We start from the raw sequence: 97,029 nt of genomic DNA on the forward strand, positions 1-97,029 counted from the left end.
GGTTCTTGGGCATCGTGGGACACTCCTAGTGATTCTTGGTCGAACAGCTGGGCTCCCACGATGCCCACCCCAGCCACCCTCGCCGGCCAGGCCCGCAGGAATTGCCACCACACTACGAGACGCACCCGTGGGTGGGGGAACACTGCTGGGGCGTGAAGAAGCGGGGTAGGCTCGCGCGTTCCGACGGCCCGTTATCTCAGAGCTTGCACGAGATTCCCCCTCTTCTGACTCAAGTGTACCGCACCGGCGCCCATGTCGCGGCAGACCTTGGGCTCACCCGCGTGGGCGGGGAATACGCAGGTCATGGGAGGGGAATCCCCGCGTGGGCGGGGAATACATCTCGCTATCGGGCATGGTCTGGCCCATGCTGGGCTCATCCCCGCGTGGGCGGGGAATACGCTACTGAGGAACCCTCGCACCAACACCACTACGGCTCATCCCCGCGTGGGCGGGGAATACCTTCCTTGGGTTGACGAAATACGGGTCGCGGGAGGCTCATCCCCGCGTGGGCGGGGAATACGGGTTCCGTTGGCGGGGGCGCAGCGCACAGGAGGGCTCATCCCCGCGTGGGCGGGGAATACATGCCCCCAACGATGTCCCGCAGCCGGGACAGGGGCTCATCCCCGCGTGGGCGGGGAATACGCCGAGGTCATCGGCGAGGGCGGCGCGGATGCCGGCTCATCCCCGCGTGGGCGGGGAATACCCAGGCCAGAAATGAAGGCCTGTGCCCGTACTGGGCTCATCCCCGCGTGGGCGGGGAATACCTCGGCATGCTCACCAACGCCCGCAGCGAGGACGGCTCATCCCCGCGTGGGCGGGGAATACTGCATTCTGGGTAGTCGCAGAACGCGCTAATGCGGCTCATCCCCGCGTGGGCGGGGAATACGAGGGGGTCACGCTGACGACGTACTGCTCGGCGGGCTCATCCCCGCGTGGGCGGGGAATACGCCCAGGTCAACGACAACGCGGTGAACGACCTCGGCTCATCCCCGCGTGGGCGGGGAATACTTCCTCCTGACGTCCCCCATGTCTTACTCCGACGGCTCATCCCCGCGTGGGCGGGGAATACGTCAAGGCCGTCCCTGCCGAGTACGGAGTCTTCGGCTCATCCCCGCGTGGGCGGGGAATACATCATCGCCCCGGCGCTGAGGGCCCTGTGGGCTGGCTCATCCCCGCGTGGGCGGGGAATACCTCAACGCGGTCGCCGGCGGAAACGCGGAAACGGGCTCATCCCCGCGTGGGCGGGGAATACGTCTCGTGGAAGGCGCTGTTGAGGTCCTTCAGGGGCTCATCCCCGCGTGGGCGGGGAATACCCCTGACGGAGATGGGCTTCAACCTCACCGAACGGCTCATCCCCGCGTGGGCGGGGAATACTCGGAGACGGTGGAGGAGCCGGCGGAGCCGATGGGCTCATCCCCGCGTGGGCGGGGAATACCTGTTGTAGATCTTGTCGCGGGTGGCGGTGCGCGGCTCATCCCCGCGTGGGCGGGGAATACGTGGATGCGGATCAGGCGTCGGGGACCGCGTCGGGCTCATCCCCGCGTGGGCGGGGAATACCCCTGAGGGCGCTCCCACGGCCCCTGAGGGCGAGGCTCATCCCCGCGTGGGCGGGGAATACTCGCTACCCGAGCACACGCTGGGCTGGGCCTGGGGCTCATCCCCGCGTGGGCGGGGAATACCGCCTGTCACCGTGTACGCCGGGCCGTGCAAACGGCTCATCCCCGCGTGGGCGGGGAATACTGCCAGCTCGTTCAGGCCCCTGGGCAGAGCCAGGGCTCATCCCCGCGTGGGCGGGGAATACGTGCTCCCATCCTCGGCCGGCTACGTCCCGATCGGCTCATCCCCGCGTGGGCGGGGAATACGGAGTCGCCTACGGCACGTCCACGACAAACAACGGCTCATCCCCGCGTGGGCGGGGAATACTGCGTGGTCTGACCCAGCACCAGCATGAACAGGGGCTCATCCCCGCGTGGGCGGGGAATACGAGAAGGACGCGAGGCCGTCGTAGCCCTCGGTGGGCTCATCCCCGCGTGGGCGGGGAATACTCTACATATGCAACGCATACCGCCAGGGCAGGGAGGCTCATCCCCGCGTGGGCGGGGAATACTCCGGCTACGTCCCGATCTTCACCCGGGACCCGGGCTCATCCCCGCGTGGGCGGGGAATACACACGGGCCGTGGGACCTGCAACCCGAAGGAGAGGCTCATCCCCGCGTGGGCGGGGAATACCTCATGGAGGAGGTGGGCGAGATTGCGCGCGCCGGCTCATCCCCGCGTGGGCGGGGAATACAAGAGATTTCGGAAATCATGCAGGCTGGTGGATGGCTCATCCCCGCGTGGGCGGGGAATACGAGAAGTCGGGGAAGTCCTACGCGGCCGCCGCGGGCTCATCCCCGCGTGGGCGGGGAATACTCACCGGCCTCCTGGGTGGAATCGCCCGCACCCGGCTCATCCCCGCGTGGGCGGGGAATACGCGTAGCCCTGGTCGTTGACCGCCGCGTTCCACGGCTCATCCCCGCGTGGGCGGGGAATACGCGTAGCCCTGGTCGTTGACCGCCGCGTTCCACGGCTCATCCCCGCGTGGGCGGGGAATACAGGGCGGAGAACCAGTTCACGGCCTCTGTGAGAGGCTCATCCCCGCGTGGGCGGGGAATACTTCGCCTGAGGCGCGAGCACCTCGGTCTCCAGCGGCTCATCCCCGCGTGGGCGGGGAATACACCGCATTTTCGATAGGCACGGCCGTGCATGGGGGCTCATCCCCGCGTGGGCGGGGAATACTTGACAAACACCACGCGGCGGTTGACCTCGAAAGGCTCATCCCCGCGTGGGCGGGGAATACCGAGTGCATCCCGCTGCCTTCGTGCCGCCACAGGGCTCATCCCCGCGTGGGCGGGGAATACCACTGCCTGAGGGTGTTATTCATGGGGGTTTGTTCGTGTCGTTAGTGGGTGCATCGGCCGTCTCGGGAGAGAATTGGGTTACCACACTCGATTCTCATGGGGAGACGGCCGATGCGTTATCAGTCTACCACGGGGCTGTGCGATGAGGATGTCGATGAGCTTGTCCGGCGTATCGGTCAGGTGCTCGAATCGCGGGGCCAGAGCCTGCTGGGCTACCGCCTGGGGCTCAGGCAGCAGGTGGAGCTGACCTTAGTTTTGGCGCGTCATAACATCTCCCAAGCCCTGGCCGCCGAGATGTACGGTATTTCTCAGCCCACTGTCTCCAGGGTCGGCAGGCGCATGGTGCCCCTGCTGACTCATGTGCTGGCCATGACTGGGATCTGCCTGGCCCAGGCCGTGGCCCAGGGCAGCCTCCTGCTCGTGGATGGCACCCCGATCCCCACTGGCAACAGGCCCGCAGCGGGCAGGCAGGTCGAGAAGGCCAACTATTCAGGTAAGCACCACGCCCAGTGCCTGAGCGTCCAGGTCGCCGCCACCACCGACGCCACTCTGGTGGCCGTCTCAGACCCAGTGCCCGGCTCACGCCACGACAGTGCCGCACTTGGCCTGTGCGGCTGGGATGAAATCCTTACCGGCGCCGATTGGATAGCGGACACCGCCTACACTACACACGGCGCGCTGACCCCTATTAAGAAGACTCGAGGAAGAGATCGCCTGGAATGGGAAAAAGAGTTCAATAGGGCTGTATCCTCCATACGCGCCGCTATTGAGCACGCCATCGCCGCATTGAAGAAATGGAAAATCCTATCCACCGGCTACCGCCACCGCCTGGCAGAACTCCCCAGCATCATCACTCTGGTCACCAAACTCGAACTCTACAGAACGGGCTGGTAAACCCCCACATGAATAACACCCTGACCAACGCCATCATCGGCGTGGAGGGCTCATCCCCGCGTGGGCGGGGAATACTCGACGTGATTCCCAGCATGGCAACCCAGAGGAGGCTCATCCCCGCGTGGGCGGGGAATACAGAAAGACGCATATTCTCACCCGCTTTACAGGCGGCTCATCCCCGCGTGGGCGGGGAATACCGATTGGGTCATGCCCGCAGCAGATGGGGACGGGGCTCATCCCCGCGTGGGCGGGGAATACGTGTTCCTCTCAGAGTCCGTTGGTGATCGCGTCGGCTCATCCCCGCGTGGGCGGGGAATACTCGATCGAGGAGACGGTGGGCGCCCTGGCGGCCGGCTCATCCCCGCGTGGGCGGGGAATACCCGCACGCTTTTCTGACCGTCAGAGACGCGAAGGGCTCATCCCCGCGTGGGCGGGGAATACCAACGTGACGGTGGGTGCGCAATGAGTCACCGTGGCTCATCCCCGCGTGGGCGGGGAATACAAGTCAATCTGCCGACTCACGGGCGGGGAACAGGCTCATCCCCGCGTGGGCGGGGAATACCCGATGGACTCGATGACCGTGGCGATGGCCTTCGGCTCATCCCCGCGTGGGCGGGGAATACGACGGCGTTCACCACGGCGTCGATACCCCGGAAGGCTCATCCCCGCGTGGGCGGGGAATACGCGGGTCTGGTGGGGTCCGACGCGGGCACGTCGGGCTCATCCCCGCGTGGGCGGGGAATACGCTCCGCCCTTTGCCGAGAACGATGAGGTCGACGGCTCATCCCCGCGTGGGCGGGGAATACGGGGCCGTGGCCCGGGCCGACCTGCTCAACAACGGCTCATCCCCGCGTGGGCGGGGAATACTACTTCAGCCCGTTCACCTACAGGCGCCCCCCGGCTCATCCCCGCGTGGGCGGGGAATACACTGACCATGGACCACATCGCCTTTGACATGGGGGCTCATCCCCGCGTGGGCGGGGAATACCATTTGGTCAGCGTGTGTGAGATGAATTGGGCCGGCTCATCCCCGCGTGGGCGGGGAATACTAGCATCACCTCGCATAGGTGTATCGAACAGGAGGCTCATCCCCGCGTGGGCGGGGAATACCAGCGTGGCGAGTTCGTCGGTGGTCATGGCGCGGGCTCATCCCCGCGTGGGCGGGGAATACTTGCGCACGTCATATCCGGCCTCCCGGAGGGCCGGCTCATCCCCGCGTGGGCGGGGAATACATTTTGGCCGCTGGAGAGCCTGAGGTGAGCGTTGGCTCATCCCCGCGTGGGCGGGGAATACCTACTGACACAAATCCCTACCACTACCGCGTCAGGCTCATCCCCGCGTGGGCGGGGAATACACCGTGCTCATGAGCGCCAAGGAGCCCATCAGGGGCTCATCCCCGCGTGGGCGGGGAATACCCGCCTCGGTACCCGCATAGGGGTGCGCCCGCGGGCTCATCCCCGCGTGGGCGGGGAATACGTGAGGAGTCGGTAGTACTGGGGCAAGGGGGTTGGCTCATCCCCGCGTGGGCGGGGAATACTCCCCGGGCACCGGGGACCCGACGGGCACCGAGGGCTCATCCCCGCGTGGGCGGGGAATACCGGAGGGACTTGGCGGCCTCGGAGAAAGCGGCCGGCTCATCCCCGCGTGGGCGGGGAATACCCCAATCGATCCTGCCCCTCATCCAGATCCCGGGGCTCATCCCCGCGTGGGCGGGGAATACCGGTACGCCCAGCGCGGCGGCAAGCCGCTGAACGGCTCATCCCCGCGTGGGCGGGGAATACCAGTTCGGCCGCTAGGGCGCCGTCTATGGTGGCGGCTCATCCCCGCGTGGGCGGGGAATACTAGTAGGTCCCCCTCATGGATGGGGTCGCCGCAGGCTCATCCCCGCGTGGGCGGGGAATACGGCGTCGCTTACGGTACGTCCGCGACCAGCAACGGCTCATCCCCGCGTGGGCGGGGAATACGTCGGGGCCGGCGCAAGGTGACTCAGGAGGCCGGGCTCATCCCCGCGTGGGCGGGGAATACACCTGGCTGGCCGATGCCTGGCGGGCCAAGGGCGGCTCATCCCCGCGTGGGCGGGGAATACTACAGGCTCAGCATGACCCGGTCGAAGGTAGCGGGCTCATCCCCGCGTGGGCGGGGAATACCGCCAGGTCGTTCAGGCCCCGGGGCAGGGCCAGGGCTCATCCCCGCGTGGGCGGGGAATACCGGGGTTGACTCCCAGAGCGCTCCGGCCCTACCGGCTCATCCCCGCGTGGGCGGGGAATACCGCTGGATCTCGCTCAGGCGGCCTCCCGGAGCCGGCTCATCCCCGCGTGGGCGGGGAATACTGGAGGCCGCCGGGGTTCGGCTCCACGCTTCGAGGCTCATCCCCGCGTGGGCGGGGAATACTCGCCGGCGTCAACTGCAGGGGACTGGGGTGTGGGCTCATCCCCGCGTGGGCGGGGAATACCCTCCAAGGCGGCGAAGGCCGCCATGGATCAACGGCTCATCCCCGCGTGGGCGGGGAATACGCCTCGGTGGTGATGTCCAAGTTGGAGCCATTCGGCTCATCCCCGCGTGGGCGGGGAATACGCTGGAGAGAAGGCCAAGGACTCAGCGGGTGGGGGCTCATCCCCGCGTGGGCGGGGAATACAGTCAACACTGAGGCGGTCCAGGTCTCTGCCCCGGCTCATCCCCGCGTGGGCGGGGAATACTGAAGGCCGTCGTGTCGGCCCTGAGCGTGACCGGCTCATCCCCGCGTGGGCGGGGAATACTTCTCGCGGCCCGCCTCGGTGGTGATGTCCAAGTGGCTCATCCCCGCGTGGGCGGGGAATACATGGTGATGGTGCGCTCGGCCCGCAGGGCGCGCGGCTCATCCCCGCGTGGGCGGGGAATACTGGGCACAGAGTGTTCCCAATTGGCCTATCCTGGGCTCATCCCCGCGTGGGCGGGGAATACATCGCAAGTTCGTCAGTGGTCATGGCGCGCTCGGGCTCATCCCCGCGTGGGCGGGGAATACCCACGAGCGCGGCGGCGCTGGTGTCTCCTCCTGGGCTCATCCCCGCGTGGGCGGGGAATACAGCGTGGGGCGCTTACCCTCGATGGCCAGGTAGGGCTCATCCCCGCGTGGGCGGGGAATACGCCAGGCTGAGGCCGCGCTTGCCCCGGCGCCCGGGCTCATCCCCGCGTGGGCGGGGAATACGCCGACCCGTCGCACACGCGGGAGGATGAGACCGGCTCATCCCCGCGTGGGCGGGGAATACCAGATACCGCAACTTCGATACGCTTCCTCGGTGGGCTCATCCCCGCGTGGGCGGGGAATACCCTGAGGTGGCGTCGCGAGAATCCGCAGCAGTCGGCTCATCCCCGCGTGGGCGGGGAATACCAGAACATGCTTTCGGCCGCTCAGTCAGTGGACGGCTCATCCCCGCGTGGGCGGGGAATACCTGGGCGCGGTCGCCCAGAGCGTGGGGGCGAAGGGCTCATCCCCGCGTGGGCGGGGAATACGGGCCTGAGAGGGGGTCGCCGATGCTGCCGTCGGGCTCATCCCCGCGTGGGCGGGGAATACGAGTCCCTGGCCGACGAGAAGGGGCGAATCCCCGGCTCATCCCCGCGTGGGCGGGGAATACAAGATCGAGAAGGGGCAGGCGCTCCTCGGCGACGGCTCATCCCCGCGTGGGCGGGGAATACCCTACGTGCAACTGGTCCCCTCCCTGAAGGGCGGGCTCATCCCCGCGTGGGCGGGGAATACCCTCGCCCACACCCTCCGCCATGGAGAGCGCGGGGCTCATCCCCGCGTGGGCGGGGAATACTGCCAGTGGGTCACCGGGCTCGTCGAGGGCCCCGGCTCATCCCCGCGTGGGCGGGGAATACCTCCCGGTAGGTGTGGGCGGATGACCTGATGAGGGCTCATCCCCGCGTGGGCGGGGAATACTCGTTCACCCACCCCAGGACCGGGTTGATCGCGGGCTCATCCCCGCGTGGGCGGGGAATACAAGCTTCAGCCCTCCATCCGCAAGGTCACTTCCGGCTCATCCCCGCGTGGGCGGGGAATACACCGCATGGTCCTCCCAGAAGGCGCGCGCCAACGGCTCATCCCCGCGTGGGCGGGGAATACGAGACAGCCGCGTCCGCGATGACGCAGTTCAAGGGCTCATCCCCGCGTGGGCGGGGAATACCCGTCCAACCGCTCGAGTCGCGTGGACATCGAGGGCTCATCCCCGCGTGGGCGGGGAATACAAGTCTGTGATCTTGCCCTTCGCGTTGGCCGCGGGCTCATCCCCGCGTGGGCGGGGAATACGCCCTGGAGCGGCTGGACCTGCTCCACCGGGAGGGCTCATCCCCGCGTGGGCGGGGAATACTCTCCAACCCCGCTATAGAATATGGTGTACGTAGGCTCATCCCCGCGTGGGCGGGGAATACATGGTGTCCTCCTGGTCGGTGGTGGTGGTGGGGGGCTCATCCCCGCGTGGGCGGGGAATACTAGCCGGCGTAGATAGTGATGTGCACCTCGTCGGGCTCATCCCCGCGTGGGCGGGGAATACTCATGGGGCTGCGCGCTGCTCAGCGCTGGGGCCGGCTCATCCCCGCGTGGGCGGGGAATACAATTCTCTTCCGCGAAGGCCCGGAATCCCCCGTGGCTCATCCCCGCGTGGGCGGGGAATACCAGGAGGCCCAGGGCCCCACCAGGGACACGGCCGGCTCATCCCCGCGTGGGCGGGGAATACTTGCGCAAGTCCTCCATCTTGTCGCGCGTGTCCGGCTCATCCCCGCGTGGGCGGGGAATACGTGCTGTTCAACGCCCTGAAGCAGTCCGAGGCGGGCTCATCCCCGCGTGGGCGGGGAATACGGGACCGATAACTACGCACCCAGCATCCCCCACGGCTCATCCCCGCGTGGGCGGGGAATACGCCGAACTGTTCGAGGACTTCCTCTCCCGCCTGGGCTCATCCCCGCGTGGGCGGGGAATACACGGACGCCCAGTGCGGTAACTGCGGCGTGCCCGGCTCATCCCCGCGTGGGCGGGGAATACATATGCCAGGACAACAGTCATTCTCGCCCCTCCGGCTCATCCCCGCGTGGGCGGGGAATACGCCGTACTCCTCCTGCCAGGCGCGCAGCATCTCGGCTCATCCCCGCGTGGGCGGGGAATACCTGTACTGCTGGCGAAGCGCATTCCTATGCCGCGGCTCATCCCCGCGTGGGCGGGGAATACTCCATGAGGAGGTTGCCGCCCTGAAGGCAGAGGGGCTCATCCCCGCGTGGGCGGGGAATACATTCGGTACTGACTACCTCGTAGTCGATGGTGAGGCTCATCCCCGCGTGGGCGGGGAATACGCTAAAGGAATTAACTGGATGAGGGCGGTGCGCGGCTCATCCCCGCGTGGGCGGGGAATACCCGCCAATGCGGCCTCGCAGATCGCCCAGCACCGGCTCATCCCCGCGTGGGCGGGGAATACGTGCGCCGGTCTGCTGACACTGTTGCTGGGGCCGGCTCATCCCCGCGTGGGCGGGGAATACCCGGGGGACTGGGAGGCTGCCCAGCGCCGGTGCGGCTCATCCCCGCGTGGGCGGGGAATACTAGTCGCGGGCCGGGCCGACGGTGGGCTCAGCCGGCTCATCCCCGCGTGGGCGGGGAATACCCCTCTACGGCCGACCCGACCTCCAGGCAGATGGGCTCATCCCCGCGTGGGCGGGGAATACTCCTGGCGCTTCTCCTGAATGTCCAGCAGGGCCGGCTCATCCCCGCGTGGGCGGGGAATACTTTCGGCGAGTTTCCGCGGCTGTCGGCTTGTGGGGCTCATCCCCGCGTGGGCGGGGAATACTGTCTGGCTAGCGATCCACTCGCCGGCGATGGCCGGCTCATCCCCGCGTGGGCGGGGAATACCGGGGAGTGCTGTTCCTTGACTGCGAGACCTACGGCTCATCCCCGCGTGGGCGGGGAATACAGACGGGTCTCATTCGAGATGATCTTAACCGCGGGCTCATCCCCGCGTGGGCGGGGAATACAAGGAGATCGGCCTGCTGAACGAGGACGGCCTGGGCTCATCCCCGCGTGGGCGGGGAATACAAGATGAACGGCCATGAGACCTGCCCGGTGGGCGGCTCATCCCCGCGTGGGCGGGGAATACCTGTCCACATCCGGTGGGTCCCAGGTGTCGGGGGGCTCATCCCCGCGTGGGCGGGGAATACGCGCCGTAGGGCGCTCCGGTGGCGCCGAGACCGGGCTCATCCCCGCGTGGGCGGGGAATACTCGATGGTAAGGCGGGTCTCGTTAGAGACGATCGGCTCATCCCCGCGTGGGCGGGGAATACCGGGGGCCAAGGCCGAGGCGGCGCTGAAGATGGGGCTCATCCCCGCGTGGGCGGGGAATACAAGCGGCGAATGAGCGAGGGGCCGGCGGAGTCCGGCTCATCCCCGCGTGGGCGGGGAATACGCTGCTACTGGCTATGCTGCTGCTGGCCTGGCCGGCTCATCCCCGCGTGGGCGGGGAATACCTAATGGCTCTTGCGAGTTTGTCGAGGTCGGGCGGCTCATCCCCGCGTGGGCGGGGAATACATGGAGCACAGTCCCTCGATGCTGAGAAGGTACGGCTCATCCCCGCGTGGGCGGGGAATACGGTGATGGAGCCGATCAAATCCCGCAACCCATAGGCTCATCCCCGCGTGGGCGGGGAATACGGCGCCCTTCGAATGAGGGGGCGCCCCAAAGCGGGCTCATCCCCGCGTGGGCGGGGAATACGTAAGCGCCAGTTCGGGAATTGCACCAATCTGCGGCTCATCCCCGCGTGGGCGGGGAATACGCGATCGAGTGGGTTCTGCCGTACGTTGAGGCGGGCTCATCCCCGCGTGGGCGGGGAATACAGTGAACACCGAGGCTGTCCAGGTAGCCGCCCCGGCTCATCCCCGCGTGGGCGGGGAATACGGAAGCCCACTGCCGCCGAGCTCAACAAGGGCGGGCTCATCCCCGCGTGGGCGGGGAATACGGACAGCCCGAGGTGATCGCAGAGGATCGCAAGGGCTCATCCCCGCGTGGGCGGGGAATACGGGGGCCGAGCCCTATACTAGGGCATATGAGTCGGCTCATCCCCGCGTGGGCGGGGAATACCCCGGCCGCGTCCGAGGCAGCCCGTCTCGTGGTGGCTCATCCCCGCGTGGGCGGGGAATACAGGGCCCTGATCCGCTCCAGCCCCTCCTCGGCGGGCTCATCCCCGCGTGGGCGGGGAATACGACGGCGTGAAGGGCGAGGCCACCATCGCTGTCGGCTCATCCCCGCGTGGGCGGGGAATACGCCATACAAGGGCTATCGCTGGCCGCTGTCGGCGGCTCATCCCCGCGTGGGCGGGGAATACAAGGTCGAGCTGTACTGCAACACGGGGAAGCTGGGCTCATCCCCGCGTGGGCGGGGAATACCCCACCAACCGCCAGAACCGCGCGGACATCGAGGGCTCATCCCCGCGTGGGCGGGGAATACTGCCCCTGGCGCTGGCCATGGCTCCGAGGTGGAGGCTCATCCCCGCGTGGGCGGGGAATACAGCGGTGCGTCCTCGGCGCCCGACGGGTCCGGCGGCTCATCCCCGCGTGGGCGGGGAATACTCGACCACCGACTGATCCTCCAACTTCTGCGCGGGCTCATCCCCGCGTGGGCGGGGAATACACCTCGGGGGCCGCCTCCCGCGTCAGCGGAGCAGGCTCATCCCCGCGTGGGCGGGGAATACCTTGCTTGGGTTCTGGAGCTTCTGGAGCATAGTCTGGCTCATCCCCGCGTGGGCGGGGAATACGCGGCGTCGATATCGGCAAGCCCATCCTTGAACGGCTCATCCCCGCGTGGGCGGGGAATACGTGGGCTTCGTCTTCAGCGCGACGAGCGCGATGGGCTCATCCCCGCGTGGGCGGGGAATACAAGCCCGACCCGGTTATGGTCGGGCGCCGCATGGGCTCATCCCCGCGTGGGCGGGGAATACCCTCCGGGGCGGCCGGGAAGGCCATGCGGGCAGGGCTCATCCCCGCGTGGGCGGGGAATACCCTTCACCGGCGCTGTGACGCGCGTTATGGCCAGGCTCATCCCCGCGTGGGCGGGGAATACTAGAAGCAATCGACGACGCTCTGGTCCTCGAGCGGCTCATCCCCGCGTGGGCGGGGAATACTGGGACATGTCCGACGGCGACAACCACAAGGCCGGCTCATCCCCGCGTGGGCGGGGAATACCTCACAAGAATGCGCACGAATCGGCCGGGGCTCGGCTCATCCCCGCGTGGGCGGGGAATACTAGTCGCGGGCCGGGCCGACAACGGGCTCGGCCGGCTCATCCCCGCGTGGGCGGGGAATACATCATCGGCCTTCGGCTCATCGGCCTTCGGCTCGGCTCATCCCCGCGTGGGCGGGGAATACTACCCAGTCTCCGCGAAGAATGATCTGTCCGCAGGCTCATCCCCGCGTGGGCGGGGAATACGACGCTGAGGATGTTAGCGCGCCAGAACTCATCGGCTCATCCCCGCGTGGGCGGGGAATACACCAGTTGTTCTCGAACCCCAGATTCCCCCGGAGGCTCATCCCCGCGTGGGCGGGGAATACGTTGAGACTTTCGGCGGGCGCCTGACCGAGAACGGCTCATCCCCGCGTGGGCGGGGAATACGACAAGCAGGGCCGCTTCCTGGGCTCCGGCCTCGGCTCATCCCCGCGTGGGCGGGGAATACGGTCAGGCAGCCACCTTCGTGACCACGATGTCCGGCTCATCCCCGCGTGGGCGGGGAATACCGTCACGTGCACTCGCGCCTGGAGCGGGCAGGCGGCTCATCCCCGCGTGGGCGGGGAATACTTCAGCGTCTGGGGCACGACGAATGACGAGAACGGCTCATCCCCGCGTGGGCGGGGAATACAGAAGAGCCCCGGAGCACGATGCTCCGGGGCTCGGCTCATCCCCGCGTGGGCGGGGAATACGCCGGCCTGCCCGCGGAGTAGTTGAGGGATTGCGGCTCATCCCCGCGTGGGCGGGGAATACTCAAGACATGGGGCTACGCCTACCCTGCTCACAGGCTCATCCCCGCGTGGGCGGGGAATACGATCATCTTCATGATCAACTCCTTTCGGATAGGGGCTCATCCCCGCGTGGGCGGGGAATACTCGGTGACCGGCACGTTCACCGCGGACGTCGTGGGCTCATCCCCGCGTGGGCGGGGAATACCCGACCAGCGAAGTGACCTACGAGCTCCTGGGGGGCTCATCCCCGCGTGGGCGGGGAATACACTTGCTGACCTGCGAGTCTACCCGGGATCCGACTCGTTCTGGTACGACTTGGTCGTGGCGGGACGTGGCGCTGCCCACCGGGGCCGCCGGGAGCGCTGCTGGGCGCGGGCAGTGCTCCAGCCCGTGCGCCGCACCTGCTTCGTCGGCTGGGTCGGCCTGCGGAGCAGTAGCATGCCATCGCAGTCCACCGGCTCCCACTCGTGGTTATGAGTCCGGTAGGAGAATCCCTGCTCAGTGGCGGCGCTGAAGATCAGCAGTGCCCGGCCGTCCTTGCACAGCGCCACAGTCCGCTCCCACAACTGATCGCGCACGCGTGCGCTCACCCGCCCGACGAACACGCCGGGGCTGATCTCCAGCAGCCACTTCGTCAGGTCGCCCCGCAGCCCCGCCGGGCAGGCGCTGAGCACCAAGGTCATCATTCCGGCTCAGCCTCCGCGTAGTTCACGCCACTGCTCACCGTGCCCAACTCGGACCACAGCACCAGGTCGCCCACATCCGGCGCCTCCAGGTCATCGACCTGAAGCAGCTCGCACACATCTCTCACCATCCGGGGCAGGAGTCGCTCGGCCACAACGGCGTCGCGCACGCGACGACGGGCAGCCGCCTCCGGATCCTCCCCGCCAGCAGCGACGGACTCGAAGGCAGCGGGGATCGCGATCTCGGCCTTGTAGAGATCGGCGACATCATAGACGAACGCCCGATCCGTCCCCTGGTGGACGAAGCCCAGGGACGGCACGCACCCCAGAGACACCACCACAGCATGCGTCACCCCGTACAGGCAGGCATTGGCCGAGGTCAACGCCTTGTTGATCGGGTCGCTCGCCTCGAAGTCCTCCACCTGGTAATTGCGCCGGTCCCACTCCACCCCGGTGCGCCGGGACAGGTCCCGGTACACCCGCTTCATCCTCGCCCCTTCCCGGCCCCGGAGCTGGGACATCGTCAGCGTACTGACATCCTCGCCCGCGAAGCGCATGCAGTACATGGCGCGCGCCACCTCCAGGCGCGAGCGCTGATTGGTCACCAGCCGGGCCTGGGCCATCGCCATGTGAGAGGACTTCGCCAGCGGCCGGCCATGGGCGTAGTAGCGCACACCCATCTCACCGGTCCACACCGTCGTCACACCGGCATCGCCAAGCAGTCGCATGGCCCCGTGAGTGACCCGGGTGCCCGGCCCCAGCAGCAGCGCACCAAGCGTTGCTGCTGGGGCGTGCACCACGCCCCGCTGATCGGTGAGGGTCAGCGCGTTGGCGTCGCGGTGCACTGTGCAGTGCTCCGCGTACAGGAAGGACAAGCGGTCCTCCACCCTGACCAGCTCCTTGCGCTCCGGAGGCGGAGCGCCCTTCGGCGCGGCCATGGGTCACAGCCCTGAGCGCGCCAGGGTCAGCAGCCCGCAGCCATAGGCCTTGCCGCGTCCGATGCCGTTGATGAGTGCCGAGCGCAGCAAATCCGGGTTGGTCACCCGCAGGACGCCGTCGAACTGCGCCTGGCGGAGAGTGACGCGGCCGCGCCTGTCATGCCTGGGGTCATAGCGGCCGAAGCGCAGGTCCCTGCGCTCCGTGACAGCCACCCGGTGCACGACCACCTCCTCACCGCCGTCGGGGGGAGTCGCGGCATCGGAGAGCACCTCGAAGCCGTTGCGCCCACCCCTGTCCACCAGCCACTGCGTCTGCTGGGCCACCGTGACATGAGGCAGGACCTTGCCCCTCGGGCCCTGGGCATGGGGCTGGCTGCATACCGGATTGGCCCGCAGCCTGAAGGCCCACTCCTGCCCCGTGCGCAGCCCATCGAGCATCGGCCGATAATCCGCCACCTGGGCCGGGCGCGTCACCCAGCCCGCGCGCTCCACCAGTTCGGCGGCGTCGGGGACCTCCGGTGAGACCACGTAGAGCAGATGGGTGTGGGCGCCTGAGGAATCCACCCGCCACAGCACCCGTCCCTCATCGGCGCGGAGATCCGGCGGGAAGAGCGCCCGCACCGCCGCGTGCATCGCCTGCGGGTTGAGCAGCAGGTCGCGACCCTGCCGCTTACCCGGATTGATCATGACTCGTGTGAAGGTCGTCATGCGGACACCACCGTGGAGAAGAACGGGTCCGGCACGGCCGAGCCCTCAGGATTACTGACCTCAACGGGATCCGCGGCGACGACGTCGCGCCACCCGTAATCCCGGCGCGCCGGGTCGAAGCTCAGGGGCACATCCCGACGGCGGGCATAGGCCGGCTCCTGCTCACCGGGCAGCCGGTCGCGGAAGACCGGCAGGCTCATCTGCTGGGGCACACTGCGGCGGTAGTCCGGCGAGGCATGCCATGGCTCGGCCCGCAGAGCCTCATCGACGTCGCCCTCGCGCACCCCGATGAGAAGATCCGGGCCCGCCGGGCAGGAGCGCCGCCCCAGGAACAGGGGGAACCGCGGACGGCGCAGAGCACCCTCCAAGGCCTCCAGCAGAGGCGGCTCCCCACCCACAGCGGCCACGAAGACCGCATCGGTGAGGTAGTAGCGGCTCACCAGTGCCAGCGGGGTGGTCTCGCCCTTCTGCCAGGCCGTGGAGGTCTGGAAGTCCTTGAGGACGCGCCCCGGCTGATCCACGCGCACTCCGAAGGACAGTCGGGCCAGATCCTCCACGGGATCCGCGCGCCGGCGGCCCTGGGCGGCCGCCAGCAGCCCCAGCACCCCCGACTTGCTCGGATACGCCTGGGTCCCCCGCACCGTGTAGCGGCTGTCATCGCCCCAGGACTGCAGGGGGCCCCGCAGCAGGAGCAGCAGCGAGCGGCTCACGCCCCCTGCTCCTCACTCAGCCTCTGGCGCACCACCGCGGTCACACGGTCGATGAGCTCCGAAAGCCTGACCGACTCGCCCAGTCCCCCCATTTCCTCTCCCAGATCACTCAGGGACAGGACGAAGGAGGCCAGGGGCTCCATCTCGTAGACCTCGGCGACCGAGCGGGCCTCCTGGGCCAGGGCCCGGGCCGCTGCGCGCCGCCGGCTCGTGCCCTCATCCCCGCGCACCGGCCTCTCGAAGGCGTTGACCAGCGAGACCGGCCGGTCCTCGCGCACCGTGACGTACACCAGTTCGGGAAGGGTGTTGTTGGCGAAGGTGTTGAGCTTGCCCGTGGGCAGGGAGCGGATGAAGCTGCGCAGGAAGCTGCCGGCAGCCGTGACCGCCGCCTGCGCATCATCCCCAAGATTCTCCCGCAGGGACAGCACATCGATGGTGGCGAAGCGGTACAGGGTGGAGGACATCATCTGAACCGTCCCGATCATCCCCGCGCCGGTCTCCTCGCCGCCCCTGTCAACCTCGTCATCCACGGCGGTGAAGTAGTCGAACTCGGGCTCGGACTCGTGCACGCCAATGGCATGGGCGACCTGGACGGCGGCATCCACGTTGTACTCCGGGGCGTCGGCCACCATCCGGCCGAACATGGCCACATCGATGCTGTGGCCCTGGTCGAGGATCTCCTTGGCCTGCTTCTTGGAGGGGGCCTTGCCCGCATTGTCCAGGATGAACCGGGCGGCCTGTTCCACCTGCCCAGTGGACAGGAAGAGAAGGTAGCCGGTCTCCGGGGCGCGGGGATCCTCACCCTCGCGCACCTTGGGCTCCACGGTCTTGATCCCGGCGGCCTTGAAGACCGCCTCGGCGGCCTTCTCCGCCGCCGCGCGGTCATAGCCCCCATCCAGCTCGCACACGCGCGTGGCCACCAGGTCCACCACGCGCTTGGAGCGGGTGCCCAGATCCTCCTTGCTGAGGTAGGTCTCGAAGTCCTTGCGGATCGCCCGCTTCCAGGCCTGGGAGGACACGCGCTGGCGCAGCACCCCGCCGAAGATCGCGGACTTGGGCGCTCCGGTGTCGTCGCGGTTGATATTGCTGGGGGGCAGGGACTGCAGGGCGTGGATGTCGATGGTCAGGGTCATGAGGGAATCATCCTTTCGAGGGGTAGGGGAGTTGTCAGTTCTTATCGCTCGTGGTGCCGCCGGCAGCCTCCGAGGACGTCGTGTAATGGCCGGTGGCGAAGTCCCGGCCCCAGCGCAGCAGGACCCGGTTGTGCTCGGGCAGCTCCAGCAGGCGCAGATCCGTGGCCAGGCGCCCGTAGTCGGCCCCGATGTGCTCGGCCCGCAGCAGCGTCACCAGGCTGCGCAGGTGGTGCAGGCGCGTTGCCGGGCTGCGGCAGACCAGGACGGCGTCGAAGCGGGGCTTGATGGACTCCGAGGCGCGTCGGGCGTCGAGTTGCCCGACGGCGCGGGCCAGGCTCTGGCCGGGCACGTGCATGGGTGCGGTCTGAGACTGCATGTGCAGGGCGAAGAGGCACAGTGCGGCGAAGGCGGCACTCTCATAGGGGCTGGCCCCATCACCCCCCAGCAGGTCCTCATCCAGGCCCGGCAGGACCTCCTCCAGCGCAGCCTGCCAGACCAAGGGGTCGCTCTCGGGGGCCAGGCCCGCCCGGTGGCGGAGCGTCGCCAGGCGCTGGCGGGCCCGGGCCTGGGCCTGCTGGGTGCCGTGGCCCAGGTAGGCGTCCTGGAGGCGCGAGGCGGCAGCCGAGACTGCGGACCGGAGCCGCTCGGCCTTGCCCCGGGGGCGCGGTGGGGGACCGGTGGGGCTGGCGGTGCTACTGGCGAGGACAGGCGCCTCAGACATGTGTCTCCTCCTTGCTGGAGTCGGGGTGGGGAAGAAGCGCGCGCAGGTCGCGCTGGAGCTGCTGGAAGGCGGTGCCTGCCGAGACCAGGCGGGGGGAGCCGTTGTGCTCCACGACCCGGCCCGCCAGGGCCTTGGGGCCGGCCCCGCTCAGGAGCGTGGCCGCCATCTCCAGGACCCGGCGCTCGATGAGCCGGGACCATGTGGCCAGGGCGGCGTCGGGATCCTGCTCATCAACGGAGACCAGCCAGGAGCGGAAGGCCGGCTCCAGGGCATCGAGCACGCTCGCGGCAGCCCCCGCCTGGTAGACGTAGTCCCCGCCCGCGGCCACCAGGAGATTGCCGGCGTAGCGGCCGTAGCGCACGGCGGCCTCCCGGGCGCGTCGGCCGGCCTCCACGAGAGTCTCTGCAAGTAGAGGGTTGCGGGAGGCCAGGACGGCATGGGGCAGCTCCACGGAGGTGCTCACCACCTGGGACACTGAGGCCGCCTGGGGGCCGTATCGCACCGAGACGAGCTCGACGGTCAGGGGCTCCTCACCGAGGATCCCCTCGTGCCTCAGCTCGGTCAGGGAGGTGATCGTGGTCGGGGCCTTGGGGGGTTGGGCCCCCTTGACCCGCCCACCGCCCGGCAGATCGACGACGACGCCCTCGCGCACCAGCAGCGGCTCCAGGCTGCGCCACACGGTCTGCTCGGCGTCGTGCGGCCGAGGATAGAAGACAGGGGAGCCCTTCTTGGACTTGTTGGTCGAGTACCGGTAGGGCGTCATCGGGTCGACCAGGATATTGGCCCCGGCCTCGGGGATCTTGTCCCCGTTGCTGACCAGGACGGAGACCACGCGCCCCTCCTCCGTGAAGAGCCGGATCCGGCGCGACTGCCAGGTCAGCAGGTCACAGGGGCCGGTGGGAATGGGGCTGGGGCGCTCGGCGGCGCCATCAGGCAGGCGCTCCCACACGGGAAGGTCCGCCCGCATCTGAGGGGCCATCACCAGGCGTGCCGGGGTGTTGAGGATGAGGGTCTCGCGCAGGCTCCGCCCGTGGATGACCACCCCGCCGGTTAGCCCCGTCCAGCCCTGGCCGATGGGATAGCCCTTGCCGCCCTTGACCCGCGGGTCGCCCATGGCCCCCGACTTGATGCCCGAGTAGTCGTAGGCCTGCGCCGTCACCAGCCAGCGGGCCGCCTCGGCCAGGTTGAGACTCTCCAGCTCCCGGCCTGCGCGCATGGTGAAGTAGTCCTGCTCGGCCTCCGGGATGATCCGGCGCACCGGGAGCCGGGTGCCCTTGGCCGTGTCCAGGTCCGCGACCTGCATGAAGGGCGCGCTCGGGTGGAGCAGGTCGAAGCGCTCGGCGTGGCGCTCCAGGTAGTCCAGCACTACCTCATCCCTGCCCCCCGATATCGCCTGGGCGAGGGCCTGCTCCCACCAGTCATCGAAGCGGTAGGGGTCCTGCTCATCCGCCAGGGCCTCGTCTGGGCGGTGGGCGCACCAGAGGATCACCAGGATGAGGCGCAGGATCGCGTAGTCCTGGGTGGGGGAGTCCCCGCGGATGCGCAGGATCCGGTGCTCGCCGTCGAACAGGTCCCGCAGGGACAGCTCCTGGACGGAGCCGCCGAGCATGTCGCAGCGGATCCAGGGCTGGGTGAGGAGTGAGAAGGAGGGGGAGGGAGTCACAGCGTCTCCTGTGCGTGAGGAATGTGATCGCTTGGTGTGGAGCGTACCACAACGAGCGGCTAGCGCCACAAACAATGTTGCCTACTGCTGCGAGATGATGCAGATCTGAGATGTGAAGCCCCGCCCGGCGGGGAGAACGGCTCAAGCGCCACAGGCAATCGGCTCATCCCCGCGTGGGCGGAGCAGTGTGGCCGACACTGACAGTGTATGGCCCGGGTCACCATGGTCAGTGGATCTCCTGGAGTCCGAGCTCGCGGTCGTAGCGCAAGCGGCGCCCCGAGATCTCGCAGGTCAGCTCCTCATCGAGCCGCAGGGCCACCAGCCCGCGCAGCAGACTGCTGGCGGCCCACCCGATCGGCGTGGCCCGCTCCAGGGCGTCGATCGTCGTGTCGAAGGCCCACTCCCGGCTCAGCGATCGGGGCAGGCGCACCGTTGAGCGCGCGAGCACCCCGGCGGCGCGCCAGTTCGGCTCCTGGTCCTCCACCAGGATCTCCTCAGGTCCTCCGCCCATGAGCCACGGTAGAGGGGAGTAGCCGCCCGGCCGCTCGATGATGGCGACCGCCTCGATCGACGGGTCGGAGTCGCGCACCTGGGCCAGGCCCGAGGCCTCCGAACGGGCCGAGTCCGCGATGTCCCGGTCCTGGGCGGTGAAGAGGTCTCCCAGCCGCCTCGCATCCCCCACCCGGGGGAAGAGGAAGGTCCTGGCCCGGGCCTCGGCCCGGGCCCGTGCCTGCTCCTGCTCATCCACTGCCCGTCGCCAGACCGCCTCCCATGCGGCGGGGATCGGGGGAGTGGGGGAGTAGGTCGTCTGCACCAGGCCGGGGACGTCGTCGGGGCGGGTCACTGCGCCCCCGCCCAGAGGGCCATCCAGCAGGGTGGCGTAGGTGGCCAGCAGGAGCGCCGTGTCGTAGACGGCCATCGCCGAGGCCTCGAAGAGCTCCTCGGCCCTGCTGATCTCCGTAGCGGCGTCGGCCCGGGAGCCGGAGCCCACCAGGCCGCGCAGGACCATTCGAGGCCGGCGCAGCCCCGCGGGCCTGTCCTGCTGGGGACGGGCGTGGCGGTGCAGGCGCCCCAGGCGCTGGAGCAACAGGTCCATCGGGGCGATATCGGTGATGAGCAGGTCGACGTCGATGTCCAGGGACTGCTCGGCGACCTGGGTGGCCACCACCACCCGCCGCTCGGGCCGCCCCGAGCCCCGGTGGGCGCGCGGCCCCATCTCGCGGACCAGCTCCTGCTCCAGGCCCACCCGGTCCCCGGCCACGAAGCGCGCATGCAGCAGCCTGACGTCCTGGCCCATCTCCTCGCGTAGGGCCGCATAGGCCTCCTGCGCGCGGGCCACCGTGTTGCACAGCACCAGGACGCAGCCGCCCTCCTCGGTGCTGCCCAGGACCGTGCGCACCAGGGTGGGGACGTCGTCGGGGATCGTCGAGACGAGGGCCTCCAGGTCCGCGGGTCGCGGCGGCACCGCCAGCTCCTGCGGTCCCTGCCCGCTGAGCGTCGTCACCAGGGGGTAGGCGCTGGAGAGCTCGCCCACCGGGCGCTGCGGGCGCAGGCCGCGCGCATAGGCCTCCATGAGGGTCCGCTTGACCTCCACCGGCAGGGTGGCCGAGAGCAGGATCACCGAGGCGCCGTACTCGGCCAGCCACTCGATGGCCCGCGCCAGGTAGACATTCATGTAGGCGTCGTAGGCGTGGACCTCATCGATGATGACCACCTTGTCCGCCAGGCCCAGATGGCGCAGCATCGCGTGCTTGGCCTGCAGGGCCATGAAGAGGACCTGATCCACGGTGGCGACCACGACATTGGACAGGATCCCCTTCTTGCGCCCCGACATCCACTGCGAGGCCACCACCTCCCCATGATGCGGGGCCCCGCGCTCATCGTCGGCCTCCTCGTAGACCTGGGTGGCGCGCAGGCGCCGGTACTCCTCATTGAGCATGTTCTTGGAGTGCCCCAGGAACATGGACATGACGATCCCCTCGTCATCCGCCGCCCGCCTCGCCCAGTCCCGGGTGCGGGCGAACAGGGAGTCGGAGGTGGACATCGTCGGGGCGGCCAGCAGGAGACCGCCCGCGGGGGCGCCCGAGGAGGCCAGGATCTCCGCGGCCAGGAGCGCCGCCTCCGTCTTGCCCTCACCGGTGGGCGCCTCCAGGATGAGCAGCACGGGGCCCTCCGCCTCCCGGCAGGCCCGGGCGACCACCCGCTGGGCCGGGCGGGCCGAGGTGCTCGCCTCCCAGGAGAAGCGATGGCGCAGGAAGGCGTCCAGCCCCTCCTCCATGTCCCCCAGGTCCGGGGGCTGCGGCTCCCACGGCACGGTCAGATCCAGGGCGTCCAGGCCCTCCGTGACCCGCCGCTCCTGGTCGGGATCGACCACCATGGGGAAGGCCCGCTCCGCATTGGAGGCGATCCAGTCGCTCATGATGACCAGCCCGGTGGCCAGCATCTGCCCCGTGACCGCAATGGGTCGGCGCAGGCGATCCAGAACCGGCCCGGCCCCCGTGCTCTCGGTGATGAGGGCCGCCAGCTCATCCCAGACCTCCTGCCAGGAGGCGTCGTAGGAGCCGAGCACCGTGCTGACCGTCCTCTCCAGGTGAGGATTCGGCGGCACCCCGTGATGGCAGCCGGCGACGGCGGCCAGGGATCGTGCCACCCGCCGGTTGACACCCCGCTGCGCCAGCCACGTCTCGAGGATGACCTGACTGACAGCCGAATGGGGCATCGGGGAGGAGGCCTCCAGGGAGCCGATACGAAGATCCAGCCCCGCATCGCGGACCCGCTGGGCGAAGGCGGCGTACTCCGGGTTGCCGTCGATCTGGGCCTGGAACCTCCGGCAGGCCTTGCCGATGTCGTGGACGCCTGCGAGCCAGGAGAGCAGGACGCCGGTCTCCTCCACCCCCAGGCGGCAGGCGCGGGCGCAGGAGACGCGCAGGGCGGTCGAGGCCCAGTGCTCCCAGAGGCGGGCGGCGACACCCGCCGAGTCGATCATGTGCTGGGGCAGGGACAGCCACCCGGTCTCATCCCCGGACTTGGCCCATAGGGAGCATGCCTGACGGGAGAGCCCCGCGAGGGGTGAGGCATCTGCGGCGGGGCGGGGCTGAGCAGCGGGGTGGGGAGGCATGGCGGTCCTTCGTCGACGGTGACAGCCTGAATCCTCCCACCGGCCACTGACACGTATAGGGCGGTTCCGCGCTGCGTGACCGAGTCGTGACGGCCGCCGTGGCCGCGCCCCGGTCCTGGCCCCGTGAGCCGGCCGCCCCGGCGATGCCAGGACATGGCCAGGACATGACGAAGGCCGGAACCTCACGGTTCCGGCCGGTGGTGGGCGATACTGGAATCGAACCAGTGACCTCCTCGGTGTGAACGAGGCGCTCTAACCCCTGAGCCAATCGCCCTGTGCGGCGCCAACCATAGCCAGCCCGGATGCCCCGGGGCAAATGCCGTGCCGGTGAGGTGAATCACCGGGAGGTGATTTGCGGACGGGCGGAGCCGGGGTGTTATGGTTCTCCAGCACCGGACGGCTCGTGAGAGTCGTGAGGCGGCATCGCGGATGTGGCTCAGTTGGTAGAGCATCACCTTGCCAAGGTGAGGGTCGCGGGTTCGAGTCCCGTCATCCGCTCCGAGGAGCCGGGAGCACCCAGCCCCCTTCCTCTCATGGTGGGTTGGCCGAGAGGTTAGGCACCGGCCTGCAAAGCCGTTGACACCGGTTCGAATCCGGTACCCACCTCGGGCGATTGGCGCAGCGGTAGCGCGCTTCCCTGACACGGAAGAGGTCACTGGTTCGAACCCAGTATCGCCCACCACCTGCGCCCGCCCGCTGGACCGCGCGGGCCGCTCATCCCCTCCGCCCGGCTCAGTCCAGCAGCCCCAGCCGCTCCAGGGCCGCGGCCAGGCCGTCGTGCTCCACATCATCGGTCACCAGATCGGCGGCGCTCTTCAACGATGGATGGGCATTTCCCATGGCCACACCCACCCCGCAGTGCTCGATCATCCCCAGATCCACCAGGGCGTCCCCCACGGCCACCGTGCGCGCCAGCGGGACGCCGAGCCGCTCCCGCAGCACCTCGAGCGCGCGGACCTTCGACACCCCGGCGAGCCGCATGTCACCGAAGAGCGGTGCGTGCCCGCGCCCGCCCCAGCTGCCGTGCTCCAGGGCGGGGAAGGCCCGTCGCGCCGCCTCCAGATCCTCCGGGCCGCTGAGCAGGTAGCTGATCTTGTTGACATCATCGCGCACGGGATCCGCGCCGTCGATGAGATCGGGGAGGACCTCCTCCACTGTCACCGACTCGGCATCGGCGTGGCCCTTGCCCGCGATGTAGGCCCGGATGGCCGGCAGCGCGGCCTGGCGGAACCCGGGGGAGGCGAACAGGCCCGCATTGGTCTCCAGGTAGAACTCCAGGCCCCGATCCGCCAGCCAGCCCACCACGGCCCGGCAGTCCTGGCGGCTGAGGCTCTCGTGCAGCAGGACCTCCCCGTCGCTCTCCACATAGGCCCCGTTGCCGCCGATCATCCCGTCGAAGCCCACCTCCAGCAGCTCGGCGGGCATCTCGGCCCGGGAGCGGCCGGTGGTCGGGTAGACCCGGTGCCCCGCCCGACGGGCGCGGCGCACGGCCCGTGCGGCCGAGGCGGGCAGCTCATTGGCATAGGTCACCAGCGTCCCGTCCACATCGATGAGGACCAGGTGCGGCTCCGAAGCGCGAGCACCACTCATGACAGCCTCCTGGGCGACTCGGGGGTGGGTCCGTCCCCGCGGGGGCGGATGAGGGGATCGTAGGCCACAGGCGCTCTCCCCGGGGCCGCGATGGCGATCGGGCCCCGGCCCGACAGGCGCCCCCGGCGCGGGCCCGGGGGCCCGGGAGCCGACGTAGTCTTGCCCGCATGGCCGATCCCTCCACCTACCGCCCCGCTCCCGGGGAGATCGCCACATCCCCGGGCGTCTACCGATTCCTGGACGGCGAGGGGCGCGTCATCTACGTGGGCAAGGCCAAGAACCTGCGGGCCCGGCTGTCGAGCTACTTCCAGGACCTGTCCGCCCTCCACCCCCGCACCCAGAGGATGGTGACCACCGCCTGCGCCGTGGAGTGGACGGTGGTCTCCACCGAGGTGGAGTCCCTGGCCCTGGAGTACTCCTGGATCAAGGAGTTCAACCCGCGCTTCAACGTCATGTACAAGGACGACAAGTCCTACCCCTACCTGGCGGTGACGATGCAGGAGACCTTCCCCCGGGTCCAGGTGGTGCGGGGCGCGCGCCGGCCCGGCACCCGCTACTTCGGCCCCTTCGTGGCCGCCTGGTCCATCCGGGAGACCGTCGACCAGCTCCTGCGGGTCTTCCCCGTGCGCTCCTGCTCCGCCGGGGTGCTCAACCGGGCCCGCGCCTCGGGGCGCCCCTGCCTGCTGGGCTACATCGACAAGTGCTCGGCGCCCTGCGTGGGCCGCATCAGCCCCGAGGACCACCGGGCCCTGGCCGAGGACTTCTGCGCCTTCATGGCGGGGCGCACCGGCCCCTACCTGCGGCAGCTCGAGGCCGAGATGAAGGCGGCCGCAGCCGCCCTGGACTTCGAGAGGGCGGCGCGGCTGCGCGACGACGCCGCGGCCCTGCGCAAGGTCATCGAGGGCAACGCCGTCGTCCTGCCCGACGCCACCGACGCCGATGTCTTCGCCCTGGTCCGCGACGAGCTCGAGGCCGCCGTCCAGGTCTTCCACGTGCGCGGCGGGCGCGTGCGCGGCCAGCGCGGCTGGGTGGTCGACCTCATCGACGAGGCCGGTGACGCCGAGCTCATCGAGCGCCTCCTGGAGCAGGTCTACGGCTCCCTGCTCGACCCCGCCGATGAGCTGGCCGCCCCCGCCTCGGGCACCACCACCTCGATCGGGATCGGCTCCCGGGCCCCCTCCAGCCCCGCGCCGCGCACCGGCCCCAGCGGTGCGCCGCCACTGCGGAAGGGGGAGGCGGCCGCCACCAGCGTCGACGACGTCGCCCACACCGCCACCACCGCAGTGCCCCGGCAGATCCTCGTGCCCGTCATGCCCTCGGAGGCCGGCACCGTCACCGCCTGGCTCTCCGGGCTGCGCGGGGGCCGGGTGGACCTGAGGGTGCCCCGGCGGGGCGACAAGGCGGCCCTCATGGAGACCGTGCGCAAGAACGCCGAGGAGGCCCTGCGCCTGCACAAGACCCGCCGCGCCGGCGACCTGACCCAGCGCAGCCAGGCCCTCGACGAGCTCGCCGAGGCCCTCGACCTGCCCGAGGCGCCCCTGCGGATGGAGTGCTACGACATCTCCCACACCCAGGGCGGGCACCAGGTGGGCTCCATGGTCGTCTTCGAGGACGGCGCCCCGCGCAAGTCCGACTACCGGCGCTTCGTCATCCGCGGCGCCCAGGGGCAGGGCGCCAGCGACGACACCGCCGCCATGCGCGAGGTGCTCACCCGCCGCTTCAAGCGGCTCATCGCCGAGCAGGGCCATGGCCGGCAGGCCGAGCGCGCCGCCCTGGAGCTCCAGGAGGCCGAGGGGGAGGTGGTCTCCTCCGGGCCCATCGACCCGACCACGGGCCGGGCCAAGCGCTTCTCCTACGCCCCCGGCCTCATCGTCGTCGACGGCGGCCTGCCGCAGGTCGGCGCCGCCCAGGCGGTGCTCGAGGATCTGGGGATCGACGTGCCCATCATCGGCCTGGCCAAGCGCCTGGAGGAGGTGTGGATCCCCGGCGAGGACTTCCCACTGATCCTGCCGCGCAGCTCCCCGGCCCTCTACATGCTCCAGCACCTGCGCGATGAGTCCCACCGCTTCGCCATCACCCACCACCGCAAGAGGCGCTCAGCGGGAATGACCCGATCCGTGCTCGACGACGTGCCCGGGCTGGGCCCTGCCCGGCAGGCGGCGCTCCTGCGCGAATTCGGCTCGGTCAAGCGGATCCGCGCCGCCTCGCCTGAGCGCATCGCCGAGGTCAGGGGCATCGGCCCGGCCCTGGCCGCCACGATCCTGGCGCACCTCGACAGCCCGGGCGGTTCTGGCGCGGGCCCCGCCCGCACGGGGCCCACCGGGGAGGAGTCGCAGGCATGAGGATCCTCCGCGTCTTCAACAACAACGTCGTCCTGGCGCGCGATGAGGTCGGCCGGGAGGTCATCCTCACCGGGCGCGGCCTGGGATTCGGCCGCAAGGCGGGCCAGGAGGCCGATGCCTCCCGCATCGCCAGGCGCTACGTGCCCGCCGACAACCCCGAGTCCGTGGCCGAGGTCATGGCCGCGATGCCCCTGGAGCGCATCGCCCTCATCGAGAGGTGCTTCGTCGCCGCGGCCCGGGAGCTGGGCACCGCCGTTCCCTCCTCGACGATCGTCGCCGTCGTCGACCACGTCAACCAGGCCATGGAGCGGGTGCGCCGGGGCGAGGCGATGGACTACCCGCTGCGGGCCGAGGTCGCCCACCTCCACCCCGAGGAGCTGAGGCTGGCCGAGCAGATCATCGCCGACCTCAACGCCTCCCAGGAGGTCCAGCTGCCGGCGGGGGAGGCCATCGCCCTGAGCCTGCACCTGTTCGCCGCCGCGGTCGGGGCGCCCTCCGTGCAGGAGTCCCAGAGGCAGTCCCGGCTCATCAGCCAGGTCATGGACCTGCTGCGGGCCGCCCTCGGCGACTCCCTCGAGGAGCACTCGATCAATGCCGCCCGCTTCGCCGTCCACCTGCGCTACTTCCTGGTGCGGGCCCGCACCGGCCTCCAGATCCAGGACGGCACCGCCTCCATCATCGCCGACACGCTGCGCACCTCCCACCCCCGGGCCCACCGCCTGGCGCTGCGCATCAGCGACCTGCTGGAGATGAGGCTGGGCATCACGGTCTCCGCCGACGAGACCGCCTACCTGACGATGCACGTCGCCCGCCTCGTCGGCGCGGCGCAGGCGGGGCCGGCTGCCGTCAGCCCCGCCGACGGCGAGCCGGGCGCCTCCCCACCGGGCGTGTGAGGCGAGGCACTGAGAACGGGTGACAGATCGGCTTGTCGGCCCCTGTGCGAGGCCGTAGCCTTGCACCAAGGCCCGGCAGGGCCCACAGGATTGTGACCCAACAGGGGCAAGACCTGGGATCTCCAGTGCGCACGAACGCGCGCGGGGATCCCGGGTCTTTTTCGTTGCCCGCACGGATTCGAGGAGGAACCGTTCCCATGGCGAGGATCGACTACGCGGCACTGGCGCCGCAACTGCTGGACAAGGTGGGAGGCGAAGCGAACATCAGGTCCATCAACCACTGCGCCACCCGCCTGCGCCTGGTGCTGGCCGATGAGTCCAAGGCAGCCACCGACCAGATCAAGGCCCTGCCCGGGGTGGTCACCGTCGTGCAGGCGGGCGGCCAGTACCAGGTGGTCATCGGCAACGACGTCCCCGTCGTCCACGAGGAGCTGAGCCGCCTCACGGGCATCGGCTCCCGGGAGGAGGGCGAGGCGCCGCAGGAGCGGGGGAGCCTGTTCGACCGCTTCATCAGGCTCATCTCGGCCCTCATCAACCCCGTGGTGTGGACCCTGGCCGGCGCGGGCCTCATCAAGGCCTTCCTCACCCTGGCCCTGACCCTGGGATGGCTGTCCGAGGAGAGCACCACCCACGCGATCCTCAATGCGGCGGGAGACTCCGCCCTCTACTTCCTGCCCATCCTGCTGGCCATCACCTCCGCCCGCCATTTCAAGGCCAATGAGTTCACCGCCGTCGCCCTGGCCGGCGCCCTGGTCTACCCCGGGATCGTCGCCCTCAACGAGGCCCCCGGCCCGGTCACCTTCCTGGGCATCCCCGTGGTCATGGCCTCCTACGCCTCCTCCCTGGTGCCCATCATCGTCGCGGTCTGGGTCCAGTCCCACCTCCAGCGCCTGCTCACCCGCATCCTGCCCTCGGCCATCCGCAACTTCATGGTCCCACTGCTGGTCCTGCTCATCATGGTGCCCCTGACGCTCATCACCGTGGGGCCGGTGACCACCGCCCTGTCCTCGGGCATCGCCTCGGGGCTCAACACCCTCTTCGAGGTCGCGCCCTGGGTGGCGGGCGGCATCATGGGCGCATTCTGGCAGGTCTTCGTCATGTTCGGAGTCCACTGGGGCCTGGTGCCCATCATGATCGCCCAGTACGACAACCCCGGCTACTCCCTCATGGTCGGCCCGATCTTCCCCGCGGTCCTGGCCCAGGCCGCCGCCACCCTGGGAGTGCTCATCCGCAGCCGCAATGCCAAGCTGCGCCAGCTGGCCGGGCCCGCCTCCCTCTCCGGCTTCCTCGCCGGCATCACCGAGCCCGCCATCTACGGCGTCAACCTGCCGCTCAAGCGCCCCTTCATCTTCGGCTGCATCGGCGGGGCCGTCGGGGGCGTCATCGTCTCGGCCGCCGGCGGCGCCACCACCTCCTTCGTCTTCCCCTCCCTCATCGGCATCCCCGCCCTGCTCGGCCACGGCAACCTCCCGGTCGTGCTCATCGGCATGGCGGTCGCCGTCGCCATCAGCCTCACCCTCACCCTGGTCCTGGGCTTCACCGACCCGGTGGAGGAGGCCCCCGGGGCCGCCGGGGAGGCGCTGGACGCCACCGCGGAGCCCGTGGAGCCCACAACGCAGCTGGGCTCGCCCATCACCGGGCGCGCGGTGCCGCTGGAGCGGGTCACCGACCCGGTCTTCTCCTCCGGCGCCCTGGGCAACGGCGTGGGCGTGACCCCCGAGGGCGGCGGCACCATCGAGGTCATGGCGCCCGCCGGCGGACGGCTCGTCACCGCCATGGACTCCGGGCACGCCTACGGCATCAGGACCGACGACGGCGTCGAGCTGCTCGTCCACATCGGCCTGGACACCGTCGACCTCAAGGGCGAGGGCTTCAGCCCCGCCGTCGCCGCCGGGGACAGGGTCGAGCGCGGCGACCTCCTGGCCCGGGTGGATCTCGACGTCCTGCGCGGGGCCGACAAGGACCCCACCACCATCCTGGTGGTGACCAACACGGCGGCCCTGCGCGGCGTCGTCCCCGTCGTCTCCGGGCCGGTGGACGCGGGCGGGACCGTGGTCGAGATCGACCAGTAGGGCCCCGCATCCCAGACCGGCACAACCATCCGACAGAATCATCAGAGCATCAGAACCTGCGAGATCATCGCACCACCAGGAGAGGATGAGAGCCATGACCACCACCTTCCCCGAGGGCTTCCTGTGGGGCGGGGCCCTGGCCGCCAACCAGTACGAGGGCGCCTACGACGAGGGCGGCAAGGGCCTGAGCGTCCAGGACGTCATGCCCCAGGGCATCGTGGGCCCGCGCACGCCCGAGCCCACCCCCGACAACCTCAAGCTCATCGGCATCGACTTCTACCACCGCTACGCCCAGGACATCGCCCTGCTGGCCGAGATGGGCTTCACCGTCTTCCGCTTCTCCATCGCCTGGTCCAGGATCTTCCCCCGGGGCGATGAGGCCGAGCCCTGCGAGGAGGGCCTGGCCTTCTACGACCGGGTGCTCGACGAGCTGGAGAGGCACGGCATCGAGCCCCTGGTGACCATCAGCCACTACGAGACCCCCCTGCACCTGGCCGAGGCCTACAACGGCTGGACCGACCGGCGGCTCATCGGCTTCTTCGAGCGCTACGCCCGCACCCTGTTCGAGCGCTACGGGAAGCGCGTGAAGTACTGGCTGACCTTCAACGAGATCAACTCCGTGCTCCACGAGCCCTTCATGTCCGGGGGCATCGCCACGCCCAAGGAGGAGCTGAGCGACCAGGACCTCTACCAGGCCATCCACCATGAGCTGGTGGCCTCCGCGGCCGCCACGCGCATCGCCCACGAGATCAACCCCGAGATCCGGGTCGGCTGCATGATCCTGGCCGTCCCCTTCTACCCCCTGACCCCCGACCCTCGGGACGCCTGGGCCGCCAAGCAGGCCGAGCGCGCCAACTACGCCTTCGGGGATGTGCACGTGCGCGGGCGCTACCCCGGGTACTTCCTGCGCACGCTGCGGGACCGGGGCGTGGAGCTGGACATCACCGAGGAGGACCGCCGCACCCTGGCGGAGAACACGGTGGACTTCGTGTCCTTCAGCTACTACATGTCCTCCTGCGAGACCGCCACCCGGGAGCGCGAGGCCGGAGGCGGCAACCTCATGGGCGGGGTCGTCAACCCGGCCCTGGAGGTCTCCCAGTGGGGCTGGCCCATCGACCCGATCGGACTGCGCACCATCCTGGGCGACTACTGGGACCGCTGGGGCAAGCCCCTGTTCATCGTGGAGAACGGACTGGGCGCGCGCGATGAGCTGGTCACCGGGGAGGACGGGGCTCCCACCGTCGTCGATGACTACCGCATCACCTACATGAACGACCACCTCGTCCAGGTCGCCGAGGCCATCGCCGACGGCGTGGAGGTGCTGGGCTACACCTCCTGGGGCTGCATCGACTGCGTGTCGGCCTCCACCGCCCAGATGTCCAAGCGCTACGGCTTCATCTACGTCGACCGCAATGATGACGGCAGCGGAACCCTGGAGCGCTACCGCAAGAAGTCCTTCGACTGGTATCGCCGGGTCATCGCCACCAACGGAGCGAGTCTCACCCGCTGAGGCGCATCAGCGCACGGGGTCTCGGGGCGGGGGGGACCCCCCGCCGGGAACCCCGGGCCAGCGTTGGGCAGGGGGGCCCCCGGGGGGGGCCCGGGGGGGGGGGGGGGGGGGGGGGGGGGGGCCCCCCCCCCCCGCGACCCCGTGCCATGCTTGGGCCATGGACTCCCAGGATCCTCCGAAGCCGTCCCGGCACCGAGACCCCCTCAAGGACACCGTGCCCATCGAGATCCCGGCCCTGGACGACGCCACGCCCCCGGTCCCGCCCGCCGAGCGGCCCGAGATGATCATCGTCACCGGCATGTCCGGAGCGGGGCGCTCGCGCGCGGCCAACGCCCTGGAGGACCTGGACTGGTACGTGGTGGACAACCTGCCGCCCCAGCTGCTGCCCGCCCTGGCCGGGATGATGACCACCGTGGGCGCGGGCGTGCACCGCCTGGCCGCCGTGGTCGACGTGCGCAGCCGCGAGTTCTTCTCCCACTTCATGGAGTACCTGCGCACCGTGCGCCAGGCGGGCACCGATGTGCGCCTCATCTTCCTGGACGCCTCCGATGCGGTCCTGGTGCGCCGCTTCGAGTCCTCGCGCCGCCCCCACCCCCTCCAGGGCACCGGCTCGGTGCTGGACGGCATCGTCCACGAGCGCACCCTCCTGGGGGGCCTCAAGGGCATGGCCGACACGGTCATCGACACCTCCGCCTACTCGGTGCACGACCTGGCGCGCCGGGTCCGCGAGCTGGTGGCCCGTGAGTCGGACCTGGCGCTGCGCATCAACGTCATGTCCTTCGGATTCAAGTACGGCATCCCCCTGGACGCCGACCACGTCCTGGACGTGCGCTTCATCCCCAACCCCTACTGGGTCTCCGAGCTGCGCCACCTCACCGGCCGCGACGCCCCCGTGGCCGACTACGTCTTCTCCCAGAGCGGCGCCGCCGACTTCGTCGACGGCTACGCCGACCTGCTGACGCCCGCCCTTCCCCACTACATCGACGAGCTCAAGCCCTACGTGACCCTGGCCGTGGGCTGCACCGGCGGCAAGCACCGCTCGGTGGCCTCCGCGGAGCGCCTTGGGGCCAGGTTGCGGCGGGCGGGCTTCGAGGTCGTGGTCCAGCACCGCGACCTGGGACGGGAGTGAGCGCACGTGGGAACCACGATCGACGTCGCCGGCTGGCCGCGCCGCGGCGAGGAGGGCCCCGCCGTCGTCGCCCTGGGCGGCGGCCACGGCCTGTCCGCGACGCTGCGCGCCCTGCGCCACATCACCCACCGCCTCACCGCAGTGGTGACTGTCGCGGATGACGGGGGCTCCTCGGGACGCCTGCGCCGCGAGTTCGGCTGCCTGCCGCCCGGAGACCTGCGCATGGCGCTGGCCTCCCTGTGCGACGACTCCGAATGGGGGCTGACCTGGCGCGACGTCCTCCAGCACCGCTTCGAGGGCCAGGGCGAGCTGGACAACCACGCCCTGGGCAACCTGCTCATCCTATCGCTGTGGCAGCTGCTGGGCGACGACGTCGCCGGCCTGGACTGGGTGGGCCGCCTGCTGTCCATCCACGGGCGAGTGGTCCCCATGTCCTCCTCCCCGCTGGTCATCGAGGCCGACATCGTCAACGGCGACCGCCGCCGGCGCGTCTCGGGCCAGGTGGCCGTGGCCTCGGCCCGAGGGCGCATGGAGAACGTGGCCATCGTCCCCCAGGACGCCGACGCCCACCCCGAGGCGGTGCGCGCCATCGACGAGGCCGACTGGGTGGTGCTGGGGCCGGGCTCCTGGTACACCTCCGTGCTGCCCCACCTCATCCTGCCCTCCATGCGCTGCGCCCTGGCGAGCACCGGCGCCCGCAAGGTCATCGTGCTCAACCTCTCGGCCCAGAGGGGCGAGACCGACGGCATGACCAGCGCCGACCACCTGCGGGTCCTGGCCGACTACGCCCCCGAGATCAGCGCCGACGTGGTGCTGGCCGACCCCTCCACCGTCGAGGACATCGACGATCTGTCCGCGGTGGCCGAGTCCCTGGGAGCGGTCCTGGTGCTGCGCCAGGTCCGCACGGGTGAGGCCCTGTGCCACCACGACCCCCTGCGCCTGGCCGCCGCCTTCCGCGACGCCTTCGAGGGCGCCCTGGGCGATGTGGCGCGCGGCCGCCCGCCCGAGCAGCGTCCCGAGTGCTGAGCCGGTGCTGAGCCGCTGGGCAGTGTGCCGCGCCGGGGGCTCGGTGGCGACAAGACCGGCCTGGTCCCGGCATACTCATCCCCAGCCACAGATGCCTGAGCGCCTGAGCCCGGGCACGCGCAACAGGAATGAGGTTCCGGCCTATGTCGCTGACGGTGACGGTCAAGGACGAGCTCGCGCATGTCCCTGCGGAGAATGCCGCGCAGAAGCGCGCCGAGCTGTCCTCGATGCTGCGCTTCGCCGGCGGCCTGCACATCATCTCGGGGCGCATCGTGGTCGAGGCCGAGCTCGACCACGGCGGCACCGTGCGCAGGCTGCACCGCCATCTCAAGGAGCTCTACGGGATGGACTCCGAGGTCATGGTGGTCCAGGGGGGCTCGCTGCACCGGGGCTCGCGCTACGTGCTGCGCGTCGTCGAGCGCGGCAAGGACCTGGCCCGCCTCTCGGGACTGGTCGATGAGCGGGGCCGGCCCGTGCGGGGCATGCCGGTGGCCGTGGTCCAGGGCGGGCGCAAGGCTGCGGCCGCGGCCTGGCGCGGAGCCTTCCTGGCCCGCGGCTCGCTGACCGAGCCCGGGCGCTCGGCCTCCCTGGAGGTCACCTGCCCCGGCTCGGAGGCCGCGCTGGCGCTGGTGGGGGCCGCGCGCCGCTTCGAGGTGGCGGCCAAGGCCCGCGAGGTGCGCGGCTCTGACCGGGTCGTGGTGCGCGACGGCGAGGCCATCGGCATCCTCCTGGAGCGCATGGGCGCTCCCGAGGCCCACCGGACCTGGACCGAGCGGCGCTCGCGCCGGGAGTCGCGCGGGACCGCCAACCGCCTGGCCAATTTCGACGACGCCAACCTGCGCCGCTCGGCGCGCGCCGCCGTGGCCTCCGGGGCACGGGTGGAGCGAGCCTTCGAGATCCTGGGCGACGACGTGCCCGCCCATCTGCTGGAGGCCGGGCGGCTGCGCATCGCCAACAAGCAGGCCTCCCTGGAGGAGCTGGGCCAGCTCTCCGACCCGCAGCTGACCAAGGACGCCGTGGCGGGCCGCATCCGCCGCCTGCTGGCCATGGCCGACAAGCGCGCCCACGACCTGGGCATCCCCGACACCGAATCCGTCCTGACCCAGGACATGCTCGAGCCCTGAGCCCCCCGGCCGCACGGGTCGACCCGGCTGAGGAGGAGGGGCCCGGGCGCGCAGAAGCGGGGGAGGGGCACTGTGGGCGGACTGGGGGACTCAGATGGGACTGAGGTCCCCATTCCCGGGGCGGATCATCCCGGCGTGAATTGCGGTGCCGCCGGCGGGCGGTGCGTGTTCGCCCGTGGCGTGGAATGTGGTCACATGCGCCCTCGCGCTGTCGCTAGACTCGGTCGTGCCGGAGCCTGAGGGAGTCCCCTCCCGGGGAGCCGGAGCACCGGAGCACATCCCACTGTGCGAATACGCCCAGAAACCGTGCGCCATGTCGGCGCACTAGGAGGACACAAAGTGACCACCCGCGTTGGTATCAACGGCTTCGGCCGCATCGGCCGCAACTTCTTCCGTGCCGCCCTGGAGCAGGGTGCGGACATCGAGGTCGTCGCGGTCAACGACCTCACCGACAACAAGACCCTGGCCCACCTGCTCAAGTACGACTCGATCCTCGGCCGCTTCGACGGCGAGGTCTCCTACGACGAGGACGGCATCACCGTCAACGGCAAGCGCATCAAGGTCCTGGCCCAGCGCGACCCCGCCGACCTGCCCTGGGGCGAGCTCGGCGTCGATGTTGTTGTCGAGTCCACCGGTTTCTTCACCGACGGCGAGAAGGCCAAGGCCCACCTCGACGGTGGCGCCAAGAAGGTCGTCATCTCCGCCCCGGCCAAGAACGTCGACGGCACCTTCGTCATGGGTGTCAACGAGGCCGACTACGACAACGCCACGATGAACATCGTGTCCAACGCCTCGTGCACCACCAACTGCCTCGCCCCCCTGGCCAAGGTCCTCCACGAGAACTTCGGCATCGAGCGCGGCATCATGACCACCATCCACTCCTACACGGGTGACCAGCGCGTCCTCGACGCCCCGCACAGCGACCTGCGCCGTGCCCGCGCCGCCGCGCTCAACATGATCCCGACCAAGACCGGTGCCGCCCAGGCCGTGGCCCTGGTCCTGCCCGACCTCAAGGGCAAGTTCGACGGCCTCGCCGTGCGCGTGCCCACCCCGACCGGCTCGCTGACCGACCTGACCTTCGTCGCCGAGAAGGAGGTCTCCGTCGAGGCCGTCAAGGCCGCCGTCAAGGCCGCCGCCGAGGGCGAGCTCAAGGGCGTCCTGGAGTACACCGAGGACCCGATCGTCTCCACCGACATCGTGGGCAACCCCCACACCTCGATCTTCGACGCCACCGAGACCAAGGTCATCGGCAACCTGGTCAAGGTCCTGTCCTGGTACGACAACGAGTGGGGCTACTCCAACGCCCTGGTCCGCCTGACCGCCCTGGTCGGCTCCAAGCTCGCCTGAGTCCGCACCAGAGCATGACGCTCTAGGAGAAGCGCCCGCACAACGTCCGCCGTTGTGCGGGCGCGCTCCATGGGCCGTGGCACCCACGGCCCGGCCTCCGGCACATCCCCCATCCGCACCCCCACTCACCTCCGACCGATAAGAGGTTCTGCATGAAGACCATCGAGTCCCTGGGCGATCTCAAGGGCAAGCGCGTCCTGGTCCGCTCCGACTTCAACGTCCCCCTCGACGAGAGCAAGAACATCACCGACGACGGCCGCATCCAGGCCGCCCTGCCGACCCTGCGCACCCTGCTGGATGCCGGTGCCAAGGTCATCATCACCGCCCACCTGGGCCGTCCCAAGGGGCAGGTCAACCCCGACTACTCCCTGGCCCCGGTGGCCGAGCGCCTGGCCGAGGTCACTGGCGCCAAGGTGACCCTGGCCGAGGACACCGTGGGCCCCTCGGCCAAGGCCGCCGTCGAGGCCATGGGCGAGGGCGAGATCGTCCTGCTGGAGAACGTGCGCTTCAACGCCGCCGAGACCTCCAAGGACGACGCCGAGCGCGAGGCCTTCGCCGCCGAGCTGGCGGCCCTGGCCGACGTCTTCGTCTCCGACGGCTTCGGCGTGGTCCACCGCAAGCAGGCCTCCGTCTACGACGTCGCCAAGCTGCTCCCCTCGGCCGCCGGCCTGCTGGTGGTCAAGGAGATCGAGTCCCTGGGCAAGGCGGTCAACAACCCCGAGCGCCCCTACACCGTGGTGCTGGGCGGCTCCAAGGTCTCCGACAAGCTCGGCGTCATCGCCAACCTGCTGTCCAAGGCCGACCGCCTCATCATCGGCGGCGGCATGGCCTACACCTTCCTGGCCGCGCAGGGCCACGAGGTGGGCACCTCCCTGCTGGAGAAGGACCAGATCGAGACCGTCAAGGGCTACATCGCCACCGCCAAGGACAACGGCGTCGAGCTCCTCCTGCCGGTCGACACGGTCATCGCCCCCGAGTTCAAGGCCGACGCCCCGGCCTCGGTGGTCGCCTCCGACGCGATCCCCGCCGACCAGATGGGCCTGGACATCGGCCCCAAGACCCGCGAGCTCTTCGCCGACGCCATCGCCTCGGCCAAGACCGTGGTGTGGAACGGCCCCATGGGCGTCTTCGAGTTCGAGGCCTTCGCAGGCGGCACCAAGGCCGTGGCCGGGGCCCTGAGCCAGTCCGAGGCCTTCACCGTCATCGGCGGCGGTGACTCCGCGGCCGCCGTGCGCACCCTGGGCTTCGATGAGTCCACCTTCTCCCACATCTCCACCGGTGGTGGCGCCTCCCTCGAGCTGCTCGAGGGCAAGGAGCTGCCCGGAATCTCGATCCTGGAAGGCTGACAGCACAATGAGCAACCGCACCCCGCTCATGGCGGGCAACTGGAAGATGAACCTCGACCACCTCGAGGCCAACCACCTCATCCAGGGCCTGGCCATGGAGCTCAAGGACCACGACCACGACTACGCCAAGTGCGAGGTCGTCGTCATCCCGCCGTTCACCGACCTGCGCACGGTGCAGACCATCGTCGAGGCCGACGCCCTGGGCATCAAGTACGGCGCCCAGGACGTCTCGGTGCACGACAACGGCGCCTACACCGGTGAGATCTCCACGGCCATGCTCGACAAGCTCGGCGTGTCCTACGTCGTCATGGGCCACTCCGAGCGCCGCGAGTACCACGGCGAGTCCGACGAGCTCGTGGGCGCCAAGGCCCGCAAGACGCTGGAGGCGGGCATGACCCCGATCCTGTGCTGCGGCGAGGCCCTGGAGGTCCGCAAGGCGGGCACCCACGTGGACTTCGTCCTGGGGCAGATCCGTGCTGCCCTGGCCGGCTGGGCCGCCGAGGACGTCGCCAGGATCGTCATCGCCTACGAGCCCATCTGGGCCATCGGCACCGGCGAGACCGCCACCGCCCAGGACGCCCAGGAGGTGTGCGCCGCCATCCGCAAGGCCCTCGCGGAGGACTTCGGCGAGCAGACCGCCCAGGCCACCCGGATCCTGTACGGCGGCTCGGCCAAGCCCGACAACATCAAGGAGCTCATGGCCCAGGACGACGTCGACGGCGCCCTCATCGGCGGCGCCTCGCTCAAGGCCGAGTCCTTCGCGGCCATGGCCGGCTTCTACGCCTGAGGCGCGGCCGACACCGCATTGCAACGGGGACCCGGGTACCTCACACGTGAGGGCATCCGGGTCCCCGCCCGCTGCGGGTAGACTCCCACTGCAACGGGGGCTGTGCGCCCCCACTGGCCCCAGACGACGACGAAGGGAACGCGGCGTGGACGTGCTGCGCATCATCCTCCAGGTGCTGCTCGTGATCTCGAGCTTCTTCCTCATCATGTCCATCCTCCTGCACAAGGGCAAGGGCGGAGGCCTGTCCGACATGTTCGGCGGCGGCATCTCCTCCTCAGCGGGCTCCTCGGGCGTGGCCGAGCGCAACCTCAACCGCATCACCGTCGGGGTGGCCATCACCTGGGCCCTGACCATCGTCGGCCTGGGCCTCATGGCCAAGATCGGCTGACCCAGGCGGCGCACTGGCCTTGCCTGAGCACCGGGACCCGCGCGGTGACGCCCTGGAGCGCGCACTGCGCGGGTATCTTGCGCACCTGCGGGTCGAGCGGGGCCTGAGCCCCAACACCCTGGCCGCCTACGAGCGCGATCTGCTGCGCTACATCACCTATCTCAGGGGCCTGGGCATGAGCAAGCCCCAGCAGGTGGGACGCTCCGAGGTGGCCGGATTCCTCGAGGCCCTGCGCACCGGGGCCGATGCCGGGCGGCCACTGGCGCCCTCCTCGGCCTCCCGGGCCGTCACCGCGGTACGGGGCTGGCACAGGTTCCTGGCCGAGGAGGGGCAGGCCCCGGAGGATCCCTCGGCCACCGTCCACCCGCCCCAGGCGGGCAGGCGCCTGCCCAAGGCGCTGGGCATCGAGGAGGTCCGCGCCCTGCTGGAGGCCGCCGGGATCGACGACTCGCCGGTCAGCCTGCGCGACCGCGCGCTCCTGGAGGTCCTCTACGCCACCGGTGCCCGGATCTCCGAGGCCGTCGGGCTGGTCATCGACGACCTGGATCCCGACTCCGGGGTGCTCAGGCTCCTGGGGAAGGGCCGCAAGGAGCGGATCGTGCCCATGGGCTCCTTCGCCTGGCAGGCGCTGGAGGCCTATCTCGTCCGCGGCCGGCCGGCGCTGGCCAGCCGGGGCAGGGGAGTGCCCGAGGTCTTCCTCAACACCCTGGGCCGGCCGCTGAGCCGGCAGAGCGCCTGGGCGGTGCTCCAGGCCGCGGCGCGGCGCTCCGGCCTGAGTGCGAAGGAGGCGGGCCCCGGCCGGGACTCCGAGGTGGGCGAGCGGCGCATCTCCCCCCACACGCTGCGCCACTCCTTCGCCACCCACCTGCTGGCCGGCGGCGCGGATGTGCGCGTGGTCCAGGAGATGCTCGGTCACGCCTCGGTGACCACCACCCAGATCTACACCCGGGTCACCGTCGACCACCTGCGGGAGGTCTACGCCACCAGCCACCCCCGGGCCCTGGGCTGAGCCCGTGGGCACGGCACCCCCGGGCCGTGCCCATGAGCGGGGGAGATGAGCGCCGGCGCGGGGATCACAGGGAAGGGATAGTCTCCTCTGCGACTCCTGCCAGGTGGGGATAAGCGATGTCGTTCACGTTTCGGCTAGGCTGGTCGGCGTGAACGACTCCACCCAGCCCGGCCTGATCGATCCGACCTCCTCCGCCGAGGACGAGGAGAAGGTCTTCCCCGTCCCCGCACCGCTGGAGTCCCACGGGCCCGCCAGGGTCATATCGATGTGCAACCAGAAGGGCGGGGTGGGCAAGACCACGACCACCATCAACCTGGGGGCGGCCCTGGCCGAGTACGGCCGCAGGGTCCTCATCGTCGACTTCGACCCCCAGGGCGCGGCCTCGGCCGGCCTGGGCATCAACGCCCACGAGCTGGACTCCACGATCTACGACCTGCTGGTGGCCGCCCGGCCCGATATCCGCACCGTCATCCACCAGACCACGGCCCCCGGGCTGGACATCGTCCCGGCCAACATCGACCTGTCGGCCGCCGAGGTGCAGCTGGTCAACGAGGTGGCCCGCGAGCAGGCCCTCAAGCGGGTGCTGCGACCCGTCCTGGATGACTACGACGTCATCCTCGTGGACTGCCAGCCCTCCCTGGGGCTGCTGACCATCAACGCCCTGACCGCCTCCCACGGCGTCATCATCCCCCTGGAGACCGAGTTCTTCGCCCTGCGCGGGGTGGCGCTCCTGGTGGAGACCGTCGAGCGCGTCAAGGACCGCCTCAACGCGAGCCTCCAGATCGACGGCATCCTGGCGACCATGGTGGACACCCGCACCCTGCACTCGCGCGAGGTGCTCGAGCGCCTGGAGCAGGCCTTCGGCGAGCAGCTCTTCGACACCCAGATCCGGCGAACGATCAAGTTCCCGGACGCCTCGGTGGCCAGCGAGCCCATCACCAGCTACGCGCCCTCCCACCCCGGTGCCCTGGCCTACCGGCGCCTGGCGCGGGAGATCATCGCGCGCGGAGATGTCGCCTGAGCAGCCAGCCGCGCCCGAGGAACCGGGCCACCCCCAGGAGGCCGGGCCCGCCCGGGTCGCCGGGTTCTCCGTGGCCCTGCCCCAGTTCGAGGGCCCCTTCGACCTGCTCCTGACCCTCATCGCGCGCAAGCGCCTCAACATCACCGAGCTGGCCCTGGCCGAGGTCACCGACGACTTCATCGCCCATATGCGGGCCGACTGGGACCTGGGGCGGGCCAGTGAGTTCCTGGTGGTGGCCTCCACGCTCCTGGCGCTCAAGGCCCACCGGCTCCTGCCGCATGAGGAGGATGAGGAGGACCCGGACCTGGAGCTGCTGGAGGCCCGCGACCTGCTCTTCGCCAGGCTCCTGCAGTACCGCGCCTACAAGGAGGCCGCGGCCGCCTTCCAGGAGCGGGCGCTGCGCGCCTCGCGCTCCCACCCGCGCGTGGTGGGCCTGGAGCCGCACCTGGCTGCCCTCCTGCCCAGGCTGGTGTCCACAATCACCCCCGAGGACCTGGCCCGACTGGCCGTGGCGGCCCTCACCCGCCCGGACGACCCCGGCGTCCAGACCGTCCACCTCCACGAGTCCGTGCCCGTGGGCGAGCAGATCAGCCTCATCGTCTCGCGCCTGCGCTCCGGCGGGGCACTGACCTTCTCCGAGCTCATCGACGACGCCGGGCGCACCGCCGTGGTCGTCGCCCGCTTCCTGGCCCTGCTCATCCTGCACCGCCAGGGCGCGGCCGACCTGGAGCAGGACGAGGCCATGGGTGAGATCACGGTGCGGTGGTGCGCCCCGCGCGAGGGCCTCAGCGGCATCATGGTGGGCGATGTCGAGGAGGAGTTCGCATGAGCCCGTCACCCCCCAGCGAGCCGGGAGCCCCGCCGGAGCCCAGCGGCGCCGGCAGCCCTGGCGGCAGTGGCGCTGCTGACGGCGCTGAGGGCGCCGACCGGGCTGATGGCGAGGCTCCCGATGTGGGCGCCCCCGAGCTTCGCAGCGCCGCCGAGGCGATCCTGGTGGTGGCCGACGAACCCGTGACCACCGAGGCGATCGCCCAGGCCCTCGGCCTGGAGGAGGGCGCGGCTCATGAGCTCCTGGAGGATCTGGCCGCTGAGTACCGGGGCGAGCACGCGGGCTCGCGGCCCCGGGGCTTCGTGCTGCGGCGGGCCGCCGGGGGCTGGCGCCTGGCCTCGGCCCCCCGGCACAGCGACCTGGTGGAGGCCTTCGTCGTCGGCGGCGCCACGGCCCGCCTGTCGCAGGCGGCCCTGGAGACCCTGGCGGTCATCGCCTACCGCCAGCCCGTGACCCGGGGGCGGGTGGCGGCCATCCGCGGGGTCAATGTCGATGGAGTGGTGCGCACCCTGCACGCCCGGGGCCTCATCGAGGAGACCGGGGCCGAGCCCTCCGGCGCCATCCTCTACCGCACGACGCCCGAGTTCCTGGAGTACCTGGGGATCGACTCCCTGGAGGAGCTGCCGCCGCTGGCACCCTACCTGCCGGGCGCGGAGTCGCTGGCGGATATCGCCGAGGAGATGACTGATAGGAGCATGAGATGAGCAGGATGGGTGCCGGGAGCCGCAAGGCCTCCAGGGCGTCGCGGAGCCGTGGAGAGCCGATCGTCCCGCAGGGCGACTTCGGGGCCGAGGAGTTCTACGACGAGGACGACATCGAGGACCTCGACGACCTGGACGAGCAGGCCGACGCCGAGCTGCTGGCGGCCTTCGACGCCGAGGCCCTGGGGGAGGATGAGGAGGCACGGGCCCTGGAGGCGCGCGAGCGCGGGAGCCGGGGCGGGGACCAGGATCCGCACGTCGAGGGCGGCCAGCGCCTCCAGAAGGTCCTGGCCCACGCCGGCGTGGCCTCACGGCGGGCCAGCGAGCAGCTCATCGCCGACGGCCGGGTCAGTGTGGCCGGTGTCACCGTGTGGGAGCCGGGTCTGCGCGTGGACCCCGCCGTCCAGGAGATCCGGGTGGACGGCCGGCGCATCCTGGCCGACCCCGGTCTCATCACGGTGCTGCTGCACAAGCCCGCCGGGGTGGTCACCACCATGGAGGACCCCGGGGGCCGGCCCACGGTCGCCCAGTACGCCCAGCGCTACCTGGCCGATCACCCCGAGTTGCCGTCCCAGGCCCGCCTGGTGCACGTCGGGCGCCTGGACGCCGAGACCGAGGGCCTGCTCCTGCTGTCCAATGACGGGGAGCTGTCCCACCGGCTCATGCACCCCAGCTTCGAGATCGCCAAGACCTATGTGGCCATCGTCCAGGGGCAGGTCGAGCCCTGGGTTCCCCGCAAGCTGCGGCGGGGCATCGAGCTGGAGGACGGGCCCGCCCGGGCCGACCGGGTCACGGTCAAGGACTCCGGGCCGCAGGGCTCCATCGTGGAGATCACCCTGCACTCGGGGCGCAACCGGATCGTGCGGCGCATGCTCGACGCCGTGGGCCACCCCGTCATGCGCCTGTCGCGCACGCGCCTGGGGCCGCTGGGCCTGGACGGCCTGGGCCCGGGTCAGATGCGGGCGCTGAGCGCCCGGGAGCTGATGACGCTCCAGGACGAGGTGGGGCTGTGAGCACCGGCAGCACCAGCGGCACTGGCGGTCCTGGCCCCACAGGGGCCTTGGCGGCGCAGGAGGCGCCCGCCTCCACGCGCGGCCCCGTGCTCGTGGTGGGCACCGGCCTGCTGGGCACCTCCCTGGCCCTGGCCCTGGTGAATGCCGGTGTCGAGGTCCAGCTCTCCGACACCTCGCCGACCTCCCTGGCCCTGGCCCGCGACATGGGCGCGGGCCGGCCCCGGGCCGAGGGCGACCCCGAGCCGCAAATCGTCGTGGTGGCCACGCCACCGGATGTCGCCGCCCAGGTGGTGATCCGCGAGCTCGCCGCCCACCCGGGGGCGGTGGTCACCGACGTCGCCTCGGTCAAGGAGCGGGTGGCCGCCCAGGTGCGGGCCGCCGCGGGGCCGCAGGCCGGCCGCTACGTGGGCAGCCACCCCATGGCCGGGCGGGAGCGCTCGGGGGCGGTGGCCGCCGACTCCGACCTGTTCGCCGGGCGCCCCTGGGTGATCGTGGGCCAGGGGGCGGATCCAGGTGCGGAGCTGGTGGTCAGGAACCTGGCGGTGGATGTGGGGGCCATGCCGGTGCGCATGGGCGCGGCCGAGCATGACGCCGCGGTGGCCGCCGTCTCCCACGTGCCCCAGCTGGTGGCCTCCCTGGTGGCGGCCCGCCTGGAGTCGCTGGGGGAGAGCGCCCTGGCGCTCTCGGGCCAGGGGCTGCGCGACGTCACCCGGATCGCCGCCTCCGATCCGCGCCTGTGGTCGGCCATCATCGTGGGCAACGCCCCCGCCGTCGTCGAGCTGCTGCGCCGGCTCAGCGATGACCTGGCGGGACTGCTGGCCGGCATCGAGTCCGCCGTCGGCCACGGGGAATCGGATGGGCCGGGGGAGCCGGGCGGGCCCGGGCGGGCGCCGCTCATCGCCCCCGGGGCCGTGGGCGCGATCACCGACGTCATGGTGCGGGGGAATGCGGGCCGGGCGCGGATCCCCGGCAAGCACGGCGGCGCCCCGCGCCGCTACGCCGAGATCCAGGTGCTCGTGCCCGACTCGGCGGGCCAGCTGGGGCGGCTCTTCTCCGACATCGGCGAGGCCGGGGTCAATATCGAGGACTTCTCCCTGGAGCACTCCGCCGGCCAGAGCGCGGGCATCGCCCAGGTGTGCGTGCTGCCGGCCGCCGCCCAGGGCCTGGAGGAGGCCCTTGATGAGCGCGGCTGGAGGGTCGTGCGGGCCTGAGGGGGCGGGAGCGCGCTTCTCGGTCCGCCTGACTCGTGCAGGAGAGCGAGGCGCTGGCCTCAAGGGGCCACGGGCCCGGGCTGAGGCGGCCTGTGTTGGTGCTCATGGGAGCCGCATCCTCAGCGAGGCGCGCGGATGTGGGACGCTTGGCCCAGCCCTTGACCGCAATCCGCGCTCACCCGCGCTCATCTGCACTGCCTGGAGGACCACATGGGAATCGTCGTCGCGATCGACGGGCCGAGCGGCTCGGGGAAGTCCACGGTCTCACGGGCCGTGGCGGCCGAGCTGGGGCTGGCCTATCTCGACACCGGCGCCATGTACCGGGCCGCCGCCTGGTGGTGCGAGCACGAGGGCATCGACCTGGCCGACGCCACGGCGGTGGCCCGCGCCGTGCAGGCCATGCCCCTCCAGGTCGGCCTGGACCCCGAGGGCCCCACCTTCACCTGCGCGGGCCAGGACATCTCCGCCGCCATCCGCGAGCCGCATGTGGCCGCCGTCGTCTCCACCGTGGCCACGAACCTGGAGGTGCGCGCCGAGCTGGCCCGCCTCCAGCGCGAGATCATCGACACCGAGCGCCGCGGGGGGCCCTCCTCCTTCTCCCAGGGCGCCGGGATCGTGGCCGAGGGCCGGGACATCACCACCGTGGTGGCCCCCGAGGCCGAGGCGCGCCTGCTGGTCACAGCCACCGAGGCGGCCCGCCTGGCCCGCCGGGCCGCCGAGCTGGACGCCGCCGGCAAGGCGGTGGAGGCCGCCGACCTGCGCGACCAGGTCCTGCGCCGCGACCGCGACGACGCCACCGTCTCCCAGTTCCTCACCGCCCCCGAGGGCGTCACCCTGGTGGACACCTCCGACCTCACCCTGGAGCAGTCCATCAGCCGGGTGCTGGACCTGGTGGAGGAGGCCGTCGATGCCGCGGCCGCCCAGGATGATGAGGCCGAGCTGCGGGCCCAGGCCATGCGCGCCGGCCTGGAGGACTACGAGCTGGAGGAGGAGGACCTGGCCCTCCTGGAGCAGGAGGGGCCCGCGCCGGCCCCCGAGGCTCCTGAGTTCGGGCTGCCGGTCCTGGCCGTCGTCGGGCGCCCCAACGTGGGCAAGTCCACCCTGGTCAACCGGGTGCTGGGACGGCGGGTCGCTGTCGTTCAGGACACCCCCGGGGTGACCCGCGACCGCGTGTCCTACCCCGCGGAGTGGGCGGGGCGCCACTTCACCATCGTGGACACCGGGGGGTGGGAGGTCGATGTTCGCGGCCTGGAGGCCTCCGTGGCCACGCAGGCCGAGGTGGCCGTGGAGATGGCCGACGCCGTCCTGCTGGTGGTCGATGCTCAGGTGGGTATCACCGAGACCGACGCGCGCGTGGTCTCCATGCTGCGGCGCAGCGGCAAGCCCGTGGTGCTGGCCGCCAACAAGGTCGACTCCCCGGCCCAGGAGGGCGACGCCGCCGCCCTGTGGAACCTGGGGCTGGGCGAGCCCTACCCGGTCTCGGCCCTGCACGGGCGCGGCAGCGGGGAGGTCCTCGACGCCGTCATGGAGATCCTGCCCGAGGTCTCCGCCGTGGCCGGGCCCAGGAAGGATGACGGCCTGCGCCGCGTGGCCCTGGTGGGCCGCCCCAACGTGGGCAAGTCCTCCCTGCTCAACTCCATCGCCGGCTCCGAGCGCGTGGTGGTCAACGAGACCGCTGGCACCACCCGCGACCCGGTGGACGAGATCATCGAGCTCGATGGGCGCCGGTGGGTCTTCGTGGACACCGCCGGGATCCGGCGCCGCATCCGCCAGACCCGCGGGGCCGACTACTACGCCGTGCTGCGCACCCAGGGCGTGATCGAGAAGGCCGAGGTGGCCGTGGTGCTGCTGGATGCCTCCGAGCCCATCAGCGAGCAGGACGTGCGCGTCATCCAGCAGGTCGTCGATGCCGGGCGGGCACTGGTGCTGGTCAACAACAAGTGGGACCTGGTGGACGAGGAGCGCCAGAAGATGCTCGCCTGGGAGACCGAGCACGACCTGGCCCACGTGTCCTGGGCGCCGCATATCAACCTGGCGGCGCGCACCGGCTGGCACACCAACCGGCTCGTGCGCGCCCTGGATGCGGCGCTGGAGGGCTGGACCACGCGCGTGCCCACGGGCAGGCTCAACGGCTTCCTCGGCGAGCTCCAGTCGGCTACCCCCCACCCGGTGCGCGGGGGCAAGCAGCCGCGGATCCTCTTCGCCACGCAGGCGCAGGTGGCCCCGCCGCGCATCGTCATCTTCACCACCGGGTTCCTGGACGCCGGGTACCGGCGCTTCATCGAGCGCAGGCTGCGTGAGGAGTTCGGCTTCGTGGGCTCGCCCATCCAGATCGGTGTGCGCGTGCGCGAGAAGCGCCAGCGCCGCTGAGTGCCAGGTACCCCGACGACCTCAGCGATATGCGAGTGCGGGGTGCAGAATGCGAGTGCGGGGTCATCGCATTCTGCACCCCGCACTCGCATTCTGGATGCCGTTGGCGCGGCGCTGCGGGGTGGCGCATCCCTATAGCCCCGCCAAGCCGCCAGAGGCTCATCCCCTGCTCGCGTCATCCCTGAGGGACGGCGGTGAGAAGGAAGCGAGTGGCGTCATGCGCCATCGGGATGAATCGTTATCTGCATCACATGCGCTATGGTGGCGGCATGATCGATCACATCTCGCTCATCGTCAGTGATGTCGGGGCCTCCAGGGCCTTCTACGAGCGGGCGCTGGCTCCGCTGGGCTATAAGGCGGTGGCGGAGCACGGGCCGGTGGTGGGCCTGGGCGCTCCCGCGGAGGAGGCCGGTGCGGTGGCCGAGTTCTGGCTGGTGCCGGGGGAGGAGCCTCAGCCCGTCCACCTCGCGCTGACCGCGGGCAGTATGGAGGAGGTGGAGGCCTTCCATGCTGCTGGCCTGGCAGCTGGTGGGAGCGACAACGGCGGGCCCGGTGAGCGGCCCTGGTATCACCCCGGCTATTACGGCGCCTTCGTCCTCGACCCCGACGGGCACAACCTTGAGGTCGTCTACCACCACGCCAGTCCTGCTCAGGAGTAGTGCTGAGTCGAGCGGCACTCACGGGGAGCAGTGGCTGAGCGTGTTGGTGCCAGCCTCAGCCCTGCTCGGCGGCCCAGGCGGCGACTCGGCGGGCGCTCTCGGCCTCGGAGAGGTCCTCCACGCGGGTCATGATCGTCCAGCGCACGCCAAAGGGGTCGGTGATGGAGGCGTAGCGGTCGCCTGAGACGAAGGTCGTCGCCTCCTCGCGGACGGTGGCCCCGGCCCGCATTGCCCGGGCGAGAAGCTCATCGACATCCGGGCAGTACAGGCCGATGGAGTAGCAGGCCGCCCCGCCGGCGGGAGGCGGTACGAGCCCGTGGTCGGGGGTCGGCTCGCCGATCTGCAGCCGGCCGTTGCCGAAGTCCAGCTCGGCATGGATGACAATGCCGTTGATCTCGGTGATATCCACGACCCGCGCTCCCAGGGCATCGCGGTAGAACCCGACTGCCTGCCCGGCGCCCTCGATGGCCAGGAAGGGAGTGAGGCTGGTGAAGCCGTGGGGGATGCCGCCGGTGGTGTGGGTGCCAGAGATGCCGCGCCGGGAGGGGTGGCGACTGGAGTGCTGGTGGGTGTCATTCGACGTGGTCTGTGATTCCATGCCCGTGACGCTAGGGGCCCGCTCGGGGCCCGTCTTGAAGATTCGCGACAGGGCTGTGAGGGGGGAGTGCTCGGCGTGGGTGCAGCGGGAGAAGCGAGAGTCAGCGGCGGCCCGGGCTCGGTATCCGTGCAGGCTGATGGCCGCGGGGTGCTGTACCCCGGTAGGCTGCCCGACTTCCACCGGGAGCCGGCACCGCCTGAGTTGGCGGAGACGGTCCGGTGGTTCTGGGTGCCGTGCTGGGATCTTCCGCCAGGGGTGAGCTCGCGACAGGAGGTACTGCCGTTTCCTGCTGCCAACCTCGTGGTCGAGCCTGAGGGGGTGCGCCTGTACGGGCCGACCACGGGTGTATCGGTGCGGGTGCTGGAGGGGCGGGGCTGGGCAGTGGGGGCGCTCCTGCTACCGGCGGGGCTGGGGCGGATGCATGGGGCCCCAGGGGAGCTGCGGGATGCATCGGTGGAGGTCGATGCCCCGGGGCTGCACCGTGCTGTTGTGGCCGCCATGGGCGGGGGTGATGCGGCGGGGCGGGCCGAGGACGGGCACCGGGAGGCGGGGCGCTCGGCGGCCGTGCGGGCCTTGGAGGAGTGGTTGGGGGAGGAGATGCTGCCGCTGGATGCGGAGGGGCTGGTGGCCAATGCGATGGTGGAGCTCATCGCCTCGACCCGTGAGCTGGTGCGGGTGGAGCAGCTCGCCGAGCGCATGGGAATGTCGGTGCGCGGCGTGCAGCGCCTGGCGGCCAGGTGGATCGGGCTGCCTCCCCTGGCGGTGATCCGTCGTTATCGGTTGCAGGAGGCGGCGCTGCGGCTGCGTGAGGATCCGGGGTTGAGTGTGGTGCGGGTGGCGGCGGATCTGGGGTATGCCGATCAGGCGCATCTGGCCGCTGACTTCCGGGCGGTGGTGGGGCTGGCACCGAGCCGGTACCGCCGGGGGCAGGTGTCGTGGGATTGAGAGGGTGGGTGGAGGTGTCCAGATCTCTTACAAAGGGAGCGATCCAGTATGAGGCGCCAGTGGTGATCCGCATGTTTCTGCGGATCCTGTTGGGCCGTGCGGGGCTGGTGGGCGCCTTTGTGAGGGATTCGGACACCCGGGTGCCGGGGCCCGCTCTTCTCGCGGCTCGCGCTCCCGAAGGCCGGGCCCCGGAGCCCAGGTCCCAAGCGGCCGGCAAGGGCGAACTGCTACTGTACTGTGGGATCCTCGCTGCCGGATTCGTTCCCTTCGGTAGCCATGTCGGGAGAGTCGTCCTCGATGATTCGCAGAATATTGCCGTTCTCATCAAACTGAGCCCACCGGGCACCCTGAGGCAGGCCAGTGATACGGTCGAGCAGCATTGATCTTGGGAAAGTAATGCTGTCTTCCGATTCTTGGTAATCAACATTAAAGGTTGCACTTTGAAAGTCAGCGTTCTGGGTGAAGGTCACACCCCGGAAGTCGGCTTCCTGGGTGAAGGTCGTGCCTCCGAAGTCGATGTCCTGGGTGAAGGTCGTGCCTCCGAAGTCAGCCCTTCGGCTGAAGATCGCGTCTCCAAAATTGGCTTCCTGGGTAAAGGTCGTGCCTCCAAAATTGGCTTCCTGGGTGAAGTTCGCGTCTCTGAAATTGGCTTCCTGGGTGAAGTTCGCAGCCCAGAAGTCGGCTTCCTGGGTGAAGGTTGCGTCTCCGAAGTCGGTGTCCTGGGTGAAGCTCGCACCCCAGAAGATAACGCGCTGAGCGAAGATCGCATTCCCGAAGTAGGCGCCCTGGGTGAAGTTCGCACCCCAGAAGATGGCGCCCTGGGTGAAGATCGCGCCCCCAAAGTCTGTGCCGTAGTTGAAAGTCGCATGGTGGAAATTCGGTCTTTCGGCGAGGATTGCTCCGTGGAGGTCGATAGAACAGTTGCACCACAACTGCTCGTCTTGGACCTCCTGCACTACCTCTGGATGGTGCTCGGTGGCTTCGCGGCGTTTGCGAAGGTGGCGGGCCAGGACCTCGAGGATCGTCGACTCGACGGCGCCATCATCGCTCACATAGATCTTATCATCTCCGTCTTCTGCGTCCGTGGGAGTCACCCATTCCCCGCGCTTGGTGCGCAGGTAGCCGCAGAGGATGTCGACGACGCGCTGACGGTAGTCACCCCGGTAGATGTCCGCAGTATCAGCCAGGGAGTACACGCCCGAGATTCTCACTTGAGGAGAGGCGCTTCCCAACTGCTGCACTGCAGTGAGCAGTTTCTGCTCCGCTCTCTCTAACTCCGCTGCGGCCTCTGTGCGCTCGGCGCTTGCCCGCTCCCGGTACTTGATGACGAGATAGCCGACGCCACCGATACCGCCGATTGTCGTTAACGAAACCTTGACCAGGTCTAACGATGTCGTCGCACTATCACTGACGTCTCTCCAGTTCGTCAGCAACCGATCCCACGACCAGTACCCGCCGTTGCCCCACAGCCAGCCCAGCACTGTGAATAAGAGCAATGCTAACAATACCCAGATGAAGATGACTAAGAATAGTGGCCAGGCACCTGGCCCCCGCTGGCGTCCTGGTCGTTGTTCATTAGTTCGGCCGCTATTGAACATGTAAGTCCCTCTCAATCGCCCATTGATACTGTGATTACGTATTTTACTGAGGTGCGTCTGCTGTCGAAGTGTGGGACGTCACACTCTCTGTCGCAGTCCTTCGCCGTTATCGGTTGCAGGAGGCGGCGCTGCGGTTGCGTGAGGATCCGGGGTTAAGTGTGGTGGGGGACTGAGAGGGTGAGTGGAGGTGTCCAGATCCCTTACAAAGGGAGCGATCCAGTATGAGGCGCCAGTGGTGATCCGCATGTTTCTGCGGATCCTGCTGGGCCGTGCGGGGCTGGTGGGCGCCTTTGTGAGGGTTTCGGACACCCGGGTGCCCGGCCCGGCTCTTCTAGCGGCTCGCGCTCCCGAAGGCCGGGCCCCGGAGCCCAGGTCCCAGGCGGCGGGGGAGGGCGAGCGGCTAGGCTGGGTCCATGCAGACACCTGTTGACCCCACTGCCACGTCCGCCTGGAAGCGCCTGACCGAGCTGCACGAGGCCATGGAGCCCGACCTGCGCGCCTGGTTCGCCGATGACCCGCAGCGCGCCGAGCGCTTCTCCTACGAGCTCGCCGACCTCTACGTCGACCTGTCCAAGAACCTCCTGACCGATGACGTCCTCAGTGCCCTGGCCGAGCTCGCCGAGGCCGTCGACCTGCCCGCTCGCCGCGACGCCATGTACGCCGGGGAGCACATCAACATCACCGAGGACCGGGCCGTCCTGCACACCGCCCTGCGCCGCCCCGCCACCGACACGCTTGTCGTCGACGGCCAGGACGTCATCGCGGACGTCCACGGGGTCCTGGACAAGATCTACGCCTTCGCCGACCGCGTGCGCTCGGGGCAGTGGACCGGCATCACCGGCAAGCCCATCGAGACGGTGGTCAACATCGGCATCGGCGGCTCGGACCTGGGCCCGGTCATGGTCTACGAGGCACTCAAGCCCTACGTCAAGGACGGCCTGGAGTGCCGCTTCATCTCCAACATCGACCCGGCCGACTGCGCCGAGAAGGTCAAGGACCTCGACCCCGAGACCACCCTGTTCATCATCGCCTCCAAGACCTTCACCACCCTGGAGACCCTCACCAACGCCCGCATGGCCCGCGACTGGTTCCTCGCGGCCCTCGAGGAGCGGGGCCTGCCCACCGAGGGCGCCATCGCCAAGCACTTCGTGGCCGTGTCCACCGCCCTGGACAAGGTCGCCGAGTTCGGCATCGACCCCGACAATGCCTTCGGCTTCTGGAACTGGGTGGGCGGGCGCTACTCCGTGGACTCCGCCGTGGGCACGGTCCTGGCCGTGGCCATCGGCCCGGAGCACTTCAAGGAGTTCCTGGGCGGCTTCCACGCCGTCGATGAGCACTTCGCCACCAAGGCGCCGGCCGAGAACGTGCCCATGCTCATGGGCCTGCTCAACGTCTGGTACGTCAACTTCTTCAAGGCCGCCTCCCACGCGGTCCTGCCCTACGCCCAGTACCTGCACCGCTTCGCCGCCTACCTCCAGCAGCTGACCATGGAGTCCAACGGCAAGTCCGTGCGCTGGGACGGCTCCCCGGTGACCACCGAGACCGGTGAGATCTTCTGGGGCGAGCCAGGCACCAACGGCCAGCACGCCTTCTACCAGCTCATCCACCAGGGCACCCAGCTCATCCCCGCCGACTTCATCGCCGTGGCCAACCCCGCCCACCCCACCAAGGACGGGGGAGTGGACGTCCACGAGCTGTTCCTGTCCAACTACCTGGCCCAGACCGCGGCCCTGGCCTTCGGCAAGACCGCCGAGGAGGTGCGCGCCGAGGGCACGCCCGAGGAGATCGTCCCGGCGCGCGTCTTCGCCGGCAACAAGCCGACCACCTCGATCCTCGCCCCGGCCCTGACCCCCTCGGTGGTCGGCCAGCTCATTGCGCTGTACGAGCACATCACCTTCACCCAGGGCATCGTGTGGGGCATCGACTCCTTCGACCAGTGGGGGGTGGAGCTGGGCAAGAAGCTCGCCCTGGAGATCGCCCCCGCCGTCCAGGGCGACGCCGCCGCGCTGGAGGCCCAGGACGCCTCGACCCGCGCCCTCATCACCCGCTACCGGGACCTGCGCCGCTGAGGCCCGCAGGCATGACGTCGGACGTGCCGGGCGCGGGTGTGCGCCAGGCGACGGCGGCGGACGCCCCGACCGTGGGGCGGCTGCTGCACGACTTCAACACCGAGTTCGACACGCCCACGCCCTCGGCCCAGGACTTCGCCGCCCGCTTCGGCGAGCTCCTGGGCCGAGGGGACGTGCTGGTCCTGCTGGCCGACCACGGGGATGAGGCCGTGGGGATGGCCTGCCTGACACTGCGGCCCACCCCCTACGGCCAGGGGCCCCTGGCCGAGTTGGAGGAGCTCTACGTCGTCCCCGGGCTGCGCGGGCAAGGCATCGGCAGTGCCCTCATCACCGCGGCCCTGGAGCGGGTGCGGGCGCGCGACGCCATCGAGATGCGCATCAACGTCGATGAGATCGACACCGATGCGCGCCGGTTCTACGAGCGGCACGGCTTCGCCAGCACCGTGCCCGGCACCGGGTCCCGGATGCTGTGCTACCTCCGGGAGCTGGACGAAGGGCGACCGATGCCCGGCACGCCCCCGGAGCCGACCGGCTATCCTGGCCACAATGACGCGTGAATCCTTGAGGAGGATGCCATGAGGGAGATCAGCGCTGAGGGTCTGCGCAAGCGCCTGGAGGCGGGTGAGGATCTGACGGTCCTCGACGTGCGCGAGCCGAACGAGGTGGCCGAGGCCGCCATCGAGGGCTCGGTGAGCATCCCGCTGGGGCAGGTGCTGGAGCGGGCCGGGGAGCTCGACTCCTCCCGGCCGGTGGCCGTCATCTGCGCCGGCGGCGTGCGCTCGGCCCGGGCTGTCGAGGCCCTGGAGGCCGCCGGCTACGCGGGGGAGCTGCTCAACGTCGAGGGCGGCATGAAGGCCTGGCTGGCGCAGTGAGGCCATCCGCGGTGCGACGACGGCGCCCGCAGGGCGCGCAGGAGGACATGACGCCAGTGGGGTGACTGGGGTCACCTCCCAGGGATTTCAGGACCGGCGCCCTCATGGGCTAAGGTTCTACTCGTTCCGAGCGGCCAGCAGGCCGGACGGGCACGGGCTGTGGCGCAGTTTGGTAGCGCACTTGACTGGGGGTCAAGGGGTCGTGGGTTCAAATCCCGCCAGCCCGACCAGTAGGCAATCGGACACCGACGATGGTTAATCCGTGAGGCATGAGCACAGTGCGCCCCTGAAGTGGCGCTGCTCCGGGTTTTGGCAGCACGGCTATCTCGCGGTGATGCCCCTCGGCACTCAGGAGCCGCTGCCACGACACGAGAGGCGAATGACCTGTGGATGGGGACGGTTGACGTATCCTACACCTTCGACACCCGAAGGTCGGAGGTTCCCGCAATGCCCGTCTATGCCCGATCCCGGCCGAGCAGCGGATCGGTTGTCGCCGGCTTCGTGCTGTCTGCGGTGACGTTCATTGCTTCCCTGCCCGCCTATGCTTTTGCCTTTGTTGGCTTGGTTGTTTTAGTCTATGAGGACGATATTCAAGTCTCGCGGCCATCGGGGAGCGCTGTTATTGATACGCTCACGACTGTGCTCACTATACTTATGGCAACTCCCTATCTTCTCCTGGGGGCTGGTTTAGCCGGATTTGTGTCCACCTCGATTCTCAGGCTCCTCTCTGGCTCAAATACTCCTGTTTCCCAAGGAAATTTTCGCAGGTCAGCTATGCTTGCTCACGCAAGATTCTTCTTGGTCGGTCCTGATCGCTCATCGTATGGCTATGTTGGAACTATCGTGATAGCGTCCATCTCCCTCTTCTGCTACCCGCTCGTTCTGATGTTCTGGGCATCCTCGGAGGGGACTTATCTTAGGGGTGCGGCGACGGCGGCTCTCGTAGTTTTCACCGTGTTACTGGCGAGTTCGTGGACTGTACTTGTGGCACTTCGTGGCGGGGTGGTTAGGGCTACCTGGAAAGGCTTGTATCTTCTGGGGCGCAGGGGCGGCCCGCTCCCGCTGCCGGCCAGCCGCGAGGAGCTGGGGACGCAGGACGTGCTCACCCGGCTGGGGCGGGTCAGGATCCACGGCACCATCAACGGGGTTCGCATCCCCCTGCTGTACCGCACTGCACGCCGCGGTGAGGTCGAGGCGGCGCGCCGCCGGGTCAACGAGCGCCTCGACGAGGTCTGGCAGATCCGGAACCTGGCCATTGAGCAGATCACGTTCCGTTACGCACACGTCCCCCGCCAGCCCCCCATAGCCATCGGCGGGTCAGGGGAGCGCAACAGAGCCCCATGACAGTCAGTGCCCCCGTGCCGGGCACGGGGCGCGCCGCACCGGCCGACTCGCTGACCGGGCCCGAGGCCGCCAGTACACTGGGCCCGCCCGGCGCGCCCCATGGTGGGGCCCTCGACCGACAGGGGACAGCGGTCAGGACGGCAATCCGACGGCCGTCGGCATGCATCATCTGTGAGACGGAGCCGGGACCATATCTGCACGGTGAAGGAGCACCCATGGCCATCGTCGACAACGGACCGAAGCCCAACGCCTTCGATATCGAGACCGCAACCACGGAGAACACCACCTACCGGACCGTGGCCTGGACCGGGAAGTACCTGCAGGTCACCCTCATGTCCATCCCGGTGGGCCAGTCCATCGGCCTGGAGACCCACCCCGAGACCGACCAGTTCCTGCGCATCGACGCCGGTCAGGGGCGCTGCGTCATGGGGCCGAGCCAGGACGACCTCAGCTTCACCCAGGAGGTCTCCGACGGCTGGTCCGTCCAGGTCCCCGCGGGCACCTGGCATGACATCATCAACACCGGTGACGAGCCCCTGCGCCTCTACACGGTCTACGCCCCCGTCCACCACGCCCAGGGCATAGTCCAGGCCACGGCCGCACAGGCCGAGGCCGATGACGAGGCCGGCCGGGACGAGCCGCCGTCGTGGACGATCCAGCCCGGCAGCGGCGCCGCAGACGGCCACGCCTGAGACCCGGGCCTCCCGCCCCCGCACTCACCCGGGGCGGCGGGCAGCGGAGACCGCATCCTGGACCCTGTGGTCGGCACGCGCCCACCACAGGGTCCAGTAGTCCACCTCGCGGATTGCCTGATCCGTAGGCGCGCTGCGAGCGATGCGCGCGCAGATCCCATCCACCAGGAGCGCCAGCTGCCCATCATCAAGCTCATGGAGGATGGAGCGCCCGGTGCGCGAGAGCAGATCGGCGCGCAGGGAGGCGAGATCGTCGTAGGAGCGGCGCAGCTCGGCCAGCCGGTGGTGGCTGATGGCCCCGAAACCCGCCTCCCGCAGGTGCCGGTCCACCTCCTCGATGCCGGGGCGGCGCCCGGCCTCGACGTCGATGAGATGGGGGAAGATCTCGAAGAACCACCCGCGGAAGTGCTCAGCCGACGACGGCGCGAGAACATCCTCCATCGTCCGGTCCTGGATGAGCAGAATCCCGCCGGGGATCAGGAGACGGCGCGCTTCGGCAAGCACGGCGGGAATCGAGCGCACATGGTGGATGAGGGCGCGCAGTAGGACCGCATCCGCACTGCCATCGGGCAGTCCGGTGCACGCCGCGTCGCCCTGCACGAAACGCACCTCACCAGCGCCAAGGCCGCGCGCCCGCTCGCGCGCATCGGAGACCATCCGCGCCGAGAAATCGACACCGGTGACGAGCGCCCCCATCTGGGCCATGGCGGTGCTGTAGATGCCCCCGCCGCAGCCGATGTCCACCACGCGCAGCCCCCGCAGGTCGACGATGCCGGCAACGGCGCTCACCCACCCGGGGTCAGCACCGCGCGACGCATAGGCGCCGGCACTGGACTCGGCGTGGAAGTCCATCGACATGGGCGTCTCCTCTCGGGCGCGGCGTCAGCGGCATCCATCCAGGCCAGGAGCCTCGCCGTCGGTGCTGTCGAATTCTGCCCCCGCGCGGATGCGCGCCAGCATCTCGGGGATGCGTGTGGTGGTGGCGAGCCAGAACACGTCGTCGTTCATCGACCGGTAGCGGGCATGCGCCACGATATTGCGCGTGGTGCGGATGGCGAGGCGCTCCTCCCGGGTGAGAACCGCTAGGCAGGGCTCCAGCTCGGCGCGTTCCATGAGGGCCGCGAGGCGGATCACGACCATGCAGGCCATGTCATAGGTCTGCCCACCATCATGGAAGCCCTGACGGCCCTGGGCTGTCACGGCCTCGATCCTGGCCTGCAGGAGCGTGAGCTCCCTGTGAAGGTTCTCCCTGTCGTAGGACCGCGCAGCCTCGCGGCGCGCCCGGGGCGTGAATCTCGGACCACCGGGCCCGCTCACAGCGGAACCGCCTCACGCACGGCCTGGGCCAGAGCAGGGGGAACCGCGGTATCGCACACCACTTCCGTCGGGAAACCGGTGAGCTCCTTGACCTCATGGCCGAACAGGGCCAGATCAAGGAGGTCCGCCGTCTCCGACGGCGTGACCAGCAGGTCGATATCCGAGTCGAAACAGTCATCCCCGCGCATGGCGGAGCCGAACACGCGGGGCCTGCCCAGGCCCCGGGCCCGGGCGCACTCGACGATCCGCTCAGCATTGGCCGCCAGGGGCACCGAGGGCCGATAATCCGCCGCCTGCAGCACCCGCTGGAGCATCTGTGCTGAGATCGCCCGACTGCCCGACTCCATCTGGGCCAGGCTCGGCTGCCGTACCCCCGCGCGCTCAGCCAGTTGGGCCTGCGTGAGCCCCGCATCCAGGCGCGCGGCCCGGATGAGCCGGGGAGCGGCATTGACATCGAAACGGGCCATGTTCTGGATTATAGCGATCTTGCTATGAGAATCGACAGCTGCCAGGGGCACCGATGGCAGCTCATCCGCCGCCTGCAGCACGCCCCATCCCGGTGGTGGCAGCCGTGCGGATCATGAGGGGTCACGGGCACTCCCGCAGGCCGCTGGCCAGGCGCATGCCCCGGGGGTCGCGCACCAGGCCCGCCTCCGCGAGCAGGGCGCTGATCCCCCGGTCGAGTGCGGCCACCCCGTTGAGGGCCTCGACGACGCACCGCCGAGCACCACCCCGGTGGTCCCCGCGCTGGGCGGCGCGGCGCTCCTCAGCCACCAGGGCCACCAGCGCATCGAGCAGCTCGCCCCGATCGGCGGTGAACGAGGTCAGTGCCCGCATGCGCTCCGTGGCGTGCAGGACGGGGCGGCCGCCCGCCAGCACCACGCGCGCACCCCGGCGGCGCGGCGCCGCCTCTGCCTCGACCACGCGCTGAGTGAGGCCGGCAGGCAGCACGGGCTCGGGCCAGGCCACGCCACGACCCACCAGGCAGGCCGGATCCCTCGGATCCAGGACCACCATGGAGTCCTCCCTCGACGGCCCTGCCTCCGCATCGCCGTCTCCCGGCGCCGCGGATCGCAGCGCCTCCACCGTCCCACGCTCAGCCAACTGGAAGGGCCCCTGCCCCTCCACGAAGCGCCCCCGCAGCAGTGCGCCCGTGTCCTCCATGCGCCGGAGCACGGGCATGAGCGGAGTCAGGCCGCCACGTTCCCCCGCTGCCAGCGCGATATCGCGGGAGATAACCCCGTAGCGGTCCAGGAGCGATTCGATGATCGCCAACGCGCGCTCCTCCTGGCCCGCCTCCGGCTCGACCAGGGCCCGCCACTGCCGGCTGCCGGCCACCACGGCCTCCACCGCACTCGGACCGCCAGTGCCGGCCGCACTGCTCGTGCCGGCGGCTGCGAGTGGGCGCGAGGCCAGGCCCGCGTACCGGCCCCTCCCGCGACGGCTGCGCACCCGCCTGGGAGAAGGAGCCGGCGCCGGGCGCAGCGCGCGGCGGACCGGCTCGAAGGACCCCGCCGTCGCCCGCCCCGCCAGCACCTCCTCCCACAGGCCTGCGGCCTCAGCGCCCAGTGCCATGGCCGAGTCGGCCACGGGCGCCAGGGGTGAATCGGAGGGGAAGAAGGCGATCTCATCGGGAGCGGCCACTGCCCCCTCATCACGAGCCGTGCCACCGGCCGCACCCGGTGGGGCCTCCCGGGCGGTCCCGCCCGGCCCGTCGCTCCGGCCGCTGCGCGCCTGCCACACCACCTCACCGGCGGCCAGGAGCTCGTCGAGCATGGCCGGCCGGTAGTCGGCCACCCGCGCGGGCAGGACCGCCTCCTCCCACAGGGCGGCGGGCAGCCACACCCCCTCCAGGGCGGCCAGCGCCTCGGCCAGGCCGTCGATCCCACCACGGGGCTCGGTGAGCCCGGCCCGATCCAGGACCAGGCGCTGGAGGGCTGCGGCCCCCACCGGCTCGATCGCCTCACGGGCCCGCGCCAGGGACCGGGCGCGGATCCTGCGGAAGACCTCCGGGGCCATCCATCCCGGCCCCGCCTCCCGCTCGCCGCCGGCCTCCCGGCCCGGCACCGGCCCCAGGCGCATGACCGCGCCCTCCTGAGCAAGACGCCCCAGGCACTCGGCGGCCACCGCCCGCCCCAGCCCGAAGGCCCGCGCCACCTGCTCCGCCGTGACCACCGCGTGGGTGCGCGCATACCTGACCACGAGCTCGCCCAGAGGGGAGCGGGCCGCCTCAGCCGCGACAGCAACGGCGCCGTCCTCGTCGCGCTGCCCAGCCCACTCGGGCACGACGGCGCCCAGGGCCTCGCGCAGCACAGGGCCGTCCTCGGCGCGCGCCCACACCTCGCACCCCCCGATCCGCAGCGTGAAAGCGCGCCGCGCCTCCTCCAGGACGGCCAGTGCCCCGTGCACCTGCGTCTCATCGGCCTGCCCGCCCACCGGCCCATCCGCCGTGGGTTCCTGAGAGTCGTGGGAGCCCTGGGACTCGGGGCCGAGGGCGCCCCGGCAGCGCTCGGCGATCTCTCCGGCGCTCAGCGGCCCCAGCTCGCGCAGCAGGTCCGCCACCCCCTCCGCATCAGGGCGCGCCCGGCGGTCCGGGGCCAGGCGCTGGAGCTGGGCGCCGACCTCCTCCAGGACCCCCGCATCGAGCAGCTCCGCGGCCGTCTGCTCGCCCATGAGCTCGGCTAGCACCTCCGGGTCCAGTGACAGCAGATGGGCGCTGCGCTCGGCATGGGGCAGATCCCCCTGGTAGAGCAGGGCGCTGGAGTAGCCGAGGAGCAGAGGGGCGGCGAAGGGCGAGGGGGAGTGGGGCGCCGCCTCCACCACCCGCACCGTCCCACCCGCGATGCGCTCCATGAGCCCGGCCAGGGCCGGCAGGTCGTAGACATCCTCAAGGCACTCGCGCGCCGCCTCCACGCTGATGGGGAATCCCTCGAAGCGCCGGGAGGCCTCCAGCAGCTGGCCGGATCTCAGCCTCTGGAGCCACAGGGGCGTGCGCCGCCCCGGCTGGGCCGCCGGCATGAGCAGGGCGCGGGCGGCGCACTCCCGGAAGCGGGCGGCGAACAGGGCAGTGCCCCCGATCCGCGAGCGCACCAGGCGGGTGAGCTCATCGGCGTCGAAGACGACCAGATCGGCCCCGGGCGCCTCCTGCTCCGTCATGGGGATCTGCACCACGATCCCGTCGTCGGCCACCACCAGCTGGGGCTCGATGCCCATGGTGGTGCGCAGGCGCTCACGGATCGCCATGGCCCACGGCTCGTGGACGGGCCTGCCCCAGGGGCTGTGGAGGATGAGGCGCCACGACCCGCTCTCATCCTGGCCGCGCTCGAGCACGAGGGTCGTGTCGCTGGGGATCGCGCCGGTGGCCGCCCGCTGCTCGCGCAGCAGTGAGATGAGGTTGCGCCGGGCCCGGGCATCCAGGCCGTCCTCGGCCAGGCGGGCCAGGAAGGCCGGGTCGGCCAGGGCGTCCTCCGTCACGCCGCCGCCCTCGTCCAGGCGCGCGGGCCAGGGGCCGGTGGCGATGGCGCCGGCGGCCCGGCGCAGGAAGGCGCCCTTGGCGGCGCCGGCGGCCGCGGGTCGCCCCGGCCCCTCGCCATGCCAGAAGGGCAGGCGCGCACTGCGGCCGGGGGCGGGGTCGACGACGACCCTCTCACCGGTGATCTCCCGCACCCGCCAGGCGGTGGTGCCCAGGGTGATGACGTCGCCCACGGAGGTCTCATTGACCATCTCCTCGTCGAGCTCGCCCACGCGGCGCCGGCCGCCCTCCTGGGCTCCCTCGGGCAGGACCACGGGGAAGAGCCCCCGGTCGGGGATGGTGCCCGAGGCGCCCACGGCCAGGCGCTGGGCGCCGGGCCGGGCGGTCAGGGCTCCCGCCTGCCGGTCCCAGGTCAGCCGGGGAGCGAGGTCGGCCAGGTCGGCCGAGGCGTAGCCCCCGGCGAGCATCTCCAGGACGGCCTCGTAGGCGCGCCGGGGCAGGCCCCGGTAGGGGGCGGCGCGGCGCACGGCGGCGTACCAGGCCTCGACGTCGAGGTCCTCCATGGCGGCGGCCGCCACCGTCTGCTGGGCCAGGACATCCAGGGCGTTGGCCACCAGGGCGGTGCGCTCGATGCGCCCCTGGCGCATGCCCTCGCTGATGACGGCGGCGTCGATGAGCTGGGTGCGCTGGACGGGGTAGATGGTGCCGCGGGGGCGCCCGCCCACGTGGTGGTTGGCGCGGCCCACCCGCTGCAGCCCCGAGGAGACCGACGGCGGCGGGGCCACCTGGAGGACCAGGTCGATCGATCCCATGTCGATGCCCAGCTCCAGGGAGGCGGTGGCCACCACGCAGCGCAGCGCACCGGATTTCAGCTCGCCCTCCACGGCCAGGCGCTGCTCCTTGGACACCGAGCCGTGGTGCGCCTTGGCGATGACGGGGGCCTCGGCAGGCAGCGCCGGGGCGTGGGAGGCGTCCCCCGCGTTCCAGGACTCCCGGTGGTGGGGGAGGGGCGGGGCCTCCGCCCGCGGGGCCCGGGGCAGGCCCAGCCGCCGGGCGTGGGCCTCGTTGAGGCGCGCGGTCAGGCGCTCGCACAGGCCCCGGGAGTTGACGAAGACCACCGTGGTGCGGTGGGCCAGCACCTGATCGAGGATCGCCTGCTCGATATGCGGCCAGATCGAGGGTGTCGAGGGGCCCGGTGCGCCGGGCGCCCCGCGGGCCAGGGCGCGATGCAGGGCCCGATTCGATCGCCACGCCCGGCTGCTGCCGGCCGGGCGCGCCGCCCCCTGCGCGCGGCCCGCGGCCGAGGGCGCGGCCGGGGCGCTCCCGGCGGCCTCCGGCCTGCCGGGGGTGCTCGGCAGGCTCGCCATATCAGGGACCGGGGCGATGACGCTGATCTCGGGCAGGGCCGGGGCCTCGTCGGTCACGATGGCCACCGGGCGGGACCCTCCCAGGAGCCGGGCCACCTCCTGGCGGGGGCTGACGGTGGCCGACAGGCCGATGCGCTGGGCGGGCCGCTCCAGGAGCAGGTCGAGGCGCTCCAGGGACAGGGCCAGATGCGCGCCCCGCTTCTGCCCGGCCACGGAGTGGATCTCATCGACGATGACCGTCTCCACCGTGGTGAGGGTCTGGCGCACCTTGCTGGTGAGCATGAGGTAGAGGGACTCGGGAGTGGTGATGAGGATCTCCGGTGGGCTCGTTGCCAGCCTGCGGCGCTGGGCGGCGGGGGTGTCGCCCGAGCGCATGGCCACGCTGATGGGCGCGGCCGCCTCGCCCAGCGCCTCAGCGGCCGCGGCGATCCCCGCCAGGGGGCGGCGCAGGTTGCGCTCGACGTCGGCGCCCAGGGCCTTGAGCGGCGAGACGTACAGGACGCGCACGCCCCTGCCCGCGCGGCGCCGGCCGGCCCGGCCGCCGGATGGCTCGCCTGGTGGCCTCCGGCGCCCCAGCCGGTCGATGGCCGACAGGAAGGCCGCCAGGGTCTTGCCCGAGCCGGTGGGGGCGATGACCAGTGCGCTGCCCCCACTGGCGATCGCCTCCCAGGCCCGGGCCTGCACCGGCGTCGGCCCGCCGGGGAAGGCCGCGTCGAACCAGGCGCGAGTGGCCGGGGAGAAGGACTCCGGGGCGTGGTCGGGCGCCACCGGGCCAGTGTTCGGCTCAGTCTGGGATCCGCGGGTCACGGCCCCCAGTATGGATGGCGCCGCCGACACCCATGCATGAGGGCGGCCCGGTGCGCCGGAGACATGGCGCCCGAGCCTCCAAGGAAGGTTATAGCATCTGTTATATTCAGTTCATGATCGCAGCACCGACATCCCTGGAGGAGGTCGCCCGGGAGGCTGATGAGGCGACGCGGGCTGCCAGAGCGCGCCTGGTCGCCGCCGTCCGGGAGGCGTACAACACGGGTATGCCTCAAACGGAGATCGCCCGTCGCATCGGCCGCTCCCAGCCTGAGGTCTCACGGCTGGTGCGCTTCCATGGCACAACCCCTCTTGCGAGGCGGCTGAGACGGCATCGACACGAGGTCCTTCGCATCATCGGTGATGCGGGAGGCTCCAAGGTAAGAGTCTTCGGCTCGGTCGCGACGGGGCGGGAACGAGAGGGTTCCGACATCGATCTGCTGTTCCACATGGACAGGCCCATGGGCCTGATGCGGCTGTCACGTCTTGAGCTCGAGCTCGAGCAGATCCTTGGAGTGGAGGTCGATCTCGTCCCCGACTCCACTATCGCCCCCTACATCAGGAATCGAGTCATGTCGGAGGCGACACCACTGTGACCCCTACGAGCAGAACGCCGGATGAGCTCCTGCAGGAGGCGCTGTTCCACTGTGAGCGTGCGATGTCTTATGCGCAGCGCGATCTGTCGGACATGATGGCACTCGACGCTGTCGCCCTGCGGATCGTGGCCGGAATCGACGCCATTGGCGCATTGCCCGAGGGCCTCCGCTCCGAGGTCGCAGGAGGCGACTGGCCTGTCATCCGCGGGATGCGCAATCGGATCGTTCACGGCTATGTCGCCGTTGACTCAGAGGTGCTGGCAACCACCGCCCAGGAGGATGTGCCAGTTCTTGTTCACGCGCTCCGTGACGCCATCGAGCGACGAGGCGCCGGCCAGCGTATGGACGGCGCCGCCGATACCCATGCGTGAGGGCTGCTCGTGCGCCGTGCAGTCGGCCGTGGCGGGGTCAGTGGGGCCATCGGCCCTCTGAGCGGCATGCCGCCGGGCTGACGGAGGCCTCGCGGGGACCGGCGGCCGGGCGCTTCGGGCTCGGGCGGCCGACCCGCTAGCCTTCACCCTCGTGACCATGCTCCGAGCTCAGGCCGCCTACCAGCGGGCGGCAGCGGCCTTCAAGAGCCCGACCCTCGACCTCCTCCACGGGCGCCACGCCCCCTTCGTCGTCGCCGCCCTGTCCCTGCTCTTCACCGCCGAGCGCCCCGCGGTCCCGGTGGCCGAGGCCCACGCCGAGGTCGGCGACATCGCCGAGCAGCTGCGCGCCGCCGGCTACGGCGATGACGAGCGCGGCCTGCCCACCGGCTCCGGGCGGGACCTGTGCCGCTACTGGGCGCGGGTGGGCTGGCTCATCCCCCAGATCGAGGAGGGCGCCGAGGTCTACCGCCTCTCAGCCCACGCCGTGGGCGCCCTGGAGATCGTCGGCCGCACCGGGGCGGGCCGCTCCCGCGTCTCGCGCTCCCGCATGCGCACCCTCCTGGAGAGCGTCGACCAGCTCGTGCGCTCGGCCGAGACCAGCCCCATGGCCCGCATGGCCCGCCTGGTCGCCCAGCGCGCCGAGATCGAGGCCGAGATCGAGCGCGTCAGCCGCGGGCACATCGAGCCCGTCGACGACGACCAGCTCCTGGAGGAGGCCGAGAACGTCCTGCACCTGTCCCAGGAGCTGCCCGCCGACTTCGCCAGGGTGGCCGAGTCCATCAAGGCCATGCAGCGCGACGTCGTCACCGAGCTGCGCCGCGACATCCGGCCCACGGGCGAGGTCCTGCGCGAGTACCTCCTGCGCGGCCAGCACGTCATGGAGGCCACCGCGGAGGGACGGGCCTTCGCCGGTGCCCTGCGCCTCCTGGGCGACCCTGAGCACCTCGAGCGGCTCAACGACCAGCTGGGCGAGGTCCTGGACCGCCCCTTCGCCAGGCTCATGCCCCCCGACCAGCAGCGCGAGCTGCGGGCGGTGGCCGCACGGGTCGAGCAGGGAGTCCAGGAGGTCCTCACCGCCCAGCGCCGCGCCTCCCACGTCATCACCGCCCAGGTGCGCACCCACGACCCCGTGCGCGACCGCGAGGTCGACGACCTGCTGCGCTCGGTCATGGCCTCCCTGCAGTCCTGGATGCAGGAGCCCCGCGGCGGGCCCGCCCCCATCCCGCTGCGCACCCTGCCGACGGCCGACCTGGGCCACCTGCGCCAATCGCTCAGCGATCCGCACCCGCCCCAGGCCCCCGAGCCGCTGCGCCAGGGCGAGGACGTCGAGTTCCTGGACACCGACACCCGCGCCTGGGGAGGCCCCCACTACGGCGAGCTGGAGGACCACATCGCCGCCATGGAGGCCGACCGCTTCGACCTGGCCCAGGCCTTCCAGGCGGCGGATGAGGGCATCCGCCGCCCCGTCGACCTGCTGGGCCTGCTGGAGATCGCCCACCGCAACGGCATGACCGAGGGCGAGGAGGTCAGCGTCGTCGAGGCCCTGCGCCCCGACGGCACCGTGCGCCGCTTCGCCTTCGCCGCCGTCACCGCCAGCACCCGCAGCCCGCGCGAGGGCGCCCACCACGAGGAGGACGGCCAGTGAGCCAGGAGATCCCCAGCACCCCGATGGACCAGGAGGGCCCCTTCCTCGAGCCCGTCCCCATGGAGGAGGACACCGAGCAGTGCTTCCCCGGGGACCGCGGCGTCCTGGAGCCGGCGGTGCGCCGCGTCCTGGTGCGCCTGCTCCGGCAGCGCTTCCTGGAGGCGGCGCGCCACCGCGAGGAGTGGAGGATCCTGGTGGACAACCGGCAGGTCATCGAGTCCCGCCTCAACGACCTGTTCATCCGCCTCGTGATCGACCTCGACCGCGGCCTGGCCTACAAGCAGCAGGTCCGCTCCCAGGACGTCGACGCCCCCATCCTGCTGCGCGACGAGCCCTACTCGCGCGCCGAGACCCTCGTCCTGGTCTACCTGCGCACCGTCTACCAGCGCGAGTCCACCGCCGGGGAGAGCGCCGCCCGCGTCGACGTCGAGGAGGTCGAGCAGACCGTGCTCAGCTACTTCGCCCAGGGCGACCGGGACACCGCCAGGAGGCAGACCACGATCCGCCGGGCCCTGGACCGGCTGAGCCGCGAGGGGCTCATCGAGGAGGAGTCCGAGGGGCGATACCTCATCAGCCCGCTCATCGAGATCATCCTCAGCGCCAACCGCCTGCGCGAGCTCGACGCCTGGCTGCGCGCCCACACGGGCCAGGGGGAGCACTCAGTCGAGCACCCCGGGAGCCCTGAGCCGGAGCGCCCCGAGGCCGCCGAGGCCTCCGGCATCCCCGCACCCCCCGACGGCACGCCCTCCCACCAGGTGGACGACGAGCACCCAGGAGACCCGCTGTGACCATGCTCGACACGCTCTTCGGCCTCATCCCCGCCCAGTCCCGGGGGCAGCAGTGGCTGGCCGAGGAGCTCCAGCTCATCAACTGGGGCGGCTACGACGGCGGGCCCCACCGCGTCCGCTTCTCCCCGGGTGCCACCCTGCTGTGCGGGGGCTCGGGCTCGGGCAAGTCCACCCTCATGGACGCCTACATCGCGCTCATGATGCCGCACACCACCCCCTTCAACGGCGCCTCCAACGGCGGGGTCTCGGGGCGGGCCCGCAGCGGGGACCAGCGCAATATCCTGTCCTACGGGCGCGGCAAGATCGATGAGTCGCGCACCGAGGAGGGCACCCGCATGCGCGTCCTGCGCGGCGATGGCCGCGACACCTGGACGGCGGTGGCCATGACCTGGGCCGATCACGACGGCTCCCGCTTCACCGCGGTGCGCGCCTGGTACATCCCCGCCTCGGCCCGCGCCCTGGAGGAGACGGTCAAGGTGCGCGGTGTCGTCGATGGCCCCTTCGACCTGGCCGACCTGGAGCAGGCCGCCGCCCAGCGACTGGCGGCCCCGGCCCTGCGGGCCGCAGGCCTGGAGACCATGGCCACCGACCGCGAGTTCCTGGCCCGCATGTACTCGGTGCTGGGCATCGGGGCCGCCGGCTCGGGCGCCAAGGCCATGGGGCTGCTGGCCAGGATCCAGGCCGGCCAGCAGATCAGCACCGTCGATGAGCTCTACAAGCGCATGGTCCTGGAGGCCCCCGAGACCCTGGCGGCGGCCGAGGCGGTGGTGGCCCACTTCGATGAGCTCGACGCCACCCGCGAGCGCATGGTCACCGCCCAGAAGCAGGTGCGGGCCCTGGCGCCCATCCGCCAGATGCGCGAGCGGATCGAGCAGGCCGGCGAGCGCCTGCGGCTCATCGACCGCATCGGCTCCTTCTCCCAGGCCGGCTCCCGGGCTGCGCTGTGGCGCCATGAGCGCCGGCTGGGCCTGCTGCGCGAGGTGGAGGATGAGCTGCACGGCCGCAAGCGGGAGGCCGATGCCGTGCTGCGCGAGCGCGAGGCCGCGGCGCGCACGGCCCAGGCTGAGTACGAGGCGGCCCTGGAGGTGGTGCGCCACTCGGGGGGAGGGCGGCTGGAGGCCGCCGAGCGCGAGCTGCGTGCCGTGGAGCGGCGCCTGGAGGATGTGCGCCGGGCCCGCGAGCGCTTCGCCGAGGCCACCGCCTGCCTGGAGGCGCGGGTGACCACCGAGAAGGACTTCGCCGCCCTGGCCCGGCGGGCGCGCGCCGAGCTGGACCGTCCGCGGGGCCGAACGGCGCTGCGCAGCGCCTACGCCGAGGCCCGGGCCCGGGCCACCGCCCTGCGCCGGGACCTGGAGGAGGCCCAGGCGGAGCGGGAGCTGGCGCGGGGACGCCAGGACAGCATCCCCACCCGCCTCCACGACTCGCGGCGGATGCTGGCCGAGGCGGCGGGATTGAGCTCCTCCGAGCTGCCCTTCGTGGGCGAGCTGGTGGAGGTGCGCGCCGAGTTCGAGCCGTGGCGCGAGGCCTTCAACCTGGCGCTGGGCGGTTTCGCCACCACCCTGCTCATCGATGCCGCCCACCTGGAGCGATTCCGCGAGGCCATCAACGCGGTGCGCACGCCTGCCAGGCTGCGCTACGAGGGGGTCCACACGGGCCTGGAGCGCCGGGGGGAGCCGGATCCCCGCAGCCTGCCGGGACGCCTGGACTACCGCGAGACCGTCTTCACCGGCTGGCTCAGGGACCGCCTGGAGCAGCAGTTCGGCTTCATCTGCGTCGATTCCGCGCGCGAGCTGCGCGACCACCCCAGGGCCCTGACCCTGACCGGCCAGGTCTCCCAGGGCGGCCGCGGCGCCCACGGCGGGCAGGGCGGGCGCAATGTGCTCGGCTTCTCCTCCCACCGCCGCCTGGAGGAGCTGGACCGGGAGATCTCCGCCCTGCGCGAGCGGGCCGAGCGGGCGGCGCGGGAGCAGGAGCGCGCCGAGGAGGACCTGGACACCATGGAGGCCCGGCACGGCGCCTGCGCCAGGGTCCTGGAGACCGATTGGGCGCAGATCGACGTCGCCTCCGTGGAGCGCGAGCGCCAGCGGTGGAGCGGGGTCATCGCCGAGGTCTCCTCCTCCAGCCCCCGGATCGCCGAGCTGCAGCAGCGCTGCACGGTGCTTCAGGCCCGGGTCGACGGCCTGCGCGAGGGGATCGGGCGCGCCAAGGCCAGGCAGGAGCAGATCGAGGCCCAGTGGGCGGCCAACACCGATGCCGTCGACGAGGCCCAGACGGCGCTGGATGAGGCGCGGGAGGAGGATGGGGTCATCCTCTCCGAGGAGGAGCAGGCCTACCTCGATGGGCGCTTCCCCCTGGAGGAGCCCGCGGGGACCGGGTCAGCCCCCTCGCCCAACGCGCGGCTGGAGCGCTTCGATGCCGCTCTCTCGACGGCCTCGCGGCTGGTGGAGGAGGACCGGCGCTCCGCCATGGAGACCGTGGGCCAGCAGCGCGAGGCACTGCGCCGCACCCTGGAGGGCTTCCTGGACACCTGGCCCAACCCGAGCCTGCGGGCCGACCCGGACACCTCCCTGAAGGACTTCGAGCGGATCCTCCAGGACCTGGAGACCAGCGGCCTGCACGAGCTGGAGGCCCAGTGGCGCAACAGCCTCCTGAGGCTGTCGGGCAATGACCTGACCAACCTGGACTCCTCGCTCAGCCGCGCCCGGAGGGAGATCCAGGAGCGCATCGCGCCGGTCAACCGGATCATGGAGGATCTGCCCTTCTACGACGACGACCACCGGCTGCAGATCAGCCTGCACGAGAACCAGTCCGAGGTGCGGCGCCGCTTCCGCAGGGAGCTGCGGGAGGTGCGCGGGCTCATCGATGCGGCCAGCAGCGACGCCCAGCGCGAGCAGGCCTATGGGCGGATGTCCCGGCTCATCGACAGGATCCGCCGTGATGCCCCCGATGTCGCCACCCTCATCGATGTGCGCACGCATGTGCGCATCAGTGCCGAGAAGGTCCACGCCCGCACCAAGGAGCATGCCGCCCTGTACGACCACATCGGGGAGAAGTCCGGAGGGGAGTCCCAGGAGCTCATCGCCTTCATCGTGGGGGCCGCCCTGCGCTACCAGCTCGGCGACGCCGATGCGGCCCGGCCCCGCTACGCCGTGGTCTTCCTCGACGAGGCCCTCATCAAGGCCGATGCCCGCTTCACCCAGCGGGCCATCGGCGCCTGGCGGGGCCTGGGATTCCAGCTGGTCATCGGGGCCCCCAACGACAAGTACAGTGCCATCGAGCCCCATGTCGAGGCCGAGTACGACATCCTCAAGGACACCCGCGGCCGTTCCTGGGCCAAGCCGAAGGTCGCGCTGCCCGGTGGCGGCGCCGTGGGGCAGGACGGCGCGCGGGGCGCCGGCTGAGGCGGCTGCTGATCGACTGCTGTGGTCACTGGCCCCGGCCGGGCGCGCCTGGAGCGGGATCACAGGGAACGGCGCCCCCGCATGGAGCCACTTACCAGGAGAAGCCCAACCTGTCACCCCCTTGGGTCACAGGACGGCGTCAGAAAGGTCACGGTCGGATCACGCGCCGATGACGCCATGGTTGTGGTTGAGTACATCGCGTTGGAGGCAGGGGGCCGCACAGCCCACTGCTGGTCCCACCGCGCATCGACGCAGATCCCCAGTTCCCGGGATCACCTCCGCGATGCCGTGCCCCGAGCAAGAGAGAACAACCATGATGATCAAGCGCGCTATCGCCGCCGCCGTCCTGGCCGCCGCACCGCTCGCCCTCGCCTCGCCCGCCGTTGCGGTCCAGGCCGAGCCGCCCGCCGCCGTGGGGGTCCGGCCCTCCGCCATCACCGCTGAGGGCGCCGGCTACGCCCAGACGGTGCTGGACAAGGTCAACGAGCTGCGAGCGAGCCAGGGCCTCCAGCCGGTCACCCGCTTCGTCGAGCTGGACAACGTGGCCCAGGGCTGGACCGAGCAGATGGCCGCCGGCGGATTCCTGGAGCACAACCCCTCCTTCTCCCAGTCCTACCCCGCGGGCTGGAGCGGTGCCTCGGAGAACATCGCCACCACCGGCGGGCCCTCCTCCACCGCGGATGTCGGCACCATGATGTTCGAGCTGTGGCTCAACTCCCCGGGTCACTACAAGAACATGGTCGACCCCGATGCCAACGCCATCGGCATCGGCTTCGCCCTGGACTCCAAGGGCTCCTGGTACGCCACCCAGAACTTCGCGGCCTACTCGGACACCTCCTCGCTGACCCAGACGGGCGGCAGCAACGGTGGCAGCACGGGCACCACCCCGCCGGACACGACGACGCCCCCGGCTCCGCCCACGAGCCAGCAGCCGCCGGCCCCGCCGACGACCACGGCGCCGGCCCCCACGCCCTCCACCTCGGCCCCGGCCGCCCCGCCCACCACTGAGAGCGCTCCGCCGGCAACCCCCAGTGCCCCGGCCACGGAGACGACTGCGCCCGCCCCCAGTGCGCCCTCCACCACGGTGCAGACCACCAGCACAAGCACCCAGACGGCGGGCGCCCCCTCAGTCCCGGGGGTCACGGCCAGCGCCAGCGCGCCCGTGGTCACCGCCGGCGGCAGCACCCCCGGCGGCCCGACTCTGGCCAACACGGGCACCAGCATCGCCGCGGCCCTCATCGCCCAGGCGCTGATCGGAGCCGGGCTGTTCCTCATGTGGACCCGTCGCCGCCGCCACAGCTGACAGGACGCGGACACGGCGCTGCGCAGGACGCAGCCATCCCCACGCGGGTGCGCCCGGGGCTACTGGCCCCGGGCGCACCCGCGTCCTGCCTCCGGGGCCGGGAGCCAGGCGCCCCAGGGGCCAGGACCTGAGAGGATAGGGGGGTGAAGCACGCACCCCTGGAGCCCGAGCTGGCCGCGCCCCTGCCCGAGTCCATCGACCTGCGCCTGGTCGTCAGCGACATGGATGGAACCCTCATGGATGGCCAGGGCCTGCCCCCGGCAGGACTGGTGCCCTGCCTGGCGGCGATGCGCGCCGCCGGGGTCCTGTTCGCCCCCGCCTCGGGGCGCCAGCTGGCCAACCTGAGATCCGTCCTGGGGCCCGAGATCGACGAGGCCCCCGTCATCGCCGAGAACGGAACCCTGGTGGTTCAGGGAGAGCAGGAGATCTACTCCCAGACCATCAGCGCGCAGGAGGCCGCCGCAGCTGTGGCCACCGTGCGCGACCTGCGCATGGACGGCTACGACGTCGGGGCCGTCGTGGCCTGCAAGCACTGCGCCTATGTCGACAGGCGCGACGCCGCCTTCCTGGATCAGGCCTCCCTCTACTACGCCGCCCTCGAGGTGGTCGACGACCTCATGGGCATGCCCCTGAGCGATGTCATCAAGATCGCCGTCTACGACTTCGCCGACGTCGAGGAGGGCACCTCCCAGGCCCTGGCCGCCGCCGTGCCCGGGGTGCAGACGGTCGTCTCGGGCAGGCACTGGACCGACATGATGTCCCCGGGCGCCTCCAAGGGCCGGGCCCTGGCCGCGCTCCAGAAGCGCCTGGGCATCACCCCGGCCCAGACCGCCGTCTTCGGCGACTACCTCAACGACCTCGATCTGTACGACCACGCCGAGCTGGGCTTCGCCGTGCGCAACGCCCACCCCGGCATCCACGCGGTGGCCGCCTACACCGCCCCGGCCAACACCGAGGACGGCGTGCTGCGCACCATCCACGAGCTGCTGGCCCGCATGCGGTGAACGGCCGCCGGTCGGGGGAGAGGCGGGGCTCAGGAGGGGCGGCGGCCCATGAGGGCGTCGAGCTGACGGCGCTCCCTCTTCGTGGGACGGCCCGAGCCCCGAGCCCGGATGATCGCCGCGGGCGCATCCAGCGGCGAAGGCCGGGGCGGGGAGAAGTCCGTGTAGGCGGTGCGGGCGATCGGGGCGCCCACCCGCTTGGTCAGGATCCGCGCCACCCGCAGGAAGCGATCGAAGCCATCGACCCGCAGTCGGACCTCATCACCGACCGCCACCCGGTGGGCGGGCTTGACCGTCTCGCCATTGATGCGCACATGCCCGGCCCGGCAGGCGGCCGTGGCCGCCGAGCGGGACTTGACCTGGCGCACGCTCCACAGCCACACATCGATCCTCGCCGAGGCCGGGCCCTCAGCGCCTCCGGTGGAGGCGGCGGGAGGGGAGCCGGCAGGCGCGCCGGGGGCCGCCTGCCCGCCGCGTGAGCGCTGTGACCTCGTCATGCCACCATCCTAAGTCGCTCAGCGGCGCCGCCCCGAGCGGCGCCTGCGCGCACCGGCGCGCCGCCGGCCCCGAGCACCCCGGGCGATGAGGCCCCAGCCCAGGATGAGGGCGCCCAGGGCCACCAGGCCCAGGGACACGGTGCTTCCGGCCATCCGGGAGCCGACCTCCCGGGCCGTGCCCGCGGCGTCCTCCAGCACGGAGGTGGTGCCATCGCCCCCGGCCAGGCAGTCGCTCAGGGCGGAGCGCAGGGCGTCCCTGTCCGGCTGGGGCAGCCCCAGGCCATAGGCGGAGGCCACCGAGACGAAGCGCTGGGCGTACTGGCAGCGGTACTCCCGGTTGGCCGGCCACCACCCCTGGCCCGCCGCCGTCTGCCAGGTGCCGGTCTCGCTCGATCCCATGGGGCAGGTCGCCGGGCCGCAGGCGCCCTTGGCCTCATTGGCATCGCCGTCGACCGCCAGCAGGTTGAGGGGGTCATTGGCCACCAGGAGGCGCGTGCGCTCGGGCCAGGACCAGGCGCCGTGGGCGTAGAGGTAGTTCAGGGGAACCACATGGTCGATCTGCACGGCCGCAGAGGTGTCCTGCCCCCGTTGGAAGGCGATGGTGGCCCCCGTGTAGGGGTCCTGGAGGGTCCCCGACCACACGGTGGCATCCGGGCAGACGGAGGCGCCCGCACCGCGGGCCTCCTGCGGGCCCTGGGCGCCGGGGGAGCGGGAGTAGTCGGCCTGGCTCAGATCCCGGGCCAGGATCTCGTTGCGGGTATCGCAGCCATCGCCGTCGACATCCACCCAGGCCTCGCCGAACCAGCCCTTCCTCGACCCTCCCTGCCCCCAGGACTGGGGCGCGGGGAGGTCGGCGGGCAGCGCCTCCAGGGCGTCGAGCGCCTCCTGGGGCTCCAGGACCAGGCCGCCCCGGTCGTCCCAGGCGGCCCCGGCCGGGGCCGAGGGGCCGGCCGCCCCAGGATCCTGGGCGGCCCCGTGGGCGGGGCAGCAGGCCAGGGCCGCGGCCAGGAGCGGGACCAGGGCGGGCAGCAGCGGCCCGCGCAGGGCCGGGCAGCGGTGCCGGGCGCGGCCCGGTCGCTCAGGAGGGCGCACCCGCGGCCGCCGCGGTATCGAGATACCAGGTGGTCGTGCGACCACGGGCGCAGGAGGCCGGAGCGGCCACGGCATCGGGGGCGCCCAGGGAGGCGGCCACGGCCCGGGCCTTGCCCGCGCCGCCGGCCACCACCATGACCGCCCCGGAGCGGTGGATGGCATCGAAGGTCAGGGAGCAGCGCTGCGGCGGCGGCTTGGGGGAGTGGTCCACGGCCACGGCACTGACCCCGGTGCTCAGCGCCGCGGGGTGGGCGGGGAACAGGGAGCACACATGGGCGTCGGGGCCCAGCCCCAGGTGGACCACGTCGAAGGAGCCGTCCCGGGGGCCGTGCTCGGCCAGGTCCCGGGCGAGGCGGGCGGTGGCCTCCTCCAGGCCGGCCACCTGCTCGGGGCCGGCCAGGCGGTGCACCGCGGACTCGGGGACACCCGCCTCGATCAGGGGCGCGGCCAGCAGGTCGTTGCGCTGCTCATCGCCCAGGGGCACGAAGCGCTCATCGCCGAACCACAGGTGGATGGAGCCGAGGACCGGGGCCGGCAGGGCACCGAGCTGCTCGGAGAGCATGCCGGCCAGGGCCACGCCCGCCGAGCCGCCGGTGAGGGCCAGATGCGCCACGCCGTTGCGAAGGACCGCCCGCTCCAGGATCTCGGCGGTCCGCCGGGCCGCCCGCCGTGAGGCATCCTCCAGGTCGGGGGCCACCACGATGCCCGGCGCGGACAGGGCGGCCGCCGCGCGCTCGATGCGGGCCGCCGCCGCGGCCCCGCCGCCATGGGGGGCGGGGCCGGCCGCGGTGCTAGTGCCGCCCATGGGCGCGCTCCCGGCTGAAGGCGGTGAGGACCTCGTGGTAGACCAGGTCCGGGGTCAGGCGGCGCAGCTCCTCGTTGAGGGTGGTGATCGGCTCGCGCCGCGCCATGGTCACCACGCGGGGCTGGGCCCCGGGGCGCGTGATCGTCACCCGCTCGTGGTCGTGGCGGGCGATGACGATGTCGCCCTGGGCCGTGTGCGCGGTGATGGTGGCGATGCCGCGGAATCCGTCCTCATCGAGACGGCGCACCCCCACGCCCAGCCGCAGGCCCAGCCAGGTGGCCATGAGGCTCACCGAGGAGTTGCCCGGCTCGCCGCTGAGGGTGATCGCCTCGACCCCTCCGGAGCGCAGCACGGCGTCCAGGGTGGTCACGACCATGGCCCGCCACAGGGTGATGCGGGTCCAGGCCAGGTCGATGTCCCCGGGCACCGAGACCGGGGCCAGTGCCTCCAGGGCGCGGTCGGGATCGGGCTGGGCGGGGGTGTTGGTGATGCGCGTGGTCCCCAGCCTGCCCAGGGGGTCCTGGGAGGGCACCGGGGGCGCCTCGGTGGGCCACCAGACCACCACCGGGACATCGGGCAGCAGGAAGGGCACCACGAGGGTGTCGGTGTGCTCGGCGGCCAGGCCCCACGGGCGCAGCACCAGGGTCTCCCCGGCACCGGCGTCGTGGCCCACGCGGATCTCGGCGTCGAGGTGCCCCGCCGCATCGGCCTCGTCATGCCCCTGCCCATCCTCATGGGCCCGCCCGGAGCCGGGGGCGGGCGGGTGCACGACGGCGACGACCCGGCACGGGTGATCGCGGCTGGCCCCGTGCGCGGCGCACAGGGCATCCTCCAGGCCCTCGGCGTCGGTGGGGATGACCAGGGTCAGGACCCGTGAGGCCCCGGCGCTGCCGGAGTGCTCCAGGAGCTCGGAGACGATCCGGGAGGTCGTGGTCGCGGACAGCTGGGTGATCATGAGCGCCTCCAGGAGCGGCCGTCGCGGGCGAGCAGCTCGTGGGCCCCGGTGGGTCCCCAGGACCCGGGCCGGTAGTCCTGCGGGGCGCCCGAGGCCGCCCAGTGCTCGATGACAGGGTCGAGGATCCTCCAGGACAGGTCCACCTCCCGCTGATGGGGGAACAGCGGGGCATCGCCCAGCAGGGCGTCCAGGATGAGGCGCTCATAGGCCTCGGGGGACTCCTCGTTGAAGCTCGCGCCATAGCCGAAGTCCATGGACACGTCGCGCAGCTCCATCTGGGTGCCGGGGACCTTGGAGGCCAGGCGCAGCGTGATGCCCTCGTCGGGCTGGATGCGCAGGACGATCGTGTTGGCCCCCAGGCCGGCGGTCGCGGCGCTGGTGAAGGGCAGGAAGGGCGGCTGCTTGAAGACCACCGCGACCTCCGTGACCCGCCGGGCCAGGCGCTTGCCCGCCCGCAGGTAGAAGGGCACCCCGGCCCAGCGCCGGTTGGCGATCTCCAGGCGCAGGGCCGCGTAGGTCTCCGTGCGCGAGTCCGGGGCCACCCCCTTCTCCTCCAGGTAGCCGCGCACCGGCAGCCCGCCCTGGAAGCCGGAGCCGTAGCGGCCCCGGGCCGTGGTCAGGTCCAGGTCCAGCACGCCGTCGCGCTCCAGGACGACGGCGGCCAGCACCTTCTCCTTCTCCGCGCGCACCGCCTCGGCCGCCATGGATGTGGGCTCCTCCATGGCGGTGAGGGCCAGCAGCTGCAGCAGGTGGTTCTGGATGACATCACGGGCCGAGCCAATGGTGTCGTAGTAGCCGGCGCGGGTGCCGATGCCGATGTCCTCGGCCATGGTGATCTGAACGTGATCCACATAGCGCTGGTTCCACAGGGGCTCGAACATGGTGTTGGCGAAGCGCAGCGCCAGGATGTTCTGGACCGTCTCCTTGCCCAGGTAGTGGTCGACCCGGAAGACGTCGTCGGGGCGCACGATGCGCCCCACCAGCTCGTCGAGCTCGCGGGCCGAGGCCCGGTCGTGCCCGAAGGGCTTCTCGATGACCACCCGGCGCCAGGAGCCCTCGGCATCATCCATCAGGCCCGAGCGGGCGATGCGCTCGGTGACCGCGGGGAACCAGCCCGGGGGGATGGACAGGTAGAAGGCGCGGTTGCCCAGCGTGCCCCGGGACTCGTCGAGCTCGGCGACCACCCGGGCGAGGGCCTCGTAGGCCGCGTTGTCCTCGAAGGAGTCGAACTCCACGAAGCGCATGCCGGCGGCCAGCTGCTCCCAGATGGCGGGGCGCCAGGGGGTGCGGGCGCCGCTGCGCGCGGCCTGCTCCACGTAGTGGCGCATGTCGTCGTCGCCCCAGTGGCGACGGCCCACGCCCACCAGGGAGAAGCTGGGGGACAGCAGGCCACGATTGGCCAGGTCGTAGATGGCGGGCAGCAATTTGTGGCGCGCCAGGTCCCCGGTGATGCCGAACATGACCAGCACGCAGGGGTCGGCGATCCGCGGCAGCCGCAGGTCACGGCCGTCCAGGAGCGGGTTGACCCCCGGCGAGCCCTGCTCGGCGGCGGGGGAGGGCGCGGGGTGAGAGTGGGGCACGCGAGCCTTCCTGATACTCGGGGAGCGGCCCTGTCTGGGACGCTGGGCCCATCCTAGGGGCTCGGGCCCACCGCGGCGCAGGGGGCTCCGGGCGGGCGCGGCGCCGCGCCGCGCCCTGTGCCCGGGAGACGGCGGGGAGCCGGGCCGGCGGGAGGCGGGGCGGCCCCGGCGAGTTCGCGCACGGCGGAGCCGCCGGGCCCGGTGGCTCCGGTCGGCCCGCTCAGCCCCCGCACCGGGTGTCCCGCACTCCCGCGCCGATCCGGCCCTCCCAGGGGGCGGGGCCGGATCGGGCCGACCGGGGGCCGGGCGCGGTAGGGTCGGGCGCAACCGGCGCCGGCCGGGACCCGGCGCGCTCCAGCGGCCCGGGCCCCGGCCGGCCCATACCTGACCGCACACCTGGAAAGGCCCCTCATGAGCGGATTCGCCCCGCAAGCCTCCTCAGCCGACCTCGGCGTCTACGGGCTGGGGGTGATGGGATCCAACCTCGCCCGCAACCTCGCCCGCAACGGGTACTCCGTGGCCGTGTTCAACCGCACGCTGGCGCGCACCGAGCGGCTCATGGAGCGCCACGGGCAGGAGGGCGACTTCGTCCCGGCCCAGGAGCTCAAGGACTTCGTGGCCGCCCTGCGGGTGCCGCGCGTGGCCATCATCATGGTCCAGGCCGGCGCCGGAACCGAGGCCGCCATCTCCCAGCTGGCCGATCTCATGGAGCCGGGCGACATCATCGTCGACGCCGGCAACACCCTGTACACCGACACCCGCCGCCGCGAGGAGGCCCTGCGCGAGCGCGGCATCCACTTCGTGGGCATGGGCGTGTCGGGCGGCGAGGAGGGGGCGCTGCTGGGCCCATCGATCATGCCCGGCGGCACCGCCGAGTCCTACCGGCGCCTGGGCCCCATGCTCGAGTCCATCTCCGCCAAGGTCGACGGCGTGCCCTGCTGCACCCACGTGGGCCCCGACGGCGCCGGCCACTTCGTCAAGATGGTGCACAACGGCATCGAGTACGCCGACATGCAGCTCATCGCCGAGGCCTACGACCTGCTGCGCTGCGTGGGCGGTCTGAGCGTGCCCCAGATCGCCGAGGTCTTCCGCGACTGGAAGGACTCCGAGCTCGACTCCTACCTCATCGATGTCACCACCGAGGTCCTGGAGCGCACCGATCCGGCCACCGGGCGGCCCTTCGTCGATGTCGTGGTCGATGCCGCCTCCCAGAAGGGGACCGGGGTGTGGACCACCCAGACCGCCCTGGACCTGGGCGTGGCGGTCCCCGCCATTGCCGAGGCCACCTTCGCTCGCGCCGCCTCCTCCTCGGACAGGCTCCGCAGCGCCGTGCGCACCGCCGAGATCGACCCGGGCACCGCCGACCAGCCGCCCATGAGCGACCAGGAGCGCCGGGACTTCATCGACTCGGTCAAGCAGGCGCTCTACGGCTCCAAGATCGCCGCCTACGCCCAGGGCTTCGACGAGATCGCCACCGCCTCCCAGCGCTACGGCTGGGATATCGACCTGGGCGCCATGGCCACCATCTGGCGGGCCGGCTGCATCATCCGGGCGCGCTTCCTGGAGGACATCACCCGCGCCTACGCCCAGGATCCGGCGCTGCCGAGCCTGCTGGCCGCCCCGGCGCTGTCCTCGGCCCTGAGCACCGCGCTGCCCGCCTGGCGCCGGGTCGTGGCCACCTCCGCCCTGGCGGGCGTGCCGGCCCCGGCCTTCGCCTCCTCCCTGGCCTACCTCGACCAGCTGCGGGCCGAGCGGCTGCCGGCGGCCCTCATCCAGGGCCAGCGGGACTTCTTCGGGTCCCACACCTACCACCGCGTTGATGACCCCGAGGGCGTCTACCACGTCCTGTGGGCCTCCGAGGACCGCCCCGAGGAGAAGTGGGACTGACCTCCCCATCCGGGTGCTCCCCGGGCCCTGCAGCCCGGGGAGCACCCGGCAGATGACCCCGCCACGCGCCAAGGCGCACCGAAGAGAAGCCCTGAGATGACCTGCCCGCCCCCGCCGCGCCCCGCCCAGCCCGCCAACCTCAGCCGTCAGGAGGCCCTGTGGCGCTCCGAGCACGTGGAGGTGGAGCGGCTCTCGGTCGATATCGACCTCACCAGCGCCCCGGACCGGCAGGCCACGGGCTTCGAGGTGAGCACCGAGCTGGCCCTGCGCACTCCCGGGGCGGTGCGGGGCCTGTGGGTCGACTTCCTGGGCGAGGCGGTCCACTGTCTGGAGGTCGATGGGCAGGAGATCGAGCCCCAGTGGGACGGGGCCCGCATCGCTCTGCCGGCACTGGGCGCCGGCCGGCACCGGGTGCGCGTGCGGGCCCGGGGCCGCTACTCCAACTCCGGGCAGGGCCTGCACCGCTTCCACGACCCGCTCGATGGGGCCACCTACCTCTACACCCACTTCGAGCCCTCCGATGCGCGCCGGGCCTGGCCCTGCATGGACCAGCCCGATCTCAAGGCCGTCTTCCGCCTCAGCGCGGAGCACCCCCGGGACTGGACGGTCCTGTCCAACGGCCGCCCCGGGACGCCGGCCCCCGACAGCGACGGCGGGCGTCCCCGTGGCGCGGCGGGGACGGGCGCCGGGCGCAGCACCCGCACGCTCATGACCCCGACCCGGCCCGTGCCCTCCTATCTCACCGCCCTGGCCGCCGGGCCCTGGCACCGGGTGGAGGGCCGGTGGGACAGCCCCGGGCATCCCGGGCTGAGCGTGCCGCTGTCCTGGTCCTGCCGCGCCAGCCTCGCCCATCACCTCGACGCCGAGGAGCTGATGGGCCTGACCATCAGGGGGCTGGACTTCTACGACCGGGTCTACGGCCAGGCTCCCTACCCCTGGGGCTCCTACGACTCGGTCCTGGTGCCCGAGTACAACCTGGGCGCCATGGAGAACCCCGGGTGCGTGACCTTCAACGAGGAGGCCCACCTCTTCCAGGGTCCGGTCACGCGCGCCCAGCGCGGGGCGCGCGCCAACACCATCCTGCACGAGATGTGCCACATGTGGTTCGGCGACCTGGTGACCCCCCGCTGGTGGGAGGACACCTGGCTCAAGGAGTCCTTCGCCGACCACCAGGGCACCTGGGCCCAGGAGCAGGCCGCCGGCTATGAGGACGCCTGGGCCTCCTTCGCCGCCTCGCGCAAGGCCTGGGCCTACCTCGAGGACTCCCGGCCCGCCACCACCCACCCCATCGTGGCCCGGGTCGAGGATGCCGAGGCCGCCCGCCAGGCCTTCGACGGGATCACCTACGCCAAGGGGGCCTCCGTCCTCAAGCAGCTCGTGGCGCACCTGGGGCAGGAGGCCTTCCTGGCGGCCGCCAACGCCTGGTTCACCGAGCACGCCTTCGCCAACGCCAGCCTCGCCGACCTCCTGCGCTCGCTGTCGACCGCCTCCGGCAGAGACATGGGGGCCTGGGCCGAGGCCTGGCTGCACACCGCCGGCCCCTCGATCCTCGGCGACGAGCTCGTCGTGGAGGACGGGCGCATCACCTCCCTCACCCTCACCCAGGAGGGCATCGACCCCACCACCGGGCAGGCGGTCCTGCGGCCCCACACCCTCGTGGTGGGCCTGTACGCCGAGCGCGGGGGAGAGCTGGTGCGCACCCACAGGCTGCCGGTCGAGTTGAACGGCCCCAGCGCAGTGGTCGACCAGGCGGCCGGCCTGCCGGCCCCCGACATGGTGCTGGTCAACGACGAGGACCTCACCTACGCCGTCGTGCGCCCCGATCCCGGCTCCCTGGAGTGCGCCCTGGAAGGACTCGCACGGCTCAAGGACCCCATGGCGCGCTCGCTGTGGTGGTCGATGCTGCACAACCTCGTGCGCGACGCCCGACTGGCGCCCCAGCGCTTCGTCCGGGCCGTCCTGAGCCAGGCCGACGACGCCACCGGGGACGCCACTCTGGCCACCGTCCTGGCCCAGGCCCTCCAGGCGGCCATGCGCTACACCGATCCGGCCCGGCGCGCGGAGTGCCTGGAGCCGCTCCTGGGGGACCGGGCCTGGGGGCTGCTCCTGGCCAGTGAGCCCGGGAGCGGCGCCCAGCTGGTCAGGGCCCGCGCCTGGCTGCAGGCCGCGGGCCAGGGCCGCGCCGCAGGTGAGGGCGCCTGCCGCCGTGCCTCGGCTCGCATCCGGCGGCTGCTGGAGGGCGGGATCGAGGGGCTGGCGCTCGACGACGACCTGCGCTGGCGCGGCCTCATCGCCCTGGCGCGCCTGGGCGAGGCCACTGACGAGGAGCTCCAGGACCAGTTGCGCCGCGACCCGGGAGCCCGCGGCATCAACCGCCACCTCCAGGCCGCCTCCAGCGCCCCGAGCGCACGGGTCAAGGAGGAGCTCCTCTCCCGACTGCTCCAGGACGCCTCCCTGGGCAATGAGGAGGCCGACGCCCTCATCGCCGCCTTCAGCGTCGATGCCCACCACGATCTGCGGGCCTCCTCCACCCCCGCCTACCTGGAGGGCCTGGAGGGCCTGTGGGCCGGGCGCAGCCAGGAGATCGCCACCCGGCTGGTGCGTGGGCTGTTCCCCGCCTGCGGGGACCAGGCGGACGCCCTGGCGGTGCGCGCCTGGCTCGATGAACGGCCGGGCGCCCCTGCCGCCCTGCGGCGCCTGGTGCTGGCCTGCGCCGATGACCTGGAGCGCGCACTGAGGGCCCGCGTCCGCCAGTAGGAGGGCGGGCCGGCCGGAGACACGTATTCTGTATGTTCTGTAAAAGAATTCAGTGCTTTGCCTGGGAAATCCTCCACTCGAGGAGGCTGGGGGGCGCTCTCCCGCCGTCCGCGGGTATTTCCTGCTTGAACAGGCCGCGCATCAGGTCTCGTCCGGATTGCATTGGGCGGTATGGTGGGTCCTGAGGCGGCGCACCAGGCGCCGCAACGACCAGAGGGGCAGGAATGTCGAGCAGGCCGATCGAACAGGATCCCTCCTCCACTCAGACCTTCGGGGCTGTCGATGCCAGCATGTCGGGCCCCGCGCCGATCGTCGGGCTCAATCAGCAGGACGCCGCGGCCATATCCGCTCTCCCTGCGGGCACCGCGCTGCTGCTGGTGCACCACGGGCCCACCACCGGGGCCCGGTTCCTCCTGGATGCCGCGGAGACGACGGTGGGCCGCCACCCCAGGGCGGATATCTTCCTGGATGATGTCACGGTCTCGCGCAAGCACGCGGTCTTCTCCGCGCTGCCCGAGGGCGGTTACGGGGTGAGGGACTCCGGCTCCCTCAACGGCACCTACGTCAACCGCACCCGGGTGGAGCAGGTGGCGCTGCGCCCGGGCGATGAGGTGCAGATCGGCAAGTACCGGATGACCTACCACCCGGGCCCCCAGCGGGGGACTGCGGCGCAGTGAGCGCGGCCTCCGCGCGCATGAGGCGCGCCGCGGCCGCCGCCCCCGCGCAGGCGGCCGGACCCAGCGGCCCCGGCTCCTGGCCGCGCGGCATCTCCCGCGAGCCGAAGATGAAGATCGGCCAGGTGGTGGACGCCCTCAAGGCGGAGTTCCCCGCGCTGTCGATCTCCAAGGTCCGCTACCTCGAGGGGGAGGGGCTCATCTCCCCCCATCGGGTCGGCAACGGCTACCGGCGCTACTCCCAGGCCGACCTGGAGCGCCTGCGCTACGCCCTGTCGGCCCAGCGCGACGACTACCTGCCGCTGAGCGTCATCCGCCAGCGCCTGGCGCAGCTCGATGCCGATGAGCAGGCCCCCGCGCCCGCCCCGGTCGCCCGCGTGGTGGCCCGCGATGGACGCATCGTCGATGGCGCCCTCATGGACCTGGAGTCGCTGACGGCCCACTGCGGGGCCAGCGAGGCGCAGATCGAGGAGATGGTGGCCATCGGGCTCATCAGCCCCGATGCGCACGGCCGGTACTCCTCGCGCAGCGCGCGCACCGTCCGCCTGGCCCTGGAGGTCAGCCGGCGGGGCCTGCCCGTGCGCAACCTGCGCGCGGTGCGGGCCGCGGCCGAGCGCGAGGCCGATGCCATCGACCAGGCCGTGGCCCCGAGGCGCTCGCGCTCCCGCAGCGCGGGGGAGGACTCGGCCCGGGCGCTGGCCGAGCTCGTGGCGGAGCTGCACTCCGCCCTGCTGCACCGCGCCGTCGAGGCCCTGGACTGACGCGGGCCCGATGCCGGGCCGGCCATCCGGCTGACGCCGTGCTGGCACGAGCGGCCATCCAGAAGCCGAGGTGCGACACGCGGGACGCATGAGACTCCTGTGACAATCGCTGTGACATGCATCATGATCGTCTCCTCGTGCGGCGCCGCAGGATCGGCGTCATGGCGGGCGAAGGGCGGTGCGCCGCCGAAAGCCTCAACCTCACCTTGAGGTTCATCGGCGATTCGTTGCCCGAACGCAGCGCGCCATTCGTTGAGTGCGGGGGCATCTGGTCCTATCGTGGGGGCGTGGTCGACGAACACGGACCACCACCGCCTCAGTCGCGCAGGAGTCGCGACGTTCCCGACCCGACAGGAGCAGGCCAGTGAGCGTGAATGAAGCCAGTGCCGCTGCGGCGCCCCAGCGCGTCCAGGGCATGCTGTTCGGTGACCCGCTCCCGCAGCTCGACGCCGACTCCGGCTATCGCGGCCCGGTGGCCTGCCGCGCCGCGGGCATCACCTACCGCCAACTCGACTACTGGGCCCGCACCGGCCTGGTCGAGCCCTCCATCCGCGGGGCCCGCGGGTCGGGCTCCCAGCGCCTCTACTCCTTCCGGGACATCCTGGTGCTCAAGATCGTCAAGCGCCTCCTGGACACCGGCGTGTCCCTGCAGCAGATCCGCACAGCAGTGGCAGCGCTGCACGCCCGCGGCGTGGAGGACCTGGCCTCCATCACCCTCATGAGCGACGGGGCCTCGGTCTACGAGTGCACCTCGCCCGATGAGGTCATCGATCTGGTCGCCGGAGGGCAGGGCGTCTTCGGCATCGCCGTGGGCCGCGTGTGGCACGAGGTGGAGGGCTCCCTGGCCGAGCTGCCCGTGGAGCACGCCGGCGCCCACGTGGTCGAGGACGAGCTGGCCAAGCGCCGCGCCGCCAAGCGCCAGCAGGTGGGCTGAGCCGAGGCGGTGCAGCCGCATCCGCGCATCCCCTCAGGGCCGGGCAGCATGTGAGACTGCCCGGCCCCTCCCGTCCCGGGACCTCCACCTCCCCGGGACGGGAGGGGCCGAGTCGATCAGGCGGTGCGGTGGCCCAGGACGTACTGGCGGCTGTAGCCGTCGGTCATGTCCGTGATCGTCACTCGCACCAGGCCGGTCTCATCGATGCGGTAGTGCTCCCGGATGCGCGGGCCGCGGTCGCGCCGCTCCACCACCACCTGCTGAAGGTCCTCCACCTCGCGCAGGGACGCCTCCAAGGGGAAGACGATGTCCTGGTAGGGGGCCAGCTCGCCGCGCGGCTCACCGCACTGGTCGACCCCCGCGCACTCCACGTAGCGGAACCAGGCCACGTTGTGGGCCGCGTCGTACTCGCGGGTCAGCACCGTGCCCTCCCGGCCGTCGGGGGAGGCCTGGATCGAGTCCGGGCTCAGGATCGCGTCGAAGATCAGGCGCTGGCCGGCGTCGGCCTCGCGGAAGACGCCGAAGCCGCGCGAGAGCCTGTCGGTCAGGTCGTAGGCGGCGGTGCGGTCCGCGGCGATGGCCAGTCCGATGGCGGTCGAGGCGCCGGGGTAGGGGGAGCGGTGCACCCGGCGCCCGAAGCGCTCGCGCAGCATGCGGGGGACCAGCGGCAGGCCCGAGGCGCCGCCCACCAGGTAGACCCCCGCGATATCGGTGAGGTCCGGGGCGCCGTCGTCGAGCCGTCCCACCAGGGGAGCCATGGTGGTCACGGATCGCTCCACCAGCGGGGTGCAGGCCTCGTAGAGCTCGGCGACGGGCAGGATGATGTCCCGCCCGCGCAGGACCACCACGAGGCGGCGGCTCTGAGGGGTCAGCCGCTCCTTGGCGTCGCGGCACTGCTCGAGCAGCTCGTCGAGCTCGGCGGCCCCCAGGTCCTCCTCGGCGATGCCCGCGCGCTGGAGCACCATCGAGGCCGCCAGCAGGTCGACGTCGTCTCCGCCCAGATCGCCCAGGCCGTGGGAGGCGATGACCTCGTGGGAGGTGCCCACGACATCGACCAGGGAGGTGTCGAAGGTGCCGCCGCCCAGGTCGTAGACCAGCACCCGGGTGCGCCGCGAGGAGACTGTGGCGGCCTTGCGATGGGTGTACTCGAAGCCCGCGGCGCTGGGCTCGTTGAGCATGGCGGCCACGTGGAAGCCCGCGGCCTTGAAGGCCTCCAGGGTCAGCAGGCGCTGGGCGCCGTAGGCGTGGGCCGGGACGGCGACGACCGCGCGGCAGCGCGAGACGTCGATCCGCCCCTCCTCCAGACGGGCGCGCAGGTGGCGCAGGAAGTCGGTGAGCACCTCCAGGACGGTGAAGGTCTCGTCGCCCAGGGTCACCGGCGTGGAGGCGGTGATCGTGGGCGAGGCCAGCAGCCGCTTGAGGCTGCGCAGCAGCGGGGCCCCCTGGCGCGCGGCCCGGCGGGCCTCGAATCCGTGGACGAGGGAGCCCTCGTGCAGGGCCGTCAGGGAGGGGATGAAGTCGTGGTCATCGCCGTTCTCGTCGGTGAAGCCCAGGACCGGGTAGTTGCCGCGATCGGCCCTGGCCACGACGGTGCGGGTCGTCCCCAGGTCGATGCCGATATCGGTGTCAGTGTCTGAATCGCGCGTGCTGCTGAGGAAGGTTCCGCTGTCATCGGCTGCCATGGGCCGACCCTATCGTGCGGATCGCGGCGCTCGTCAGGCATTCGGGCCGCCTGAATCCTCACGTTGTTGTTCAGAATTCTTCCGTGCCACTCGCCTCCCTCGGCCGCCGGAGGCGCGAGGTGCCGGGCCAGGTGACCTGGGGGCGACCGAAAGGTGTCCGGCTGGTGACCGGTCAGTGACATCTTGGAGCCCATTCGCCATGGCGGCCCCGGGCTGGTAACAATGTCGTCGGGTCGCGATCACACGGCCCGGGCCGCCCTGCCTCCCTCGGGGGCCGGTCACCCACACTCCCAACGGGAACGGCATGAGCACCATTCTCTTCATCGTGATCGTCGTCGTTGTGACGGCTCTGGTCTTCGACTTCACCAACGGTTTCCACGACTCGGCCAACGCCATGGCCACCTCCGTGGCGACGGGCGCCTTCACGCCCCGGCGCGCGGTCCTCGTGGCCGCGGTCCTCAACGTCATCGGCGCCTGCCTGTCCACCGAGGTCGCCAAGACCATCTCCCACGGCATGTTCGATGACACCCTCATCCAGGCGGCTCCCGCCATGATCTTCGCCGGTCTGGCGGGGGCCATCCTGTGGAACCTGGTGACCTGGCTCTTCGGCCTGCCCTCCTCCTCGTCCCATGCGCTCTTCGGCGGGCTCATCGGCGCGGTGGTGGTGGCCGCCGGGGTCGAGGGGGTCCACTGGGGCACGGTGGTCTCCAAGATCATCCTGCCGGCCCTCATCGCCCCCTGCGTGGCGGGCCTGGCGGCGGCGGTGGCCACCATCCTGTCCTACCGGATCGCCCGGCCCTCGGACCGCTACTCCCAGTCCATCTTCCGCAACGGCCAGCGCATCTCCGCCTCCATGGTGGCCCTGGCCCACGGCACCTCCGACGGGCAGAAGACCATGGGCGTCATCACCCTGGCCCTGGTGGCGGGCGGCTACCAGGAGCCGGGCACCAACCCCCACTGGTGGGTCATCGGCTCGGCAGGCCTGGCCATCGGCCTGGGCACCTACTCCGGGGGCTGGCGCATCATGCGCACCATGGGCAAGGGCCTGGTCCATATCGACTCCCCGCAGGGCTTCGCCGCCGAGACCTCCTCCACCGTGGCGATCCTGGCCTCCTCCCACCTGGGCTTCGCGCTGTCCACCACCCACATCTGCACCGGCTCGATCCTGGGCTCGGGCATCGGCCGGGGCACGAAGGTCTCGTGGAGCACCGCGGGCAAGATGGGCCTGGCCTGGCTCATCACCCTGCCCTGCGCGGGCCTGGTGGGGGCCCTGACCTCCTTCATCGCCGTGCGCGGCGGCGTGGCCGGAACGATCCTGGTCATCGTCATGCTCATCCTCGGCGCGCTGGCCATCATCAGGCAGGCCAACCAGCACCGGGTGGACTTCTCCAATGTCAACGACTCCAATGAGGTCGTCGTCCTCAAGCGCAACGAGATGGGGCCGGGCGCGGGCATGGAGAGCCTGGGCGGGGCCGCCGCGGCGCCAGCCGTGACGGCGCAGGAGCACAGCAAGGAGAGCGTGGCATGAGCATCGACTGGACCTCCCTGGGCCTGGTGACGGTGGTGACGGTCCTGGGCACGGCATTCATCATCGCCATCACCTCACTGGCGGCGCGCATGCTCGACGAGGTCCACATCAAGCGCGCCACCCACGAGGTCAAGGGGCTGCACGCCGCGGAGGTCGCGGCGGGCTTCTTCCTCCTGCTGGCGGGCCTCATCGTCCTGTACGGCCTGTGGCTCATCATTCCCTACTTCCACTGAGGCCGCCGCGACCGATCGGGCCAATCGCCGGATCCGGGCGGGGCCGCGCTGCTAGTCTCCGCTCGTGACTGAGGATCTCAAAGCCCTGGCCCTCGATGCGATCGCCTCCTCTCAGGCGGCTGACGACCCCGACTACCCCCGCTTCCACGCCGTCCCCCCCGTGGGGCGCCTCAACGACCCCAACGGCCTGCTGGTCGATGGGGGCGCCTACCACGTCTTCTACCAGTTCAGCCCCTTCCACCCCCAGCGCAGGCTCGTCTACTGGGGGCATGCGAGCTCCACGGACCTGGCCCACTGGGAGCACCACGACCCGGCCATCATCCCCGACTCCGCCTACGACGCCTCCGGGGCCTACTCCGGCAACGCCATCGTGCTGGAGGGCGAGGAGCTCGGCGGCGCCCCGGCAGCAGCCCCCTACCAGCTGTTCTACACCGGCAATCTCAAGGACGGGCGCACCGGTGAGCGCACCGCCAGCCAGTGCCTGGTCACCAGCGCCGACCTGAGCGGCTTCGAGAAGTGGCCCGGCAACCCCCTCATCCCCACGCATGCCCAGGGCTACACCGCCCACTACCGCGATCCCCAGGTCTTCCGCGACCCGCGGCGGCCGGGCCACTACCTCATGGCCGTGGGGGCCCAGCGCCAGGACGGGACCGGCGCCGCCGTGCTCTACCGCTCCACCGATCTGCTGTCATGGGAGCTGGAGGGCGAGCTGTCCTTCCCCCAGGCCGAGGGCGCCTTCGACGCCTTCGGCTACATGTGGGAGTGCCCGGGGCTCGTCCGATTGGAGGATGAGGAGACCGGCGAGTGGTGGGACGTGCTCATCTGGTGCCCGCAGGGCATCGCCCCCCAGCGCGAGGGCTTCGAGAACATCTTCCCCTGCGTCTACACCCTGGGGCGCCTGGTCGGCACCGAGCTGCGCGAGTGCCGCGGCGAGTTCCACGAGGTCGACCGGGGCTTCGAGTTCTACGCCCCGCAGGTCTTCGCCCGCCGCCCCAGCGAGCCGGGGCCGGTGCTGCTGACCGGCTGGGCGGGCAACGCCTCCCAGGACGACCAGCCCTCCATCGAGCCCGACGGCGGGAGCGGGGGCTGGGTGCACGCCCTGACCGTCCCGCGGGTGCTGAGCCTTCGCGGCGGGCGGCTCATCCAGCGCCCCGCCCTGGCCCTGCCCGCGGATGCCGCCCGCCCGGCGCTCGTGGAGCGGCCCCTGGAGGCCGGCTCGCACCCGGTGGTGGAGCTGGATGGGGAGCGCGGCTGGCAGCTCATGCTCCAGGCCGAGCCGGGCAACCAGGTCCCCTGGGGCGTGCGCATCGGATCGTCCCAGTGCCACATCGATATCACCCTGGACGGCTCCCGCCTGCACGTATGCCGCGCGACCTCGCGCTACACCCAGCACGGCGCTCAGCGCACCGTCACCCTCCCGCCTGGCTGCGCCCCGCGCCTGGAGATCCTGCACGACCGCTCGATCACCGAGATCTTCGTCGGCGACGGCGACCTGGCCTTCACCCTGCGCAGCTTCATCGACGAGTCGGCCGGGGCCTCAGTGCTGGTGGGGGAGCGCGGCGAGCGGGCCGGCCAGGGGCCCGGGCTCAGGCTCACGGGCGGTGCGGTGCTCGTGCGCCCCTGACGGCTGGGCCCTCCACGGGCGCCAGCACCGGGGGCGGCCCCGGCCGGGGCACCCGCGATCACTCATCAATCCGTCCCGATCGGTTGCGGGCGGAGGAGCGCAGCGGTAGTGTGATTATCGATTGACATAGATGCGGCCGCCGGGAGCCGTTGAGGATCTCGACCTCGGGCTCTCCCAAGCCTCCCCATGCATGCGGCCGCATCAAGGAGAAAGGATCCCCGGGTGGCCATGGATCACGCCCGCGTGGCGAAAGATGTCCTCACCTACGTCGGCGGTGCCGACAACATCAATGCAGCGGCGCACTGCGCGACTCGCCTGCGCCTCGTCCTGGCCGACCTGGACAAGGTCGACCAGAAGGCCCTGGACAAGGATCCCGACCTCAAGGGAACCTTCCTCGCCGGCGGCATGTTCCAGATCATCGTCGGCCCCGGGGACGTGGACCACGTCTTCGCCGAGATGATCAGCACCGGGGGCGTCAAGGAGGTCTCCAAGGACGAGGCCAAGCAGGTCGCCGCCAAGAGCGGCAATCCCGTCTCCCGCTTCATCAAGGTCATCGCCGATATCTTCGTGCCGATCCTGCCGGCCCTCATCGCCGGCGGTCTGATGATGGCGATCAACAACGTCCTGACCGCCGAGGGGCTCTTCGGGGATCAGGCGCTGGTGGCCCGGTGGGCCTGGCTGACGGACTACGCCAACCTCATCAACCTCATCTCCTCGGCGGCCTTCGCCTTCCTGCCGGTCCTGGTCGGCTTCTCCGCGGCCAAGCGCTTCGGGGGCAATGTCTACCTCGGTGCCGCCATGGGCGCGGCCATGGTCTCCACCGAGCTGACCAATGCCTACACCATCGAGCAGGCCAGGGCGGAGGGCACGATCGAGGTCTGGCACCTGTTCGGCCTGAGCGTCGACAAGATCGGGTACCAGGCCATGGTCATCCCGGTCATCTGCGTGGCCTGGATCATGTCGGCCATTGAGAAGCGGCTGCACAAGAAGCTCTCGGGCACCACCGACTTCCTGCTGACCCCGCTCATCACCCTCCTGCTCACGGGCTTCCTCACCTTCGTCGTCGTCGGCCCGATCACCCGCGAGCTGTCCAACTGGATCACCGAGGGCCTGGCCTGGACCTACAACACCCTCGGCCCGGTCGGCGGGGCCCTGTTCGGCCTGGTCTACTCCCCGATCGTGGTCACCGGCCTGCACCAGTCCTTCCCCGCCGTCGAGCTTCCGCTCATCGACCAGATGCGCAACGGCGGTCCGGGCTCCTTCATCTTCCCCATCGCCTCCATGGCCAACGTGGCCCAGGGCGCGGTGGCCCTGGCGATCTTCTTCAACACCCGCGATGCCAAGATGAAGGCGCTGGCCGGCGCCGGTGGGGCCTCGGCCGTCTTCGGCATCACCGAGCCCGCCATCTTCGGCGTCAACCTGCGCCTGCGCTGGCCCTTCTTCATCGGCATGGGGGCCGCCTCCATCGGCGGCGCCCTCGTGGCCCTGCTGGACGTGCACTCCCAGGCGCTGGGGGCTGCCGGCCTGGTCGGCTTCGTCTCCATCGTCCCGGAGGACATCCCCACCTACCTCATCCTGGAGCTGCTGACCTTCCTCCTCGCCTTCAGCGCCTGCTTCGCCTACGCCCGCTCGGCCAAGGGCCGTGCCTCCCTGGCCGGCGGTGAGGCCGATGACGACGACGAGGCCGCCCTGGAGGCCGAGGCCATGGTCGAGCACGCCGAGGCCGTCGAGCTGCCCGCCGAGGCGGCCCGGGACTTCACCATCACCTCCCCGATCCAGGGCCGGGCCATCGCCCTGTCCGAGGTCGAGGACCAGACCTTCTCCTCGGGGATGCTCGGCCCGGGCATGGCCGTGGTGCCCTCCGAGGGCCCGGTGGTCTCACCCGTGGACGGCGAGGTCCTCGTGGCCTTCCCCACCGGTCACGCCTATGGCCTGCGCGCCGCCAGCGGTGTCGAGCTGCTCATCCACGTGGGCATGGACACCGTCGAGCTCGACGGCAAGCACTTCAGCCCCAAGGTCAAGGCGGGCGACAAGGTGCTGCGCGGCATGCCGCTGGTGGAGGTCGACTGGGCGGCCGTGGGCGCTGCGGGCTACCAGACCGTCACCCCGATCGTGGTGTCCAACGCCGCCGCCTACGAGGGCGTCGAGGAGAGGGGATCGGGCACCATCCACCGGGGCGATGCGCTCTACGCCGTCGTGCCCGGCTCCCCCCAGGGCGGTGATGGCGACCAGGCGCCCGCCGAGGCGCAGGACAGCGCCGTCTGACACGCGAGCGGCCGGGCCGGCGCGAGACGACCGGCGGTCCGGCAGGGCACTGGGCCGGCGCCCTCCATGGGTGCCGGCCCAGTGCTGCGATGAGGCGGTGCGGGCCCGCTCGGGCTCAGGTGGTCCGGCCCTCGAAGAGCTCGACGCCCAGGGGCGGGGGAGTGGCCGAGACGCGTCCGGCCTGCCTGGAGGCGCCGGAATGGATCTGCTCCAGCAGGATCGCGACGGCGTCATGCGCCAGCTCCCGGATCGGCTGGCGGATGGTGCTCAGCCCCGGCAGGGCCCGGTGGACTGCTGCCGTCCCATCGAAGCCGATGACCTTGAAGTCCTCGGGCACGCCCAGGCCGCGGGCGCGGGCCCACTCCAGGACGGCGGCGGCGGACAGGTCGTCAGTGGCGAAGACCGAGTCCACGGACTGCGGCATCGCGTTGAGCCGCTTGGCGATGAGCTCGGGGCGCAGGTGCTCGGGGGTGTGGAAGTCGACGGTGAGGACGACCGGTGCGATGCCCGCCTCGGCCAGGACGGTGCGGTAGCCCGCCTCGCGCAGATTGTGGGTGCCGGCGCGCGAGGTCAGCAGCGCCGGGTGGCGGGAGCCGCGATCCAGCAGGTGCCGGGTGGCCAGGCGCCCGCCCCTCTCGTTGTCGCAGCGGACATTGGGGATGGTGTGGGACAGATCGCGGTCCACCGTGACCAGGGGCAGGCGCACCGTGGAGTACTCGGCGATGCTGTCGTTGTGGGCGCCGGAGATGATGCCATCGACCCTGTGGGAGACCAGCAGGTCGAGGTAGTCCCGCTCCCGGTCCGCCTTGCCCATGGAGTTGCATATCAGGATGCGGTAGCCGTGCTCGGCCAGAGCATCCTCCACATTCTCGGCGAGCTCGCCGAAGAAGGGCAGGGCGACGGTGGGGACGATGAGGCCGATGGAGTGCGTGGATTTGCCATGGAGGGCGCGGGCAACCTGATTGGGCCGGTAGTTGAGCTCGGCGATGGCCTGCGCGACCCGGCGCCGGGTCTCCTGTGACAGGTAGCCGCGGTCGTTGAGGACACGGGAGACCGTGGTCACGGAGACTCCGGCGACTCTGGCCACATCGGCCAGGGTCGGTTCATGCGGTAAGGGCACGGGGGCTCCTCGGAGTGTCTGGTCGTGTCCCCTGAAGCATAGGCCGCACAGCGCTCAATACCCAACTGACCTGCATGAACGCGCCTTTTGTCAGTCCTGGGGGAGGAGGTCGGCGTACACCGGGAGCATGCTGCGGGCCATGGCCGCATGCCCCTGGTCATTGGGGTGGATGGCATCGAGGCAGAGCTTGTCCTCATCACCGCCGATGGCCATGATGAGGGCGTCGGTGGAGGCCAGGCCCATGGCGGTGGCGTGCTCGTGGATCATGCGCCGGATGGCCTGGAACCGGGGGCCGGCGGTGATGGTGGGGAAGTAGGGGGCGATGACCACCTGCGTGCCGGGCAGTCGACTGGACAGGAAGTCCAGGTCATGAGCGATGGCCTGCTCCACCAGCTCGCCCTGGGAGGGCAGGAAGGCGGCGTCGTTGAGGCCCAGGCCCACGGTGACCAGATCCGGCTCGGTGCGCAGGACGGCCTCGAGCCAGGCGGTGTCCCGGCACGAGGGGGCTCGGCCGCCTCCCGGGAGGCGGCCGCCCCTGCGGGCGAAGTAGCCCAGCCCGTCGACCGCGAGGTTGACCTCCCGCCAGCGATTGTGCTCGCAGACCAGGGAGGTCCACCGCTGACGCGGGTGGCTCACGGAGCGCCATCCCGTGGTCGAGGAGTCGCCCAGGAAGACCGCGGTCAGCGGATCGGCCGAGTGCGGGATGGAGGGCATGAGGCCCACCCTAGTCCTGAGGCGCGCCGCGGAGGTGGGCTCCCAGCGGCACCCTTGACCTGGATGTGTCCAGTATGTTACACTCGGCGCCACAACCGTATAGGGATGACTAGGATAGTTATTGCCCAGGCAAGCTTGACCTGTTATCCGCATCACCGTCCTTCATGGGCGCGATGTGGGTAGCAGGTCTTTCTCATGATCGAGGAGCAGGCGGTGCGATATCGCAAGCGGCTGAACAACAATGTCGTGGTCGCTGTTGACGAGCAGGGGGAGGAGCATGTCCTGTTCGGGCGCGGCCTCGGCTTCGAGCTCACCGTCGACGGTGCTGTCGACATGCAGCGAGTCGAGCGCGTCTATGTGCTCAAGGAGGGCTCGATCCCGCCTCTTCCCGGCTGGTCGGGGGCTCCCGCCCCGGCGGAGTACCTGGAGATCGCCGAGCAGATATTCGCTGACGCGCGGGAGGCCATCCCGGTGGACATCAGCGCGAGTATCATCGCGCCGCTCGCCGACCACATCAGCATTGCGGTGCACAAGGAGCGGCAGGGGTTCGGGATCAAGAACATGATGCTCCAGGAGGTGCAGCGCTTCTACCGGGATGAGTTCCTCGTGGGAAGGCGCGCCGTCGAGCTGGTGAACAACCGCTTCGAGGTCGGCCTGGACGATGGAGCGGCGGCGCAAGCGCTCCTTCCACTGGTACAGCGAGCTCATCGCATCCAACGGGGCGGATCTGGGAGCCTGACCCGGCGGCAGCGCTGCTGGTTGCCCGGCGGGTGATGGCGCGGGCCCGCGGGGGCCCGCGCCATCACCCGTCCTGGGCGGTCGAGGCCGGCTCGTGATCCGCGCGGTGGGAGGCGGACTCGCGGAGCTCGCCGTCGTGCATGACCAGGACCGTGTCACACACGGGCAGGAGCCGCTCGTCGTGGGTGACCATGACCGTGGCCTTGCCCTGCTCATGGGTCTGCTCGGCCAGCAGGCGCGCCACCTCCTGGGCGCGGGCGCTGTCCAGGGAGGCGGTCGGCTCATCGGCCAGGATGATGTCCGGGTCGTGGTAGAGGGCCACTGCGATGGCCGCGCGCTGGCGCTCGCCCCCGGACAGCCCCTCCGGGTAGGAGCGCGTGCGGTGGCCCAGGTCCAGTGCCTCGAGGAGGTGATCACGGCGGGCCTTGTCGCCCCGGCGCCTGACCACCCTGTCGTAGAGCGCGAACTGGTCCAGCAGCGTCAGGAAGGGCACGAGCCCGGAGGCCTGCAGGACGAAGCCCAGGTGCTTGCGGCGCAGGCGCGCACGCGCGCGCTCCGGCAGCTCGGAGAAGGGCTCGCCCCCGATGGTGACCGTTCCCGTGGAGGGGGTGCGCAGGCCGCCCATGATGGTCAGCAGTGTCGACTTCCCCGAGCCCGAGGGACCGAGGATGCCCACGAGCTGTCCGGCGGCGAGCTCCAGATCGGTACTGCGCAGGGCATGGATCGTCTCCCCGCCCACCTGGTAGTCCCGGGAGACCCCGTTGAGGGCCAGGGCGGACGTCTGGCTGGTCATGCGATCGCCTCCACGGGGTCGATCCGCGTCACGACGCGCACCGAGATCAGGCCTCCGATGACTGAGACCACGATGAAGGCGGCAGTGATCGCCGCATCCAACTGGGGGGAGAAGCGGAAGGGCACGGCAGTGGGAAGGACCAGGGAGGTCAGATGGGTCGCCGCCATGCCGACGGCGACCCCGGTCGAGGCCAGAATCGTGGTCTGGGCGCCTCCCGAGTGGATGAGATAGGCCGTGGGCACTCCACGGGCCTTGAGGATGCCCAGGACCGGGCGCTTCTGCAGGGTGAGCACGTAGAGGAAGATCCCCAGCACGAGCGAGGCGATGAGGACCAGCGAGCCGATCATGAGGCTGAAGGTCAGCACCTGGGCCGAGTAGCCGGGCAGGGTCCTGATGAACTCCTCGGTGCTGAGCAGCTGCAGCTCGGCCCGGGTGGCGCCCTCCGCGGTGGACGTGCTCCCGGACAGGTCGGCATCGACCACGACGGCCGAGACCGCGGGGGACAGGCTGCTGGGCGCATGGCTCTGCAGCGCCTGGGCATCGACGGTGATGACGGGGGCGGCCTGGAAGGTGGTGTCATGAGTCAGCCCGGCGATCGTCCACTCGTGGTCCGATCCCAGCAGGGTCACCGTGTCGCCCACGGCCAGGCCCTCCGCGGTGAGGGTGTCGTCGACCAGGATCTCCCGCGCGGGGTCGGAGATCGGCGAGCCCGAGGTCACGGTGGGGGCCAGGCCGCCGGCCGGGTCGATGCCGAAGGCGAAGACATCGACGCGCAGTGGATCGCCGGCCTCATCGCGCAGGTCGGAGGCCTGCGCCACGGCTGCCACCGAGATGAGGGGATCGGCCGAGGCCCCGGCCCGCTCCGCCAGGCCCTGGGCGGCTGAGACCTGCTCCGGGGTGAGCCTTGAGGCCGAGATGCTCTCGTTGGAGGCGTCGGTCAGGATGATGCTTCCCGCGTCCCAGCCGTCGATGGCCGCCCGATAGGACTGTGCCAGGCCTGAGGCGAGGGAGGCCAGGAAGAAGGTCAGATAGGCCACGAGTGCGATGACCGCGACGATGAGCCCGAAGCGCATCGGCTCATGTCGGATCTCGCGCAGAGCCAGGAACATAGGCGGTTACTCCTCGAGTGGGCGCTGCTGGTGGCCCGCATCCCCGGGAACACCGCTGCTGCGAGCATACATGGTGGGCCTGCGCTCGACGGGGAGGGCGGCCGATCAGCGGGTGAGCACGGCCCTGCCTCTGGAATGACATAATGTGCATTATCGGATCGCGGTGAGGCGCGGTGCGCCGTGGGAGCGGCGCCGCTGCCTACGTGCGGGGTGCTGGAGGCGGGTCTGAGCGCAGGCGCCCGTAGGTCAGGACGTCGATGCGCTGGCCGCCGATGAGGAACTTGCCGCGCTCCAGGCCCTCCTGGATGAAGCCGGCGGCGCGCGCCACGGCTGCGGAGGCCGGGTTGTTGGCCCGGTGGCCGAGCTCCAGGCGCTCCAGGCCGCCTCCTGCCGGGTCGAGCGCCCAGGCGGCGACGGCGGCCGCGGCGCGGCCGGTCAGGCCCTGGCCCCGGTGCTCGGCGTGCATCCAGTACCAGAACCAGCCGGTGAGGTTGGCCTGGTCGATGCTCAGGCCGATGAGGCCGATGAGCCGGTCGTCATCATCGGTGACGGCCCAGGCCTGCTGCGCCTGCGGATCCTCCAGGAGGCGTGTGACATAAGTGCGGGCCTCCTCGATCGTGCGCACCGTCCCCTGGCGGGACATCTCGGCATCAGACCTGAAGGCTTCAAGGACCGCCGGGCCGTCCGATACCCGCAGGCGCCTCAATGGCGTGGCCCCCGGCGCCTCGAGGAACTCGTCGTCGGGCCTGCTGCTCAACGCGCCTCCCTCCATCATGATCCATTCGTTCATCATCGGTCCGCCCGCGGGCCCTCCTGCCACTGCCGCAGTAACGCGGCGGTGCGCTCCACGTCCCACTCCCCCGTGGCCACGGCGATGACGAGCTCGTAGGCCTCATCGTCGGGAGCATCGATCCGTCGGCCGTTGATGTCGAGGAATACGAGGGTCGCCAACCACCCGAGGCGCTTGTTCCCGTCAACCAGGGAATGATTGCGAACCAGTGATTCGAGCAGAGCGGCCGCCTTGTCCTCAAGCCCGGGATAGGAACTCCGTCATCTCCCCAGCCGGTCGAGGAGGTCGGCATACCGGACACGAACACGGGCGGAGGACTCGCTGACCGTACTCTCGTGGCCACGACGCTCTGCCGCCTCGCGGATGGCGCGAACTGTCGCCTCCTGACGACTGATGCCCTGCGTGTCGGCGAGGAGCGTCAGGATCCGCTCATCATCCTCGGTCAGTCGAAGTGTCATCGCCATGCCCCGAACAATACTTCATATGATGCCAAGGTGGTATCACGGGCGCGTCGTCGTGGTCATCGAGCACCACCAGGCGGTCATATCTTACGTGGATGGGATCATCGACCTGGGCCCGGGCTCCGGCACTCCCGCCGATCTTGTGGCCGAGGGCTCCACTCTCACCGGCCGGCGCTTGGCGGCCTACCTGACCGGCTGATCCTTGGCAGGTGGGCGTGCGGGCCGTAGCGGCATCCGGCAAAGTAATTATTTTTCTTCCTCACGATGAGAGCCGCACTAGTCTCTACTACAACATTTGTGTCGAAGACAATCCTGAGGACAGGTCATTATCGCGCGTATCCTCGATACTCCACTCCGGTATGGGGAACTCGGTTTCACTGAGCCCGCCACAAGGGCAACTGGCATGGAGAAACCATGCAAATGTTCTTGTCTGGCAGACTAATGAAGTTATCTAGAGTTCTATGAGTCTCGGTTTCGAGTGAGAATGTTATTCATGTGGGTTGCAGAATGTTCTGTAGAGCTCGAGTTCGATGGTTATGGTGATGTCGAAGAGCTTTTCAGGCGGTGGCGGTAATCGGAGACGGACTGCTTGGTGTTTTGTGAGCGGGTCAATTTCCTGGCTTCAGGCTATTTGCGTGGTGTTGTCAAGCGCTTTTTCAGCTTCGGTTGGCGTGTGACACCCAGGAATTAAGCGAAGGTGTTTGCGATTGCGTTCCTACTCAATCCAAGAGGAACTATCTCGGATAGACTTGGCTTGGTTGGGATAGAACATTTGATAGATCCTCTCGTTCTTGAGCGCGGCAATGAAGGACTCCACCCAGGCATTGAAGGTTATTCAGGGGCGCGTTCTGGGAATGTTGGGTTCGGTGTGCCGGGTGGGTGACGGCTCGTTGATCTGAGAGAATCGGATTGCTAAAGACAATCTGGCTCTTCGTGTTTGAGGGTGTGGTAGGTGGGGCTTATCGGCGCTTTTAGGTGGTTGCGAGGTGGTCCTTGAGTCGTCCGGCGTGGATGAGGCTGCGGGTGGTGTAGTTGGTGAGGTTGCGGAATCC

Annotated in this window: 71 protein-coding genes, 5 tRNA genes, 1 pseudogene and 2 CRISPR repeat arrays; of the genes and pseudogenes, 48 read left to right on the top strand and 29 right to left on the bottom strand. The window is 70.9% G+C overall.

The window, feature by feature from the left end; translation table 11 throughout:
* Positions 1–309 precede the first annotated feature (309 nt).
* A CRISPR array of direct repeats spans positions 310–2,901; the repeat unit is 28 nt; unit sequence GGCTCATCCCCGCGTGGGCGGGGAATAC.
* 110 nt (positions 2,902–3,011) lie between these two features.
* Entirely contained in the window at positions 3,012–3,794 is a 783-nt protein-coding gene (locus tag J5X07_RS06210; RefSeq protein WP_208479030.1) for a transposase family protein, read from the top strand.
* A gap of 47 nt (positions 3,795–3,841) precedes the next feature.
* Positions 3,842–13,020: direct repeats of the CRISPR family, unit length 28 nt; unit sequence GGCTCATCCCCGCGTGGGCGGGGAATAC.
* An 18-nt stretch (positions 13,021–13,038) separates the two neighbouring features.
* Here J5X07_RS06210 and cas2e read toward each other — a convergent pair.
* From cas2e to J5X07_RS06255, 9 genes are all read right to left on the bottom strand, one after another.
* The gene (cas2e, locus tag J5X07_RS06215) at positions 13,039–13,440 is read right to left on the bottom strand and encodes a type I-E CRISPR-associated endoribonuclease Cas2e (protein ID WP_208479031.1); all 402 of its coding nucleotides are present in this window, start codon (positions 13,438–13,440) and stop codon (positions 13,039–13,041) included.
* The gene (cas1e, locus tag J5X07_RS06220) at positions 13,437–14,375 is read right to left on the bottom strand and encodes a type I-E CRISPR-associated endonuclease Cas1e (protein ID WP_124934539.1); all 939 of its coding nucleotides are present in this window, start codon (positions 14,373–14,375) and stop codon (positions 13,437–13,439) included. The genes cas2e and cas1e overlap by 4 nt, the downstream gene beginning before the upstream one ends.
* Positions 14,376–14,378: 3 nt before the next feature.
* A complete protein-coding gene (cas6e, locus tag J5X07_RS06225) occupies positions 14,379–15,083 on the bottom strand; it encodes a type I-E CRISPR-associated protein Cas6/Cse3/CasE (RefSeq protein ID WP_124934538.1) in 705 nt (234 codons plus the stop codon).
* On the bottom strand, positions 15,080–15,793 hold the full coding sequence (gene cas5e, locus J5X07_RS06230; RefSeq protein ID WP_124934537.1) for a type I-E CRISPR-associated protein Cas5/CasD: 714 nt from the start codon (positions 15,791–15,793) through the stop codon (positions 15,080–15,082). Before cas5e ends, cas6e begins: the two co-directional genes overlap by 4 nt.
* Positions 15,790–16,926, bottom strand: a complete 1,137-nt coding sequence (gene cas7e / locus J5X07_RS06235; protein ID WP_124934536.1) for a type I-E CRISPR-associated protein Cas7/Cse4/CasC — start codon at positions 16,924–16,926, stop codon at positions 15,790–15,792. Before cas7e ends, cas5e begins: the two co-directional genes overlap by 4 nt.
* 34 nt (positions 16,927–16,960) lie before the next feature.
* Positions 16,961–17,647, bottom strand: a complete 687-nt coding sequence (gene casB, locus J5X07_RS06240) for a type I-E CRISPR-associated protein Cse2/CasB (RefSeq protein ID WP_124934535.1) — start codon at positions 17,645–17,647, stop codon at positions 16,961–16,963.
* Positions 17,640–19,310, bottom strand: a complete 1,671-nt coding sequence (casA, locus tag J5X07_RS06245; protein WP_208479032.1) for a type I-E CRISPR-associated protein Cse1/CasA — start codon at positions 19,308–19,310, stop codon at positions 17,640–17,642. Before casA ends, casB begins: the two co-directional genes overlap by 8 nt.
* 226 nt (positions 19,311–19,536) lie before the next feature.
* Positions 19,537–22,428, bottom strand: a complete 2,892-nt coding sequence (gene cas3 / locus J5X07_RS06250) for a CRISPR-associated helicase Cas3' (RefSeq protein WP_208479033.1) — start codon at positions 22,426–22,428, stop codon at positions 19,537–19,539.
* A 198-nt stretch (positions 22,429–22,626) separates the two neighbouring features.
* Positions 22,627–22,702: transfer RNA gene (locus tag J5X07_RS06255), tRNA-Val, on the bottom strand.
* A gap of 151 nt (positions 22,703–22,853) precedes the next feature.
* Here J5X07_RS06255 and J5X07_RS06260 point away from each other — a divergent pair.
* The 3 genes from J5X07_RS06260 (at position 22,854) to J5X07_RS06270 (ending at position 23,110) form a co-directional block, all read left to right on the top strand.
* Positions 22,854–22,926 (top strand) — tRNA-Gly (locus tag J5X07_RS06260).
* A gap of 37 nt (positions 22,927–22,963) precedes the next feature.
* Positions 22,964–23,034: transfer RNA gene (locus J5X07_RS06265), tRNA-Cys, on the top strand.
* 1 nt (position 23,035) lies between these two features.
* Positions 23,036–23,110: transfer RNA gene (locus tag J5X07_RS06270), tRNA-Val, on the top strand.
* A gap of 50 nt (positions 23,111–23,160) precedes the next feature.
* Here J5X07_RS06270 and J5X07_RS06275 read toward each other — a convergent pair.
* A complete protein-coding gene (locus J5X07_RS06275) occupies positions 23,161–24,018 on the bottom strand; it encodes a Cof-type HAD-IIB family hydrolase (RefSeq protein WP_208479034.1) in 858 nt (285 codons plus the stop codon).
* Between the two features lie 167 nt (positions 24,019–24,185).
* Between J5X07_RS06275 and uvrC the strand changes: the two genes are divergently transcribed.
* The 19 genes from uvrC to J5X07_RS06370 all read left to right on the top strand — a co-directional run bounded on the left by uvrC (position 24,186) and on the right by J5X07_RS06370 (position 46,795).
* Complete coding sequence (gene uvrC, locus J5X07_RS06280; RefSeq protein WP_208479035.1) at positions 24,186–26,360, top strand: excinuclease ABC subunit UvrC; 2,175 nt, start codon at positions 24,186–24,188, stop codon at positions 26,358–26,360.
* Complete coding sequence (locus J5X07_RS06285; protein WP_208479036.1) at positions 26,357–27,253, top strand: PRD domain-containing protein; 897 nt, start codon at positions 26,357–26,359, stop codon at positions 27,251–27,253. The genes uvrC and J5X07_RS06285 overlap by 4 nt, the downstream gene beginning before the upstream one ends.
* A gap of 197 nt (positions 27,254–27,450) precedes the next feature.
* Positions 27,451–29,325, top strand: a complete 1,875-nt coding sequence (locus J5X07_RS06290) for a beta-glucoside-specific PTS transporter subunit IIABC (protein ID WP_208479037.1) — start codon at positions 27,451–27,453, stop codon at positions 29,323–29,325.
* 85 nt (positions 29,326–29,410) lie between these two features.
* Positions 29,411–30,835 carry a glycoside hydrolase family 1 protein gene (locus J5X07_RS06295; RefSeq protein ID WP_124934529.1) on the top strand — a complete coding sequence of 475 codons (1,425 nt, stop codon included), beginning with the start codon at positions 29,411–29,413 and terminating at the stop codon, positions 30,833–30,835.
* Between the two features lie 157 nt (positions 30,836–30,992).
* The gene (rapZ, locus tag J5X07_RS06300; protein ID WP_124934528.1) at positions 30,993–31,964 is read left to right on the top strand and encodes an RNase adapter RapZ; all 972 of its coding nucleotides are present in this window, start codon (positions 30,993–30,995) and stop codon (positions 31,962–31,964) included.
* Between the two features lie 6 nt (positions 31,965–31,970).
* Positions 31,971–32,990: a gluconeogenesis factor YvcK family protein gene (locus tag J5X07_RS06305; RefSeq protein WP_208479038.1), complete on the top strand. Its 1,020-nt coding sequence runs from the start codon at positions 31,971–31,973 to the stop codon at positions 32,988–32,990.
* 143 nt (positions 32,991–33,133) lie between these two features.
* Entirely contained in the window at positions 33,134–34,114 is a 981-nt protein-coding gene (gene whiA / locus J5X07_RS06310; protein ID WP_124934526.1) for a DNA-binding protein WhiA, read from the top strand.
* Between the two features lie 339 nt (positions 34,115–34,453).
* Positions 34,454–35,461 carry a type I glyceraldehyde-3-phosphate dehydrogenase gene (gene gap, locus J5X07_RS06315; RefSeq protein WP_124934525.1) on the top strand — a complete coding sequence of 336 codons (1,008 nt, stop codon included), beginning with the start codon at positions 34,454–34,456 and terminating at the stop codon, positions 35,459–35,461.
* Between the two features lie 152 nt (positions 35,462–35,613).
* Positions 35,614–36,807: a phosphoglycerate kinase gene (locus tag J5X07_RS06320; protein WP_124934524.1), complete on the top strand. Its 1,194-nt coding sequence runs from the start codon at positions 35,614–35,616 to the stop codon at positions 36,805–36,807.
* Between the two features lie 7 nt (positions 36,808–36,814).
* Positions 36,815–37,594, top strand: coding sequence for a triose-phosphate isomerase (gene tpiA / locus J5X07_RS06325; protein ID WP_124934523.1), 780 nt, complete (start codon positions 36,815–36,817; stop codon positions 37,592–37,594).
* Positions 37,595–37,739: 145 nt separating this feature from the next.
* Complete coding sequence (secG, locus tag J5X07_RS06330) at positions 37,740–37,982, top strand: preprotein translocase subunit SecG (protein WP_124934522.1); 243 nt, start codon at positions 37,740–37,742, stop codon at positions 37,980–37,982.
* A gap of 64 nt (positions 37,983–38,046) precedes the next feature.
* Positions 38,047–38,991 (top strand): site-specific tyrosine recombinase XerD, encoded by a 945-nt coding sequence (locus tag J5X07_RS06335; protein WP_208479068.1) that lies wholly within the window; start codon positions 38,047–38,049, stop codon positions 38,989–38,991.
* Positions 38,992–39,139: 148 nt separating this feature from the next.
* Positions 39,140–40,012 carry a ParA family protein gene (locus J5X07_RS06340; protein ID WP_124934521.1) on the top strand — a complete coding sequence of 291 codons (873 nt, stop codon included), beginning with the start codon at positions 39,140–39,142 and terminating at the stop codon, positions 40,010–40,012.
* Entirely contained in the window at positions 40,002–40,841 is an 840-nt protein-coding gene (locus tag J5X07_RS06345) for a segregation and condensation protein A (protein ID WP_208479039.1), read from the top strand. Before J5X07_RS06340 ends, J5X07_RS06345 begins: the two co-directional genes overlap by 11 nt.
* Positions 40,838–41,545, top strand: a complete 708-nt coding sequence (scpB, locus tag J5X07_RS06350) for an SMC-Scp complex subunit ScpB (protein ID WP_124934519.1) — start codon at positions 40,838–40,840, stop codon at positions 41,543–41,545. The genes J5X07_RS06345 and scpB overlap by 4 nt, the downstream gene beginning before the upstream one ends.
* A 5-nt stretch (positions 41,546–41,550) precedes the next feature.
* A complete protein-coding gene (locus J5X07_RS06355; protein ID WP_208479069.1) occupies positions 41,551–42,555 on the top strand; it encodes a pseudouridine synthase in 1,005 nt (334 codons plus the stop codon).
* Between the two features lie 47 nt (positions 42,556–42,602).
* The gene (locus J5X07_RS06360; protein WP_208479070.1) at positions 42,603–43,766 is read left to right on the top strand and encodes a prephenate dehydrogenase; all 1,164 of its coding nucleotides are present in this window, start codon (positions 42,603–42,605) and stop codon (positions 43,764–43,766) included.
* 210 nt (positions 43,767–43,976) lie between these two features.
* Positions 43,977–46,136 carry a bifunctional cytidylate kinase/GTPase Der gene (gene der, locus J5X07_RS06365; protein WP_208479040.1) on the top strand — a complete coding sequence of 720 codons (2,160 nt, stop codon included), beginning with the start codon at positions 43,977–43,979 and terminating at the stop codon, positions 46,134–46,136.
* 269 nt (positions 46,137–46,405) lie between these two features.
* Positions 46,406–46,795 (top strand): VOC family protein, encoded by a 390-nt coding sequence (locus tag J5X07_RS06370; protein ID WP_208479041.1) that lies wholly within the window; start codon positions 46,406–46,408, stop codon positions 46,793–46,795.
* Between the two features lie 55 nt (positions 46,796–46,850).
* On the opposite strand, the gene J5X07_RS06375 is transcribed toward J5X07_RS06370, so the two are convergent.
* Positions 46,851–47,393, bottom strand: a complete 543-nt coding sequence (locus J5X07_RS06375) for a VOC family protein (RefSeq protein WP_208479042.1) — start codon at positions 47,391–47,393, stop codon at positions 46,851–46,853.
* 147 nt (positions 47,394–47,540) lie between these two features.
* Between J5X07_RS06375 and J5X07_RS13400 the strand changes: the two genes are divergently transcribed.
* Positions 47,541–48,338, top strand: a complete 798-nt coding sequence (locus tag J5X07_RS13400; protein WP_341769425.1) for an AraC family transcriptional regulator — start codon at positions 47,541–47,543, stop codon at positions 48,336–48,338.
* Between the two features lie 227 nt (positions 48,339–48,565).
* On the opposite strand, the gene J5X07_RS06385 is transcribed toward J5X07_RS13400, so the two are convergent.
* Positions 48,566–49,819 carry a pentapeptide repeat-containing protein gene (locus J5X07_RS06385; RefSeq protein WP_208479044.1) on the bottom strand — a complete coding sequence of 418 codons (1,254 nt, stop codon included), beginning with the start codon at positions 49,817–49,819 and terminating at the stop codon, positions 48,566–48,568.
* Between the two features lie 530 nt (positions 49,820–50,349).
* Between J5X07_RS06385 and pgi the strand changes: the two genes are divergently transcribed.
* The 6 genes from pgi (at position 50,350) to J5X07_RS06415 (ending at position 54,913) form a co-directional block, all read left to right on the top strand.
* Positions 50,350–52,005: a glucose-6-phosphate isomerase gene (pgi, locus tag J5X07_RS06390; protein WP_208479045.1), complete on the top strand. Its 1,656-nt coding sequence runs from the start codon at positions 50,350–50,352 to the stop codon at positions 52,003–52,005.
* An 11-nt stretch (positions 52,006–52,016) separates the two neighbouring features.
* Complete coding sequence (locus tag J5X07_RS06395) at positions 52,017–52,562, top strand: GNAT family N-acetyltransferase (RefSeq protein ID WP_208479046.1); 546 nt, start codon at positions 52,017–52,019, stop codon at positions 52,560–52,562.
* Between the two features lie 18 nt (positions 52,563–52,580).
* Positions 52,581–52,877: a rhodanese-like domain-containing protein gene (locus tag J5X07_RS06400; protein ID WP_124934377.1), complete on the top strand. Its 297-nt coding sequence runs from the start codon at positions 52,581–52,583 to the stop codon at positions 52,875–52,877.
* Between the two features lie 153 nt (positions 52,878–53,030).
* A tRNA-Pro gene (locus J5X07_RS06405) sits at positions 53,031–53,107 on the top strand.
* Positions 53,108–53,267: 160 nt separating this feature from the next.
* Positions 53,268–54,221, top strand: a complete 954-nt coding sequence (locus J5X07_RS06410) for a hypothetical protein (RefSeq protein ID WP_208479047.1) — start codon at positions 53,268–53,270, stop codon at positions 54,219–54,221.
* Positions 54,222–54,436: 215 nt separating this feature from the next.
* A complete protein-coding gene (locus tag J5X07_RS06415) occupies positions 54,437–54,913 on the top strand; it encodes a cupin domain-containing protein (RefSeq protein ID WP_208479048.1) in 477 nt (158 codons plus the stop codon).
* A 24-nt stretch (positions 54,914–54,937) separates the two neighbouring features.
* Here J5X07_RS06415 and J5X07_RS06420 read toward each other — a convergent pair whose 3' ends face one another.
* From J5X07_RS06420 to J5X07_RS06435, 4 genes are all read right to left on the bottom strand, one after another.
* On the bottom strand, positions 54,938–55,771 hold the full coding sequence (locus tag J5X07_RS06420; RefSeq protein ID WP_208479049.1) for a class I SAM-dependent methyltransferase: 834 nt from the start codon (positions 55,769–55,771) through the stop codon (positions 54,938–54,940).
* A gap of 24 nt (positions 55,772–55,795) precedes the next feature.
* A complete protein-coding gene (locus J5X07_RS06425) occupies positions 55,796–56,113 on the bottom strand; it encodes a ribonuclease HepT family protein (protein WP_243896536.1) in 318 nt (105 codons plus the stop codon).
* 113 nt (positions 56,114–56,226) lie between these two features.
* Entirely contained in the window at positions 56,227–56,697 is a 471-nt protein-coding gene (locus J5X07_RS06430; RefSeq protein WP_208479050.1) for a helix-turn-helix domain-containing protein, read from the bottom strand.
* Between the two features lie 121 nt (positions 56,698–56,818).
* A complete protein-coding gene (locus J5X07_RS06435) occupies positions 56,819–61,837 on the bottom strand; it encodes a DEAD/DEAH box helicase (RefSeq protein WP_208479051.1) in 5,019 nt (1,672 codons plus the stop codon).
* A gap of 152 nt (positions 61,838–61,989) precedes the next feature.
* On the opposite strand from J5X07_RS06435, the gene J5X07_RS06440 reads away from it, so the two are divergent.
* From J5X07_RS06440 to J5X07_RS06470, 7 genes are all read left to right on the top strand, one after another.
* Complete coding sequence (locus tag J5X07_RS06440; RefSeq protein WP_124934371.1) at positions 61,990–62,469, top strand: nucleotidyltransferase family protein; 480 nt, start codon at positions 61,990–61,992, stop codon at positions 62,467–62,469.
* Entirely contained in the window at positions 62,466–62,840 is a 375-nt protein-coding gene (locus J5X07_RS06445) for a HepT-like ribonuclease domain-containing protein (RefSeq protein WP_208479052.1), read from the top strand. The genes J5X07_RS06440 and J5X07_RS06445 overlap by 4 nt, the downstream gene beginning before the upstream one ends.
* 157 nt (positions 62,841–62,997) lie before the next feature.
* Positions 62,998–64,485, top strand: a complete 1,488-nt coding sequence (locus tag J5X07_RS06450) for a DUF3375 domain-containing protein (RefSeq protein ID WP_243896545.1) — start codon at positions 62,998–63,000, stop codon at positions 64,483–64,485.
* Positions 64,482–65,273, top strand: coding sequence for a DUF4194 domain-containing protein (locus tag J5X07_RS06455; RefSeq protein ID WP_208479054.1), 792 nt, complete (start codon positions 64,482–64,484; stop codon positions 65,271–65,273). The genes J5X07_RS06450 and J5X07_RS06455 overlap by 4 nt, the downstream gene beginning before the upstream one ends.
* Before the next feature lie 2 nt (positions 65,274–65,275).
* Positions 65,276–68,674, top strand: a complete 3,399-nt coding sequence (locus J5X07_RS06460; RefSeq protein WP_243896547.1) for an ATP-binding protein — start codon at positions 65,276–65,278, stop codon at positions 68,672–68,674.
* Between the two features lie 316 nt (positions 68,675–68,990).
* Entirely contained in the window at positions 68,991–69,977 is a 987-nt protein-coding gene (locus J5X07_RS06465) for a CAP domain-containing protein (RefSeq protein WP_341769426.1), read from the top strand.
* A gap of 143 nt (positions 69,978–70,120) precedes the next feature.
* A complete protein-coding gene (locus J5X07_RS06470; RefSeq protein ID WP_124934366.1) occupies positions 70,121–70,981 on the top strand; it encodes an HAD-IIB family hydrolase in 861 nt (286 codons plus the stop codon).
* A 29-nt stretch (positions 70,982–71,010) separates the two neighbouring features.
* Here J5X07_RS06470 and J5X07_RS06475 read toward each other — a convergent pair whose 3' ends face one another.
* The 5 genes from J5X07_RS06475 to zwf all read right to left on the bottom strand — a co-directional run bounded on the left by J5X07_RS06475 (position 71,011) and on the right by zwf (position 75,907).
* Entirely contained in the window at positions 71,011–71,475 is a 465-nt protein-coding gene (locus J5X07_RS06475) for an RNA-binding S4 domain-containing protein (protein ID WP_124934365.1), read from the bottom strand.
* 18 nt (positions 71,476–71,493) lie between these two features.
* Complete coding sequence (locus J5X07_RS06480) at positions 71,494–72,483, bottom strand: HNH endonuclease family protein (RefSeq protein ID WP_424924093.1); 990 nt, start codon at positions 72,481–72,483, stop codon at positions 71,494–71,496.
* A gap of 70 nt (positions 72,484–72,553) precedes the next feature.
* Positions 72,554–73,372 (bottom strand): 6-phosphogluconolactonase, encoded by an 819-nt coding sequence (gene pgl / locus J5X07_RS06485; RefSeq protein ID WP_208479056.1) that lies wholly within the window; start codon positions 73,370–73,372, stop codon positions 72,554–72,556.
* Positions 73,359–74,327 (bottom strand): glucose-6-phosphate dehydrogenase assembly protein OpcA, encoded by a 969-nt coding sequence (locus J5X07_RS06490; protein WP_208479057.1) that lies wholly within the window; start codon positions 74,325–74,327, stop codon positions 73,359–73,361. The genes pgl and J5X07_RS06490 overlap by 14 nt, the downstream gene beginning before the upstream one ends.
* Positions 74,324–75,907, bottom strand: coding sequence for a glucose-6-phosphate dehydrogenase (gene zwf, locus J5X07_RS06495; RefSeq protein ID WP_208479058.1), 1,584 nt, complete (start codon positions 75,905–75,907; stop codon positions 74,324–74,326). The genes J5X07_RS06490 and zwf overlap by 4 nt, the downstream gene beginning before the upstream one ends.
* 411 nt (positions 75,908–76,318) lie before the next feature.
* On the opposite strand from zwf, the gene gndA reads away from it, so the two are divergent.
* From gndA to J5X07_RS06520, 5 genes are all read left to right on the top strand, one after another.
* Positions 76,319–77,794, top strand: coding sequence for an NADP-dependent phosphogluconate dehydrogenase (gene gndA, locus J5X07_RS06500; RefSeq protein WP_208479059.1), 1,476 nt, complete (start codon positions 76,319–76,321; stop codon positions 77,792–77,794).
* A 96-nt stretch (positions 77,795–77,890) separates the two neighbouring features.
* Positions 77,891–80,551 carry an aminopeptidase N gene (gene pepN, locus J5X07_RS06505; RefSeq protein WP_208479060.1) on the top strand — a complete coding sequence of 887 codons (2,661 nt, stop codon included), beginning with the start codon at positions 77,891–77,893 and terminating at the stop codon, positions 80,549–80,551.
* Between the two features lie 224 nt (positions 80,552–80,775).
* On the top strand, positions 80,776–81,228 hold the full coding sequence (locus J5X07_RS06510; protein ID WP_124934358.1) for an FHA domain-containing protein: 453 nt from the start codon (positions 80,776–80,778) through the stop codon (positions 81,226–81,228).
* Positions 81,225–81,986: a transcriptional regulator FtsR gene (gene ftsR / locus J5X07_RS06515; protein ID WP_424924091.1), complete on the top strand. Its 762-nt coding sequence runs from the start codon at positions 81,225–81,227 to the stop codon at positions 81,984–81,986. Before J5X07_RS06510 ends, ftsR begins: the two co-directional genes overlap by 4 nt.
* A 415-nt stretch (positions 81,987–82,401) precedes the next feature.
* Positions 82,402–82,920: a MerR family transcriptional regulator gene (locus tag J5X07_RS06520; RefSeq protein ID WP_124934381.1), complete on the top strand. Its 519-nt coding sequence runs from the start codon at positions 82,402–82,404 to the stop codon at positions 82,918–82,920.
* A 116-nt stretch (positions 82,921–83,036) separates the two neighbouring features.
* Here the strand turns inward: J5X07_RS06520 and J5X07_RS06525 are convergent, their stop codons facing one another.
* The gene (locus J5X07_RS06525; protein ID WP_208479061.1) at positions 83,037–84,602 is read right to left on the bottom strand and encodes an Hsp70 family protein; all 1,566 of its coding nucleotides are present in this window, start codon (positions 84,600–84,602) and stop codon (positions 83,037–83,039) included.
* A gap of 304 nt (positions 84,603–84,906) precedes the next feature.
* Between J5X07_RS06525 and J5X07_RS06530 the strand changes: the two genes are divergently transcribed.
* The 4 genes from J5X07_RS06530 (at position 84,907) to J5X07_RS06545 (ending at position 90,252) form a co-directional block, all read left to right on the top strand.
* Positions 84,907–86,130 carry an inorganic phosphate transporter gene (locus J5X07_RS06530; protein WP_124934356.1) on the top strand — a complete coding sequence of 408 codons (1,224 nt, stop codon included), beginning with the start codon at positions 84,907–84,909 and terminating at the stop codon, positions 86,128–86,130.
* The gene (locus J5X07_RS06535; RefSeq protein ID WP_124934355.1) at positions 86,127–86,363 is read left to right on the top strand and encodes a hypothetical protein; all 237 of its coding nucleotides are present in this window, start codon (positions 86,127–86,129) and stop codon (positions 86,361–86,363) included. The genes J5X07_RS06530 and J5X07_RS06535 overlap by 4 nt, the downstream gene beginning before the upstream one ends.
* A 64-nt stretch (positions 86,364–86,427) precedes the next feature.
* Entirely contained in the window at positions 86,428–87,987 is a 1,560-nt protein-coding gene (locus J5X07_RS06540) for a glycoside hydrolase family 32 protein (RefSeq protein WP_208479062.1), read from the top strand.
* A 228-nt stretch (positions 87,988–88,215) separates the two neighbouring features.
* The gene (locus tag J5X07_RS06545) at positions 88,216–90,252 is read left to right on the top strand and encodes a sucrose-specific PTS transporter subunit IIBC (RefSeq protein WP_185732081.1); all 2,037 of its coding nucleotides are present in this window, start codon (positions 88,216–88,218) and stop codon (positions 90,250–90,252) included.
* A gap of 115 nt (positions 90,253–90,367) precedes the next feature.
* Here the strand turns inward: J5X07_RS06545 and J5X07_RS06550 are convergent, their stop codons facing one another.
* Together J5X07_RS06550 and J5X07_RS06555 are read right to left on the bottom strand one after the other, a co-directional pair.
* A complete protein-coding gene (locus J5X07_RS06550; protein ID WP_208479063.1) occupies positions 90,368–91,372 on the bottom strand; it encodes a LacI family DNA-binding transcriptional regulator in 1,005 nt (334 codons plus the stop codon).
* Positions 91,373–91,462: 90 nt separating this feature from the next.
* Positions 91,463–92,086, bottom strand: a complete 624-nt coding sequence (locus J5X07_RS06555) for an SGNH/GDSL hydrolase family protein (RefSeq protein WP_208479064.1) — start codon at positions 92,084–92,086, stop codon at positions 91,463–91,465.
* Positions 92,087–92,281: 195 nt separating this feature from the next.
* Between J5X07_RS06555 and J5X07_RS06560 the strand changes: the two genes are divergently transcribed.
* Positions 92,282–92,860, top strand: coding sequence for a CAT RNA binding domain-containing protein (locus tag J5X07_RS06560; RefSeq protein ID WP_208479065.1), 579 nt, complete (start codon positions 92,282–92,284; stop codon positions 92,858–92,860).
* 28 nt (positions 92,861–92,888) lie between these two features.
* On the opposite strand, the gene J5X07_RS06565 is transcribed toward J5X07_RS06560, so the two are convergent.
* From J5X07_RS06565 to J5X07_RS06585, 5 genes and pseudogenes are all read right to left on the bottom strand, one after another.
* A complete protein-coding gene (locus tag J5X07_RS06565; protein ID WP_208479066.1) occupies positions 92,889–93,617 on the bottom strand; it encodes an ABC transporter ATP-binding protein in 729 nt (242 codons plus the stop codon).
* On the bottom strand, positions 93,614–94,726 hold the full coding sequence (locus tag J5X07_RS06570) for an ABC transporter permease (RefSeq protein WP_124934347.1): 1,113 nt from the start codon (positions 94,724–94,726) through the stop codon (positions 93,614–93,616). The genes J5X07_RS06565 and J5X07_RS06570 overlap by 4 nt, the downstream gene beginning before the upstream one ends.
* 199 nt (positions 94,727–94,925) lie before the next feature.
* Positions 94,926–95,483 carry a GNAT family N-acetyltransferase gene (locus J5X07_RS06575; RefSeq protein WP_243896537.1) on the bottom strand — a complete coding sequence of 186 codons (558 nt, stop codon included), beginning with the start codon at positions 95,481–95,483 and terminating at the stop codon, positions 94,926–94,928.
* Between the two features lie 32 nt (positions 95,484–95,515).
* Positions 95,516–95,755, bottom strand: a pseudogene (locus J5X07_RS06580) (type II toxin-antitoxin system death-on-curing family toxin); the annotation flags it as partial.
* Between the two features lie 21 nt (positions 95,756–95,776).
* Positions 95,777–95,980 (bottom strand): CopG family transcriptional regulator, encoded by a 204-nt coding sequence (locus tag J5X07_RS06585; protein WP_124934345.1) that lies wholly within the window; start codon positions 95,978–95,980, stop codon positions 95,777–95,779.
* A 22-nt stretch (positions 95,981–96,002) separates the two neighbouring features.
* Between J5X07_RS06585 and J5X07_RS06590 the strand changes: the two genes are divergently transcribed.
* The gene (locus tag J5X07_RS06590) at positions 96,003–96,176 is read left to right on the top strand and encodes a hypothetical protein (protein ID WP_208479067.1); all 174 of its coding nucleotides are present in this window, start codon (positions 96,003–96,005) and stop codon (positions 96,174–96,176) included.
* Positions 96,177–97,029 lie beyond the last annotated feature (853 nt).

The sequence above is a fragment of the Actinomyces bowdenii genome (assembly GCF_017592395.1).
Lineage (GTDB): Bacteria > Actinomycetota > Actinomycetes > Actinomycetales > Actinomycetaceae > Actinomyces > Actinomyces bowdenii.

Bases quoted from the DNA above. Each gene is read 5' to 3' on its own strand.
- J5X07_RS06530 (WP_124934356.1), top strand. From the start codon at position 84,907: ATGAGCACCATTCTCTTCATCGTGATCGTCGTCGTTGTGACGGCTCTG.
- J5X07_RS06320 (WP_124934524.1), top strand. From the start codon at position 35,614: ATGAAGACCATCGAGTCCCTGGGCGATCTCAAGGGCAAGCGCGTCCTG.
- pepN (WP_208479060.1), top strand. From the start codon at position 77,891: ATGACCTGCCCGCCCCCGCCGCGCCCCGCCCAGCCCGCCAACCTCAGC.
- J5X07_RS06460 (WP_243896547.1), top strand. From the start codon at position 65,276: ATGCTCGACACGCTCTTCGGCCTCATCCCCGCCCAGTCCCGGGGGCAG.
- cas1e (WP_124934539.1), bottom strand. From the start codon at position 14,375: ATGGCCGCGCCGAAGGGCGCTCCGCCTCCGGAGCGCAAGGAGCTGGTC.
- J5X07_RS06285 (WP_208479036.1), top strand. From the start codon at position 26,357: ATGAGGATCCTCCGCGTCTTCAACAACAACGTCGTCCTGGCGCGCGAT.
- rapZ (WP_124934528.1), top strand. From the start codon at position 30,993: ATGGACTCCCAGGATCCTCCGAAGCCGTCCCGGCACCGAGACCCCCTC.
- J5X07_RS06430 (WP_208479050.1), bottom strand. From the start codon at position 56,697: ATGGCCCGTTTCGATGTCAATGCCGCTCCCCGGCTCATCCGGGCCGCG.
- J5X07_RS06450 (WP_243896545.1), top strand. From the start codon at position 62,998: ATGCTCCGAGCTCAGGCCGCCTACCAGCGGGCGGCAGCGGCCTTCAAG.
- J5X07_RS06410 (WP_208479047.1), top strand. From the start codon at position 53,268: ATGGGGACGGTTGACGTATCCTACACCTTCGACACCCGAAGGTCGGAG.
- J5X07_RS06535 (WP_124934355.1), top strand. From the start codon at position 86,127: ATGAGCATCGACTGGACCTCCCTGGGCCTGGTGACGGTGGTGACGGTC.
- gndA (WP_208479059.1), top strand. From the start codon at position 76,319: ATGAGCGGATTCGCCCCGCAAGCCTCCTCAGCCGACCTCGGCGTCTAC.
- J5X07_RS06525 (WP_208479061.1), bottom strand. From the start codon at position 84,602: ATGGCAGCCGATGACAGCGGAACCTTCCTCAGCAGCACGCGCGATTCA.
- J5X07_RS06415 (WP_208479048.1), top strand. From the start codon at position 54,437: ATGGCCATCGTCGACAACGGACCGAAGCCCAACGCCTTCGATATCGAG.
- cas7e (WP_124934536.1), bottom strand. From the start codon at position 16,926: ATGACCCTGACCATCGACATCCACGCCCTGCAGTCCCTGCCCCCCAGC.
- pgl (WP_208479056.1), bottom strand. From the start codon at position 73,372: ATGGGCGGCACTAGCACCGCGGCCGGCCCCGCCCCCCATGGCGGCGGG.
- J5X07_RS06475 (WP_124934365.1), bottom strand. From the start codon at position 71,475: ATGACGAGGTCACAGCGCTCACGCGGCGGGCAGGCGGCCCCCGGCGCG.
- J5X07_RS06555 (WP_208479064.1), bottom strand. From the start codon at position 92,086: ATGCCCTCCATCCCGCACTCGGCCGATCCGCTGACCGCGGTCTTCCTG.
- J5X07_RS06465 (WP_341769426.1), top strand. From the start codon at position 68,991: ATGATCAAGCGCGCTATCGCCGCCGCCGTCCTGGCCGCCGCACCGCTC.
- J5X07_RS06275 (WP_208479034.1), bottom strand. From the start codon at position 24,018: ATGAGTGGTGCTCGCGCTTCGGAGCCGCACCTGGTCCTCATCGATGTG.
- der (WP_208479040.1), top strand. From the start codon at position 43,977: ATGGGAATCGTCGTCGCGATCGACGGGCCGAGCGGCTCGGGGAAGTCC.
- J5X07_RS06570 (WP_124934347.1), bottom strand. From the start codon at position 94,726: ATGTTCCTGGCTCTGCGCGAGATCCGACATGAGCCGATGCGCTTCGGG.
- J5X07_RS06590 (WP_208479067.1), top strand. From the start codon at position 96,003: ATGCCAAGGTGGTATCACGGGCGCGTCGTCGTGGTCATCGAGCACCAC.
- J5X07_RS06520 (WP_124934381.1), top strand. From the start codon at position 82,402: ATGCTGTTCGGTGACCCGCTCCCGCAGCTCGACGCCGACTCCGGCTAT.
- J5X07_RS06290 (WP_208479037.1), top strand. From the start codon at position 27,451: ATGGCGAGGATCGACTACGCGGCACTGGCGCCGCAACTGCTGGACAAG.
- J5X07_RS06490 (WP_208479057.1), bottom strand. From the start codon at position 74,327: ATGATCACCCAGCTGTCCGCGACCACGACCTCCCGGATCGTCTCCGAG.
- cas3 (WP_208479033.1), bottom strand. From the start codon at position 22,428: ATGCCTCCCCACCCCGCTGCTCAGCCCCGCCCCGCCGCAGATGCCTCA.
- tpiA (WP_124934523.1), top strand. From the start codon at position 36,815: ATGAGCAACCGCACCCCGCTCATGGCGGGCAACTGGAAGATGAACCTC.
- uvrC (WP_208479035.1), top strand. From the start codon at position 24,186: ATGGCCGATCCCTCCACCTACCGCCCCGCTCCCGGGGAGATCGCCACA.
- J5X07_RS06295 (WP_124934529.1), top strand. From the start codon at position 29,411: ATGAGAGCCATGACCACCACCTTCCCCGAGGGCTTCCTGTGGGGCGGG.
- J5X07_RS06585 (WP_124934345.1), bottom strand. From the start codon at position 95,980: ATGGCGATGACACTTCGACTGACCGAGGATGATGAGCGGATCCTGACG.
- casB (WP_124934535.1), bottom strand. From the start codon at position 17,647: ATGTCTGAGGCGCCTGTCCTCGCCAGTAGCACCGCCAGCCCCACCGGT.
- J5X07_RS06440 (WP_124934371.1), top strand. From the start codon at position 61,990: ATGATCGCAGCACCGACATCCCTGGAGGAGGTCGCCCGGGAGGCTGAT.
- pgi (WP_208479045.1), top strand. From the start codon at position 50,350: ATGCAGACACCTGTTGACCCCACTGCCACGTCCGCCTGGAAGCGCCTG.
- J5X07_RS06565 (WP_208479066.1), bottom strand. From the start codon at position 93,617: ATGACCAGCCAGACGTCCGCCCTGGCCCTCAACGGGGTCTCCCGGGAC.
- J5X07_RS06560 (WP_208479065.1), top strand. From the start codon at position 92,282: ATGATCGAGGAGCAGGCGGTGCGATATCGCAAGCGGCTGAACAACAAT.
- J5X07_RS06400 (WP_124934377.1), top strand. From the start codon at position 52,581: ATGAGGGAGATCAGCGCTGAGGGTCTGCGCAAGCGCCTGGAGGCGGGT.
- cas6e (WP_124934538.1), bottom strand. From the start codon at position 15,083: ATGACGACCTTCACACGAGTCATGATCAATCCGGGTAAGCGGCAGGGT.
- whiA (WP_124934526.1), top strand. From the start codon at position 33,134: ATGTCGCTGACGGTGACGGTCAAGGACGAGCTCGCGCATGTCCCTGCG.
- J5X07_RS06510 (WP_124934358.1), top strand. From the start codon at position 80,776: ATGTCGAGCAGGCCGATCGAACAGGATCCCTCCTCCACTCAGACCTTC.
- scpB (WP_124934519.1), top strand. From the start codon at position 40,838: ATGAGCCCGTCACCCCCCAGCGAGCCGGGAGCCCCGCCGGAGCCCAGC.
- J5X07_RS06210 (WP_208479030.1), top strand. From the start codon at position 3,012: ATGCGTTATCAGTCTACCACGGGGCTGTGCGATGAGGATGTCGATGAG.
- J5X07_RS06345 (WP_208479039.1), top strand. From the start codon at position 40,002: ATGTCGCCTGAGCAGCCAGCCGCGCCCGAGGAACCGGGCCACCCCCAG.
- cas2e (WP_208479031.1), bottom strand. From the start codon at position 13,440: ATGATGACCTTGGTGCTCAGCGCCTGCCCGGCGGGGCTGCGGGGCGAC.
- J5X07_RS06395 (WP_208479046.1), top strand. From the start codon at position 52,017: ATGACGTCGGACGTGCCGGGCGCGGGTGTGCGCCAGGCGACGGCGGCG.
- J5X07_RS06420 (WP_208479049.1), bottom strand. From the start codon at position 55,771: ATGTCGATGGACTTCCACGCCGAGTCCAGTGCCGGCGCCTATGCGTCG.
- J5X07_RS06355 (WP_208479069.1), top strand. From the start codon at position 41,551: ATGGGTGCCGGGAGCCGCAAGGCCTCCAGGGCGTCGCGGAGCCGTGGA.
- J5X07_RS06370 (WP_208479041.1), top strand. From the start codon at position 46,406: ATGATCGATCACATCTCGCTCATCGTCAGTGATGTCGGGGCCTCCAGG.
- J5X07_RS06545 (WP_185732081.1), top strand. From the start codon at position 88,216: ATGGATCACGCCCGCGTGGCGAAAGATGTCCTCACCTACGTCGGCGGT.
- J5X07_RS06375 (WP_208479042.1), bottom strand. From the start codon at position 47,393: ATGGAATCACAGACCACGTCGAATGACACCCACCAGCACTCCAGTCGC.